This is a genomic window from Halarcobacter sp., from assembly GCF_963675975.1.
Taxonomy (GTDB): domain Bacteria; phylum Campylobacterota; class Campylobacteria; order Campylobacterales; family Arcobacteraceae; genus Halarcobacter.
Genome location: NZ_OY780939.1, coordinates 230,685 through 346,027, shown reverse-complemented (window position 1 = coordinate 346,027; position 115,343 = coordinate 230,685). Strand labels below are relative to the sequence as shown.

The window sequence follows — 115,343 nt, the reverse complement described above, 5'->3', positions numbered from 1 at the left end:
TTGAGACTCGTGGCTTTCCGTCCCTAAATCACTTTAGGTTTGGCAAGTTTTTTATAAGTTTATCAAAAAAAATTATTTTTGTAAAGAAAAAATTATAAAACAAGTACTTTTAGTATTATTTTATATATTTTGTATAAAAATATATATGTGGACAATTATTTTTAATTTCTAAAGTTTTAGTTTCGATTTTTTTATATATAAAATTACAAGTGTTAGTGTTTTTTATTGATGGGTTAGTATATAAAAGTCCAGTACATAGAGTATATGTATCTTTTAAAGTATTGATTTCATGGGCAATTATATAATATGGTATCACTTCATCTTTCATTTTATAGTGCAAGTAATTTGAACCTAAAACTGTTAGTGTAATCAAACTTAAAAGTATAAGTAATACAATTTTTATCGATTTTTTTATTTTTAGTCCTTTTATATTAATTTTATTAATTTATCAAAAAAGTAATAATAAGTTACTGATTTTGTTTGAATATAAAAAGTAAATAATGCTCAAATATTCCCTTATTTGAGTTGATATTAACTGTTTATTAACTACTTATAAGTATAATAATTTTATTTTTTATCCAAAAGAGGTACATATTAATGTTGAAAAAATCAATATATTTATTTTTTATAGTTACAATTTTTATATTCACAGGCTGTGTAAAAAAAGAGACACAATTAAGTTTAACAGATTTAAGTGATACAAAAGAGAATATAGTTGGTACAACAATACATGATGCCGTAAGAATTAATGATTTAGAATTAGTTAAAACTTTCATAAATAAAGGTATAGACTTAAATAAAAAAGATAGATTTGGTTATACACCTTTGCACCTTGCAGCAAGATTCAATCATTTTGAAATAGCAAAATTATTAGTTGAAAAAGGTGCTGAAGTTAATACAAAAGATAAGTATGGAGATACCCCTTTAATAGACTCTGCAAGAAATGGTTACACAAATATTTCAAAACTTTTAATTTGTAATGGAGCAAATAGAGATACTTTAGACAAATATGAGATGTCAGCACTACACTATGCTTCAAAGACAAATGATGTATATATCTCTAAACTTTTAAGAGCAGATGATATTGAAGCTATTTGTTCAAATAAAGAAGAGGTAGAAGTTGAACCTAAAGAGCAGTTCTATAATCTAATTACAATAGATGATAATGATGTAATTAATGACAATACACCAAAAATATGTGGAAATATAATTGATTCAGATGTAAAACAAGTACAAATAACATTTGATGGTGGAAAAACAGTAACAGAAGCACAAATTAAAGATAATAGATGGTGTGCACAAGTTGAAACAAAAGTTGAAAATGGTACATATAATGTAATGGCTATGGCTATAAACTCTGCTTCTCAAAGAGGAAAAGTAGAAGATGAATTAAAAATTTATGTGATAAATGAATTATATGATGTTTTAAATGATGAGTTTAAAGATGATTTTGCAATATGGAATGCTGAGCTAGATGAAGATACTTTAACTTTCAGATTTAAAGACCCAGCTATGATGTTTACAAGAGGAAGTAGTAAAATAAATGATAGATATAAAGAGATACTAAACCAGTTTTTCCCTAAATATGTAAATATGTTAAAAAATTACAGTAATGAAATTATTAACATCTATGTGGAAGGTCATACTTCATCAAGATATAGAACTGCTCCAACTCCTGAGGAAAAATTTGAAAAAAATAAAATTTTATCTCAAAAAAGAGCTGATGCTATTTTAGAATATTTGGAAGGAATAAACAATTCAATAGTTTTAGATAATAAAGATTTTATTCAAAGTACTTTTGTTCCTGAAGGTAAATCATCTTCAGAAGTTATTTATAACAAAGATGGAAGTGAAAATTTTGAATTATCAAGAAGAGTTGAATTTAGAATAGAAACAAGATAGAAAAAGGTGCTATATGATAAAGACTGTAGAAACTCTTTTTGAAGATATTAGAGGGGCTTTATCATATAATAAGCCTTTTGTCGCAACTAACAAAAATAAAATAGATTTTGACCCTAAAATCTCTCAAATATATATAACTCTTTTTCAAGAAGGACAAAGACCAATTAGGTGGGGCTCACGAAAAAATACCCTTGAAGAGAGTATCAATAGGGTTATTTTTAAACTAAGAACAAATCAAAACTTTACAAAGTTTAATCTTTTGGATAAATCTAAGTGCCGCATACTATTTGAAATAGTAACTAAAGAATATCCATGCAACATAAGAAATTTAACAACAATGAAAATGAGTTCTCCAAATAGGTTTGAGCCAGGAATAAATGGCTTAAAATGGAAATATAAAAATATTTTGCACTATTTTATGCCAACGGATGCCTACACAAAATCGATTATGAGTGTAAATCAATTATTAAATTTTCTTTCAAAACAATGTGAAGTTGCAAAAAGAACAAATAAAATAAGTGAACGTGTTCATCTAATGAGAAGAGAAGATATTGAGTATACTTTTGTAGAATCAAATGCTTATGTAAGTTATGAAGATCAAGTATTAAAACTACAAAGAGGATATCCTCTGCCAGCTGAATTTTCTAAAGAAATAGTTTATGATAAAACTATTAAAAGTGTTAATTGGTTAGTAAAAAATATGAATGATGATGGGAGTTTTTTATACTTTTATGATCCATATAAAAATACAATAGTTGATGATATGCATCCAAATATGCTAAACCCTTTATACAATAATATTTTAAGACATAGTGGTGGAACTATAACACTACTTAGAGCTTATGAATTAACAGGTGAAGAAAAATATCTTACAAAAGCAAGAGAATCAATTGATTTTTTTATCTCAACTTTTAAAGAAGAAAAGATAGATGGGCAGTATTCTTGTTTTCCTTTTTTTAACAAAAAATCAAAACTAGGTGGTGCTGGAATAGGACTTGTATCTTTAATGCATTATTATCTTAATTCAAAAAGTGATAAATATAACAAATATATGGAAGGCTTAGTAAGACATATACTTAGTAGAATAGATGATGAGGGTGAAATGATAGGTTATTATATCCATCCAAAATATAATGATGGCAAACCTATAATTAATCCTGATGATGAAACAAAAAAAGAGTTATTCTCTTTTTATTATCCAGGTGAAGCTCTTTTAGGTCTCGCTTTATACTATCGACATATGAAAAATATTGATGAAAAGTTTAAAGAAGAGATAAAAGAAAAAAGTGAAAAAGCTTTAGATTTTTTAGTTGATATTAGGCCTACAAAATATGATTATCTGTTTGAACCTTTACCAGCTGATGCATGGCTTATGCAAGCTATTGAAGAGTGGGTAAAAGTTGATGCTTTAAAAAAACAAAGCTATATCGATTTTGTATTTAATGATACAAAACAGATGTTTAATCATATGTACACAGAATATAATACTTTAAAAACAAATAAAGATTATATAGGTGGGTTTTTTTACCAATTTGGAGATCATGTTTACCATGATGCCTCAAGATGCGAAGGTGTTGTTAGTGCTTATTATTTAGCTAAATATTTAAAAGATGAAGAAAAAGCATCTTGGATTATGGAGCATATGTTATTAAGTGCTGAAGGTTTGATGAAAACTTTTCATGATGAAAAATCAAATTATTGTCATGTAAATCCTAAAAAAGCATTACATAGTTTTAGGTTCAAATTAACTAGACAATGGGTAAGAGTAGATTCTGTACAACACGCAGCTTGCTTTTTTGCAAGATTATTAAAAGTATTAAAATAGTTTATGAGAATGAAGGGTAATTGAATGGATGGGATAACTGCTTTAAAGCAAATTGATAAAAAACAATTATGGAGACTTTTTATTGATGGAAGGTTTCATAAAAAATATCGTGGTTGGACAGGTTATGAAAATCAAGAGAGTGGTTCAACACAAGGGATGATTAATGCATATACCCATATGCTAGAGAATTTTGATTTATCAAAAGGTGTTAGTTGCCATTATTTAAGAAATCTTCATCATATTTGCATGTTTAATGTTCATTCAACTCTAAGAGAAGCTTCACCAGGAGATTTAAGATGTGAAGAGACAGGGTTTAAATTTTTTGCTGCAAGAACAACTCTAGAATTTTTTAAAGAGTTATTTGAATTAAGAAAAGATGATAATGTAAAACTTTTTCATAATAGTGGGTTTGAAAAACCAGCAAAAGATTTAGATGTTTTTGATGTATATAAACGATTGATGAAAAGAGGTAAATTACAATTTAATCCTTGGTTCCCAGAATTAGATGAAAAAACTAAAAATATCTTAGACCAAAAAGGAAGTTTCGTCGAGTTTTATGAAGCAAAATCTTATGTTCAACTTCAATTTGCCAAAAAAATGGAAGGAATAGTAAATAGATTTAATGAAAAACTACATAAATTAGAGGGTGAAGACAATATCATAAGTGAGATAGCTAAGTTTATTCAAGAAATAGAGTTATTACATCCATTTCCTGATGGAAACTGTAGAACATTTTTAACTTTAACAAATCATCTTTTATTGTACAAAGGTTTATTACCAACAATGATTGAAAACCCAAATTTTGATGGTACTTATTCTTACAAAGAGTATGCTTATGAGATAAAAAAAGGGATTGAATGTACTAAAAAACTATTAAAAAATCCAAATGAAAAACTATATAACTACTCTATAGAAGAAGCTTCAGCTGAAGAGATTTCAAAGTTTAAACAGATGGCTTCAAAATTTATCTCTACAATTGATAAATTTGCTTTTGAAAAACCTTTAAATGTTGATGACTCTATATATTTAACTCCTGAAAACTTGACAAAAATTACAGGTGGGAAATGGATAAATTTTAATCCAAATATCTTATATTCAAGAGTTGGAACTCACAGTGATGCGGGAAAAGATTTTATTAGTTTTTTTGTTTCTTTAGCAGATTGGAGAAAAGAAAATCTTTCCTATGAAGTTATTATGGAAAGAATAAACTCTTGCGTAAAAAAAGGTGTAAATACAATTGTTGTTGATAAAGAAGAGTATGCAAAAGGTTTAAAAATTCCTGTTTTAGTTGTAGATGATGTAACTTCAATGTTAAGAAAAGTTGCAATTGAAGTTAGAGAAAAGGTTGACCCTCAAACAGTATTTGTAGGTGGGACAGTTGGAAAAACAGGTTTTAAAATACAACTTCATAATTGTCTAAAAGATATTGTTAGTACCCATGCAATTTTAAATAGTGGAAATATAAAACTTCCAATTTTGTACTCTTTAGCTAGTTTAAAAAGTGATGATAAAGTTGAGATTGTAGAGGTTTCAGGTGCTGCAAAATATAGTTGGGGTGCAAGTAGAAGTAAAATTATCTCTCCAAATATCTGTGTTTTTACTGATATAAATTTAGTTCATATGGATATTCACAAAAGTGTAGAAAATCTGATTAGAAATAAAGCTTCAGCTGTTGAAGGACTAAGAGAAAATGGTATTTGTGTTGTAAACAATGATGCTATATATGCAAAAGAATTAAAAACTGTAATAAAAGAGATTAGAGATGATGCAAAGATTATAACTTTTGGAACTTCAAAAGAAAATGATGCTTATATTATTTCAAAAGAGTTTAACTCAGATGATTTTTCTTGGAATATAAAAGCTATGATAAACAAAAAAGAGATTGAATATAACTTGCCATTATTCCAAAATCATGCACCAATACAAAGTTTAGGAGTTTTATTAGTTGTTGATAGCTTAGGTTACGATACAAAAGAAGCTGCTTTAAATTATAAAAACATTAGTACTTTTCAAACTATGGGAAGAGTTTTTAGAATTACAGATGATAAAAAGAGTTTTGTTTTTTATGACCAATCTTTAAGGGGTTCAATACAGGGTATGGAATCAGCTTTAAATGATTTAAAAAATTTTAAAATCAAGGGTAAAAAAATAGCACTTTTAGGTGGTTCATCTATTGAAGAGGATGGAGAGTTTACAAAATTACAACATGAAAAACTTGCTAAACTTTTAAATGAAAGTGATATTGATATACTTTATACTACAGGGCCTTATTTAAACTATTTACATGATAATTTGAATGAGGATTTAAAAGCAAAATTAAAATTACATAGTGACAACAGAGAACTGTTAGTTGAAGATCTTACAAAAAATATAGAAAATGATGATTGTGTTTTTGTAATGGGAAGTGCATATTTAAGATTAGGTAATGTTGGTCAATATATTTTATCTTTAGGTAAAAAAGAACAAATTGGATAAATATGAGTGAAAAAATATATCTAGATGCACAAAAATTAAAAGAGATAACAAAGGGTTATTGGATTAATTGTAAAGAAAATATTAACTTTACTGGAATTGGAACACATGGGGTTTTAAAAGAAGGTAATTTAAGTTTTGCAATTGCCCTTGATAAATGGCGAAAAGATTCAACAGATATTGAATATGAGTTATTAAAGATATTTAGGAAAAAAGCCTCTGCTATTGTGATTGATAAAAAAGAGTATGCTCAATTTTTTAATAAACCTATGTTAGTTGTTGATGATGTAAATAAAGCAATGGAAAAAGTTGCTTGTGCAATTAGAGATGAACTAAATCCTATAAGAGTTTTAGTTGCAGGAAGTGTAGGGAAAACTGGATTTAAAACTCAGCTACACCATATCCTCTCTCCCCTAATCAATACTCATGCCATAATAAATAGTGCAAATGTAAAATTACCAATTTTATACTCTCTTTTAAGTATGAGAGAAGATGATAAAGTAGAGATATTAGAAGTTTCAGGTGCAGCTAGATATGAAGTTGGTGTAGAAAGAAGTGAAATAGTAAAACCAAATATTGTAGTATTTACCAATGTTACTCCAAATCATATGAGAGTACACAAAACATTAGATAATTTCATAAAAGCAAAAGCTTCAGCTGTAGTTGGTATGGTTCAAAATGGTTTTTGTATTTTAAATAAAGATATGGATACATATGAGATATTAAGAGAAAAAATCTTGCAATTAAGACCTGATGTTAAAATATTCACTTTTAGTAAAGAAAATAGTGCCGATGCATTCTTACTGGAAAGTAATTTTAATCATAAAGATTTTACTTGGAGTATAAAAGGAAATATTAGAGGCAATATCGTAAATTATACTGTTCCTATGTTTCAAAATCATGCCCCTTTACAAAGTATTGCAGCTTTACTTGTGGCTGATTTATTATCTCAAAATATAAATAAAGTTAGTGAAAATTATAAAAATCTAATTTGTTATGAAACAATGGGAAGATTATTTGAAGTGGATTTTGATAAGAAAAAGATTTTATATTATGACCAATCTTTAAGGGGTGCAATTGAAGGTATGAAATCTGCACTTTTAGATTTGAAAAATATAAAAGGTGATAGAAGAGTTGTAGCTGTAATTGGAGGTTCTTCTACTGAAGAAGATAATACTTTTACAAAAGAACAACATACAGCTTTAGCTTCATATATAAATGAAGCACCCATTGATTTATTATATACAACTGGTCCATACTTAAACTATCTTCATGAAAATTTAAATGATGAGATGAAGAAAAAAGTTATTATGGATACAAATGACAAAGATAAAATTTTTGATAGTGTAAGAGAGAATTTGCAAGAAGATGACTTACTTTTTATAATGGGAAATGGATATTTAAAACTTGCAACTATAAGCTCAAAGATTTTTAAACTTGGTTCTAAAAAGCAAATAAAGTAATCTAATGGTAAAAAAATCACTTCTTCTTTGTATCTTTTTATTTTCAAAAATATTTGCAAATGAACTTCCATCTTTTGATATACATTTTGTAGTTTTAACAAAAAATGAGAAGGCTCATGAAAAAGCAACATTAAATCAATTAAAAAAAGAAGTAGAGATTTTAAATAAATATTTTGTTAGTGAAAATAGAGAAAAACTAATAAATTTTAGATTTAAATCTGCAGCATTTTACGATGATATAAAAGATTCCAAATGTGAGTTTATCCGTTTGGGAGATACAAAAGAGAAGTATGATAAAAAAAGAGTTTATAATGAATATTTTACATGCAAAGATTCAAATGTAAGAGATAAAAAAGCTATAAATATTTATATAATAGATAGTTACTCTCCTAAATATGGTTATGATAAATATACCACTTCAAGGGGAGCTTTTAATAAAGCTTCTCACCCTTTTATTTTATTAGACTGGAAAAGATTAAATCATACAAAACAAAGTCCAGAAGAGCATGAGATGGGACATTGTTTTGGATTAGGGCATGTTTGTGAAGAAAATGCCAAATATAACAGTGATACAAATATTATGGCTAGCTCAAGCAATTGTAAAGGTAGTGGTGGACAAAGAAATATTGGTTTTAATAAAGAGCAAGTTTCAATGATAAAAAGAAATGCAAAAATAATAGAGCAAAATTTTAATTTAGAAAAAGCTTTTGAAAATGAAGAAACTATTACAAACCCTGCTAGTAATATTGTAGAAGATTTTATTCAAAATGGTGGGAAATCTTATAAAGATTTAAACTCAAAGGATTATGAATACTCTTATATGTACGATGATTTTAGAATATTTTACTCTTTATCCAGAAAAGATGCTATAGAAAATATTGAAGACAAAAACAAAAATTTAGTACCTGATAAAATTGAGAGTCTAATGTATCAATTGGTTTTTTCAAAAAATATTTTAGAAAACTATTTTTTATTAAAAGATCCACTAAACTATTCAAATAGTCCATTTGTTTTAAGAGGCTCAAAATATATAGATATAAAAATAAGAGATGTAAAATCAAAAGCATACACTTCAAATAAAAGTATACTTTCAAGATTTTCAATAACCAAAAAATATAATTTGCATAGGGGTTCTGTTATCTCTATGACAGTTAATAAAGAGTTTAAAAATGATAATTTAATCCCTTTTCATGAGATGACACATATTTATCAAAATACGAAAACAAGGTTAAGAAACGATTGGTTTTCAGAAGGCTCATCAAGATGGATTGAGTATAGTTTAGAAAATAAAAGAATAAAAAGTAGAACACTTCCAAAATCTAAAAAAGAGTTATTAACACTTTTTTCACAAGGATATAATGCCTCATCATTTTGGAATAGTTTAGGTAAATATTGTGAAGATAGTGAAAACTTAACTTTCAAAAAGTATAAATTACCAGAATATATTCAATTTCCTAAAATAGCAAATAGATTTAAAAACACAAAATTTTATAAATCATTATTAGATAATTTACAAGAACAAAGTATATATGCAACAAAAGAAAAAAGATTAAACAACTATTTAGAGTGGCCAGCTAAAGAACAAAAAGCAGAATCAAATAATATATTTTTATTAAAAGCATTAACTAAAACAATAAAAGAAAAATGTCAACTAGAAAAACAAGAGATAAGTAATTTTATAAATTTATCTGAAAAATATATGGAAAGTTATTAAAGGGATTAGATGGAGAGTTTTAATTTAACAGCAGTAGGGGATTTAATACTTGCTCGTAGAATGCATATGTTTTATGAACAAGATTCTATAGAAAAAATATTTGGAAATACTTTACAATATTTAAGAAATAGTGATTTAAATCTTTGCAATCTTGAAACAGTAATAACACACAAAGGTAAACTTTTTCCTAAAAGAGAAAAAAATCCTTACTATTTTAGATGTAGTGTAAAATTAGCTCAACTTTTAATAGATTCAAATTTTCATGCGGTAACAACTGCAAACAATCATGCTATGGATTATGGTGAAGAGGGTGTAATCTTTCAAAAAGATTTTTTAGATTTTATGAATATACCAAACTCTGGAAGTGGAAGAAATCTAGCTGAATCAAAAAAACCTATGTATATCAGAGTGAAAGATAGTATTGTTGCAGTAATTAGTTTTTGTACAGTAAATCCTAAAACATTGTTTGCAACAGATGAAAGGGGTGGAATATTTTATATTAGCAAAATAGAAAATATCTCATCAACTTTAGAAGGGATTATAAAAAAAGCAAAAGAGCATGCAGATTTTATTATAGTATCTCCCCATTGGACAGAAAACTGGGTTGAAAATCCAGAAGAGCAGTTAAGAGTACAAGCAAGAAAATTGATTGATTTTGGTTGTGATGCTATACTTGGGCACTCTTCACATCTTCTTTTAGGAATGGAAGTTTATAAAAATAAACCAATAATATATGATATGGGTACTTTTTTAGTAGATACAATTGCTGGTAATGAGTATTTAAAATACTCTGCAATGTTCAAATTGAAGTTTTCAAATAATCAGATTTCACAATTAGATATTTATCCTACTATATTACACAATGGTGGAGTTGAAATGGCAGATGAAAAATGTTTTTCATATGTTAGTGAAAAACTTCAAAGTTTAGATGATAATAATCTAGAAAATTTAGAAATCAGCAAAGATGAAAACAATATCAAGTTTATTTTTGAAAAAGAAAGAAAAAGAAAGAAAAAGAAAAAAGATATATCTATTTATGATATAAATGACATAAAAAAAGATGTATCTATTTATGAAAAGAAATATTTATTTAATGCAAATGTAGCAACAAATTCTATAAATGCCCAATTAGAATATGGATATAAGATTTTAGACTATCAAGCTGTAGAAAGTTTTAGAACAGGTTCAGGATTTCTTTCAAAGTTGACATTTCAAGTAGGAGAAAAAAGTTTTTCAAATATTGAGGTTAATATTGTTGGTAAATCTAAATATGGACAAAGTTTTAGTGAAATCCATCCTATATCAAATGGGGCTTTCAACTCTATACATTGGAAAAAAGATGATATTGTTGTTGATGAAGTATGTTTAAGAATAAATAGAAGAGTTCAACCAGGAGTTTACCAACTCTATTGTGCATTAATTGATACTAAAACAAATGAATATATAAAAACAGTTGATGGAAAAGAGTTTGTTGAACTATCAGAAATATATATTTTGCCAGAATTAGTTTCAAACTTGGCATCGGGAATTGATTGGGATGGAAAGTTAAAAGAACAAGTAAAAAGAAAATTTGAGGATGAGTTTATGAATGAACCAGAAAGATATTTATTAGAAGGTATTAGAAAAGAGTTTATAGATGGAAATAAGTTTGATAAAAACTTTGCATTAAGAGCATTTGAACAAAAATACAAATTTAACTCCTCTTTGTCCTTGATATATCTAACACTATTTCAAGATAAAAAAGGTTCAACTAAATGGGGTAGCCGAAGAAAAGAGTTGAAATTAGCTTTATTAAGGGATATTGAAAAGATTCAATCAAAAAGGAACTTTTCAAAGTTTGATTTAGAGGATGAAAACTGTGGAATTTTATTTGAAATGGTTGTTGAAAAAACAGATATTTCTGTAGATGAATTGTTAAAAGAAGAGATACTATTTGATGAAAATAAATTGGGATATGAGTTTCAATTTGATGATAAAGTGGATGTTTTAGTTACTGAAGCTGAGTGCAAATATTTTAATCTTTATACAAATAGACAAAAAATAGTGTTTTCATTAATAAAATATGGAATTACAGAATTTGATGATTTAGAAACTTTTTTGAGAGAAAATTATGAAAAAATAGTATATAGAAAAGTTAAAACAGTTGCTTTGGTTAATTATCAAGGTAAAACTAATGGGTATGTAACTTTTAAAGATATCGATTCAATTATATTTTCATAGAAGTAGGAAAAAAATGAGAAACAGTGAATATATTTCTAAACTATATAGACCACCTTTAGAAAAAAATGATAGAGACCAATATGTTTGTTTAGATAAAAATGAGCCCCCTTTTAGTGCCTTTGATTCAATTGATGGAATGTTTAATGATTTAGATATGAAGATGTTAAGAATCTATCCTGACTTATATGATTTATATGAAAAATTAGCAAATTTTGTAGGAGTTGAGGTCAATAATCTGCTTATCACTCAAGGAAGTGAACAAGCTTTAAAATATGTGTTTGAAGTATTTGTTGATGAAAATGACGAAGTTGTATATTATAACCCAAGTTTTGCCATGTATGATGTGTTTAGTTATCATAGAAAAGCAGTGAAAAAATATGTTGAATTCAAAGATGATGCTACTACAAAAGTTCAAGATATTATAGAAAAAGTTACAAAAAATACAAGATTGTTTTCACTTATAAATCCACACAATTTTACAGGAACTATGTTTACTCTTGATGAGGTAAAAGCTATTGCAAAACATACTTTAAATACAGATACAATTTTTTTATTAGATGAAGCATACTTTCATTATATAGATATAGATACTGTAAGTTTGATAAAAGAGTTTCCAAACTTAATTATTACAAGAACTTTCTCTAAAGCACTTGGAATACCTGGGGCTAGAGTAGGATATGCTATTTCAAATCCTGAAAATATAGAACTTCTTAGAAAATATAAACCAATAGATGAGATTGATTATTTAGCTGGGACTGTAGGGAAAAAAGTTTTAGATAATGCTCAAAAGATTTTAGAAAAAAATGTTAATCAAGTTAAAAAATGGCAAAAAATATTTAAAACAACAAAACTTGAAAATATAGAATATATGGATACATATGCGAATTTTATATTACTTAAATCATCAAATTATGAGTATCATAAAAATCTATTATTGGAAAATAAATTTTTAATCAAATACGACTTTGATCAAAAGTGCCTTGAAAATTGTATTAGATTTTCAATTGTTGATAATGAAAATATGCAAAGAATTTTAGACTTATTAAAGTAGGAGAAGTAATGAAAGTATTAATTTTAGCTGCAGGGGTTGGAACAAGAATTAGTAGATATTTAGGAGATCATCCAAAATCATGTGTTGATGTTGGCGGAAAACCTCTAATAAGAAGAACAATGGAACTTTTTTATCGTAATAATATTACAGATATAACTATTGTAGTTGGATATCAAGAAAAATATATACATGAAGCTCTAAAGGGTTTTGATTATAAAACATATAAAAATCCTTTTTATAAAGTTACTAATTCTATTGCTTCTATGTGGTTTGCTAAGGATGATTTATTAGATGATGATTTAATTATTTTAAATGCAGATTTATTTATAGAAGATTCTATGTTGCAAGATTTAATTAATACAGATTTATCTCCAGTATTTTTATCAGATAGTACAAGAATTGAAGATGCTGATTATAGGTTTTATTGGGAAGGTGACAAACTAATAAAGTTTGGTAAAGAATTAAAAAATGAAGATACTACAGGGGAATATGTAGGCATAGCAAAGATTCAAAAAAAAGATTTAAAAATTATGAAAGCCCAATTAGAGTATTTAGTTGATAAAGGTGAATATAATATGTGGTGGGAAGATGTGTTTTATTCACTAGTTGAAACGGGTAAAGATGTATATATAAAAGATATAAAAGGTGCATTTTGGGCAGAAGTTGATTTCATTGAAGATTATGAAAGAATTAAAGAATTTGTAAAAAATAAATAAAAGAAACTTATTAAAAACTTTTTTCTTATAATATAGTAGCAGATAAAACCGCAAAGGATCTGTGATGAAACTGATTATAAGACATATAAATGGTGAACTAGAAGAAAAACTAGTTACCAATGGAATGGAATTGAAACCTTTAGAGGGTGAACAATTCTACTTCTTAGGGGCTGACAAATATACTTTCTCTTTAGCAAATGAAGAGGAAACAATTAAACTTTTCTTACTTGAAAATGGGCAAAGATACGAAGTTACATTAGATAATATGGCAGGACTTATAAAGAATAATAAGCCTGATGATATATTTGCTTTAAATACAGCATTAGGGGTTTCTGCAACAACTGATGGTGAAAAAGAGATTTTAGAAGCAGTTAATAATCCAGAATTTAAAAGTGGTGAAATTATTGAAGCATTAAAAGAGAGCTTAGCGGTTAGTTCTCTTGCAGATTTAGACGGTTCAATCATAGATAACTTTGGTGCATTAGCAGAATTACTAGATGCAGCAGCAGCTGGTGAAATCATAAGTAATGGAGCTTTATTTAATGCTGATGATACAGAACAAGAAGTAACTCCAGCTGATGACACAGAAAGAGGTATCAGACTAGAAGCAGACACAGATAATGACACAGATAATGATACTGACATAGACACGGACACAGATACTGATACGGATACAGATACTGATACAGATACAGACACAGACACAGACACGGATACAGATACAGACACTGACACGGATACTGATACTGATACAGATACTGATACGGACACTGATACGGACACTGATACAGATACAGATACGGATACTGATACCGATACCGACACGGACACGGACACAGATACGGACACGGACACAGACACGGATACCGACACTGATACCGATACAGACACAGATACAGATACAGACACTGACACAGATACGGATACAGATACTGACACAGACACGGATACAGATACTGACACAGACACGGATACAGATACTGACACAGACACGGACACAGATACGGACACGGACACAGACACAGACACGGATACCGACACTGATACCGATACTGATACGGATACTGATACCGATACAGACACAGATACAGATACAGACACTGACACAGATACGGATACTGATACCGATACAGACACAGATACAGATACTGACACAGACACGGATACAGATACTGACACAGACACGGATACAGATACTGACACAGACACGGATACAGATACAGATACTGACACAGACACTGATACTGACACTGATACAGATACAGATACGGATACTGATACCGATACCGACACGGACACGGACACAGATACGGACACGGACACAGACACGGACACAGACACAGATACTGATACCGATACAGACACAGATACCGATACAGATACGGACACGGACACAGACACAGACACGGATACCGACACTGATACCGACACTGATACCGATACTGATACGGATACTGATACCGATACAGACACAGATACAGATACAGACACTGACACAGATACGGATACAGATACAGACACTGACACAGATACGGATACTGATACCGATACAGACACAGATACAGATACTGACACAGACACGGATACAGATACTGACACAGACACGGATACAGATACAGATACTGACACAGACACTGATACTGACACTGATACAGATACAGATACGGATACTGATACCGATACCGACACGGACACGGACACAGATACGGACACGGACACAGACACGGATACCGACACTGATACTGATACTGATACCGATACAGACACAGATACAGATACAGACACTGACACAGATACGGATACTGATACCGATACAGACACAGATACAGATACTGACACAGACACGGATACAGATACTGACACAGACACGGATACAGATACAGATACTGACACAGACACTGATACTGACACTGATACAGATACAGATACGGATACTGATACCGATACCGACACGGACACGGACACAGATACGGACACGGACACAGACACGGATACCGACACTGATACTGATACTGATACCGATACAGACACAGATACAGATACAGATACGGACACGGACACAGACACAGACACGGATACCGACACTGATACCGATACTGATACGGATACTGATACCGATACAGACACAGATACAGATACAGACACTGACACAGATACGGATACAGATACAGACACTGACACAGATACGGATACTGATACCGATACAGACACAGATACAGATACTGACACAGACACGGATACAGATACTGACACAGACACGGATACAGATACAGATACTGACACAGACACTGATACTGACACTGATACAGATACAGATACGGATACTGATACCGATACCGACACGGACACGGACACAGATACGGACACGGACACAGACACGGATACCGACACTGATACTGATACTGATACCGATACAGACACAGATACAGATACAGACACTGACACAGATACGGATACAGATACTGACACAGACACGGATACAGATACTGACACAGACACGGATACAGATACTGACACAGACACGGACACAGATACGGACACGGACACAGACACAGACACGGATACCGACACTGATACCGATACTGATACGGATACTGATACCGATACAGACACAGATACAGATACAGACACTGACACAGATACGGATACTGATACCGATACAGACACAGATACAGATACTGACACAGACACGGATACAGATACAGATACTGACACAGACACTGATACTGACACTGATACAGATACAGATACGGATACTGATACCGATACCGACACGGACACGGACACAGATACGGACACGGACACAGACACGGACACAGATACTGATACTGATACTGATACGGACACAGATACGGATACGGATACTGACACTGATACAGATACGGATACGGATACTGACACAGATACAGATACAGATACTGATACTGACACAGATACAGACACTGACACTGATACGGATACCGATACAGACACAGATACAGACACGGACACGGACACGGATACGGATACTGACACAGATACGGATACAGATACAGACACGGATACAGACACGGACACTGATACAGATACAGACACTGATACTGACACAGATACAGATACTGACACAGATACAGATACTGACACAGATACGGATACAGATACAGACACGGATACAGACACGGATACAGATACGGATACTGACACGGACACGGATACGGATACTGACACTGATACAGACACGGACACTGATACAGATACAGACACTGACACGGACACGGATACAGATACTGATACGGATACAGACACGGATACAGATACTGATACTGACACAGATACAGACACGGACACTGATACAGATACAGACACTGACACGGACACGGATACTGATACGGATACAGACACGGATACAGACACGGATACAGATACTGATACTGACACAGATACAGACACGGACACTGATACGGACACAGACACGGATACTGACACAGATACAGACACGGACACAGATACTGATACGGATACTGACACGGATACTGACACAGATACGGATACAGATACAGACACGGATACAGATACGGATACTGACACGGACACGGATACGGATACTGACACTGATACAGACACTGATACAGACACTGATACGGACACAGATACTGATACGGATACTGACACAGATACTGATACGGATACTGACACGGACACGGACACAGATACAGATACTGACACAGATACGGATACAGATACAGACACGGATACAGACACGGATACTGACACGGACACGGATACGGATACTGACACTGATACAGATACGGATACGGATACTGACACAGATACAGATACTGATACTGACACAGATACAGACACTGACACTGATACGGATACCGATACAGACACAGATACAGACACGGACACGGACACGGATACGGATACTGACACAGATACGGATACAGATACAGATACAGACACGGATACAGACACGGACACTGATACGGATACAGATACGGACACTGATACAGATACAGACACTGATACTGACACAGATACAGATACTGACACAGATACAGATACTGACACAGATACGGATACAGATACAGACACGGATACAGACACGGATACAGACACGGATACAGATACTGATACTGACACAGATACAGATACGGACACTGATACGGATACAGATACAGATACAGACACGGATACAGACACGGACACTGATACGGATACAGATACGGACACTGATACAGATACAGACACTGATACTGACACAGATACAGATACTGACACAGATACAGATACTGACACAGATACGGATACAGATACAGACACGGATACAGACACGGATACTGACACGGACACGGATACGGATACTGACACTGATACAGACACGGACACTGATACAGATACAGACACTGACACGGACACGGATACAGATACTGATACGGATACAGACACGGATACAGACACGGATACAGATACTGATACTGACACAGATACAGACACGGACACTGATACGGACACAGACACTGACACAGACACGGATACAGATACTGATACAGATACAGATACGGATACGGATACTGACACAGATACGGATACGGATACTGACACTGACACGGACACTGATACAGATACAGACACTGACACGGACACTGATACCGACACAGACACGGATACTGATACAGACACAGATACGGACACTGACACAGACACGGATACGGATACAGATACTGATACGGATACAGATACGGATACGGATACTGACACGGACACTGATACAGACACGGACACTGATACAGATACAGACACTGACACGGACACTGATACCGACACAGACACGGATACAGATACTGATACGGATACAGACACAGACACTGACACTGATACAGACACTGATACTGACACTGATACTGACACTGACACAGACACTGATACCGATACGGACACAGATACGGATACTGATACTGATACGGACACAGACACGGATACAGATACAGACACTGACACAGATACGGACACTGATACAGATACAGACACGGATACAGACACTGATACTGACACTGACACGGATACAGATACAGATACTGACACAGACACTGACACTGATACTGATACAGATACAGATGATGATATTGATGCAGAATGTGATATTAATTTTGTAGATGAAAGTGTAGATACAAATGATACACCATCTAGTTTACCAGGTATTTCTAATGTAATTGTTTGTATGAGTGATGGTACATTAGTTAAAATTGATGATTATCAAGATGACATTAAAAATTATAGTGATCCTCAACAATATTTTGCTGACCTTGAAGCAAAAATTCCTGGAGATGCTACTGTTGTTGATTATATAGTTAAAGCTTCAAGTGCTAATTCATCTCATGGTTCAGAATATTGGGATAAAGATGGAAATGCAATTACTCTTCCTGATGATATAAGCTGGATTGATAGTACGGATTTAAAAAATAACGGTGGTGTAAAAGTTGATAATGAATTCTTACAAAACTCATTAACAAGTGATGGTTCAGTTAACAGTGGAAACAATACTAGCACGGACAATGATCAAACAGTTACAGGAAATGTATTAACAAACGATGAAAATGCAGATGTTGTAACACAAATTGTAATGGATGGCGTAGTAACAGATGTACCACAAGATGGATCAACTGTAGATGTAGTAACTGAGTATGGAACATTAACTATAGATATGTATGGTGATTATTCATACACTGTTAACAATAGCTTAGATGAAGTTGATGCAATGAAAGATGGCGACATGATTATTGACAATATTACATATGTTGCATCAAATGGAACATTAAGTGATGAAGCCACATTAAATATTGTTATTAATGGTAAAACTGATGGTGATGAACCAGATGTATATCCATACACAGATGAAGATAACACAGAAAGTGTTATCAACAATGGAGTTCCTTATTATGTAGATTTAGGAAATATTTCAGAAACAAGTCAACAATATAGTTGGGATGGAGATGAAAATAATAAAGCAGATTGGGATAATACAGACAGTAATGGTCAAGAAGTAATTATTAAAGCATACAATGCAGATGGAACAGAAGCTCAAATTACTCATGATGATGAAGTGTCATTGTCAGATAATTCAAGTGCAGGTCTTGATAGTAATGCAAACGATTATTATGAAATTGGTGTAGCAGGTAGTCCAAGAGATGCATCTGGTTGGCCAACTCAACAAATTGAATATGATACAGAAACAGGAAATTCAGAATCTATAGTGATGGAATTTGAAGGTATGTTAAATACAGCAACTGTTACATTAGGACATTTAATTGACAGAGAAGGTGGAGATGAAATTGCACAATGGATTGCATACAAAGATGGTGTTGAAGTAGCTAGAGGAATTATCGTAGCAAATACTGATGCAAATGGTGTAACAACAGCATCTATTGATACAGGAAATGAATTATTCAATGAAATAAGATTTGAATCATTAGAATACTTGAATGGTGATGCTGATGGTACTGTAGATTCTTCAGACTACTTTATTCAATCATTCCAAGGAAGTGGACCTGCAACATCAGTTGCTGATGCTGAGTGCGATGTAGTAATTGCTAAAGAAGAAGGTCATGAATGGGTAGGTGTTGATAATAATACTCATACAACAAGCTCTCCTATAGAAGGAATAGTTGCAGCAGGAAATATTTTATCAAATGATGAAAATGTTACAAGTCTTACAGAAGTAACTATAAATGGAACAACTACACAAATTCCACAAGATGGAACACCTGTGACTATTAATACTGCTTATGGAACTTTAACAATTTCTAGCAATGGAGACTATTCATATCAAGTAGATGATACAAATACTACAGTAGATGAAATGAATATAGGTGATTTCGTTATTGATAAAATAGAATATGTATCATCAAATGGAGTAGATAGTGATGATGCAGCAGTTGGTATTATTATTAAAGGTACTGATGATGCACCAATTATTGAATCTATAACAGGAAATGATCAACCAATTCATACAGTAAATGGCTTATTAGATGTTGATGGTGATGGAAACGGAGATATGATTTCTCCAAATGAACTATTAGATAGAAATGGAAGTCCAGTATTCCCAGTTGATAATGGTAATATAGAAATAAATATGGGAGATGGTAACTCAAGCCTTTCTATAGATTATTTTGGTGGAAATGCAACGTATACAAATGCATTTGGATACTACACAGTAGATGAAAATGGAAATTATGAAGCACATATTATTTATAATGATACAGGTGATATGGATGGAGATGGAAGTAACTTTGACCAATTCTTAGATGGTGTGAACTTAGGAACACTAACAAATTTAAGTGGTGAAATAGGATTCTTTATTATTCCAAATGGTACAAGTTCAGGTATTACAACATCTTCTTCAGTAACTTATGATGATACAAATGGATGGCAAGTTGATGGAAATAATGTAAGCGCATATGCTACAGATAATGATTTATCAACTGATGGTCAAGATCACGCTGTAATGACAATAAATCCAGATGGTGGCTTAACTATAGGTTTCGAGGACTTATCTATGGGAGATAAAGATTATGATGATTTCGTAATCACTATTCATCCTTGTGAAACTTTAGGAAATGCAACTCAAACTGTATTACTTGAAGAAGATTTTGAAGGTATTTCAAAAGATTACAAAGACTCTAATTTTAATAATGATTGGTATGTAGATCATGGAACTTATGGGGATGATATATTAGTAAGTGATGATCAAAACCAATGGCAAATGAATGATTCAGGAGTTGAAGTAAGAGTTGATGGTGGAGTACATGGATTAGAAACTGCAAATGATTCAGATACTTATATTGAGTTAGATTCTCATACAAGTGGAGTTAACAGTAGCATTACTACACAAGTTGATTTAGGTACTTCAAATGATGAGTTTACATTAAGCTTTGACTATACACCAAGACCTGGTAATGAAGATAGTAGTGATATGCAATTTACTTTTGCTGGATACACTGTAGCTATAAATGTAGATGGTTCAGGAAATGTTACAATAGATGCACCAGCAGGAGTAAAAGCTTCAATTGAGCCAAATGGAGATTGGTATACAGTAACAGCATCTTACTCAAATATTTCAGGTGACTCTGCAACATTATCTTTTGAATCAACTGGAAATGCAGATACATTTGGTGCATATATGGATAACATCAAACTAGTTGGAACTGATTATAGTAATGAAAATACAATATTATCAGATATCTCTTTATCAGATGTAGATGATGCAAATCTAGAAAGTGCAACTGTAACATTGACTAACTACCAAGTTGGTGATGTAATAAATACAACTGGATTACCAAGTGGTATCACAATAGCAAGTAATAGTGTTGATGCAAATGGTAATTTAGTTGTTGAATTAACTGGTACAGCGACAAAAGCTGACTATGAATTAGCATTAGAATCTCTTACTTTTGAATCATCAAGTGAAAATAGAACTCCGAGAGAGTTTGAGTTTATTGTAAATGATGGAGACAAAGATAGTAATACAATGAAAGTTACTGTTGATATTGGTGGTTGTGAGTTAAATACTTATAATAAAGCTGTATTAAATATTGTTGGGCCAGAAACTGTTATGGAAGGTAATGATGCAGAAGGTTATAAAGTAACAATTAATGAAGCACCTGAAACAGACTTAATTGTAACTGTTACAACAGGACATATAACAACTCAAGATGGTGATTATATTGCAATAACTAAAGATGTTACTATCAAAGCTGGTGAAACTTCATCGGAAGAGTTTAGTGTTACAACAATTACTGATACAGATGCTGATAGTGGTGAAAAATATAGTGTAAGTATCTCTTCTACAAGTGGTGGAGGTTTTGATAAAGTTGAGATTGGAGTTGGAAGTGTAACAACTACTATTTTAGATGATAATTCAAATCTTACAATAGATGATGCTACAGCTGTTGTATCAGAAGAAGGTTTAGATGATGGAATTAAAGATGATTATCAAGAAGCTTCAGATTATACAGGAGTAGATTATACAGATGTTACAGATTCAAATACTTATTCTGGGACTATTAATATCACAACAAATGGTACAAATGAAAATACTATAGAGATTGATTTATCATCATTACCAACAAACTTAAGTTCAAACTCTGAAACAATAGTTTGGTCTTATGATACATCTTCTGGAACTGAAAATAAAGCAGTTGCAATTGGTTCAAATTCTGAGGGTGAAGTTATAAAAGTTGAGTTAAATAGTGGAAATACTATAGTAAATGAGCAAGGTTCTACTGCTCCAAGTACAGTATCTTATGAGGTATCAATCTCTCAGGCTATTGACCATCCAGTAAATAGTACAGAAGATACAGTTTCATTTGATTTTGATGTAAGCTTATCTGATGGGGTATATTCACCAGCTACAGGTACAATAAGTGTAACAGTGGAAGATGATATGCCAACTTCAAATGATTCTTCAATTGAAATTAATGTATCTTCTGAACCTGTAAACTTAGTATTTACATTAGATATATCAGGAAGTATGGGACAAAGTGGAGATAGATTATCTAAAGCTATTGGTGCAATTGAAGACCTAGTTGCAGAATATGAATCTCAAGGAAAAGAAGTTTATGCACAATTGAACACTTTCTCAACTACAGCTCAAACTCCTGTTTCAGGATGGTTAGATTCAGAATCATTAAGTTCTGAATTAGCTAAATTATCTACAGGTGGTTATACAAACTATGAAGATGCATTGGAGCAAACAGAAGAAAATTATACTACACCAATAAATGGTGGAAATACTTATGTTTATTTCTTATCTGATGGAGTTCCAACAGTAGAACTAGATGATAGAACTTCAGATCCTGATGATACAACAAATGGATATAGACAAGATTATATTGATGGATCAACTAATAGTACAGGATACTTAGATGCAAATAGATTAGAAGCTTGGGAAGATTTTTTAAGTAATTCAACAAATAATATTTCGGATGTTTATGCAATTGGAATAGATATGGATTCTGATAAATACTTGAAATTAATTTCTTCAAACGCATCAGTAGTTGATTCTGATGATTTATCAGCAAATTTAATTGGAACAGTTGTAAATGAAACTGGTTCATTAGACTTTAGTTTTGGTGCTGATGGACCAGCAGATGATTTAGCCTTTACTTGGGAAACTCCAACTGTGACAGGAGATGATAGCTCATCTGTTTCTTGGAATGTTGTTGGTGGTACATTATTAGTTGGTACAATTGCTGGTGAAGTTGTTATTAAAGTAGAAGCTACAGATATTAACACAGATAATCCACAATATAAAATTACTAACTTAGATAGTGGAATAGATATTGATGATATATCTATCCCTTATACTGTAACTGATGGTGATGGAGATAATATAACATCTGCGTTAGATATTACAATAAATAGACCAATTATTATCGAAGATACAAATGTAATTCTTTGTGAAGATAATGTTTATACTTTCACAATAAATGATTTTGATAGTGATGCAACATCTATAAAAATTGAATCTCTACCATCTCTTGGGTTATTAAAAGTTGATGGAGTAGAAGTAGAATCAAGTGATTTACCTCTTGAAATTTCTAAATCTGATATATATAGTGGAAGCTTACATTTACTCCAGATACAAATGATTCAGGAAGAGATGAATACAATACAACTGGTTTAGGTGATCAAAAAAGTGATTATGCTAAATTTGATTTTAGTTCATCAGATGGTGATTCATGGAGTAATAGTTCTACAGTTACAATCGATGTATCACCTGTTGCAGATGCTCCAACATTAGATATTGAAGGAACAATTACAACAACAACTACAATTGATGTAACAAATGCAACTGAAACAAATGGTGGATATAGTGTAAAAGCTTATGATATAAATGGAAATGAAACTTCAGTTTCTGTTGTAACAGGAACAATTCATGATGGTATTGGAGTTGATGGTGCTACTTATGGCGGGGCAAATCAAGGTGATGAAAATGAGATTGGATTTGATACAAATACTTCAAAATCTGAATCATTAGTAGTTAGTTTTGATAATGATGTTTCAAGTGCTGATATATCTTTTGCTTGGAAACATGGTTATGATTATGCTTCATATTCTGGTGAAACAGCTGTAATTGCATTTTATAAAGATGGTGTAAAAGTTGGAGACTCAATTACTCACAATGGAGGAACTGACACAGTAGATGGACCATATACATTTGAAACAACTACAGGTGAAGAGTTTGATGAGATTAGATTCTCATCTTTTGCAGAAGGTGATGATTATCTAATTCATGAAATAACATATAGTGAAGTTGTTACAAGTGATAGTGAACTTACGACAAAAGCTGGAGAAGCAGTAGAATTTAATATTTCTTCTGCATTAACAGATTTAGATGGCTCAGAAAGTTTGGCAAGATTAGTAATTGATAATTTACCAGAAGGTACAATAATCTCTGATGGTTCAAATGAATTTACATCAACAAGCACAAATGACTCAGTTGATGTATTATCTTGGAATTTAAGTTCTATCTCAGTAACTTTACCACTTGGAATTGCTGAAGGTAGTTATGAGTTAAGTATTAAATCTACATCTGAAGAGAGTTTAAAAGATCAATTAGATGGTACAGTAGATTGTCCATTAGAAGCAGATACTGAAAAAACATTTACTTTAGTTGTGGAGGATTATGCAAATACACCAGTTGCAGATATTGAAGTTGAATACTCAAAAACAATTACAACAAATGAAGTTTGTAGTACATCTCAGGACTTAGGGGAATTAATAACATATCTAAATAACCAAAGTAATGTTGAAGCTAATGAAATAGTACAACTTGTAAAAGATAACAATAATAATCCTGCGCAAGATCAATACAATTTAGAATTAACTACTTTAGGTGATGGTGATTTAATTTTATATGATAATGAAAGTAATCAAAATGCAACGAGAGACATAAATGATATTGATTTATCTTCTACAAATGCATATGATGGTTCAAATGCATCGGTTGTAACTAATACAATTAATAATACATATAATATGACTACAAATGAAGTTATATTTGAAGGTGATATTGTACAAAATGGTAATGTAATTGGAACATCAGAAAATGACATCATTATTGTTAAAGGAGAGATGCAAGGTGGGTCAAATGTTAATGCTGGAAGTGGAAATGACTTAATAGCAATTATTGGAAACATTGGAGATAATCAACCTGCCATAAATGGAGATGCTGGAACAGATATACTATACTTGAGTAAACCAGCTTCAAATTATTATTTCTCTGATATTCATTTCCATGATAATTTAGATGGACATATTGTTGATAAAGAAACAGGAAAAGTCCTTACATTTAATAACATAGAAGGTATTGCATTTGGTGATGGTTCAGGAATTAATTGTAACACTATAACTACTACATCATATCAATACATTGTAAGTATAAGTGCTGCTTTAGCTGATGTAAGTGCTGATGAAACATTATCTGTATTAATTAGTGGAGTTCCAACAGGAGCAACTCTAAGTAGTGAAGTTTATACTTTAGTAGATAATAATGATGGAACATGGACAGTTACAGTTCCAAATTCTGATACTTCGATTAGTGATGATAATATCATAATGGAAGTTCCAAGTGATACAGAAGACTTTAATATCTCTGTTACTGCAACTGCAACAACAACTGATGGTGCTACAGCACAATTCACAGATGTTGAAGCTGTATCAGATGATATAGATGCTGATGAAAGTATAAGTAGAATATTTGACATAACAAGTGATATTACAACTGGATCAGGTGAAGATGAAATCTCAGCAGGCGATGATATAAGCTATTATTCAGATATTGATACTGGTGCAGGAAATGATACAATTAATGTAGGTGATGATATAAAATATAATGCAAATATCAATACAGGATCTGGTGATGATATTATAAATGTTGGTGATGACATAAAAGATAATGCTAAAATTGATACAGGCTCAGGTGATGACACAATTAATCTTGGAGATGAAATAAAAGATTCAGCTCATATAGATATGGGTACTGGATATGATACTTTATCTTTAGATGATGAAGATACTATTGATTTAGCAGATATTGCGCAAAGAGTTGATAATATTGAAGTTATTGATTTAGATAATGGTGAAGATCAACACTTGAAATTAGATTTAGATGATATTGTAGATATAACTGATAGTGACAATGATTTAGTTATCAAAGGAAATGATGGAGATTCTATTGAGTTTAATGACTCTGATTCTTGGAATAAAGCAGCAGATAAAACTCAAATTGATGGAGAAGATGGTGAATTCTATGAGTATACAAGTTCAACTAATCCAAATATCTCTATCTTTATAGAAGATCAAATAGATACAGATCTATAATTTTAAATAAAAGAGGTTTTTACCTCTTTTATATATCAAGGCCTTATGTTTTTGAAAAGACTAGAAGAAGAGAATCTAAGATTAAAAAAAGAGATAAAAGAACTTAAGAATAAAGTTTCTATTGAGATTGAAAGAAATCGTAGAAATGATAAAATGCTTTTTCAACAAAGTAGAATGGCTTCTATGGGAGAGATGATAGGAAATATCGCTCATCAATGGAGACAACCTTTAATGGAACTCTCTTCTATAACAATGGAATTACAAGCAAAATTAGAAATTTTTGGAAAGTTATCCAACCAAGAAATACTTGAAGCTATAAATAAATCAAATGATATTACAAAATATATGTCTCAAACTATTGATGACTTTCGTAATTTTTTTGCAAAAGATAAAAAAAGAGTTCAGTTTAAAATTACTGAACAAATAAGTTCGGCTATAAATATAATTAACTCATCATTAAAGCAACATAATATAAAGTTAGAGATAATTGTGATGAAGAATTCTGTAATTACTGGTTTTAAAAATGAATATTCACAAGTAATTATAAATATCTTATCAAATGCAAAAGATGAATTAGTTAATAGGGGAATAAAAGAGCCTAAAATTACTTTGAGAATTGCTGAAAAAGATGAAAATAGTGTTGTTGAAATAGAAGATAATGCTGGAGGAATAGGCATTGAACCAATTCAAAAGATCTTTGAACCATTTTATACAAAAAATAAAGCTAATGGTACAGGAGTAGGTCTTTTTATGTCAAAATTGATTATAGAAAATAATATGAATGGAAGACTTTTTGTAAAAAATGGAGATAAAGGAGCAAAATTTATAATTGTGGTACCCAAAAGTTTAGATAGTTAGTTGGTATTTAGTTGGTAGCCAATTCCTGAAATATTTTTTATAGAATCTTTTCCTATTTTTTTTCTTAATTTATTTAATACCCCTTTTAGAGCAGAATCAGTAGCCTCATATTCATCTTCCCAAACATTGTTTTTAATTTCGATAGTTGGAACCACTCTTTTTCTATTTTTATATAAAAATTCAAGAAGAATAATCTCTTTGGCTGTGATGTTTATCTCTTCAGTATCAATATATAGCTTTTTTTTAGATAGATTGTAGTGGATATTATTTTCAAAATTAATACAAAAATTTCCAGAATCATAAATCTCATTTGAAGATTTAATTAGTGCCTCTTTTAATTGATTAAAATCAAGTGGTTTAATAATATAATCAATAAGTTTTAATCTTGTAGCCTCAAGTAAAAAATTAGTATCTGTATGTGCAGTTAGTAATATAATAGGAATATTTTTGTTATTTTTTCTTACCTCTTTAGAGAGTTCTATTCCTGACATCTCAGGCATACTTATATCACTTAAAATTATATCTATATGATTATTTTTTAATAAGCTTAATGCTTCTCTTCCATTAGAGGCTGTAGTAACACTATTTACCAATAATAACAATGTCTTTACAATGTTCCTTCTAATATTTTCTTCATCTTCTACATATAAAATATTTAAAGTTTTCAAAAATTTAAGATAGTCAATATTCATAAGTAATCTTTATTTTTATATTAATTTTAGTTAATTTAATCTGAAAAAATAATAAAATAATTAAGAAAGTATATTTTTACAAGAAACTTTTAGAAACTTTTATGTAAAATTAATATATATCATAAAAAAGGGTTGTTATGAAAACGTATATTATTAGCATGGTAGCAGCTACTTTATTGACCTCTTCATTGTGCGCGACTAGTTTAAAAGACGTTATAGAACAAACTATAGATGCAAATCCTGATATTTTATCAGAGAAGTTCAATAAAGATGCATACAAAAAATATGTTGATGAAGAAAAAGGTGATTATTATCCAACAATTAATTTCTCAGGGTTTCTAGAAGATTCTAAAACTAGATATAACAGAGATGATCAAGCAGCAGATCCAACTACAGAAGATAAAGATGGATGGAATGCTTCAATTACTGTTGATCAAATTATATATGATGGAGGGGTTACCCCAAGTGAAGTTGAAGAGTATAAGCATATCTATTTTGGTAATAAATATAGAAGTACTCAAAGAGTAGAAGAGATTCTAAGGGGAGCTATTGATAGTTATATGGATTTAGTGATGTATCAAGAATTAATGAATCTTTCAGAAAATAACTTGAAACTTCATGATGATTATTTAACTATTGCAAAAGAGAAAGAATCAATAAGTGGTGAGATTTTAGAAAGTTACCAAGTTAATTCTAAAAAGCATTATATTACAGATAGATATTTAGAGCAAAAACAATTACAAGATCAGGCTTTAAATCAATATATTAAATATACGCAAAGACAAACTGATGGAAATATTTGTAGACCAGCAATTAATGAATCTGCAATTCCAAATACATTACAAAAAGTTCTTGAAATTGCTGATAAAAAGAATTTTAAGATATTAGAGCAAATAGAAAAAATAAAAGAACAAAGAGAAAATCTTGAACAGGCATCTGCAAATTATTTACCAACATTGAGATTTCAATGGCAATCAACATGGGATAATGATTTAGAAGAAGCAGAAAATGGTAGACAAGATATAAATAGGGCAAGATTAATCTTAGATTGGAATATTTTTGAAGGTGGTAAAACTTACCATGCAACACAAAGAGAAAAATTATTTCTTCAAGAACAACAAAAAGTTTTAGATAATATAGTAAATGAAGTTGAAGAAGAAGTAACAACTGCATATAACTCTTATTTTATTACAAAACAAAGAGTTGAAAATCTAAAAAAGTATGTTAAAGATAATACAGATATTAGAGATGTTTATTTAAAACAACTACAAGATGGAACAAGAACATTTATAGATATTCTTGATGCAGAATCAGAACTTTATAGATCAGAAATTAGTACATTAGAACAAGAAATGGATATGTATGCAAAATATTTTGATTTATTAGAAAAAACAGGTATGTTGAGTGAAACAATCTTAAAATCTGGTGATCAAGTTTGTAAAGCTTATGTATCAAAAGAATATATCAACCCAATGAAAAAACCTAAAAATCAGCAAGATGAACAAATAGATGAAGATTTATTAAATGAGTTAGGTGTTGAAACTAGTAGCTTAGATGCAGAAATTAATAAGTTAATTAATACTACTGCTGAACCAGCTGCGGATAAAAAAGAAAATAATAAAAAAGTTATTACTCTTCCAGATGGTAGATATACAATAAATATGGCTACTTTAGATAATAAAATTGAAAATATTAAATCATTTAAACAAAAATATAACTTGTTAAACAATAAATCTTTGTATACTTACAATATGAGTTTAGGTACTAAAGTGTTATATGGAAGTTTTGATAGTTTAAGTGAAGCAAATCAAGCAATAACAGATTTAGATAATAAAGGTATTGATTTAAAAGTATATGTTGATTATATGGATAAACATAAAAAACTTTTAGAAAAATACAAAAGTATAAATTAAAATAAGGAAAATTTTTGTCTAATCAAGAGGTTAATCAAATTGATGAAAAAGTTGGGATATTACAAGAAAGAAGAAAAGTAGATACTCTTTTAGAGTGTTTACTTTTCTTAGCTAAATATTATCAACGAGCCACATCTAAAGAGTCATTAATTTATGGTATGGCTTTACATGAAACAGTCATGGATGTGGATACTTTTATGATATCATCAAAAAAAATAGGTTTAATCTCTAAATTTGTTTCAAGAGAAAAGATACAAGATATATCTAAGTTAGCCTTACCTGTTGTATTAATTACAGATAAAAATAGATCTGCAGTTTTACTTGATTATGATGTTGAAAAAAATGAAGCAATAGTTATAATACCAGGACTTAGTGATGGTCAGATTAATATGAAGCTTGATGCTTTACAAAGCCAATATGTAGGCAAAGCTTTAATTATTAAACCAGAATATAATTTTGAAAATAGAGTAAGTAGCAGTATTATTATCCCTAAATCAAAAAAATGGTTTTGGGATGCAATAAAAAGAAACAAAGATATTTATCTTAGAATTGTTTTTGCATCTATTTTTATAAATCTTTTTGTAATAGCTACGCCATTATTTACAATGAATGTATATGATAGGGTACTTCCTAATAATGCCATTGATACTCTATGGGCTTTAGCTATTGGTATATTTTTTGTAATGGTATTTGATCTTTTATTAAAATTAATAAGGTCGTATTATTTAGGAAAAGCTAGTAAAAGAGCTGATGTAGTAATGAGTAATGCGATATTTGATCAATTACTAAATCTAAGATTAGAAGAGAGACCTGCTTCAACTGGTATGTTTGTAAATAGATTACAATCTTTTGAGTCAGTTAGGGAATTCTTTGCTTCTGCAACTATTACTACTTTAGTGGATATTCCTTTTATTTTTATATTTGTATCAATAATCTTTTATATTGGTGGACCTTTGGGTTGGGTAACAGTTGTATCAGTGTTTTTATCATTGTTCTTCTCTTGGTTTATGAAAAAACCTATTAAAAAAACTGTAGAAGCTTCAAGTAAAGAAGATCAGATAAAACATACAACATTAAATGAAACAGTTGCAGGATTAGATATTATAAAAAGTGTACGTGGCCAAAATAGAATGAAAACTCACTGGGATAAATCTATAAACCAAACAGTTTATCATAATGAAAAATCTCAATTCTTATCTCAAATAGCAACATTTATGACTACTTTTATTTCACAATTCTCTAACATAGCAATTGTGATTGGTGGAGTATATTTAGCAAGTGAAGGTGAAATGACAATGGGGGGAATAATTGCTTCTATGATTTTAAATGGAAGAGTAATTGCTCCAATTTCACAAGTTGTTGGGATGATAATAAGATTTGATAGAACAATTTTAGCTTTAAAAAATATTGATGAAATTATGAATATGCAAGTTGAAAGAGAAAATAAAACTTATCTAAGTAGACCTGATTTAAGAGGAGATATAGAATTTAAAGATGTAGTTTTCTCTTATAAAACACAAAATTTCAATGCTTTAAAAAGTATCAATCTTAATATAAAAGAGGGTGAAAAAGTTGCAATTTTAGGGAAAATTGGTTCAGGTAAATCAACATTAATTAAGTTACTTCAAAACTTATATGTTCCAAGTAGTGGTTCAGTATTGGTTGATAAAACTGATGTTAGACAAATCGACCCAGTTGATTTACGAAGAGCTATTGGAGTAGTACCTCAAGAGCCATTTTTATTTATGGGAAGTATTAAAGATAATATAACAATTGGTGAGCCCTTTGCAACTGATGAAGAGATTTTAAGAGCCTCAATGATTGCAGGGGTTCATGATTTTTTATCAAAACATGAATCGGGATACGATTTAATTGTAGGAGAAAGAGGAGAAGGTTTAAGTGGAGGGGAAATTCAATCTGTAGCTTTAGCTAGAGCACTTATTTCTAATCCAAATATATTAATCTTAGATGAACCTACAAACTCTATGGATAGACAAACAGAAAAAGCATTTATTAATAAAATGTCTAAAATTATTGAAGATAAAACTTTGATATTGATTACACATAAAGTATCAATTTTATCATTAGTTGACAGGGTTATTGTATTAGATGATGGGCAAATTGCTGCAGATGGTAAAAAAGAAGAGATATTTGCAAAGAATATAAAGGGATAAAGTGAGAAATGAAGATGTAAATTTTGTCCATTCTTTATATGGACAAGCAAATGATAAACCTAAATCTAAAATTGATTTAGTATTCTTTGTAATTATGGGATTTTTTTTATTTGCAATTATCTGGGCTAATTTTGCGATGATTGATGAGTTAGCAAGGGGACAAGGTAAAGTTATTCCAACAAATAAGATTCAAAAAATACAATCTTATGATGGTGGTGAAATAGAAGAGATTTTAGTAAAAAATGGTGAACATGTTAAAATAGGACAACCTTTAGTAAAAATTGATACAACAAGATATCAAGCTACACTGGAAGAAAATCAAGAGGGTATTAGCCAATGGATGGCTATGCTTGAGAGATTAAAAGTTGAATCAGAAATAGATGTAAATAGACCTGTCCCAAAACTGAACTACAGCAAAAGAGTAAAAGAGACTGCAGGTGAATATATAGATTCTGAAAGTACACTTTTTACAAATAGAGTTCAAGAATTAAAAAGTTCAGTACAAGTTTTAAAATCTCAATTAAATCAAAAAAAACAAGAGTTAGAAGAGATAAAAGCCAAAAAAGAACAATTGGAAAAAAGTTTAGAACTTGTTCAACTTCAAAGAAAAACTATAAAAAATTTAGTGCAATCTGGGGCTAAATCAAGAGTAGATTTAATCAATATTGAAAAAGAATATCAGCAGCTTAAAGGTGATCTAAGATCTGCTGAATTATCTATGCCAAGGTCAAGATTTGCTATTACTGAAGCTGAAAATAAAATTTCTGAAAAAATAAGAGGTTTTAGAACAGAAGCATCAAAAGAGTATCAAAGAATTTTAGTTGAATTAAATAAAGCACAAGCTAGAAAAGTTTCAGATAGTGATAAAGTTAAAAAAACAGTTATAAAATCACCTGTAGATGGAATTATTAAAGAGATTTATATGAATACTATTGGTGGAGTTGTAAAATCAGGACAAGATTTAATTGATATAGTTCCAAACAGTGATATTTTATTAGTAGAAGCAAAAATAGATCCAAGAGATATTGCATTTATTAATCCAAAACAAAAAGCAATAGTGAAAATTACGGCATATGATTTTGCTATATATGGAGGTTTAGAGGGCCAAATTGTAGAGATTTCTGCAGATAGTATTATCGATAAAGAGAGTAAAGAAGGGAAAAGTTACTATAAAGTTGTTGTAAGAACAAAGAAAAATTATTTGGAAAAAGATGGTGAAAAACTACCAATTATTCCAGGTATGATTGCAAGTGTTGATATTGTTACAGGGGAAAAGACAATTATGGATTTTATCCTAAAACCAATACTTAAAATAAAACAAAATTCGTTACATGAACGTTAAACAAAGAAGAAGGGAGTTAAGATGAAAAATTTGAAAAAAGTGCTATTTATTAGCTTTATTACATTATTTGCATTAATTGGATGTTCTCAAAAAACAGAAACTGTAAATAAGATGGAAAATACTAGTGTAGAGGTAGAAAAAGCTACTCAAAATGATTTTATAAATGAACTTGCATTACATGATGCAGTTAGAGCTAAAGATAAATCATTAGTAGATGAATTAATCTCAAAAGGTGTAAAAGTAAATACACAAGATAAATATGGATATACACCATTACATTTAGCTGCAAGACTTAATCAATTAGATATTGCAGAAAAACTGTTTGCAAGTGGAGCTAGTATTAATAATACCGATAAATTTGGAGATACACCACTTATAGATTCTACAAGAAATAGTACAAATGCAATGTCAAGATTTTTGATTTGTAACGGAGCAGAGAGAAATGTTCATGATAAACATGAAATGACTCCTTTACATAATGCATCAAAAAACAATGATTTATATATTGCTATGATGTTACAAACTCAAGATACTACACTTTTATGTCAAAAACTATCTATTACATTAGAATATTATGATGATGTAGATAATAAAATTTGTGGAAATATTCCAACAGGAGTGGCAACTAATATTGATGTAACACTTGCTGAAGATTCTGAAGATTCTGTAAAACCAATGGGACCTTTTAAAGCCCAAATTGATGAAAAAACTTATTGTGCAAAACTTAATAAACCTCTTAAAAGTGGAGCAGATTATTTAGTTACTGCAATCGGTACAAATGATATTGATAAAGCTATTGCAACTGCAAATCTTAGTGATATAAAACTTACAAAAGAGGAACCAAAAGATGAATATATTGAAGGTTTATATGAAGCTTTAATGACAGAATTTGGACCAGACTTTGGACCTTGGAATGCAGAATTAGATAAAAATGGATTAGTATTTAGATTTAAAGATCCAACTGTATTATTTAAAAGAGGAAGCAGTGAATTAAGAACAAAATATACAGAAATCTTAGATAACTTTTTTCCTAGATATTTAAAAGTTTTAGATAGATATGTAGATCAAATTGCAGCAGTTAGAGTTGAGGGTCATACATCTTCAGAATTTAGAACTGCAAAAAGTGATGAAGAAAGATATTCAAAAAATAAAGCTCTTTCTGAAAATAGAGCAAAACAAGTTTTTGAATACACTCAAAATATGACAAATGATATAGAAGTTAAAGCGAATAGTTCATGGCTAGAGAAAGTTTATTCTTACCATGGTATGGCTTATGATGATTTGATCTATGATGAAAACGGTGTAGAAGACAAAGTTCAATCAAGAAGAGTTGAGTTTAGAATTAATAAAATAATGAATTAAAAGGATCCTTTATGAAAAAATATTTAGCAGGGATAGCACTTATTGCATTGATAACAGGTTGTGCCCAAAAAAATACAACTGTTGTAACTGTAGGAGATAAGGATGGGATATTAAATGAGAGTGGAGAGGTTCAAGTAAAACCAGTTTATAAAAAAATGGGAAAACTTGATACAATCTCTACAAACAATTATAAACATCCTCACTATGTGAACCTTCATTGGTTACATATAGATGGACAAAGATATTCTATAGTAAAAAATATTGATAATAAATATGGAATTGTTGATGATGAAGGAAATTTAAAATTAAAGGTGATTTTTGATTCAATAGGACAATTTGTTAATGGTTTTGCAAAAGTTGAAGTTGATGGTAAATATGGGCTTATCAATGAAGATTTAGAAGTTGTACTAAAACCAATTTATGATGATGTGAGAAATCCAATTGATGAAGCTATTGTTGTTAAGAATTTTATGAAAAATGATAGAATTCAATATGGTTGCTTAAATACAAACATGGAACTTATAGCACCTTTAGATTATGATATGATTTTTCTTTCAAATGAAAAAAGAATGAGAGTTAAAAAAGATAATCTATGGGGATTTATGGATACACGTTGTAATTTAGTTGTAAAACCACAATATAAGTTTGCAAAAGACTTTTCTAATGGTTTAGCTAAAGTGCAAAAAACTGATGGTTTATTTACATATATAAATCTAGCTGGAGAAGAGATTGAAAGAAAGACTTTTGATGAAGGTCTTGACTTTTAAGAAGTGAGTTTTAACTCACTTCTTCTCTTCCAAATTTTTAATATACTCTTCACTTAAAAAACTCTTTAATACTTTTTAGTTATAATCGCAAAATTTTATATTACGATAAATCATCAATCATAGGAATATTATGTCAAAACAATTACTTCAAAAGCAAGCTGATACTATTAGATTTTTAGCTGCTGATATGGTTCAAGAAGCAAATTCAGGACACCCTGGTGCACCAATGGGGATGGCTGATATAGCTACAGTATTAAGTGCTCACTTAAACTTAAACCCTGCAAATGATAAATGGCTAAACAGAGATAGATTAGTGTTTAGTGGGGGTCATGCTACAGGATTAGTTTACTCTTTACTTCATTTATGGGGATTTGATGTTAGCTTACCAGATATGAGAGAGTTTAGACAATTTAACTCAAAAACTCCTGGTCACCCAGAATATGGTCATACACATGGTGTAGAGATTACAACAGGTCCATTAGGTCAAGGTATTGCAAATGCAGTTGGTTTTGCTATGGCATCAAAATACGCACAAAATACTTTAGGTAAAGATGTTATTAATCATAATGTATATTGTCTTTGTGGAGATGGAGATTTACAAGAGGGTATCTCTTATGAAGCTTGTGCGACTGCTGGACATTTAGGTTTAGATAATCTTGTAGTAATTTACGATTCAAACTCAATTACAATTGAAGGTGATACATCAATTGCTTGGAGTGAAAATGTAAAGAAAAGATTTACTGCTATTAACTTTGAAGTATTAGAAGTAGATGGACACAATTTTGATCAAATTGATAAAGCTATTGTTACTGCAAAACAAAGTGATAAACCTGTACTTATTATTGCAACAACTTCTATTGGTAAAGGTGCTGCAACATTAGAAGGAAGTCATCATACACATGGAGCTCCATTAGGTGATGAAGAGATTAGAGAATCAAAAATCAAAGCTGGATTTAATCCAGATGAAAAATTTGTAGTTCCTTATGATATTAAAGGTGCATTTGACAAACTTATCAAAGGTGTTGAAGCAGAAAATGCTTGGGAAGAATCATTAAGTGCCGAAACAAAAGAAAAAATCAAACAATTACAAAACCCTGATTTTGATTCAATTGTTTATCCAGAATTTGAAGTTGGAAGTTCTGTTGCAACAAGAAGTTCAAACCATAAAATCTTAAATGCAATTGCAAAAGCAATTCCTGGGTTTTTAGGTGGAAGTGCTGACTTGGCTCCTTCAAATAAAACTGAATTAGCTGGAATGGGTGATTTCCCAAATGGAAGAAACATTCACTTTGGTATTAAAGAACATGCAATGGCAGCAATGACAAATGCAATGAATCTTTATGGATTATTTAGAGTATTCTCTGCTACATTCTTTGTATTCTCAGATTATTTAAAACCAAGTGCAAGAATTGCAGCTTTAGCTTCAATTCCACAACATTTTGTATGGACTCACGATTCAATTGGTGTTGGAGAAGATGGACCAACTCACCAACCAATTGAGCATTTATCACAATTTAGAGCATTACCAAACTTCTATACATTTAGACCTGCTGATGCAACAGAAAATGTTGATTCTTGGAAAGTTGCTCTTAAAATGAATGCACCAACAGCATTTGTTTGTTCAAGACAAAACCTTGAAGTATTAAAAGATGAGAAAGCATTTGGTGATGTATCAAATGGTGGATATCTATTAAAAGAAAGAGATGGTGCAACTGTTACTATTATGGCAAGTGGTAGTGAAGTGATGTTAGCATTACAAACTGCTTGTGACTTAGATAAAGAGGGAATTAAAGCAAATGTTGTTTCTGTTCCTTGTTTTGACCTTTTAGTTGAGCAAGATAAAGAGTATGTTGATACTATTATTAAACCAAATACAAAAGTATTTGCTGTAGAAGCTGCTAGAGGTATGGAATATTATAAATATGCAGATGTAGTTTATGGTATGGATACTTTTGGTGCATCAGCTCCAGCTGGTGAACTTTTTAAACATTTTGGATTTACTAAAGAGGCTTTAGTAGAAAAAATCAAAAAAGATATATAAGTTAGAGTTTTCTCTAACTTAATCTTCAAATAGTTTTGTTGGTTTTCCATCAAAACTTATTTGATTTTTTTTCTTCATATATTCAATTTGCTCTTTTTTTGTTGTTTTCTTATAATATTTTTTTAAATCTTCCCTTTGGTCTACAAACTCATACAATGGAACACCTAGTCCACAAGAATTATTTACATTTAGTATTTTTATTTTAAATATTTGTCTAGCACCATTTGTATCTGGAAAATAAGAGATATATTTATCCCACTTTTTGTCTTTTTCTTGTATTGCCTTTGCTTTACAATATAGTCTTAAAATATTTGCTTTACCTTCAAATGCACAAAACATTAAAGTCATTCTATCATCTTCAAGTAGATGTGCAGATGTTTCATTTCCACTTCCAAAATAGTTTAACCAAAGTACGGTGTTATCATCAATTACTTTAAAAGTTTTATCTAGACCTTTTGGTGAAATATTGATTTTTCCTTTTTTAGGAGCAGTTGCAACAAAAAACATTTTTTGTTCTTTTATAAAGTTAATATCTTTTTTACTTAATTTATCTGTAATTTTACCCATCATTTCTCTTTTTAATAAATTATATAAAAAAATGATTAACAAATGATTACATTAATATATCAAGATATCTTGATATATTAATTATATTTTGATATACTTCAAATTATGATTGTATTTTAAAGGAGATTTATGGATATTTTTCTAAAATCTGTTTCAGCATTAAATGATGAAACAAGAGTAAAGCTACTTAAGTTTATTAATATTCATGGTAAATGTTGTGTATGTGATTTAGAAAACTCTTTTGATATGATACAATCACGACTTTCTAGACATCTAAAGATTTTAAAAGAGGGTGGTTTTTTAAGAGTTGACAGAGTAGGTCGATGGGCTTATTATTCTATTAGAAGCCCTTTAGATGAATTTAGACAAGCAAGCATAAAAGAGATTATGACTTTAGATATTGATTTACCAAATTTAAAAAAAGTTTGTGAGGCAAAATGACAGAAACATTATTTGTTTATGGAACACTGATGCCAAACTGTCCAAATGGACATGTTTTGGAAAATATAGTTGGAAAATTTGTTCCTGCTACAGTTAAAGGACGACTTGTAGATGCAGGATGGAGTGCAGGTATGGGATATCCTGGAATTAGATTAGATGAACCTATTGATACAGTTCATGGATATCTGTTTTATTCAAGTAATCTTATAAATCATTGGGATTATTTAGATGAGTTTGAGGGCTTAGAGTTTGTAAGAACCCCTGTGACAGTTGAAAGGTATGATGAGTTAGAAGTTGATACTTTTATCTATGCTTTGAAAGCTGAAGTTGAAGAGATGTTAGAAGAGTAACCAAAGAGTTACTCTTTTTTTTATAAAATATATCAATATATCTTGATGTATTGAATTAAGGAGAAAAATGTTTTTAGCAAGTTCAATATTTATAATTACACTTATATTTGTAATTTGGCAACCTAAAAATTTACAAATAGGTACAACTGCAGTATTAGGAGCAATTGTTGCATTATTAGCTGGAGTTGTATCTTTAGATGATGTATTAATAGTTACCGAAATAGTTTGGGATGCTACTTTAGCATTTATAGGTATTATTATTCTTTCTATGGTTTTAGATGAGATTGGTTTCTTTGAATGGTGTTCAATAAAAATGGCAAAACTCTCACGTGGTGATGGACATAAGATGTTTGTTTACTCTTTATTATTGGGGTCATTTGTGTCAGCACTTTTTGCAAATGATGGAGCAGCTTTAATTTTAACTCCAATTTTATTAGCCAAAATGAAGATTTTAAAACTAAATGCAAAAACTATCTTAGCTTTTTTACTTGCAGGTGGATTTATAAGTGATAGTGCATCTTTACCTTTTGTTTTCTCAAACCTTACAAACATTGTAACAGCAAACTATTTTAATATAGGATTTGCACAGTATTTAGCAAATATGCTTGTACCTTATATTGTAAGTACAATAGTTTCTATTATAGTTTTATGGTTAATTTTGAGAAAAGATATTCCAACAACTGTTGATATTACTTTACTAAAAAATCCAGATGAAGTGTTAAAAAACAAAACATTATTTAAATTCTCTTGGATATTTTTAGCTTTACTAATTTTAGGTTACTTTATTGGTGATATGTATAATCTTCCTGTTTCAGTATTTGCTTTAGGTGGAGGAGTTATATTTTTAGCAATAGCTAGTTATATGAAAAGTGCTAAAGCTTGGCTTACAATTAAAACTGCACCTTGGCAAGTTGTATGGTTTAGTATAGGACTTTATATAGTTGTATATGGTTTAAAAAATGCAGGATTAACTGATTATTTAACTCTTATATTAAACGATTTAGTTCAAAAAGGAGATGCTATTGCAATCCTTGGTACGGGATTCATATCTGCAATATTAAGTGCAATCATGAATAATATGCCAACAGTTATGGTTATGGATATAGCTTTAAAAGATATACCAAATGAAGCTTTGGCTTATGCAAATATTATTGGATGTAATCTTGGACCAAAGATGACACCATTTGGTTCTTTAGCTACACTTCTTTGGCTTCATGTATTAAGTAAAAAAGGTGTAGAGATTGGATTTTGGCAATATAGTAAATTTGGTTTAATAGTTACTCCACCAGTGCTATTTATAGTTTTATTAACATTAATATAAAGGAATAATTTAAGATGGAAAAGAAAGTATTGATTTTATGTACAGGAAACTCTTGTAGAAGTATTATCGCAGAAGCACTTATAAATGCAAAGTTAGAAGGTATTAGTGCTGATTCTAGTGGAGTAAAAGCTAGTGGAAGGGTAAATCCAAATGCAAAAAAACTTTTAGAAGACAAAGGTATTTGGAAAGAGGAGTATCACTCTAAAACAATAGATAAAGTGTTAGCTAATCCTTATGATTTAGTTGTAACAGTTTGTGACCATGCAAATGAAACTTGTCCAATGTTTCCAAAAGCTGTAAAGGTTATCCATGTTGGTTTTGAAGATCCAGATGGGAAAGGTTTTGATGCTTTTATAAAAACCTATGAAGAGATTGAAACAGTGTTACTTCCTAAAGTAAAGGAAGAGTTAGGAGTTTAAGATGTTTTATTATTGGGAAAAGTTTGTAGATTTTTTTGTTTATTCTTTATTGGGATTAGATAAAGAAGAGCATTTAACTCAAGCTTTACATTTTTTTATTTTTGATACTGTAAAGATTTTAGTATTACTTGTATTAATCATATACCTAGTAACTTTTTTAAGAAGCTATTTCCCAGTTGAAAAAGTAAGGGATTATTTAAGTGGTAAACATAAACTTGTAGGTCATGTATTTGCAGCATGTTTTGGTGTACTTACCCCTTTTTGCTCATGTAGTGCAATACCTTTATTTTTGGGATTTTTACAAGCAAGAATCCCTTTAGGTGTTACTTTTTCATATCTAATTTCAGCACCACTAAGTGATGCAGTAGTTATTGCTTTATTATTCTCTTTATTTGGAATAAAAATTACACTTTTATATATGGCTTGTGCGCTACTTATAGCAATAATTGCAGGTTTAGTAATTGGTTCTTTAAATTTAGAAAAAGAGATTCTTTTAGAAGTAAAACCAGCTTCATGTTGTGCTTCATCAAGTGAAGAAAATATTTCACTAAAATATAGAGCAAAAGAGGCTTGGAAAGATAGTTTAGATATATTAAAGAAAATTTATTTATATGTTTTTATAGGTATAGGAATTGGAGCTTTTATTCATGGGTATGTTCCATCAGAACTAATAGTTAAATATGCAGGTGGAGATATTTGGTATGCTCCAATAGTTGCAGTATTTATGGGAATTCCTATGTATTCAAGTGCAGCAGGAATGTTACCATTGATTGAAGTTTTAACTTCAAAAGGGATGCTTTTAGGAACTGCTTTATCTTTTATGATGGCAGTTGTTGCCTTAAGTTTACCAGAAGCAATGATTTTAAAAAGAGTTTTATCAATAAAATTGATTTCAATATTTTTTGGAATAGTTGGATTTGCAATTTTATTAGTGGGATTTGTTTTTAATATGATTTTATAATTAAGGATTTAAAATGAAAATAGAGATTTTAGGAACAGGTTGTTCAAAATGTGAAGCTTTAACAAACAATGTTAAAGCAGCAATTGCAAAAAAAGGTATTTTTGCACAAGTTGAAAAAGTAGATGATATGATAAAAATTATGGAATATGGTGTTATGAGCACACCAGGTTTGGTAATAGATGGAGAGGTTAAATCAACTGGAAAAGTCTTAACAGCACAAGAGATAGAAGAGTTTTTAAAATAGCAATTATTTTCTATAATATAATCTAGTTATTTAGCTAAAATATCATCTTTTTTATAAGGATATTTTTGAATAATGAAAAACTAGGTAGTATATATGCTATTTTGGCATTTCTTTTTTGGGGTGGACTTTCACCTATTTATTTTAAAGAGGTAGACTCAGTTGATGCTTTTGAAATACTAATGTATAGAATAGTATTTTCAGTAGTTACACTAATACCTTTATTGATTTACAAAAGTGAGATTAAAACACTTTTTTTAACTTTAAAAGACAAAAGAAAAGTTAAGTATCTTTTTGCTTCAACTTTTTTTGTCTCTTTAAACTGGTATATTTTTATTTGGGCTATTGGAAATGGCAGGATTTTAGAAACATCTTTGGGGTATTATATTAATCCTTTGGTTAATGTATTGCTTGGATTTATATTTTTTCAAGAAAGAGTTACACGAAATCAATATATTGCCATATTTATAGCTTTATGTGCAGTTGTTTATCAACTCTTTACATTAGGACATATTCCATATATTTCTTTTTCTCTTGCAGTTAGTTTTGCATTTTATGGAGTGCTTCGAAAAAAAATAAATGTAGGCTCTCAAGTGGGACTTTTTGTTGAAGTGATACTTTTGACACCTTTTGCACTTATCTATTTAATATATTTATTTAATAATGGCGAATTATCATTTATTCAAAACAGTGATGGGTATATTTCATTTATGCTAACTTTGGCTGGATTGATGACTGTTATTCCTTTACTACTATTCAATGGAGCAGCAACAAGAATAAAGTTGATAACCCTTGGGTTTCTTCAATATATTGGTCCAACAGCATCATTTTTATTGGCAGTATTTATTTATAATGAAGAGTTTAATCTTGATAAACTTATCACTTTTGTTTTAATCTGGATTGCCTTATTTATATTTTCATTTGATTCTATAATAAAGTTACAAAAGAGTTCCAAAGGAAAATCTAAATAGTTATAAACTTGATTTTTTTATAAAGCTTTTCTATACTTACAAGTAAATTGTTGAAAAAGAGAGAATAGTGTAGGTATGGAAAAGATATTAAGTAATATAACAATAATAAAATTTGCTTTTTTATCTGTGGTCTTTTGTAATGTTATTGTTGATGTTGCGCATAAAATTTTACTTCAAAATATAGCTTTTAAGATATTTGATGGAAGTGAACAAGTTGTTTGGATATCTATTATAAATGGATTAATAATAATCCCTTTTTTACTTCTTTTTAGTTTAAGTGGATATTTGTCAGATAGATATAACAAAAAAGATATTTTAATTTATGGTGCAATCTCTTCTTTTGTTCTTTCATGTTTAATGGTGTTATCTTATATTAGTGGAAACTTTTATCTTGCTATGTTAAATCTAGTGCTTTTAGCAATACAAAGTACTATTTATTCTCCTGCAAAGTTTGGAATCATAATTGATATTTGGGGAAAAAGCAATTTATCAAAAGGAAATGCAAGTTTACAAGCTATCTCTATTATAGCAATACTTTTTTCAATAGCAAGTGGTTCATTTATTTTTGAATCATTTTATAATACTCATAATTTAAATCTATTATCAAGTAAAGAGCAGTTGCTAACAGCAATAATACCTTTAACTTATTATATAGTTCCTATTGCTTTTTTTGAAATGTTTATATCAATTTTTATTTTAAAAAAATTAAATACAAAATACAAACAAGATAAAACACTTATATTAGATAAAAACAAATTGCTAAAAGGTGAGCTTTTAAAGAAAAATATTAAAACAATTTTTTCTAATGAACAAATTGCTATGTCAGTTATTGGCTTATCACTTTTTTGGGGCATATCTCAAGGCTTAATGGCTGTATATCCATCCTTTGCAAAACAATATTTAAATATAGTTGATGTATTTGTAATAAATGGAATAATCGCTTCTTCAGGTATAGGAATTGCAATAGGTTCAATTATCTATTCAAAGCTTTCAAAACATTATATAGAAGTTGGAACGATTCCCTTCGCTGCTTTGGGTATGGTTCTTATGATTTATACTTCAACTATTGTAGAAAGTACTATATTATTGGCATTATGTTTTTTAGTTTTTGGTATATTTGGGGGCTTATTTGTTGTGCCTTTGAATGCTTTAATACAATTTAATGCAAAAAGAAAAAATCTAGGAACAATATTAGCTGGGAATAATTGGTTTCATTCTTTGTCAATGTTTATAATGTTATGTATTACAACTTTTGTTTCTTTTAATAACCTTGATCCTTTAAATACTCTTTATCTAATACTTATCATCACAATTGTTGGGATGGGGTTTACAATTTATCATTTGCCTCAATCTTTGATTCTGTTTTTTGTAAAATTAATTGTTGGATTTAAATATAAACTTAGTGTAAAAGGTTTAAATAATATACCATCCTCAGGTGGAGTATTACTTTTAGGAAACCATGTATCTTGGATAGATTGGGCTATAGTATTTATGAGTTCGCCAAGGCAAATTAGATTTGTAATGCATAAACCAATATATGAAAAATGGTACTTAACTTGGCTTTTAAAACTTTTTAAAGTTATACCTATTTCTAACTCTTCAAGTAAAGAAACAATAAAAACTATAGCTAAAAGTTTAGATGCTGGAGATATTGTGGTACTTTTTCCTGAAGGAGGCATTACAAGAAGTGGGCATTTAGGTGAGTTTAAAAAAGGATTTGAACTTATTTTAAAACAAACAAAAGAGGATATTCCTGTTGTTGCATTTTATATTAGAGGTTTATGGGAATCCATGTTTAGTAGAGCAAATAAAAAATATAAAAAAACTGGAAGAACAAGAGCCGTATCAATACATTTTTCAAAACCTATAAAAAAGAATAAAGCAAGTGCGTATAGAGTTAAACAAACCATAAAAGAGCTTTCTTCAAATTCATGGCTTGAATATTCAAATAGTTTTAAAACTATACCTGAAGCAATTTTTGAAAGATTAAAAGCAGATGTAAAATCTAAAAAAATATTTGCAGATACTACTGGAATAGAACTAAGTGGATATAAGTTTTTAACAGCAGCAATACTTTTTAAAAATTTATTAAAAAGAAAAATAAAAGGTGAGAATATAGGTTTATTAATACCTGCTAGTGTAGGGGGAGCTTTTATCAATACTTCAATTTTAATGTTGGGAAAAGTTGCTGTGAATCTAAATTTTACCTCTTCTATGCAAACACTTATTTCAAGTGTAGAAAAAGCAGAAATCAAAACAATAATCACATCAAAGAAATTTGTTGAAAAACTTATAGAAAAGGGCGTTAAGATTGATGAACTTCTTAATTTAAATGAAGTGATTTATATTGAAGATATAAAAAAAGAGATAACAAAACCAAAAGGTTTAATCACATTATTGAGTGTAGTTATCTTTCCAACTATGCTTTTAAAAGCAATACATCTTAAAAATATTAGTAAAGATTCAACAGCACTTATTATGTTTAGTAGTGGAAGTGAGGGGGTACCAAAGGGTATAGAATTAACCCATGGAAATATAATAGGAAATTCAAAACAAATTGCTGCAGTTATAAATGCAAGTGAAAATGATGTTATAGTTGGATCTTTACCTTTATTTCATGCTTTTGGAACAGTTGTAACTATGTTTCTACCTTTGATTGAGGGAATTTTATGTATATCTCATCCAGACCCTACTGATGGTTTTGCAATTGGTAAATTAGTTCAAAAATATAAAGGAACAATCATATTAGGTACTTCTACTTTTTTTAGATTATATGCAAAGAATCCAAAAGTTACAAAAGAGATGTTTCAATCCCTAAGATTAGTTGTAGCAGGAGCAGAAAAACTTTCACAGAAGGTAAGAGTTGATTTTGAAAAAAGATTTGATAAACAGATTTTAGAAGGTTTTGGTACAACTGAAACCACTCCTGTTGCTTGTTGTAATTTACCTGATGTAGAAAATCCAGATGGAAGTTTTCAATTAGGAAATAAAATTGGAACTGTAGGTATGCCTCTTCCTGGTACAAAAATAAAAATTGTAGACCCTAGTACTTTTAAAGAACTTAAAACAAATGAGGAGGGGATGATTTTAATATCTGGTGTTCAAGTTATGAAAGGCTATCTAAAAGATAAGAAAAAAACAGATGAGGTAATCCTTGAAAAAAATGGTAGAAAATATTATATAACTGGAGATAAAGGAAAACTTGACAATGATGGCTTTTTAACTATTGTAGATAGGTATTCAAGATTTGCAAAACTTGGAGGAGAGATGATAAGTTTAGGATTAGTTGAAGAGAAAATAAAAGCTTTATTAGAAGAGGATGAAACAGATATTATTGTAACTTCTATTAGTGATGAAAAAAAAGGTGAAAAAATTATTGCACTCATTTCACATATAAGTGAAGAAAAGCTTGAAATACTTAAAAAAGCTATAAAAGAAGATTTTGACAATAATTTAATGATTCCAAGTTCATATAAAATAGTTGATGAGGTACCTAAATTAGGTAGTGGAAAAAGTGATTTTAGTAAAGCAAAAAAAGTTGCATCTGATTTGTGTAGATAGGATTATTTCCCATCTACACATAGATTTTCAATAATCTGTTCTTGTTTTGCACAGAAGTTTCCATTTTTTTCTATAAGGAAAAGATCTTTTGCTTTATTTTTTATTGAGCTTAATTTTGCAGTCTCAATCTCTATTCCATAGTCATCAAAAACTTTTGCAATGTATGCTAATAAACCTTTTTGATCCTTAGCTATTACTTGCATAGATGCTAAATATGTAGTGTGATTACAATCTATAGTTATACCATCTTTTTTAATTATTGGAATATTTAATTTTGTTTTCTTAGTCATATCAAAAGAGCTTTCAATGATTTGTGAAATAAATAATATATCTTCATCATCAACTTTCTCAGAAAAACTAATCTCAAAAAATTTCTTTTCATCATATAGTTTGAAAATATTCATTGTAGAGATATTTAAAAACTCTAGTCTTCCAAGTAAAAATCCTAGATTAAGGGGTACTTTTCTAATGATTCTGATAACTAAATTGTTTTCATTTAGTATTTCATAATCAAAGGTATCGATATTTTGAGCTTTTACTGCAATATCAATAATCTCATTAGATTTCATTTTTAAGAACATATGATTTGAAGAAATATAGAAAATCTTTTTCTTCATAATATTTGAAAGAGTTTTAAATTTATTTAGTTTTTTAATTCTTTCTTGTTTTGCATTTCTTCTTGCACTTTCTGTAAGAAGTGCAGTATTCTCAAATGCAGGTAAAGATTGTAAATATAACTGTTTTAATAAAGAAGCTGTAGCACTTTTATAAATACTTTCACCTACAGCTGAAATATCTGCATAGGTAACAATAAAAAGCATTTTTAATGCAAGTTTAGATTTAACTAATGCCGTAAAAGATAAAATCACTTTTTCTGAATAAATATCTTCACTACTTGCAACTTTACTCATCATATTATGATATCTAACTAATAAAGAACCTATTTGGATATGTTCATGGTCAAAGTTATAAGCAGTTGTCATATTTTTGAAAAGCTTTTCCCCTGAAATATGGTGGTCTGTAACTCTTCCTTTACCTACATCATGAAGCAAAGTTACCATTCTAACAATTGCTTTTTCTTTCTCTTCTAAACTTTCATATAACTCATTAACATATGGGTCTTTAATCTCTTCAAGTTTTTTTAATGCTTTTATAGAGTGAACATCTACTGGATGCTGATGATATCCATCAAATTGAGGTTGATTAACTATTTTTTTAGTTATTGGTAAGATTGCTTGAAATAATCTACTATTATAAATTAATTTTATCAATGGATATAGATTTGGTTTATACAATAAGACTTTTAATGTTCTTTTTAACTCTTGAGTTTGTTTTGTAGGCAAAATAGTTTTACTTGCATAATAAACATAAGACCTATCAAAAATTTTTACAGTATCAGGTAATTCAATTAATTCTTTTAAAAATTGAACTAAAGGTTTAGGTTTTACACTAAATGAGGTGTATAATTTACCATCAATAATATAAATATCTTTTTTATATCTATACTCTTTTAGTAAAGATATATTTTTATTTTCATAAATTATTCTTCTAGTAAATTTTTTTACCATCACAGAAGAGAAAAAATGAATTCTATGTAATGACTCAAGTATTTTTGCCATACACTGACGCTCTTTTGTCATCCTAGGAGTATGTGCAAATCCTAATTTACTACTAAGCTCCGGTAGTAGATCAAAATTAACCACATCTAATTTTTTCTTTGCAATATTGTGTAAAGCATTTCTTACTTGAAAAATATATTCTAAGGCTGCTCTATATTTTTTATATTCATCTTCAGTAAACTCTTTTCCTATTAACTCTTTTGTATCATAAACACCAAAAATAACAGTTGCCATCCAGAAAACCATATTTGATTCTCTCATACCTCCATATCCATCTTTGATATTTGGTTCCATTTTTAGAGGATATTTTAAAAGTCTTTGTTTGTGTTCTTCAAGTTTTTCTTGGATAAACTCTTTTTGGTCTGTTTTTCTTATTTTTCTTAGGATATTTTCATAGGCATACCAAAGGTGTTTTGAACCATAAATGATTCTTGATTCTAAAATAGAGGTTTTAATTGTAATATCTTCTTTTACACCCTCTTCAATCTCTTTTATTTCATGAACTCTTGAACCTAATTTTAAACCACAATCCCAAGCAAGAGTAACTAACTCTTCCATAATAGGTCTTAGGTTATATCCTTTTATATCTTGATAAAGGATCATTAAATCAACATCAGAATAGATACATAATTGTTCTCTTCCATAACTTCCTAAAGCAACTAAGGTTACTGGAATAGAAGAGCTCATTGGTTGATAATCCCCAAAATGTTTTCTAAGAATATATTTATAAAGTTGAATTAAAAACTTATCTGTATGTTTTGTATGTTTTACAAAAAAGTCTTTACCCCCAGTTGTTTCTAAAGTTGTGTCAATCGATGAAACATAATCTTTATAATAGGTTCTAAAAACTTTTGATATCTCAAAGTCTTGCGCATTTTTTGATATTAGTTCTTCAATCTGAATATTTAATTCAGTCATTCAAATATTCCTTATGAATATCTAGTTTTTTTCTAAGAGTAATTCTATTTAATCCAAGATGTTTAGCCATTTGAACTTGTGATTTATATTTTTTATTTGCTGCTTTTAAAATAGGAACTTCTAACAGATAAAGGAAATCTTTATAAGAGTTTTCACCTTTCATATTAGCATACATATAGTTTTCCATAAACATCAGTATCTCATCTTCTCCAATTGTTTCAAAAAGATATGAAAAGTAAATTGATTTTCTTAAACTGTGAGCATTATTAGAGATATTAATCATAAGTTTTGAAGGTATAATTTGATCTAAATCTAGTGTAATACTCGCTTCTTTTGAGAACTTTTGAGTTAGTGCTTTTACATCCTCTTCTCTATCCCTTAAAGGTGGAAGCTCAATAGTGATTGAGAAAAGCTCAGATAGTTTACTGTTAAGTTCATCTTTTAGAGTTGTTGCTATAACTCTAATCCCATTTTCATTTGCCCAGTTTATAAATAGGTCTACATTTGTAATATTTTCTATTTTATCAATAATAACTGAACAGTTTTGCAGATTTATTATATTGTCACTAATATCTTGTTGTAAGTTTTTTGCTTTAAAAACTGGAGCTTTAGGAACTATATATTGAGATAAAGATTTTTTACCTACACCGGCTTCTCCTGATATTAAAGCATTTACCTCTACACTTTGTAATAGATGTGCAGAGTTTAAAATCTCTTTAGAATTTTTAGATATTGCTATATAATTTTCCATTTTTTACCTTCTTGATTAATTATATTAAATGTTTATTTCTTTTTTGTTAAATATATAAATATAGATAAAGCGATTAAGATAAGCGAGATACCAGTTATAAGATATAAAGCATTAATCATCTTATCATAGTCATTAATTGCTATTTTAAATACAACCATTAAAGCTTCAATCGATAAAGCAATAATAATTGAAATTAAAAACTTTGTTATCATCTTTGTTTCAACTTTTGAGTTTTTAGAATAACTTTTAAAGTAAACCTCTTGTTCTAATATTGTTTTTGCCAAATCAAAAATTGCAACACCTAAGGTTAAGGCAATAATTGGTTTAAATATAGTGTCAAGATTGAATATACCCTTTACCATAAACGAATGGACAAAGTCATACATAGAATAACAAACCATAAAAATTGATAATAAAAACATCGAATAACCAGCAATTGTATAAAATGCTTTTGTCACAGTATGAAAGGGCTTGTTTAATTCTATTAAATTTAATCTTTCCAATAAAGATTCAATTTTAAAATCAAAAAATAAAATGTAATTACCCTCTTTTACTGAAACAGTCACACAACTATTTCTTGTAGCACTACTAACATATGGAGTACTAAATGCTGCTGCACTATTCTCTTTAAAATGTAATTTAGATATTAAATACTCTCTTGATATATTTTGTGCACTTTTATCAATATTATTATTTTTATAAAAATTAGGAGAAATTTGTAATTTAGTATCTTTGTTTATTATATATACTAATTCCAAAGATGGAAACATAGAAAAAATCTCTTTAAAGTTTTGTTCTCTTAAACACTTTAGTTCCCCAAGTTTTAAAAGGCTTTCTTGTAAAAAGTTTTCTATTTTTTCTTGATTTTGAAAATATACTTCTAAGTATTCTTTCATCTATTCTCCTTAATTAATCATATATTATATCATACTGTATATAAAATATATGTATAAAAACTAAACAATTATCTAAAAAATAAAAATCTGTTCAATTATTAAAGAAGAGAATAAAGCAATCTACAAAAATGTAAGTTTTTTATAGAGCCCATAAAATAGGGATTTATATTATAGGATTAGAGATATTTTATATAATACTGTATAAAATATATACATAAAAAGTGGGAAATTGATTTATTTATCTGATACAATTTCAGCATATTTATTTTGGAAAAGGAAAAATATGGAAAATTTTAACGACTTAAAATACATATTAGATGGTTTTCTATTTGTGTTTTCTGGTGTATTAGTAATGTGGATGGCAGCAGGTTTTGCTATGCTAGAATCAGGTTTAACAAGAACTAAAAATAATGCGACAGTATTAACTAAAAATATTGCATTATTTGCAATCTCTTGTATTATGTACTATTTCATTGGATACAATTTAATGTATGGTGATGGTTCAGCTTTCATGGGAAGCTTCTCAACAATTTCAATGGAAAGTGCAGCTGATGCTTCTTACCCAGCAGCAGCAGACTTTTTCTTCCAAGTTATGTTCGTTGCAACTGCAGCATCAGTAATCTCTGGAACAATTGCTGAAAGAATGAAATTATGGCCATTCTTAATATTCGTTGTTGTTTTAAGTGGTGTAATTTATCCAATTCAAGGTCACTGGACATGGGGTGGAACTGAGTTAGGTGGATTAATCGCAGGATTCTCTGACTTCGCAGGTTCTACAATTGTTCACTCTGTTGGTGGATGGGCAGCATTAGCTGGTGTATTAATCTTAGGTGCTAGAAAAGGTAAATATACTAAAGATGGTAAAGTAAGACCAATTCCTGGTTCAAACTTAACACTTGCTACATTAGGTACATTCATTCTATGGATGGGATGGTTTGGATTCAATGGTGGTTCTCAATTAGCATTAGGTTCAAAAGCTGATATTGATGGAATTGCTTTAGTTGTTGCTGATACAAATATGGCTGCTGCAGCTGGTGCTGTTATGGCTGCATTATTAACTCAACTTCTATACAAAAAAGTTGATTTAACTATGGTATTAAATGGTGCTTTAGCTGGTCTTGTATCTTGTACAGCTGGTCCAGACTTAGGTATGTTAGTTGCATTTATTGAAGGTCTTGTTGGTGGTGCTCTTGTAGTATTTGCTGTACCATTCTTCGATAAGTTAAAAATTGATGATCCTGTTGGTGCATTATCTGTTCACTTAGTTGCTGGTATCTGGGGAACTATCGCAGTTGGTATCTTTAATCCAGATGTAACAATCCTTGCTCAAATCAAAGGTGTTGTTGTAATTGGTGCATTTGTATTCATCGTATCATTCATTGTATGGAAGATTTTAGATGTAATCATGGGATTAAGAGTAGATGAAGAGACTGAAATTACTGGACTTGATATCCACGAAACTGGATTAGAGTGTTACCCAGAATTCAAAAAAGCTTAATAAGATAGGTAGGATTATATAATGAAGAAAATAGAAGCAATTATTAAACCGTTTAAACTTGAAGATGTAAAAGAAGCATTAGTTGAAAATGGAATCGCTGGTATGACTGTATCTGATGTAAAAGGATACGGAAGACAACAAGGTCACTCTGAATTATACAGAGGGGCTGAGTATGTGGTTGATTTCTTAGCTAAAATTAAAATCGAAGTTATCGTTAATGAAGAAGATGTAGATTCTACAATCAATGTGATTGTTGAAGCTGCAAAAACTGGAAAAATCGGTGACGGTAAAATATTCGTTACTTCAGTTGATGAAGTTGTTAGAATTAGAACAGAACAAAGAGGTTCTGAAGCAGTATAACATTTTATGGAAGATGGAGATTTTCTCCTCTTCTATATAGTCTTTATATATATGTATATAAAATATACAAAAGACTACTTTTTAAAATCTTAAAAAAAATATATAATACTCGCCAATCAGAGAAAGCGAGGATTTAAATATGGACTTACAATCAATAAGTTATGTTATTGATACTTTTTTTGCAATTTTTGCAATGACACTAATCATCTTTATGGTACCAGGTTTTGCCATGTTAGAAGCTGGACTTGTTAGAACAAAAAATGTTTCAGCTGTGTTAATGGTAAATACAATGATTTATGCAATAGCATCATTAGCATTTTTATTAGTTGGGTACTCTATAGCCTTTGGAGACTTTGGTAGTGATTCAATGTCTAAATGGGCAGCTTTTTTATTTCAAATGGCATTTGTTGGGAAAGTTATAAATATTATGTCAGGGGGAGTTAGTGAAAGAGCAAAAGTGATTCCTTTGGCAATATTTACTGTAATAATGGGTGGATTTATTTATCCTACAGTAGTGAATTGGTCTTGGGGAAGTGATATGTTAGATGGAACATTTTTTGATATAAACATGTATGATTTAGCAGGTTCGACAGTAATACACTCTACTGGTGGATGGGCACTTTTAGCTGCAATTTTAATTATTGGTTCTAGACATGGAAGATATACTAAAGAGGGTGGTGTTAGAGTTATTCCTGCATCAAATATACCTTTAGTTACATTAGGAGCTTTCCTTTTATGGATTGGATGGTTTGGATTTAATGGAGGAAGTGTAGGTTCTATATCTTCAAAAGAAGCTGCTGATGCAGTTGCACTAACTATTATGAATACAAATACAGCAGGTCTTGCAGGTGCAATTGTTGTTGGTATTATGATGTATATTTTATATAAAAAACTTGATATTACAATGATTTTAAATGGTGCTTTAGGTGGTTTAGTTGCAATTACTGCTGGACCAGATTTATATAATATTTATACTCCAATTTTAATTGGTGCAATTGGTGGTTTAATTGTAGTAATTGGTGTATCACTATTTGATAAATTAAGACTTGATGATCCTGTTGGGGCTTTATCAGTACACCTTTTAAATGGTATTTGGGGAACTTTAGCAGTAGGAATTTTTGCAAGTAATGGTGATGATATTACGTTTTTAGGTCAACTAAAAGGTGTAGTTGTTGTTGGGGCATTTGCATTTGTGGTATCATTTGTAGTTTTATATATTATTAATAAAATAATTCCATTAAGAGCAGATAGAGATGAAGAGATGCAAGGCTTAGATGTTGATGAATGTGGTTTAGAAGCATACCCAGAATTTAAAAGAGCATTCTAAAACTACTTTTGAAATCAAGAGTTATTTTAAATTTTTTTAGTTAAAATATAAAAATATAAAAAAAGGATTATTATGAAAAAAATTGAAGCAGTAATTAAACCATTTAAATTAGAAGATGTAAAAGATGCATTAACACAAGCAGGAATCACAGGGATGACTGTTGCTGATGTTAAAGGTTATGGTAGACAACAAGGTCACTCTGAATTATATAGAGGTGCAGAATATGTAGTTGATTTTTTACCAAAAATTAAAATTGAATTAGTTGTTGCAGAAGAAGATGTAGATTCTACTATTGATCTTATTATAAATTCTGCAAAAACTGGAAAAATTGGAGATGGTAAAATATTTGTTTCTTCAATTGAAAAAACTGTAAGAATTAGAACTGGTGAAGAAGACGAGGACGCATTATAATATGCAAACTTTTACAGTAAATACAGCTTTAGATATGCATCTTCATCTAAGAGATGAAGAGATGCTAAAGCTTGTTGCTCCTTTAAGTTCAAAAACATTTGCAGGTGCTTTAGTTATGCCAAATTTAGTACCACCTATTACTACAAAAGAGGCTTTATTAGCATATAAACAAAGAATTATTGAAGCTAGTGGAAATGATGAATTTGAACCAAAAATGACTCTTTTTTTCAAAAATGATTATTCGTATGAATTTTTAGAAGAGATGAAAGATGAAATAATTGCAATTAAACTTTATCCTGCTGGTATAACAACAAACTCAGAAACTGGTGTAGCTTCAATGGATGTTGAAGAATTAAGACCAACTTTAGAGTCAATGAGTAAATTAGGAATTCCATTATGTATTCATGGAGAAACTAATGGATTTGTGATGGATAGAGAAAAAGAGTTTATGCCAATTTATGAATCAATTGCTTCTGCTTTTCCAGATTTAAAAATTATTATGGAACATATTACAACAAAAGATGCTGTGAATTTATTGGATAAATATGATAATTTACATGCAACTGTAACTTTACATCATTTACTTATTACATTAGATGATGTAGCTGGGGGGATGTTACAACCACATCTTTTTTGTAAACCAATAGCAAAAAGACCAGAAGATAGAAGTGCTTTATTGGAAGCCGCTTTAAATGCGCATTCAAAGCTTATGTTTGGAAGTGATTCAGCTCCTCATCCTAAACATAAAAAAGAGTGTTGTGGATGTGCTGCAGGAGTGTTCACTTCTCCAATAGCTTTACAAGTATTAGCTGACCTATTTGAAAAAAATGGAAAACTAGAAAATCTAAATAGCTTTGTAAGTCTAAATGCACAAAAAATTTATAATTATAAACCAAAAGAGAAATTAATAAAATTAATAAAAAAAGATTTTTTTGTTCCAGATGCATATAGATATAATGAAGAATTAGTTGTACCTATGTTTGCAGGGGAAAAACTATCTTGGAGTATAGAAGAGTAGTTCTTAACTACTCACTTGAAGGGGGCCTAGAACTTAGACCTCTTTCTTTTAAAAGACGTTTAATATTTGCATTAGATTCTTCAGTTTTTTTGATTCTTTCTTCTCTCATATTTCTTAATATTTCTAATGTTTCTTGTTTTTCATGGTCAATATTAGCTTTCATTTGAATAGCTTTTCTATTACTTGATACTCCAGAAACACCTAAAAACTTTTCTGTACTATTAATATAAATTTTAGAAGATGAAGATGTAGCATTTTTATTAAAAACAATAATATCATTTGCTTTTAGTTTTAATAATTCTCCTACCGTAAGCTCTGTTTCTGCCATAATAGCTTCTACACTCATTTTAGCACCTGAGATTAATGTCGTAATATCTGGCTTTCTACTAGCTTTTTTATTTTTACCTTCATTAAACATCTTTTCAACAATTTTATTTAATAAAGGCTCAATATAAGCTATAGGATAACAAATAGATAAGAAACCTGATTCCTCATCAATTGTAATCTCCAATACAACTAAAAGTACAATTTCGTGGTCTGAGATAATTTGAATGGCGTTTGCATTTGTATCTCTTGATTCAATTTTAAAGTTTAATGTTGTAACTTCTTGCCAAGCTTTGTACATATGTTTTACAAACATCTTATAAAAATGTTCAAAAATATTAACTTCTATTTCTGTTAGTTCTCTATCAAGGTTATCACTGGCTGCAACTGCACCACTACCTAAGAGTTCTGCAATAATTTTATGAGAAATTCCAGGGTTACACTCAACAACTATTCTTCCATCAAGAGGTTTAATTGATAAAGTATTAAGTGAAGTTAATTGTGGAATTGAAAGAATAAATTCCCCATAAGTCATTTGCTCAATTGAATATAATTTAATATCAACAACTTTTCTAAGCATTGCAGAAAGATCTGTAATTAAATCCCTTAACATCTTGTCATGTAGTGTTGAAAATGCTTTAAATTGTTCATTTGATATTCTATTTGGTTTTTTAAAATCGTAAATAGAGTAGTTTTTCTCTTTAGATATAATTTGCTCTTCAGAGTTGGTATCAATCTCTTCTCCAGCTTCTGCTATATCTAAAAGTGCATCAATTTCATCTTGACTTAAAAATTCAGCCATTTTATCCTCTTATCTCCAATTCAACATTTAATGCACCTAGTTCTTTTATCATTTTTATAGTATCAATAATATCTGTCATAGGAAGTTGCATAACTTTCATGGCTCTAACTAAGTCAGATACTGTTGGTGTATTTTTACTATTTAAAAGAGTATTGTCAATATTTACAGCCACAGGTTTATTATCAAGTTTTACACTGTCTCCAATATCTCTACCTGGATTTTCCTGTGGATCGTCCCATTCCTCTTCACTTAGTGCAGATTTTTTTATTCTAATTGTAAAATTTTCTCTTGCAACTGTAACTGGATCAATTTGAATATCTGCTCCTGCAATAATTGTTTCTCTTTGCATATCTATAATAATTTTCTTTTTAAAATCAGAATCTAATTGGATACTTTGAACGTCAGAAATAAACTTAACAGTTGAAATATTTTGAGGTTTTCTAACCTCTACAGTTCTTGTATCTGTAGCCATTGCAAGTCTCGCCCCAAAAGTTTCATTTATTCTTTTTTCTATCTCATAAGCTTGTTTAGCATCATTTTTTAAAAGACTTAAAGTTATAGAGTTTTCATCTTGTAATGAATAGTCTACTTCATTTTCTATTGTAGCCCCATCATAAATAAAACCAGTTGTATTATTTTTTGCATCAGCAACAATAGTTCCTTGAGCTAAAGCATAAACTTGACCATCAACAGCTTTTAATTGTGTTAAAAGAAGTTCTCCATGGTCTATTGATTTTGCATCACCAATTGCTGAAACTTTTATTTTAATCTTATCACCTTGTCTAGAAAAGGCTGGTAAATCGGCAGTAACCATTACTGCTGCTATATTTTTTGATTTAATCGATGATGTAGGAATTTTTATATAAGAATTTCTAAGTAAATTTTGTAGACTCTGCATAGTAAACTGTGATTTATCACCTGTTCCTGCAAGTCCAACTACAAGTCCATAACCAATTAATTGGTTATCTCTTATTCCCACAATATTTGATATATCTTTTATTGTTACAGCAAAAACTGAATTAACAATGAAAATTAACGTTATAAGAAATCTCAATTTTGCACCTCGGACATAGTTGTTTAAATTTTATCTAAAATTATATAAAATATAGGTATAATCAAGCAAAAAATAATATTAGGATATCTTTTGATTATTTATATTTATGGTAGTGATGATTTTAAAAAAGATATACATGAACTATTGGAACATTCTAACATAAAATTTAGATTGGGTGATAATGGGGAAGTAATAGATCTTGATACCTTAGAAGACTTAAAAAACGCAATCCAAGATAATCCAAATAATATTTATTTGATTGATGATTCTAAAATCATTAAGAAAAACTCATTAAATAATAAAATCAAACTTTTTAAACCTAAAGATGGTATTGAACAAGAGTATTTGCTAGATCATGGGATTGGAGATATGTCAGTTGATTCTATGGAAGAACTTTCAAACCATATAAAAAATAAATTAGATGCTGCAATAGATAGTAATGAATCTGAAAGAATTCAAGAATCAATAGTAGAAATTGTTGAAGATGCTTATGATAATGAAGATTCTAATGATTATATTCAATTAGATGAAGAACTCAAAGAGTTATTGAGTCCAAGTGAAGATGAACCTAAAATTGAGCAAATAGTAGATATCTCTTCTATGATTGAAGATGATGAAGATCAATCTATAATTGAAGACGAAAAAGAAAATCCATTGCTAAATGATCCTTTGCTAAACGACCCTTTACTTGATGAATTAGATAATTTAGTTGAAGAAGATGATAGTCTAGAAGATGATGAGTTTGCTTTAAAAGATTTGAGTTTTGAAGAAGATTTTGGTAATATAGAAGTTGATAAAAGTGAAGATATAAATGATAATAATTTCCAAGAAGAGAATAGAAACCAAGGAGTTGAAATGGCAGATGAATTTTCAGAATTTGATTCATTAAATGAAGCAGATTTATTAGCAGCGTTAGATGGAGTAGGTACTGAATCAATGCCAGCAAAAGATATAAGTATAAATACTACTAATATTGATAAAAAAGAAAATAATTCACAGAGTTTAAATTTAGGTAGTTCTAGTGCTGATGATATTGCAAAATTAATTTCTCAACTTCTTAATAACAAAACACTGGAGATAACTATTAAAGTAAAAGATTAGTATGGATTTAATAGGTATTGCAGAAAGCACAGTTAAAATCATTCTAATTTTAGGATTACCTTCCCTAATTGTTAGTATGGTAATTGGATTAGTGATTTCAATATTTCAAGCTGTTACACAAGTATCAGATGCATCTTTATCTTTTGTTCCTAAAATTATATTTGTTTCAGTATTTGTTCTTATTTCTCTACCTTGGATTGGGGATAATATTGAAACCTATACAAAAGATTTATGGGATATGATTTTGGTTTTTGGACAATAAAATGATAGAAAAACTTTATGAATTAAAAAAAATGCAAACTGACCAAAAAATGATGGAAAAAGGTCAAATACTTTCAAAAATAAGTCATATAAATGATGAAATCATGTTTACAGAAAATAAAATAAGTACTACAAGTGTTGAAAAATATGGTGCAGTTTCAGATTTTGCTATTTTGCAAATTCATAAAAATACAATGAAGGCACATATTCAAGAACTTGAAAAAGAGAAAGTTATTTTAAATAAAGAAATGGATATATTAAATAAAGAGATAATTGAGCTTCAAAAAGAGAGTGAACAATTTAAATATATTTTAGAAGAGCAACAACAAGAGCAATTAAGACAAATATTAGTTGCAGAAGAGGAAGCATCAAGTGAGTATATGCAGAGTAAATATATTACAGGGTAGAGAATGATGAGAATTTTTAAAGTTTTACTTTTGTTATTTTTTGTTATTATAAGTTTAAATGCTCAAGAGGTTAGTAGTGCAAGTTTAATTAAACAAAAAATTGAAATAAAAGAGCTAAAAAAAGATTTGAATACTTTTTATAATAATAAAGAAAAAGAGTATCAAGTAAGAAAAAAAGAGTTAGAAACACTATTAGCAAAAGTTGAAAAAGAGAGAAAACAGATTCAAGCTCTAAGAGACGAAAATAGAGAATTATTACAAAACATTAAAGGTGAAGTTGATAGTAAAACAGCAAATATTTATAATAAAATGAAACCAAAAGTTGCTGCAGAAATTTTTAATCAAATGATTATTGAGGGAAAAATTGAAGATGTTTTTGATATAATCTTAAGATTAAAAGATAAAAATATAACATCTTTGATGAAATATATAAGTCCTAAAAATGCTTCAATATTAACACAAATGTTAAAGGACTATAAAGTAAATAATAATGAAGAAGGGTAAATATGGCTGATGAAAATGAAGAAGTAAAACAATCTGGTGGAGGAAAAGGTTTAATAATAGTACTAGTAGTATTAGTAGTAATACTTTTAGCAGCAGTTGGAATTGGGGGTTATTTATTACTTTCTAGTGGAATATTAAATGGACAAAATCAAAATGGACAGCAACAGGTACAAAATCAAGAAAGTAGTAATTCAAGCGAAACATATAAAGCAAGTATAAATGATTTAGTTTTAAATATTACAAATGCAAAAGGTAGAGAAAAACTAATGAAGTTGTCATTCTCTATAAAAAGTACAGAACCTTCAATAGAAGCTCTTGTTGAAGAATATAAACCAGAAATCGTTGATTCAGTAATAGCACAAATAAGTTCAAGAAGTTCAGAAGAGCTTTTAACAGTAGGTGGTAAAGCACTTTTAAAAGAAGAATTATTAGATGATATCAATTCAATTATAAATGAAGTAACTTCGAATAATGATGATGTTAAAAAGAATAATGTAAAACAAATATTGTTTACTTCTTTTGTAATAAAATAAAAATATGATAGTAGCTGTTAAAACTAATAGTAGAAAAAGAGCTTTAATAAAGCTCCTTTCAATAGGTGCAGTAGTTATAATGCTTATTGCATACTATTTTCATATGAGTGAAGAGTATGCAAAGCGTGAACAGTTAGAAAATGAAAAAAAATTAAAACAGATAGAAATTAATGAAAAAAGTGAAAGTGCTAGAAAATTAGAGCGAATAATTTATAGAGAGATTGAAACAGCAGTTGATCTAATTGGTCAAAGAAAAGTTATTGATGTAAAAATAGTATCAAATAGAGCTTTGATTGTTGTAGATCCTGATACTAATTTAGATGCATTAACAGTAAGATATGGAAGTGCAGCTTTGGTTAAAAAAGGTTTAAAAGATATAAAAATTGCAATCGATCTAAAATATGTAATAGAGAGTAAATATAATGCAAATTAAATATATTTTTTTATCTCTGATTCCTTTTCTTTTTATTGGCTGTGTAACACAAAATCCAGATATTGAATTTACGAAACCAAAAGAGCAAATTCCAAAAGAACAACCGGTATTTAGAAAAAACAAAGGTTCCTTATATTCTATCAAGGGACCATCTTTGTTTGCTGACAAAAAAGATTTACAAGTTGGGGATATTTTGCAAGTAGAGATTGATGAATCTTTATCTTCAAATACAAACAATAAAAGAGAAACAAGTTCAGATAGAACTAACTCTTTTGGTGGGGGAGTTGCAAGAGCAGGAACTGAAGGTGGCTTTGCTGAAAAACTTGCAAATAAATTAAATCCTATTACAGATATAGGATTTGAAACAAACTCTTCAACAGATAACAGTGGTGAAGTAAAAACAAAATTGAGTGAAGATTTTGCAACAACTGTTTCTGCAATTATTCAAGAAGTATATCAAAATGGAAACTATTTTATTAAAGCTACTAAAGAGATGTTAATAGATGGGCAAAAACAGTCTTTAACATTAACAGGGGTAATTAGACCTTATGATATTACAGCTGATAATTCAGTTTCATCTTCACAAATAGCAAATTTAAAAATTCTTTATTCAAAAGATGGTGAAGAACAAAATGTAATGCGTACTCCTTGGGGTTTAAGTATTATTCAAATGTTCTGGCCTTTTTAGAAAAATTATTTTTTATTTCAATAATTTAAAAATAATTTTTCTAATATTGAATTTATTTTTATAAATATAACTTTTTTTAAGTATTTATATAATATACTATTTGTTCAATATAAATTTATGGAGTTATCTTATGGGAATTGAAGCATATCAACAGCAAAATGCAGTGTCTGATGATCCATATTTATTAATATTAAAGCTATATGAAGGCTTACTAAAATATCTTTCTTTTGTTAAATCTTCAATGGAAAGTGGCGATATTGAAACAAAGTTTAAATATATAAATAAATCAGTTGCAATCTTTGATGAACTTAGAAATGTACTAGATTTTGAAGGTGGAGATGTATCTTATTACTTAGATGGTTTATATCTTTATCAAATAGAAACTTTATTCGGTGCTGGAATTGACGATAATATTAATTCAGTAAATCAAGTGATGAAAGTTGTACAAGGTTTAATTGACGCATGGAAAGAGGAAACTGGTCTATAAAGGCCCTTGAAGAATTAATATATATTGATTCTTTAGATTCCTACGAAAAGGCTAGTGCCCTTGTTCGCTGGAATGAAAAATATCTTACAGAAACAAAAATCACAGATTTTCAATTAAGCAATGAAGACTTCAAAAAATTGCACGAACTTTTTTATAAAAACATAAATTTCTTGAAAGAGCATAAAGAAAGAACAAGAAAAGAGATGGTTGAAAATAGAAAATTAAGAAAATTTTTAAATAATTAATTCAAATACACCTAATAAATTTTTTTTATAAATATAGGCTCTATTATTTTTTGGTATCTTTGCTAATCTACATTTCTCTTTAAATTTTTTATCCATAATACAGCTTTCATAAGGTGAAATAAAAATATATTTTTCTGTTATACTTATTGAGATTTTATGAGAAATAACTAATTCTTTTTGTTTTAATATCTCATCTCTTTGAGCTTTACTTAAAAGAATTCCTCTTTTTTTTAGGTTTAAATCTATAACTCTTATATTTAAATTATCATCTTCTTGGTTTGTAAATACTTCTAATTGTTCCTCTTTATATATAGGTGTTTGATTAATATTTAAAGAATTAATATCTTTTTGTAAATATTCAAAACTTCTTTTAATACCCTCTTCAAACTCTTCTAATAATTCATTTGAAAAGTTTTTTCTAAAAAAATTTCTTTTATATTGTTCATCAAAATTTGTAATATCTATAAAATATTGTATATTGTTTGTATCTAAGTATTTTTGTAATTTAGGTTTTGTTATATCTAAAAGAGGTCTATATATTTTATATGAATCTTTATGTATTATTTTATCAAAAGATATTAGTTCTGTAAGTCCTGCACCTCGTGTAAGTTGCATTAAAAACCATTCAAGCTTATCATTTAATTGATGAGCTGTTATTAAAGTTTCATAATTGTTTTCTTCTATTATATCTTCAAAAAAAGCATATCTTATATCTCTTGCTTTTTTTTCAAAGTTTGAAATATTTTCTAGTTTTATACTTTTAATATAAATCTTTTTATTGTATTTATTGGCTAACTTTTTTGCATATTCAACTTCATCTTTTGATTGTTCTCTTACATTATAATTTACAATAGCTATATCAAAAGGTATGTTCTTTTCTAAAAGCAGAAAAAATAGTGCAGTAGAATCAATACCAGCAGAAAAAGCTAGTAGATTTCTTTTGGTATTGATTTCATTAAAATTAAGATTCATATTATTTGATAACTGTAGCTAAAAGTTTATCTCCAACTAATTCAGTTATTTTTACTTTATAAATTTTACCAAACTCTAATTGTTTTGGATCATTTTCATCGTATAGTTCATTATCGTTAATATAGATTTCTCCATCAATATCTGGTGCCCAAGTTATTTTTCTTGCGCTTAAAAGATATTCGTGCTCTTCACTTTCACCATCAATATAAACTTCAAACTCTTTTCCAATCTCATTTTCAAAAGAGTTATTTGTTGTTTCAGAGATAATTTCACCTAAAATTTCAGCTCTAGAATCAATAATCTCTTGCTCAATTTTGTCTACTCTATCATAAGCACTTGTACCCTCTTCATCCGAATATGAAAATACATTTGCTCTATCAAATTTATATTCTTTTACATAATTACAAAGCTCTTCAAAATCTTCTTGAGTTTCACCAGGGTGTCCAACAATAAATGTTGTTCTTACAAAACTATTTGGAACTTTTCTCATAGCCTCCATTAGCTCTTTAAGTTTTTCTACACCTTTTCCTCTTTTCATAATTTTAAGAAGGTTTGATGAAATATGTTGTAAAGGCATGTCAAAATAGTTTTCAAATACCTTTGAGTTTTTAATCTTCTCAATCAAACTTAAAGTTGTAGTAGAAGGGTAAAGATAAAGAATTCTTGCGCTTTTAACACCTTCAATTTTTTCAACCTCTTCAATTAATCTTTCAAGTCCATCTTTAATATCTAAATCTCTTAAATAAGATGAAGAGTCTTGTGAAACAAAAGAGAAATCTGTATAACCATTTTTAACTAGATTTTTAACCTCTTTAACTAAAGATTCAAGTGTTCTTGAATGAAGCTTACCTTTAAAGTTTGGTATAGCACAAAATGAACAGCTTTGGTTACACCCTTCACTTAGTTTTATATATGCATGGTATGATGAACCAGTAATAACTCTGTCATTTTCTTCATTTAAAAGAAAAACTTCGTCAGTAAAAAAACTTCTTTTTTCTTCTACTAGTTTATCAATTTTGTCATAATCCCCAACCCCTGTAAAAATATCTATTTCGGGAAGTTCTTTTTGTAGTTCCTCTTTATATCTTTCACTTAAACACCCAGCCATAACAAGTACTGATTCTTCTTTTCTATCATCGTGTAAAGTTAAAATTGTATTAATACTTTCTTCTTTTGCACTATCAATAAATCCACAGGTATTTACAATAATTACATCTGCAGTTTCTGGTTCGTTAGTAATTTTATACTCTTTAAGTTTTCCTAACATGATCTCAGAATCTACAAGGTTTTTTGTACATCCAAGACTAACTAAGTGTAAAGATTTTTGAGGTTTGTTTTCACTAAATTTCATATATTATTTTATCTTTCTTTTATTTTTTGCGAATTTTAGCATATTCTAAAAAAATTGTAAAATTTACAGCCATATATTATCAAGAAGTCTTGTATTGCCAAATCTAGCCACAACTAAAATAATAGTATTCCCAATCTCAATAGTATCAATTTTATCAAATTCCCTATTTACAATCTCTACATATTCAACATCTAAAGTTTCCATAACTTCATACATTCTATTTTTTACAGCTTCTACGCTAATCTCTTTTTTTCCTATTAGATTTGCTGCTGAGTATAAAGATTTTGATATAAGTAAGGCATCTTTTCTTTGTTGCGCAGTTAAATAAACATTTCTAGAACTTCTAGCTAATCCATCACTCTCTCTTACAATAGGACAAGGAATAATATTAATTGGTAAAAATAGATTTTTTACCATTTGTTGAATAAGTGTAAGTTGCTGTGCATCTTTTTTTCCAAAATATGCATTTGTTGGTTGAACTAAACCAAATAATTTAAGTACAACTTGTAAAACACCATCAAAGTGGCTAGGTCTAGCTTTTCCTTCCAAAATATAACTTTTATTTGGAGCTTTAATTAATACCTCTTCCTCTTTATACATTGAGCTTATTTCTGGCATAAAAAGATAATCTGCTTTACACATTTCACATATTTTTTTATCTGCTTCTTCACGTCTAGGATAAGCATCTAAATCTTCACCAGGTAAAAATTGTGTAGGGTTTACAAAAATAGAAACAAATACTATATCATTTTCAGTTCTAGCTTGTTTTATTAAAGAGATATGTCCATCATGTAATGCTCCCATTGTAGGAACAAAACCAACTGTTCCCAAGATATTTTTTCGAACCTCTTGTAGTTCTTCAATAGTTTTTAAAATTTTCAAAAAAAATCCTTATAATATTTAACTTATTTTTTAAGTTTATTTTCCGTCATAATTAGGATTTAGTTTTAGAAGAATTAAATCTGCTAACATATTTCCTAAAAGTGTTAAAAATGCACCAATAATTAATATTCCCATAATTACAGGATAATCGTGACTTAAAGCACTTTGATAAAATAATAAACCCATTCCATCAATAGAAAAAATTGTTTCTAAAATCACACTTCCACCAATAATACCAGGTAGTGATAAACCTAAAAGGGTAATTACCGGAGGATATAAATTTGGCAAAATATAATATCTTAATATTGTTTTTTTACTTAAACCTCTTGATTTAGCAAAAAATATATAATCTGATTTGAGTATCTCTATGGTTAAAGATCTAATATATAAAGTTAAACTTCCAATTCCTCCAAAAGTGATAATTGAAATTGGTAAAACTAAATGCCAAGCAAAATCTAAATAGTATGTTAAACTTCCATCATTTGGTACAGAGTGTAATCCTGCTATTGGTAAGATTTCAAAGTATATAGAAAAAATCATTACCATCAATAAAGCAAGATAAAAAGAGGGCATTGAAAAACTTAAAAGAGATAGTTGTCCAACAAACTTATCTGTTTTTGAGTCTTTTTTTAATGCTGCTTGAATACCTAAATATAACGAGATAGCAAAAATTAAAAACATAGAGATGATATTTATAGTTAGAGTTATAGGAATTCTATCTAAAATCTCTTCTTTTACCATTTGTCCACTTGCAAATGAGATACCAAAATCCAAATGCATTAAAGCTGTTAACCATGAAAAAAACTGAACATATAATGGTTTATCAAGTCCATATACTGCTTTTAATTGTTCAATAGATTCTGGCGTAATATTTGGATTTAGCTGTCCACTAGCAAAAAAAGAATTAGGCGCTAGATTTATAGCCAAAAATGATATTAAGCTTATTATAAAAAGCATGATAATAAGATATAATAATTTGTTCATAAATAGTTTCATGAGCGTATTATACAAGTAGATAGGTTAAAAATGATAGGTATAGATATAGCTTCAATTCAAAGAATTGAAAAGATGTATGAGAAGTTCGGTCAAAAGGCTTATGCAAGGTTTTTAGATGAAGAAGAGATAGCTCTTGTAAAATCTTCAAGTACAGCTGCTGGATTTTGGGCAGCAAAAGAGGCTGCAAGTAAAGCTTTGGGAACGGGAATTGGAAAAGAATGCTCTTTTCATGATATAAAAATCAAAAAAAATAAACTGGGAGCTCCAAAATTAAAATATTCAAAAGATATTAGAAAAAAATTTAAAATTAAGAAATCTCATCTTTCTATAACTCATGATGAGGGTGTAGCTGTAGCTGTAGTTTATAATATCAAAAAATAGTTTATTTACTTAAATATCTTTCAAGTATAATTTTAGCTGCAAGGGAATCAACTCTTCCATCTCTTTTATATTTTATATCACCTTTTATAAGTTCTTCTGCTTCAATAGAGCTCATATTTTCTTCTTGAAATTCATAAGGGATATTTAGTTCTAAAAGTTTTGTAAAATGTTCGACTCTTTTTTGCATATCTTCACTGGCACTTGGAAATCCAACAATAAGTTTTTCAATTTCCCACTCTTTTAAAACTTTTAAAACATCACTTGAAGCTTGATTTCTATTTTTTCTTAAAACTGCTGGAAGAGGGGTTACTATATCATTATGTAGGGATATTGCCATACCTATTCTTTTTAGTCCAATATCAATTGATGCAAGTTTCAAACAGTTACCTTTAGTTAAATTTGGATAATATTATAGCCTTAAAAAAATAAAACTAGGAAAAATAGGCATGAAATTAGCAGTTTTTGATTTTGATTCAACACTTATGGATGGGGAAACTATTGACTTTTTGGCTAAACCTTTAGGTTTAGAAGAAAAAGTTGCAGTTATTACTGAAAAAGCAATGGCAGGTGAGTTAGATTTCTTTGAATCATTAGTTGAAAGAGTATCTTTATTAAAAGGCTTAGAGTATTCAAAAGCTGTAGAAATATGTAAAGATTTACCACTTATGCCAGGGGCTTTTGAAACAATTGCAAAGCTAAAAGAGGATGGTTATAAAGTGGTTTGTTTTTCAGGTGGTTTTAGAATTGGTACGACTCCTGCAAAAGAAAAATTAAAACTTGATGCTGATTTTTCAAATATATTACATGAAAAAGATGGAATATTAACAGGACTTGTTGGTGGAGATATGATGTTTGGATTTTCAAAAGGGGATATGATTCAAAGAGTTCAATCTTTACTTGGAGTATCAAAAGAGAATACACTTGTAGCGGGGGATGGTGCAAATGATGTCTCTATGTTTCCATATGCAGATAAAAGAGTTGCATTTTGTGGAAGAGAGATTTTAAAAAAAGAAGCTAATATTATTGTTGATGAAAAAGATTTAACTAAAATATTAGAATATATTTAAGGATGTAAGTATGAGTTTAAAAGAGGATATAAATTTTTCACTTTGGTGTGATTTTATTGAAAGAGATTTTTTAGAAAACAGATTTAAAAATTTAATCGAAGAAAAGATTATTTATGGGGCAACATCAAACCCAGCAATCTTTGAATCTTCAATCTCAAATTCAGTAGCATATGGTCAACAATTACAAATGCTACAAGCTAATGAAGCAAAAACAATTTATGAAGAGTTGGCAATTACAGATATTAAAAGGGCAGCAGAACTTTTAAATGATTTATATATGGAAGACCAAAATGATGGATTTATATCAATTGAAGTTGATCCAGAACTTTGTGATGATGCAAAAGGAACTATAGAAGAAGGGATGAGACTTAATTCTTTAATAAGTTCTGAAAATGTGATGATTAAAGTTCCTGCAACAAGTGCAGGATATGAAGCTATGAAGGAGTTAACTTCTCAAGGAATTAATGTAAACGCTACATTGATTTTCTCTCCACTTCAAGCAATTGCTTGTGCAAAAGCTTTAGATGAAGGGATAAAACTTTCAAATAAAGATACAAAAGCTGTAATCTCTATTTTTGTTTCAAGACTTGATAGATTATGTGATTCAGAACTTTTTGCAAAAGGATTAAAAAAAGCACAACTTGGTATTATGAATGCAACTAAGTGTTACCATGAGATAGAAAAGTTTGAAAATTCTAATATTAGAACACTATTTGCTAGTACAGGTGTAAAAGGTGATGATTTAGAAGGTAGTTACTATATTGATAATCTTCTTTACCCAAATTCAGTAAATACAGCACCTTTGGCAACTATTGATGAATGGTTAGAAAATGGGCAAACTGAGCCTAGTGAGATCCCTTCTGAAGAGGCTTGTGATAAATATTTTAAAACTTTAGCTGATAATAAAATTGATATGAAAAGTAATTACACAAAACTTTTAGATGATGGTTTATCAGCATTTAAAGACTCATTTAAAGATTTACTTAACAAATTACAAAAAGATTAAAATTAAAGTGTAACTTGAAAGTAACCTTTCTTGTTACACTTTTAATACTTAAGATATTTTTAGATAAAATCTACAACTATTTAAAAAACAAGGGTTAAAATATGAATAATTGGAATCCAGATAGTTGGAGAAACTTTCCAATAAAACAACAACCATTATATGATGATTTAGAAAAATTAACAAAGGTTGAGAAAGAGTTAGCAACTTATCCTCCGTTAATTTTTGCAGAAGAAGCAAGACGATTAAAAAGTCAATTGTCTGATGTATCAGAAGGAAAAGCATTTTTACTTCAAGGTGGAGATTGCGCTGAATCTTTTAATGCCTTTGATGCAAACAATATAAAAGATTTATTTAAAGTTATGATGCAAATGGCAGTTGTACTGACTTTTTCAGGTGGTTGTCCTGTAGTAAAAGTTGGTAGAATTGCAGGTCAATTTGCAAAACCTAGAAGTTCAGATTATGAAGAGGTAAATGGAATTGCACTTCCATCATACAGAGGTGACATAATCAACAATGTAGGGTTTTCTCAAAAAGATAGAACTCCTAAACCAAAGAGATTGTTAAAAGCATATAATCAAAGTGCTGCTACATTAAATCTTTTAAGGGCATTTGCTAGAGGTGGTATGGCAGACTTACATAAAGTTCATGCTTGGAATTTAGATTTTGTTAAAGATAATACTTTAGGTGAAAAGTATGACCAATTAGCAGATAAAATTTCTGAAACACTAAAGTTTATGGAATCTTGTGGAATTACAAGTTCTAACACAAACCAATTAAGAGAAACAGTACTTTACACTTCTCATGAAGCTTTATTATTAAACTATGAAGAAGCTCTTACAAGAAGAGATTCTCTTACAAATGATTGGTATGATTGTAGTGCTCATATGTTATGGATTGGTGATAGAACAAGAGAATTAGATGGTGCACATATTGAATACTTTAGAGGAATCAAAAACCCTATTGGTTGTAAAGTTGGTCCATCAATGAAAGAAGATGAACTTATTAGACTAATTGATGCTTTAAACCCAGAAAATGAAGCTGGAAGACTTAACTTAATAGTTAGAATGGGACATGACAAAGTTGCAGATATTTTCCCTAATCTTCTTAAAAAAGTTGAGAGTGAAGGTAAAAAAGTTGTTTGGTCATGTGACCCAATGCATGGAAATGTTGAGAAAACTGACAACGGTTATAAAACAAGAGACTTTGCTAATATTTTAAGTGAAGTAAAACAGTTCTTCCAAATCCATAAAGCACAAGGAAGTGTTGCAGGTGGTATTCATTTAGAGATGACAGGACAAAATGTTACTGAGTGTACAGGAAGTGCAAGTTCGGCTATTACAGCTGAAGGCTTAGCAAGTAGATATCACACACAATGTGACCCAAGATTAAATGCAGATCAATCTTTAGAATTGGCATTTATGATAGCTGAAACTTTAAAAGAAGCTAGAAAATAAGAAGAGATTTTCTCTTCTTATGAAAAAATATTAAAGAAAAGTTTCTTTATAAATATCCTCTTTAAATCCTACTGTAACATTTTCATTATGAACTACAACAGGTCTTTTTACAAGCATTGGTTCTTTACATAACCATTCAAATTTACCCTCATCATCAAGATTTAACTCTTTTAGTTTTAGGTCTCTATATTTAGCACCTTTGTTATTAAAAACAATATCAATACCAGCTTTGTCAACCCAGTTTTTAATTACATCAGATGCAGGTGGTTCTTTTCTTAGGTCACAAAACTCAACTTCTATATTGTTGTCTTTGAAAAACTTTAGTGCACTTCTTACTGAGTTACAAGTTTTTATTCCATAAACTTTATAAGACATTTTTATTCCTACTCAATAATTTTTGGAACTATAAAGTATCCATCTTCTGATTTTGGTGCATGTTTTAAAATGTGATTTGATAGTTCTAAATCTTGTTTTGCTTCATCTTCTCTTAGTGGAGTTCCACCCTCAACTGTGTTAAAAGTTGCTTCGATATTAGAAACATCAATCTCATTTAGATTTTCAACAAAGTTGATAATATCTGCAAGTTCAGATTTAAGGTTTTCTTTTTTTGATTCTTCAATCTCAAGACTAGATAGTTTTGCTAATTTTTCGATTAGTTTGTCATCAACCGTCATTATATAAATCCTTTTAAAGGTACCCTTTAAAAGGGACCAATGTTTAATAACTACTTTTTATCAGTGAAATAAATTCACTTAAAAGTAGCAAAAATCTAAAGAGAGCAACGAGTTGCTCTTAAAATTGTTTAGATTATATCTAAAAAGAGGTTAAGTTTACTCTTTAGTAACCCCTCTTTTAGTATAAAACTCTTTTTTAAATTCTACCCAGTTATCAGCTAAAATTGCTTCTCTAGCTTGTTTCATTAGTGTTAAATAGTAGTGAATATTGTGTAATGAAGCTAATCTAAAATATGTAATCTCCCCAGCCCTAAAAAGGTGATTCATATATGCTCTTGTAAAGTTTTTACAAGTATAACATTCACACTCTGGGTCAATTGGTGCAGCATCTTCTTTAAATGACGCTTTTTTGATATTTACTCTTCCAAAACTTGTAAAAAGTGTACCATTTCTAGCATTTCTTGTTGGCATAACGCAATCAAACATATCAACACCTCTTTCGATGTTTTCTATTAAATCTTCAGGTGTTCCAACTCCCATAAGATATCTTGGTTTATCTTCAGGCATAAAGTTTGTAGTCCACTCAACAGTTTCGTACATATCTTGATTTGGTTCTCCTACACTTAATCCACCAATAGCAAATCCATCAAAATCAGTTAAAGAACAAAGCTGTTTTGCACTTAATTCTCTAAATTCTTTGTCTGTTCCCCCTTGGATAATTGCAAAAATATTTTGATTTGTTCCAATACCCTTTGCTTGTTGCTCTTTATGGTAAGTGATTGCTTCTTGAGCCCACTTTGTAGTTCTTTCTATAGATTTTTTAATTCTCTCTCTTGTATTTGGAAGAGCAACTAAATCATCTAAAATCATCATAATATCACTACCTAAATCATATTGTGTATCAAGTACACTTTGTGGAGTAAAGTAGTGTTTACTTCCATCTATATGAGATTTAAATGTGATTCCATTTTCATCTGGTTTTGAGTTATCACTTAAAGAGAAAGCTTGAAAACCACCACTATCAGTTAAAAATGAGTTTGGAAATTTAGAAAAGCCATGTAGACCTCCAAATTTTTTAACTAATTTGCTTCCTGGTCTTAGGTATAAGTGGTATGTATTTCCTAAGATAATTTTTGCTCCAAGACTTAACATATCATTTGCATCTAGTGCTTTTACTGTTGCTTGAGTTCCAACAGGCATAAATACAGGAGTTTGTATTGTACTATGTGCAGTTTCAATAGTACAAGCTCTTGCTTTGTGATATGATTTTCCATCAATTTTAAATTTCATAAAATATTTTCCTTCTGTAAAAAATATATTATATCTAATCTGTAATTTAAAACTATTTACATAAGTTTTTATTATTAATTTTAAAAGGCTTAATGATATAATTAAATTTATATTAAAAAAAGGTATTAATTTGAAAAAGATAATTATTTCGTCATTGTTATTAATAAGTTCACTTGTTTCAAAAGAGTTAGAAGTGGATTTAAATAAGGCTATTGAATTAGCTATACAAAATAATGCAATGAATAGAATCTCAAAGTTAAATTTACAGATGGCAGATGCACAGTATCAACAAGCATTAAGTGCAAATTATCCTAGTCTTGATGCTATTTTTTATGCAAATAGAGATAACAAAGATACTGTATTTCAACAAAGAGGGCATTTTACTCTATCTTCTGAATATACAAAAATATTTGCTTTAGCTGATACTTTAAATATTCCAGCAGGAGCTGCAAGAGATGCAGCACAAGCTGCTATATCAGCCGTACCAGCAAGTGCTTTTCCCCAAGGACAAATCAATGCTGATATTGATAGTATTGCAAAAGGTAGAGATACTGTAGTTGGACAACTTGAATTAAATTACCCTGCATATACTGGTGGGAAAATATCTTCAATTATTGAACAAGCAAGATTAAATAAAGATATTAAAAGAGAAGCAATAAACAGAGATGAAAACAGTGTAGTCTATGATGTAAAAAAATATTTTTATGGATATATTCTTACAAATGAGTTATATAACTTAGTTGATAGTATATATTCAAATATGAAGTTTAGTAGAGATTTAACAAAAGATTTTTTAGAAAACGGTACATCTTTAGAGATAAAAAAAACTGATTATTTAAATATTAAATTACTAACATCTTTGATTGAATCAACAAGAGCAAAAATAGATTTAAATAGAAAAATGTTAGAGGGTGCAATTGGAAACGTGATAGGCCTTAAATACAATGATAAAGTGAAAATTATATATGAAGAACAAAAAATATTAAAACAAAACATAGGTTTGCAAGAACTTGTAAAAGAAGCTATGCAGTTAAATCCTGATGTAAAAACAATAAACTTAGCATTAAAAATCAAAGATGAACAAATCAAAGAGAAAAAAGCAGACTATTATCCAATGGTAAATATTTTTGGTAATGTAAGTCATACATATAACTCTTATGAATATGGTTATTTAAATGAAGACGATGAAAATAGATGGAGTATTGGCCTTGCAGTTAAAATGAATCTTTTTAATGGTTTTAAAACAAAAAATGAAGTTGTTGAAAAAAGAGTTGATAAAAATATAATAAATGAGAAAAAATTATTGTTAGAAGATGCGGTTGCATTACAACTTAAAAATGAGTTTATAAAAAGCTCAATTGGGTTCAATCAAGTACAAATATTAAAAGATGCAGTAGATACTGCAAAAGAGAATAGTAAAATGAATTTTAAAGGTTATCAGTATGAAATGGTTGAAGCTAGGGATTTAGTTCAATCTCAACTAATGGAAGTATATGTAAAAGCTGATTATCTAAAAAATGTACATGATTATTTACTATCTCTAGCAACAATAGATAAATTAGTAGGTAGAGAAATTGAAAAACAGACTTATTAGTCTTTTTATTTTATTCTTTGTATTAGTAAGTTATTCAAATGCTAATGATTATTTAGACAATAATTATAGCTTCGGAGTAATTATAAGTAAGTATGATAAAATACACCAAAATAAAATAAAAAGTGTTGTAAAAAGAATTTCAAACCAATTCCAAAATTTAAATGGAAATAAATATTTTGTTGATGTATCTTTTTTAGATGACACTAAAAAACTGGAAGATAATTATGTTAATTACAAAAAATATAATGCAATAATCACTTATGCAAGTTTCTATTTAAGAGATAAAGAAAGATTAAAAAAAAATTCTCAGTATTATTTTACTTTTGATTATAATAAAGAGTTTCAGCAATATGTTTTACTTGTAAATAATAAATCTAATATTAAATCAATAAAAGATTTAAAAGGTAAAAGATTTTCAACATTTGTAGCAAATGATAATTATGCTGATTGGCTTGATTATGTTACTTTTAAAGAACTACATAAATCTTATAAAGATATTCTGAAAAGTATTAAAGAGGTTCAAAGTGATTCTGCTTTAGTATTAGACCTGTATTTTAATAAATCAGATTTTTCTGTTATAAGAAAAAGTGCTTTTAATGATATTGTTTCATTAAATCCTGCAATTAAAAAAAGAGTAACAGTCTTAAAAGAGTCTGAACCAATATTTCTTTTTGGTTTAGGTTTAATACATAAAAATACAAGTAAAAAAATAATTAATAGTTTTAATGAAATAGTTGAGAATGGTACTTTTGACAGAGATTATCAGTCTTTATTAGAACTATTAGGAAATGTAAAAATCAAAAGAATATATCCTGAAGATTTGAATGAATTAGAAAAGTTTTATGATGAATATATGGAGTTAAAAAGAAAATATTAATGTTAAGTATAAATAGAATATCTTTAAAAATTTTTATATCAATGTTTTTATCAATACTATTTTTTTCTGTAATATTCTCAGTATATTATGTAAAAAATCAAAAAAAAGAGATTATTGATTCTATGCAATTAGAAGCAAAAAGTATTGCAAAGATGATTGTATATGTTACTTCTGATGCTATCGTTTTAAATGATGGTGCATATATTGTAGAGTTTAACCATGAATTTCTTTCTCAACATGAGTTATTAAAATCTATTATTATTTCTAAAAATTCTAATGAATACTTTATAGTAAAAAAAGATAAATGGTCTTTTGAAAAGAGTATTGATAAGAGTTTTACCGAATTAGAAAGTGATATTGAAAAAGCTAAAATCATGAAAAGTAAAATTTTAAATGAAATGGTTTTTCATTATACTTATCCAATAGTATTTTCTGCAACAAACTGGGGTCATATACATTTAAGTTTCTCTTTAGAACAATATAACAAAAGAATAGAAAGTATGTATGTAAGTTTCTCTTTCTTTTTTATTGTTTTATTATTTATTACCTCTTTAGTATCTTATTTTATAGCAAAAAGTTTTTCAAAACCAATTATAAAATTAAATGAAATTGCAAATGAGATTTCCCGTGGTAATTTACAACTAAGAAGTGATTACAAGAGTAAAGATGAGTTTGGACAATTATCAAATAGCTTTAATAAAATGATTTCTAAAATACAAACTTCTCAAGAACAACTAAAAGAATCCCACGAAGAGCTTGAAAATAGAGTAGAACTTAGAACATTAGAGTTAAATGAAACAAATAAAAAACTTGAAGAAAAAACAATTGAATTGGAACATTTAAATAAACAGTTAGATAAAAAGGTAAAAGATGAAGTTGAAAAAAGAACAGATCAAGAGAGGCTTCTTATTCAACAATCAAGACTAGCAGCAATGGGTGAAATGATAGGAAATATTGCTCACCAATGGAGACAACCTTTATCTATTATAACAACTGCTGCATCTGGAATAAAAGTTGAAAAAGAGTTTGGTATATCTTCTGAAGAAGAGGAATTAAATAAAGTTGAAATCATTATGAAAACTTCAATGTATCTTTCAAATACAATTGAAGATTTTAGTAACTTTTTTAAACCAAATAAAGAAAAAGAAAATTTCAAGATTGATACTATGATAAAGCAATCTTTAGAGTTGGTTGGGGCGAGTTTTAGATATTATCATATTTCTGTGAATAAGGATGTTGAAAAAGATATAGTAGTAAATGGTTTTGCAAATGAATATGCCCAAGCAGTTATGAATATATTAAATAATGCCAAAGATATTTTAGTAGATAGAAATATAATAAACCCAACTATAAATTTAAAAATTTATGAAAAAAATGGCTTAGGAGTACTTGAAATAAAAGATAATGCAGGTGGAGTTGAAAATAATATTATTGATAAAATTTTTGAACCATATTTTACAACTAAACATAAATCTCAAGGTACTGGAATTGGGCTTTATATGTCAAAAATGATTATTGAAGAGAATATGCAAGGGGAGTTAAAAGTAGAAAATGATAAGGATGGGGCAGTGTTTACAATATCTGTACCTAAGATATAAGGTTTATTATGAAATTTTTAAAAACTTTTATTTTATTTTTTCTAATCACTTTAAATCTAGATGCAAAAATGACTATTAAAATAGGTATGTACTATGATAGACTATTTATTAATGATAAAAATGTAGCTGAAGTTGGAGCTAGATTATGGGAAAAATATATGAATAAAGAGTACCCAGATATAAAATTGAGTATAAAGTTTTATAAAGATATGAATCTACTTCTAAAAGACTATAAAGATAAAAAACTTGCAGCTGTTTTATCAAATGATTTATTTTACTTAGAAAATAAAGAGTATATAAATAAATATTCAGATAAAAAATGGATTGTAAGTAGGTCTAATGAAAAATTTGAAGAGTTATATTTAATAAAAAATAGAAAATCTAAATTTACATTAAAAAATTTTGATACCCAAGAGATTTTATATATAGATAAATATGCAAAAATATGGTTTGAATCTTTAATTGAAACTGAGGCTATAGATAATATCTCTTCGAAACTAAAAAAAGTTAATAAACCTAAAAAATTGTTTTATGAACTTTTTTTTAAAGAAAATAGTATCTCTATAATGTCTAAATCTATGTATGACACTATGATAGAATTAAATCCTCAAATAAAAGAAAAAGTTGAAATTATCTCTAAATCAGAAAAGATATTTTTCTTAGGAATGGGATTTAAGAGAAAAAATTTAGAAAAAGAAATATCACAAATTGCTAATAAACTTATATCAAGTATTAATCAATCTGAAGATAATTTTGAAACTACAAACTATATACAAGTTCAAAATATAAGTGAAGTTGAAGATTCTGAATTAGAAAAATTAGAACTATTTTATAAAAATTATCTGGACCAAAATATCAAAAATAAATAAGCATCTAAAATTTAGTACTTTTTGATATAATACCGTATGAAAAAAATATTAATTATTCTTGATGGTATTGTTGCAAAAAAATTAATGCAAAGAATTATAGAAACAAACACGACTGAAAATAGTTATGATGTTGTTTATATAAATGATGCAATAGTTCCTGAGCAAAAAGCATCCAATTTTACTTTTTATAAATTTGACCCAACTTCTGAATCTAAACTGGCAATGGTTTTAGATAAAGATGTGCATACTCAAGTTTTAGTGGCATTAAACTCAAAAGATGAGATGCTAAATGTTATAAAAAATATAAAAGCTAGAAAGAAAAACCTTCCTATGGCTATCCTTGATTATTGGGGAATAAATATAAAAGACCCCTATGTAAACGTATATAAAGGGATAGAAGTATTAGCTAATGGGATGGTTGAAAGACTTCCTAATATTCCTGTAATGGCTCAAAACATTGGTTTAAAACAGGGTGAAATTATGGAGATTAAAATCCCTTTTGGAAGTTCTTATGCTTATAGATATATAGGTTCAATAGAGCAAAGAGAGTGGAAAATATTTGGTCTTTATAGGGGTGAAAAACTTATAAACATAAAACCTTCACTAATCTTAAAACCAAATGATGTAATCCTTGTAATTGGAAAACCTACAGTTTTAATGCAGGTATATAATGCAATTGGTAAATCTCAAGGTCAATTTCCTATGCCTTTTGGTCACAATCTATATCTATATCTTGATATGTTTTTACAAACAGATGAAAGAATTTTAAATGTAATTGATGAGGTACAGTTTTTACATCAAAGATTAAAAAATGGTAAATTGATTATTAGAATTACAAGACCAACTACGGTTAGTGTATTAAATGAGATTAAAAAAACTTTTGCCAATAATGATTCTGTTGAATTAAAAATGGATTATCATAATTTAGGGATGGAAAAATTATTAAAAAGTGATACAAGAGCTTATGATATAGGAATGTTGATTTTAACTAATGAGATGTTTAATAACAGAAAAAAAAGTAAACATGTATTAGATTTAAAACTTCCAGTTTTTAAAATAGGTGAAAATATTGATGGTTCAGGTGTAAAAAGATCAGTTGTTTTAATCAATGATGTAAACTCTTACGAACAAATATCACCAGTTGTTTTTGATGTTTCAAGTCAATTAAAAACTAAAACAAAGATTTTTAATATGGATCCATTAGGGGAAAACCAAGATAAATCAAACCTATTAGACCATTTTGAAAATTTAGCAAAAATATTTAATGAAAAAATTGAGATTGTTACAAATGATAAAAATCCAATTAGAGAGTTAAAAAAACATACAAATATTTTGCAAATATTACCATTAAAACAAAGTATGTTAAAAACAAGACTTTCGTGGCAGTTTTTATATACAAATCCAGACCTAGTATCTTTTGATATGGGCAATTATAACCAACTGCTAATACCAGTTATTGAAGAGTAAGGAAAAAAATGAATTTTGAAAAATATCCATTTGAAAGATTAAATGAATTATTAGAAGGTATTGAACCAAATAGTAAATACGAATTAAGTGCTTTAACAATAGGTGAACCAAAATTTGAAACACCAGATTTTATCCAAGAAGAGTTAGCTAAAACAACTTCACTATTACAAAAATACCCAGCAAGTGCAGGTTTACCAGAGTTAAAAGATGCTATGAGAAATTTTGTTAAAAACAGATTTAATGTAGATTTAGAAGATGAACAAATTATACCAACATTTGGTACAAGAGAAGTACTTTTTAACTTTCCTCAGTTTGCACTTTTTGATAAAAAAGATCCAACTATTGCATTTACAAACCCTTTTTATCAAATTTATGAAGGTGCGGCGATTGCAAGTAGAGCAAAAGTCATACATATAGATTTAACTTTAGAAAATGATTTCAAAGCTAATTTAAGTGATGAAGAGTTAAAAAAATGTGATTTAGTAATACTAAACTATCCAAATAATCCAACATCAGCAGAGATGACAAAAGAGGAATTAGCTATTTGGGTTAAAAAAGCTTTAGAGTTTGATTTTATATTAGTAAACGATGAGTGTTATTCAGAAATTTATTTTGATGAAAAAGATAAACCATCTTCACTTTTAGAAGCTAGTTTAGCTGTTGGAAATAGTGAATTTAAAAATGTATTGGTTATGAACTCTATTTCAAAAAGAAGTTCAGCTCCAGGTCTAAGAAGTGGATTTATAGCAGGAGATGCAAATATTCTTAATGAGTATATGAAGTATAGAACTTATGTGGGATGTGCTTCACCAGTTCCTTTACAAAAAGCAGCTGCTGTAGCTTGGAATGAAACATCTCATGTGGATGGATTTAGAAAAATTTATAAGAAAAACTTTGAATTGGCAAAAGAGATTTTAGGTATAAATCCTCCAAAAGCAACTTTTTATATTTGGTTAAAAGTTGAAGATGAATTAGAGTTTACAAAAAAACTTTTTGAAGAAAAACATATAAAAGTATTACCTGGTAGTTTTTTAGGAAGAAATGGAATTGGAAAAGGGTATGTAAGAATTGCTCTTGTTGAAAATGAAAAGAAAACTAAAGAGGTATTAGAAAGATTAAAGGATTTTATTGATGGATAAAGAGCAACTTCAAGAAGCAAGAACAAATCCAGACTTTCTAAAATATTTAGAAGAAACAAGAGTTGATGCAATAAATACAAAAAATATCTCTGCTTTATATGAGGTTTTAGATTCATTTTTAATTTTAGATTTAGATGAAGAAAAAATAAATGAGATATATCAAAATATTTTACAAATATCTTTTGAAAATGTAGATGAGATTATTAAAAAAAGAAAATTAAAACTTGAAGATGATGATTTATATTTCACAAGAGCATTTTATGAACATGCCATTGAAAAATGGAGTTATGAAAATCTAGAAGGTGCAAAAGAGTTAGTTTTTGTTTTATCAAATATTGTTGATGATGAAAAACTATGTAAAGGATTACAGTCACATATAATTGCATTATCAAAAGGGATTGATTTAGATACTTTTTATTCAACTGAGGTTGATTTGAGTAATAGTGATGATGATGAGAAATATGGTTATTTTATTACAAATTTCACATATGATTTAGAAGAACATATAAACAACAATACAGATATTTTAGAAAAAGAATATGAAGAATTAAAACATTTATTAGGACATTAATGAAAGTACATTTTATAGGAATAGGTGGGATAGGTCTTTCTGCCTTAGCAAGATTTTTAAACTATGATGGGCATGAAGTAAGTGGTTCTGATATGAAAAGTTCGCCAATTACTCTTGAATTAGAAAAAGAGGGAATCAAAGTATCTTCTCCTCAAGATTCAAAAAATATCTCTGATGATTTTGATTTAGTTATATACTCAGCAGCTGTTACAGATGAGAACCCTGAATTAATAGAAGCTAGATTAAAACAAATAAGAACTTTATCAAGAAAAGAAGCTTTACCAATTGTATTAGGAGATAAAAAGAATTTTTGTGTAGCAGGAGCCCATGGAAAATCAACAACAACTGCAATCCTTGCTTCAATAATGCAAAGTTCAGCTTTAATAGGTGCAATCTCAAAAGATTTTGGCTCAAACTTTAGGTATGTAAATGATTTAGTATGTTTTGAAGCAGATGAATCTGATGCTTCATTTTTATTATCAAATCCTTATTGTTCAATTGTTACAAATGCAGAGCCAGAACATATGGAGTATTACCATTATGATTATGAAAAGTTCTATGAAGCATACAGAAAATTTATAGAATTAGGTACTAAAAAAGTTTTAAATGGTGAAGATGAACATATACAAAAATTAAATATAAAAGATGCAGATTTTTTATATCCAAGTTGTGATATTAAAAACTTATCATATCTTTTAAAAGATGGTGAACCTTGTACTAAATTTGATTTAAAAGATTTTGGTTCATTTGAAGTTTGGGGATTTGGTTACCATATTGCAGTAGATGCTTCACTAGCCATATTAGCTGCTTTAAATGAATTAGATGTTGAAACTATTAGAAAAAATATCACTTGTTATAAAGGGATTAAAAAAAGATTTGATCTTGTTCAAAAAGAGGACAACTTTGCTTTAATTGACGATTATGCACATCACCCAACAGAGATTGAAGCTACTATGAAATCAGTTGAATTATATGATAATCTTACAAATATAAACAAAAGAGTGGTTATTTGGCAACCCCATAAATATTCTAGAACAAACGATAATTTAGAGGGTTTTAAAAGATGTTTTAGAAGATGTGATGAATTAATTATTCTTCCTATTTGGACAATTCCTGGTGAGCAAGTAATTGAAATAGATTTTGAAAAAGAGTTTGCCCAATACAATCCTACATTTGCCGATAAACTTAATACCTCTAAAGGAAAAGTGGAATTAGTTAAAGATGGAAAAATAATTAAAACCATAGATTCTGGAATAATTTTAGGCGTTGGTGCAGGGGATATTACTTATCAATTAAGATAAGAAATAACATCTATATGTTATTTCTTATTACTTTTGTTACTTTTTTGTCATTTTTATAACTTTTTTATAACTTTCAATTAATTATTTTAATATCTAATGTGCTATTATTGATATTATCATCAATAACATGGGGGGACGGATGTTAAAAAATTTTAGTACAAAAATAAAATTGATGCTTGTGCCAATTGTTTATGTTCTAATTGTGACAATAGTTGCAATAATCTTTACATATTATAATAATCTTGTAAAATTTAGAATAGAAGCAGCAGTTCAAACAGAGGTTTTTATTCAACAAGTGTTGAAAGGTAGAATAGCTGTTTATCAATTCTTAAGAGCACCATCTGATGCAAATGCGCAAAAAGTAGTGGTAAGTTTCCAAGAGCTTGATAAAAATGTTACTGATTTAAGAGATAAAGTTAGTCAAAAATCAAATAAAGAGCTTTGTGATAATATTTTAAAGGAATCATCAGATTATATAAAATATTTTAATCAATTTTCAGAACAAAAAATAAAAGACTTTGAAAATGGAATATTAATAGAGTCTGAGAACTTAAAACCAGTAATTGCCAAAATGGTAGAATCAGGTCTAAAACTTGAAGAAGAGTTACAAAAAATTAATACAAGTGCACAATCTTTAAGAGATGATGCAGAATCTACTATGAATAGTATTTTAATAGCAATTGTGATTGTTTCAGTACTTATATTCGTAATTTTCTCAATAATATTATCTAATATCATTACTAGTTCAATTGAAAAATTCAAAGATGGATTAGCTTCATTTTTTGCTTATATTAACAGAGAAAGTGAAGATACAAAGCTATTAGAAATTGATGGTAAAGATGAGTTTGCTATTATGGCTCAATCTGTAAATGAAAGTATAGAAAAAACTAAAAAAGGTTTAATTAAAGATAATGAAACTGTAAAAGAGGTTTTATCTATAGTTGAAAAAGCAAATCATGGGTATTTAAATAATCTTGTAAAAAGTGAACCAAATAATCCTCAACTTATTCAATTGTGTAGTGCTTTAAATACTATGTTAAGTGGTATAAAAGAGAAAATAGATTCAATAAATGTTGTGTTGTCTGAGTTTAGTAATTATAACTTTACTAGAAAACTTGATGCCAAAAATGTTGAAGGGGATATGAAGAAATTACTAGAAAGTTTAAATTTCTTAACAGATGAAATCTCTAATCTATTGAAACAATCTTATACAATTGGACTTACTCTTGATGATTCATCAGATAAATTAATTGTAAATGTTGATACTTTAAATAAAAGTTCAACTGAAGCAGCAGCTTCTTTAGAAGAAACAGCAGCAGCACTTGAAGAGATTACAAGTACAATTGTAAATAATGCAGAAAATGTGCAACTTATGAGTGACTATGCAAATAATTTAAGTGGTTCAGCTAAAACAGGTCAGACTTTAGCTCAAAATACTACAAAAGCTATGGAAGATATTACAGATCAGGTAAATTCAATTAATGAAGCAATTTCTGTAATTGATCAAATTGCTTTCCAGACAAATATTCTTTCACTTAATGCTGCAGTTGAAGCAGCAACGGCTGGTGAAGCTGGTAAAGGTTTTGCTGTTGTTGCACAAGAGGTTAGAAATCTAGCTTCTAGATCAGCAGAGGCTGCTAAAGAGATTAAAGAATTAGTTGAAAATGCTACAACTAAAGCTTCTCAAGGTAAAGAGATTAGTAATCAAATGATCTCTGGATATGAAGAGCTATTAGTTGATATAAGTAAATCAACTGAAAAAATCTCAGAGATTGCAAATGCAAGTAAAGAGCAAGAACAAGGTATTACACAAATTAATGATGCTGTAAATCAGTTAGATCAACAAACTCAACAAAATGCATTAATTGCAACAGAAACGCATGATATAGCAGCTCAAACTGATACTATAGCTAAAGAGATAGTTGCAGATGCCCAATCAAAAGAGTTTTTAGGTAAAAATGAAGTAAAAGTAAGAACTAATACCTCTGAACCTAAAAAAGAATCATTAACTTTTGAGAAAAAAGTTTCACCTAAAAAAGAGGAAACAAAAAAAGTTTCAAATAATGAAATAAAAAGTAATACAAAAGATGATGATGAATGGGAAAGTTTTTAAAGTTAAATAAAAAATAATTTCTCATAATTAATACTTCTCTTAGAAATAAAGTTGTATTTTATATTTATAAAATACAATTTTACTAGGGGAAGTTGATGAAAATTTTAGTTAAAAAATATATTAAAAAAGAGTCTACTTCTGGTATAATTTTGATTTTTGCAACAATTGCTGCATTAATTTTAAATAACTCTTTTCTTTCTGAATATTATACTTCCATATTAGAAACACAAATTACTTTTAAAGTTGGGCATATACTTGATATTGATAAACCATTGATTTTATGGATTAATGATGGTCTTATGGCAATTTTCTTTCTTCTTATTGGTTTAGAGATAAAAAGAGAAGTTATTGCAGGGCATTTATCAACCCCTAGTAAAATTGCTCTTCCTGCAATTGCTGCTTTAGGTGGTATGATTGTTCCAGCATTTATCTATTTTATTTTTAATTATGGAGATGATTACTCTTTGCAAGGTTGGGCAATACCTACAGCTACTGACATCGCTTTTGCTTTAGGAATATTATCTCTTTTAGGAAGAAGAATACCTGTATCATTAAAAATTTTTTTAATGGCCTTGGCGATATTTGATGATTTGGGAGCTATTTTAATTATTGCATTTTTCTATACAAATGATTTATCTTTCCATGCCATATCTTTGGCTGGATTATGTATTTTGATGCTAGTTGTATTAAACAGATTTAAAGTGACTAGATTAGGATTTTATTGGATTCTTGGAATATTATTATGGGTATTTGTATTAAAATCAGGAGTTCATGCAACACTTGCAGGAATAATAGTCGCTTTTTGTATCCCTTTACATGCTGTTAATGAAAAAAGAAAATTAATCTCTCCTGCCAAATCTTTACAACATCATATACATTATTGGGTTGCATTTTATATTTTGCCATTATTTGCATTTGTAAATGCAGGGGTTGATTTAAACAACGTATCAATTGATAAGATGTCTAATCCTGTTGCTTTGGGTATTATATTTGGTTTATTTATTGGTAAACAACTAGGTGTATTTGCATTCTCTTATCTTGCAATTAAATATAATATTGCAAAACTTCCCAAGTGTGCAACTCTAGCACAATTGTATGGAGTATCAGTACTAACAGGTATTGGTTTTACAATGAGTTTATTTATTGATAGTCTTGCTTTTGAAAACAGTCATCAGTTTTTTTATACTGATAAGTTAGGTATCCTAATTGGATCATTTCTATCAGGATTATTAGGGTATTTAATATTAAGATTTGTAAAAGGCAAAAGAAGATGCGCTATTTAACAAGGTTTAATTAAACCGTTTTCTACAACTATTTTTCCTTCTAGTTCAAGCTTAAATATTTTATCTTTATATAATCTTAGGGCTTCTTCATATGAAGGGAAAGTATTTAAATAGTATTCAAGTGTATTATCTTCACTTTTTTTTATTTCACCAAAACTGTTTAAAAAGTTTTCCAAATTGTATATAGGATTTATCAGATTTTTTTCTAGTAATTCTTGTGTACCTAAACTATCATTTATATGGTGAGGTATTGTATATATCTCTTTACCCATTTTTAATGCATAATTTATTGATGATAAAGTTCCACTGTTTAAATCAGCTTGAGTTACTATTAAAACTTCCCCTAAGGCAACTACTAATTCATTTCTTTGTACAAATGTATAATTTCTTGCTTTTTCTCCATCTTGATATGTACTTAAAACTAAACCTTCTTTTTCTATAGCTGATATTAATTTATGATTTACAGAAGGATATTTTATATCTAAGCCATTTGCCATCACAGCTATAGTATTATTTGGTGATGCCGCTTTGTGAGCAATTGAATCTACACCTAATGCTGCACCACTTATAATAGTTATATCTCTTTTAGATAATTCATTTGCAAGTTTATAGGTCATCTTATTTGTATAAGATAGAGGTTTTCTACTTCCTACAATGGAAACTTTTCTTTTTTTTAATAATTCTAGGTTTCCTCTATAATAGATATTATCAGGATATTTATCCATTTTATTTAGTTCTGGAATTTTATTATGTAATATATTCGTCATTGCAAGCCTTTAAATAATCATAAAAATTATAATTTAAAATAGCTTATACTTAGTAGAACTTATAAATAATAACAGTTATCAATATTATTTAATTTTAAGTTTTATAAGTGTATTATTTTGATAATTAATATCAATAAGGGAAGAATATGTCAGATTTAATGATCAAAAGAGAGGTAAGAAGATATTTAAAAACATCTGTTTGTAAGGTTCATCCTAAAATGGTTTGCTCAATAGTAAAACTTTTTAGAATGAAGTATGGTGATGTTGATCAAAAGCATATTGCTTTAATCGCTACAAAATTAATAAATGAGTATTAATAAAATCCATTTAAAGGACAATTATGGATTCAGAAAAAAAATTAGATTTAAAACTTTTACAAAAAAGATTTGATAAACTAAAAAAAGAGGTTTTAAAAGAGGATTTGAAAAAAGTTAAAACAGATAAAAGTTAAATCTTTTATTTGTTTTTAATCAATTTGCTAAAGATGGTAATTGATTTAGATAAATCATATCTAAATCTTTTACTAAAGCTTTTGATTCTTTTAAAGTTTTTATTGTCATTGAATGTGGATGGCATATAGCAATTGCAAAGCCATTTTTCTTTGCAATGGCAATTGCTTTTTTTAATTGCCCTTGAATATAATCAAAATCTTGTTCATTATCTAAAAACACATTTCTTGATATATATGGCATATTGTATTTTTTTGCCATTTGTTTAGCTACACTTTTACTAGTTGTTCTACTATCTACAAAAATAAAATCATATTTTTTAAGAGCTTTAAACAGTTTATCCATAGCTGGTTCATTTGAAGTAAACTTACTTCCTGTATGATTATTTGTATATTTTGCATTTGGATATAGTTCTCTTATTTTGGCAACTCTTTTTTCAATTTTTTCATATGTATCATTAATATGTAGTGTGCTTGATTCTTCATTTTTAAATACCCTTGCCTCAAGTGGGAAATGAATCATATAAAATGGTAATTTGCTCGTGATTTTAGCAGAATCAGGATGTCTTTTTGTTGGAGGCATAACTGAAATAGTTGTTGTATATCCTATATCATGGATTTTATTAATTTGATATTGTGTTGTTACATCATCAAATATAATTGCTAGTTTAGGTTTGTTTGAAGTTGTTGCTTTTTGTTTTACTTCTGTTTTTTTAATTTCTTCTTTATTAGGTGTTTTAATCTCTTCTGTATCTGTGTATTCTTTATAAAAATCTTTTGTATATTCTTCAAATTTATCTTTTTTGATTTTTTCTATTTGATCAAAATATTTATCAAATTCATCATTTGTTTCTTTAACTTTTGTTTCAATATTTTTTACTACTTTAGGGATCTCTTTTTTAGTCTCATTTAGCTTATTAGTATCAATTGTATATATTAAAAATCCAATAGCAAGAAGTAGTAATATGATTATAAATAGAAGTATATTTATTAATTTACTATTACTTTTATTTGTTTTTGTATTTTTTCTTCTGGTAGTTTTTTTAGGCGTAGTTTTTTTTCTTTTTGTCATGAAAACTTAGTAAATTTAAAGTAAGGGTTTATCCTTACTTTAAATAGATTTTTTAGTTTTTGTCTTGATCAACAATTTTATTTGAAGCAATCCAAGGCATCATAGCTCTTAGTTTTTCACCAGTTTGCTCAATTCTTGAAGCTCTAGAATTTTTTCTTTCAGCGTTCATTCTTGGGTATCCAGCTTGACCTTCTAAGATAAAGTCTTTAGCAAATACACCGTTTTGAATCTCTTTTAAGATTTGTTTCATAGCAGCTTTAGACTCATCATTGATAACTCTAGGACCAGATACATAATCTCCATATTCAGCAGTATTTGAAATAGAATATCTCATATCTGCAATACCACCTTCATACATTAAGTCAACGATTAATTTTAACTCGTGTAAACACTCAAAGTATGCCATTTCTGGAGCATATCCAGCATCAACTAATGTTTCGAAACCAGCTTCAACTAAAGCAGTAGCTCCACCACATAATACAGCTTGCTCACCGAAAAGGTCAGTTTCTGTTTCATCTTTGAAAGTAGTTTCAATAATACCAGTTCTACCACCACCGATTGCAGAAGCATATGCTAAAGCAACATCTTTAGTATCTCCTGAAGCGTCTTGGTGAATAGCGATTAAGTCAGGAATTCCCCCACCTTTAGTAAACTCAGATCTTACAGTGTGACCTGGAGCTTTAGGTGCAACCATCATTACATTGATGTTAGCAGCTGGTGAAATTCTTCCGTAGTGAATATTAAATCCATGTCCAAATGATACATAAGCACCATCTTTTAAATTAGCTTTAATCTCATTTTCATAAATATCAGCTTGATTTTCATCTGGTAATAAAATCACAACAACATCAGCGCACGCAGTAGCTTCTGCAACTGTTTTAACTTCAAAACCTTTAGCTTCAGCTTTTGCCCATGATGAACCACCTTTTCTAAGACCAACAACAACTTCAACACCTGAATCTCTTAAGTTCTCAGCGTGTGCATGCCCTTGTGATCCGAATCCGATCATAGCAACTTTTTTTGATTTAATTAATTCGATATTACAATCTTTATCGTAGTAAACATTTAATGCCATTATAGTTCCTCTAGTAAATTTTGTTGGATTATATCTAAATAAAGTTAAATTTTAGGTAATTCTATTTTAAAACAAGCACCATTATAGGTTTTATTTTCATATTCAAAACTCTGATTACTAGCACTTAATAATCCTTTTACATTTTTTTCAATTATATATTTGCTCATATAAAGGCCTATTCCAGTTCCTTGAGATTTATGTTTTGTTGTAAAATATGGATCAAATATTTTTAATAAAACATGTTCATCTATCCCCCCAGCACTATCTGTTACCTCTATATTTATATTTTTAGTAGTTTCACTTACTTCGATTTTTACTATTCTCTCTTTTATCTCTCTTTCTATTAATATATCTTTTGCATTTGTTAAAATATTTAATAAAGCTTGTGATAATTCATTTGGGTAGCCTGTTATTTCGTATTTATCTTTTTTGTGTTCATAAATTATATTTATTGAATGATTTTTATATACAGCACTAGTAATTGACGTGGCGTTGTTTATTACATCAAGAATATTATATTTAACAAGTTTTTTATCTTGATTAAAAAAGCCTCTAAAATCTTCAATTGTTTGATTAAGAAATTTTACATATTTTACAATAGAATTGTGACAATCATCAACATCTTTTTCAGTGGCAATTTTTAACTCTCTTTGCAGTTGTATCGAAGTTACTGTTGTTAATATAGCAGATAAAGGTTGTCTCCACTGATGGGCAATATTTGCAATCATTTCCCCCAGTGCTGCAAATCTAGATTGTTGAATTAGTGCTCTTTCTTTATCTCTATTTTTTTTCACTTCCTCTTCAACTCTTTGTTCAAGATTTTCATTTAAAATTTGTAGCTCTTTTGTTTTCTCATCTACAAGCTCTTCAAGATTTTCATTAAGTTTTTTTAACTCTTTTTGTATTCTCATCTCTTCAGTTATATCATTTAATGTAACTATTACAATACTGTTTTCTTTGTCAAGTTGTTTTTTATTTGCAGTTATAGAAAAGTAGTGTGTTTTATTTTTTTTAGAAATTGCAACTTTATGTAAAACTTTTGGATTTTCTATTATATTTTCATACCAAACCATATCTTTATATATTTTATCAGTTATAAATTCATCACCCAGATTTTCATGTTCTTCAAAAAAATCGCATATACAAAGATGGTTTCTTTTAAAGTCATCAAAACTATCATAGTTATCAAAAAAATCAATTAATGCCTTATTTGCATCAATCATTTTTTCCCCATCACTAACAATAACAATATTCTCTTGGGAATCAAGTGTTCCTCTAGTAAACTGTTCTTGTCTTTGTAAAAGAGTTGTATTTTTATTGATTTGTATTGCTATAATTGTTCCAAGCAATATAGCAAATAGTATAAAGTTAATGATTAAGAAAAACTCTAAATTTGTATATTGGTTTTTTTGATCAACAAGTTTTTTTTCTATTTTTTCTAATTCAAGATTCCCTTCAAAAAGAAGTCTGTTGGCATTTTCAGTTATTCTTATAAAAAAAGCAGGAGTTCTTTTGTAGAATCTTTTTATTGTTCTATTTTGAAGCATAAAATTTTCTATATCGTTAGATTCTCTATTGTCTAACTGTTCAATAATTAATGAGTTTATTTTTTTTATCATATTTTTTAATTCTTGAACTTTTGGAGCTAATTCTATAACTTCAAGTGACGGAGTGTCATCTAATTTTTTATAATTTATGGTTTTTGTAGAGTTATAGTGCCCTTCAATATTTAATTTAATAACTCTTTCTACTTTTCCACCTTTATCCAAAACCTCTAAACATTTTTCAATAAACTCTATTTTCTCATCTATTCTTTTATTTAGACCTTCAAGACTTTTTTTACTTGATACTGTTGTGGCTAATTCATAAAAGTCAGACCTTATTTTATATATATCGTTGATAATAAATTCACCAATTTCAATTTTGGACTTAAGATTTTCTGTTTTTTTGTCCAAATCATCTATTAATTGTAGAAAAAAACTATGCAAAGAAACTAAGACAATCATCCCTATTACAAAAATTGCAATTAATAAAATAAGATGTTTTAATGTTTTATTTATTTTTGAGTTAACCAATATCTACCTAACAAATCCATATTTTTTCATAACTTTTTGTCCCTCTTTAGAACTAGAAAACTTTATAAATGCTTTCGCAATCTCTTTATTTTCTGAAAAACTTAAAAGAGAAATTACCAATTTCTTTCTAGGAGCAAGATTATCTGGCAAAGGAACAACATCAATATATTTTGAGTTTTCATCCCAATATGCACTTGCTCTCCAGTTAATTGTTAAATCAACATCCTCTTCAATAAGTGCACGATTTAAGTTTCTTGAATCTGTACCTATAAATATAGAGTTGTCATAGGCTTTATTTAAAAAAGATTCATCTTTATATTTTAAAAATATTTTTTTAGTTTCTCGACCAATACTTCCAGCTTCAGGATTACAAAGAATTGTCTTTATGTCTTTGTTGATAAAACTATTAAGACTTTTTATATTTAGTGGATTTCCTTTTCTGACAAATATAGCTGCTTTATTAAAACCTATCTCCTCTGCATCTAATAGGTAACCATCTTTTAAATTGTTTATTCTATAAGATTCACTTCCTGGTAAATATAAGTCACCTTTTTTTGAATATTTTAAAGATTCATATAAATCTTTTGAACTACCCTGCGAAACCTTAATTATACAATCATATTTTTTTTCAATAATTTTTGCTATCTCTTTCATTGGTTTAACCATTGTTATGCCCGTGTATAAAATAAGAATAGGTTTATTTGCATAAAGGTTAATAGACAAAATAAATGTTAAGAGTAATGAGAGTATGATTTTACTGAACAAAATACTCCTCCTTTTATTTTAGGGTATATTTTGTGATATATAACTATATAATATTAGCAAAAGTTATATTAAAATATATAGATAGTTTAAAGGTTTAAGAATTGTTTAATGAATTATTTAAAAAGATACAACAACATATAAAAGATTTTAATAAGCAAGAGATAGAAATATTAGAAGATTTCGTAAAAGATGGATTTATTGTAAAAAATGAAACTTATGAAATAAACTCAAAATATAGAGTTGGAATAGTAAAAATAGAAAAAAATAGAGCAGTACTTTGTGATTTACTTAATGAACATAAAAATATAAATTTAGATTTTGAACATCTAAATGGTGCCTATGATGGGGATTTAGTTCTTGCAAAAAGAGTTTTCAATCCAAGAAGTAAAATAAAAGCAAAAGTTGAAAAGGTTTTTTCAAATAGTAAAAAAAGTGAAATATTAGTTTATACAAAAGATAAAAGCTACTTTACCATAAAAGAATCTATAAAACTTCAAGCAAAAGTTGACAAAAACTTAAATGATGGGGATATTTTATTAATAGATAGTAAAAGCTTTGATGTTGTAAAAAACTTTGGAAATATAAGTGATAATAAAGTTGATGAGATAATATCTTTAAATTTATATTCAGAAGATTATAGAGTTACTACAAAAATTGATGTTGATGCTAAAATGGATGATGAAAAACAAAGGGTGGATTTAAGAGATTTACCTTTTTGTACTATTGATCCAAATACTGCAAAAGACCACGATGATGCAATATATTTTGACTGGGAGAATGCAGTTTTATATGTAGCAATTGCTGATGTTTCATATTTTGTAAAAGAGGGGAGTGAATTAGATAAATTAGCTTATAAAAAATCTACTTCTGCGTATCTACCTTCAAAAGTATTACCAATGCTTCCAAATGAATTAAGTGAAGATTTATGTTCATTAAAAGAGGGTGTTGATAGATACTCATATGTATTTAAAATATATTTAGATTTAGAAAAATTTGAAGTGAAAAAATCAGAACTATTTGAAGCTTTGATAAATTCTCACAAAAAATTTTCATATGGAAGAATTGACAGGGTTTTAGAAGAGAAGTTTGATACATATACTCAAACAGAGAAAAAAATATTTGATTATATTTTACCTTTATATGAAGTTACAAAGGCATTTAGAAAAAAAAGACTTGTAAAGGGATATGATTTTAGAAGTAGTGAGCATAGACTAAGATTAAAAAATGGAGAGATTCAAAGTGTAGAGATTGAAACATCATCCGCTTCACATCAATTAATAGAAGAGTGTATGCTTTTAGCAAATATTGAAGCTAGTAAAAAAGTAAATAGTGTAGGTATTTTTAGAATTCACGAAGAACCACCTTTTAAAGCAATATCAAAACTTGTAGATGATGTAAATGCCTTAGGGGTAAAAGTAAAATTACAAAATGATGTTCATACAACAATCACTCATATTCAAGAAAAAGCAAATAAAACAACACTACGTGAAGAGATTGATGAATTAATTATTCATTCCCAAACCCAAGCAAAATATAGTTCAAAAAACTTAGGACACTTTGGTTTAGGTTTTACATCATATTCACATTTTACAAGTCCAATTAGAAGATATTCTGATTTAGTTTTACATAGAATTTTAAAATCTAAACAAACTCCTAAAGATATAGATATTATTTGTGACCATATCTCAATTCAAGAGAGAAAAATTGATCAAATGGTTTGGGATTATGAAGATAGAAAATATGCAAGATGGGCTTTAAAAAATATAGGAAAAGAAGTAAAAGCAAAAATAACTGATACAGAAAGGGGTATAGCAGTTACTTATTCTGAGATAAGTGGAGCTAAAATATATCTAGATAACTATAAAGGGCAAACTCTTTTTAGTAAAATAAGAGTAGTTCTTAAATCAAGTGATTTAATCTCTAAAAAGATAATAGGGAGTGTGAAATATTAGTGTCTTAAACACTAATTATTGTATCACCACTTTTTATCCAATCACTTAAAAGCTCACCAGTATAATAAATATCAATATTACAAGCTTCTAAACCTTCTGCAATCTGCATATTTTCAGCACACTTTAGACAAGCTGTAACTTTTACACCATCATCTATCATAGCTTTAACTTTTTCTTGAATCTCTTTATCTTGAGAAATTAGTTTTTGACTAGTTCCCCAAACTAAAACAGAAACTTCTTCCATCCAGCCTTTAAGTTTAGCATTGTGAGCATATAAAAGTACCATATTTAAAGCTGTTTCTTTATTATCTGTAGTCCATAAAATTTTCGCTTCTTTTTGCATATCTAAACCTTTTAAGTAATTTTAAAAATTATAACATTGCTAACTTTTACTTTTATAAATATTTAAATCTAGTTACATTTATCTGTTAAATCTTTTAATTCCAAATTCAGAGCATTTGACGAGATATATACTTCCCAAAGAGAAATTGCAAGTGATATACACATAGTAATGAGACTTAAACCAAAGATTTTTTTTCCAACATCATTAAAACCTAAAAAAAGACAAAACATTGAAATAGTACATAAAAGTATAGATACCACTCCAAAAAACTGCATCCATTTTGTAAGTTCAAGTCTTTTTTTTAAGTTTGCAATTTGACCTTTGAATTCTCTGATTCCATCTTTTCTAGCTTGACTACTAAGGGCTCTGATTAATTGACCAGTTGTTAAAAATCTATTTGTATATGCCAAAAGTAGTAGTGAAATTGCAGGAAAAAGAAGTGCAGGTGTTGATATCTCAATATCCATATAATAAACCTTTTTTTTCGCAATTGTAACAAAAACAATTGGATATGAAAAGCATTTCTTGGATAATATTTTATATTAATAATATTTAATAAGGCTAAGTATGAGAATTTTACATGTACTGGCACAAAGACCAGGAAGAACAGGAAGTGGTGTTTTCCTTCAACAATTGTTTAAAGCAGGAGTTGAAAAAAAACATCAGCAAGCTATTCTTGCAGGAGTTCCTGTTAGTGAACAAAAAGAAGATATGACAGGGTTTGAATTAAATAATTTTTATCCAGTTTTGTTTGAAACTAAAGAGTTGCCATTCCCTGTTGTTGGAATGAGTGATGTTATGCCTTATAAAAGTACTAAATATAGTGATTTAAATGAGCAGATGTTTAAACTTTATGAGAAAGAGTTTAAAAAAGTCATAACACAAGCTGTTGAAGAGTTTAAACCTGATGTTGTAATCTGCAATCATATTTGGCTATTAAGTACATTTATAAAAGATTTATATCCAAATCTAAAAGTATTAACACTTTGTCATGGAACTGATTTAAGACAGTTAGAAAGAGCTCATCAATTTGTACCTTTATTAAAAAATAAGATTCCTAAATGCGATTATTTGTTTGCTTTAAATTCTGCACAAGCTGAAGAGATTAAAAAATTATATAATCTTCCTGATAGTAAAGTTATAACAAGTGGAAGTGGATATAACCCTGAGATGTTTTTCCCTATAAAAAGGGAAAAAAATGAAAAAATACAAATTGTATATGTGGGAAAAATCTGTAATGCTAAAGGAGTTCCTCATCTTATTAAAGCAATGGAAAATGTAAAAAAATATGAAAACATTGAATTAAACTTGATTGGAAATGGAACATCTAAAGAGAGTAATGAAATAATAAAAAGTATTGTAACATCAAAGGCAAATATCCGTTATTTAGGTTTAGTTCCTCAAAATGAGTTAGAGTCTATTTTAAGGTATAGTGATATTCTTGTTCTTCCCTCATTTTTTGAAGGTTTACCTTTGGTTGTTATTGAAGCTTTAGCTTCAGGAGCAAAAGTTATTTGTACAGATTTACCAGGACTTGATGCTTTCTTAGGTAATGAGTTAAAAGAACTTGGTGCAATAAGATATGTGAAAATGCCTAGGCTAAAAGATATTGATAAGCCTTTTGAAGAGGATATTAAAAGTTTTGAAGATGAGTTAAGTGAAAAAATTGATGAGCTTAGTTCTGAGATTTTAACAAATAAAAAATACAATATTCAAAGGGTAACAGAGTTGCTTAAAGATAAAACATGGGTAGGACTTTTTAATCGTTTGGAAAAACTATTTTAAAAGTACAAAAAAAGTAAATTTAGGCTAATATTTCATTATGTATAAAAACGAATTCGATAACTTATTAAATCAAAACAAAATTTTTAGTGCTTATATGTTTTATGGGCAATCTACTTTTTTGATTGACTACTATACTAGTCTTGTTGCAAATAGATTAGGTAGTCCAGATGAGATAGAAAAAATCTATTTTGATGATTTTGATTTTAAATATGCAAAAGATAAACTACTTCAGTCATCACTTTTTGCTTCAAACAATATTTTGATTATAAAATTAGAAAAGAAACTAAATAAAAAAGAGGTTACAACTTTAATAGAAGCTTGTAATACTAATCCTGATTCAAAAGTTATCTTTGCTTGTATGGATGATAGTGAATTTAAAACTATGGGTGGTTATTTTACTCAAAAACTAAATGCTGTTAGTGTACGTATGTTTTCACCATTTCCAAATGAAGCAATTAGACTTATTGAAAATCATGCAAAACAGTTAAATATGAAATATGAGATGTCTGCATTAAATAATCTATATTTTATGCATAGACAAGATTTATCTTTATGTATGAATGACTTAAAAAAACTTGCAATTTTAGATGCGACTATCACCCCTGATTTGGTTTATAAACACTGTTTTGGTATTGGTGCAGTTAATTTTGAAGACTTTTTACACAATCTTATAGCTTCTCAAGATATAAGTTTGGATTTGGAAACTCTTTTAGAAGAGGGGATAAATGAGATATATCTTTTAAATCAAGTAACATCTTTTGTACAACAACTATTTATGATTAGCTCTTATATTAGAGTTTTTGGAAGTGCAAATGCGAAAGAGATTTTAGGTTTTGTCCCTCCAAAAAATGTTTGGGAAAAGAAAAGTAGATTGGCTATGAACATAAAGCCAGAAAAATTTTCAGAGATAATTGATTATCTTCTTGAAGTAGAATTGGAATTAAAGTCTTCAAAAATCTCAAATCAAAATCTTTATTTACAAGCTTGTCTTAGGAAAATTTCAGTTTTAATTAGATAAAATCACAGACTTTACAAAAAACCTTGCTGATATTTGTAAAGATACCGGCACAATCTATAAGGAGATAATTAATGTCAAGAATCAAACATTATGAAACAATGTTTATTTTGAAGCCAACTCTTACTGAAGAAGAAACTAAGGCTCAAATCGATTTAGTTAAAGCTACAATCGAAAAAAATGGTGGTGAAATTTCATCTTGTGACGACATGGGAACAAGACAACTAGCTTATGAAATTCAAAAAAACAAAAGAGGTTACTATTTCGTAATTTACTTCAAAGGTTCAACTGAAGGAATCTTAGAAATAGAAAGAAACTATAGAATCAACGAAAATATTATGAGATTTATTTTCATTAAATATGAAAGTAAAAAAGAGATCGCTGCATGGACAAAAATGAGCGAAGAGGCAGCTAAAAAAGCTAACTAATCAAAATTTATAGGACATCTTATGTATAACAAAGTAGTAATGGTAGGAAACTTAACAAGAGATATTGAGCTTAGATATATGCCTAATGGTTCTGCATTAGCTAAATCAGCAATAGCTACAAGTCATAGATATAAGACTAATACTGGAGAGCAAAAAGAAGAAGTTTGCTTTTTAGATTTCAATATTTTTGGAAGAAGTGCCGAAGTTGCTAACCAATATTTAAGAAAAGGTTCTAAAGTTTTATTGGAAGGAAGATTAGTATTTGAACAATGGACTGCACAAGATGGTTCTAACAGAAGTAGACATGCTCTTAGAGTTGATACAATGAAAATGTTAGATACAAAAGCGGATTCACAAAATATGTCGGATAACCAAGGTTCTTATAACCAACAAAACAGTTATAACCAACAAGGTTCACAATACAATAATCAACAACAAGTTCCTCAACAAAATAATATGGGTCAAAATAATTATGGTGGTATGAATAACTCAGGTTCACATCAAATGCCTGAGCAAAGAATACCTGAAATCAATATTGATGATGATGAAATACCTTTCTAGAATATAAGGATTAAAAATGGCAGAAAGAAGAAAATACGGAAAAAAATATTGTAAATATACAGAGATGAAAATTGATTTCATTGATTACAAAAATGTAGATTTACTAAAAATATCTATGAGTGAAAGAGGTAAAATTATGCCTAGAAGACTTACAGGTAACTCTAAAAACTCACAAGAGATGGTAGAAAAAGCGATTAAAAGAGCAAGACACATGGCATTAGTTCCATATATTGTTGACACTCAAAACGTAACTGACGCAGCATACGTTAAATAATTATATTTTTAACCAACAAAAGGGAGATAGTCGACTATCTCCCTTTTTTTATGTTCAAAATAATTATATTTTTGATAATCATTATTAAGATTAATTTAATGAAAGCTTACTTATAATTTCTTTACTTAAGAAAAAAGGGATAAGCATGTTTGGAAAATTAATTTTAGGAAGTGCAATATTATCATGTTCACTTTTTGGTGCAAATGAGGTAAATATTTATTCTACAAGGCATTACGATACAGATAAAAAGCTGTTCAAAATGTTTGAAGAGAAAACGGGCATAAAAGTAAATGTTGTTAAAGCAAAGGCTTCTGCTTTAATTAATAGAATTAAAAATGAAGGTAAGAAATCTCCTGCTGATATTTTAATAACTGCTGATGCAGCAAGATTATATAAAGCTAAGACTGACGGAATTTTTCAAGCAATCAATTCAGATATTTTACTAAAGAATATTCCAGCTGAGTTAAGAGATGAAGATAATCAATGGTTTGGATTAACAAAAAGGTCAAGAGTTGCAGTTTATAAAATTGGTTCGGGAATAGAAAAAGAGTTATCAACTTATGAAGCTTTAGCTGATCCTAAATTCAAAGGTATGATTATGGTTAGATCATCAAATAATGCATATAATCAATCTTTATTAGCTGCAATCATTGCACATCATGGAGAAGAGTATGCTTTAAAATGGGCAAAAGGAATAGTAGCAAATATGGCTATGAAACCAAAAGGAAATGATAGATATCAAGTTAAATCTATAGCAAATGGGATAGGGAAAGTTGCAATTGCTAATACATATTATATTGGTAAAATGGTAGATAACAAAGATAAGTCACAAGCAGAGGCAGTAAAAAAAGTTAAAATTTTCTTCCCTAAATTTGAAAATGGTGGAACACATATTAATATTTCTGGTGGAGGAGTTGTTAAAACTGCACCAAATAAAGAAAATGCTATTAAATTTTTAGAATATATGGCATCAGCAGAAGCACAAAAACTATTTGCACAAGGAAATTTTGAGTATCCAGTATTAAAAGGTGTTAAAACCTCTGATTTAGTATCATCTTGGGGAACATTTAAAGCGGATAATATCTCAATCAATACTTTAGGTAAAAATAATGCCCAAGCTGTGAAAATATTTGATTTAGCTGGGTGGAAATAAAACTTAAATATTTGATAATATTTAAAACTCTAATCTAAAGGGAATAGTTCTTGCTATTCCCTTTTTATATATTAGTTATTATGATAATCGTTCTTATTATAAGAGGCAATTAAGCAAGATTTAATTACAATTTCAATAATTATTATTAAAAAAAGGTTAGATATGATAAAGAAAATATTATTAGGTGCACTCTTATTATCAACTTCAATTTTTGCAGCATCAGAAGTAAATGTATATTCTCATAGACATTATGATACAGATAAACAATTATTTAAAATGTTTGAAGAGAAAACAGGAATAAAAGTAAATGTAGTAAAAGCAGATGCTAATGCATTAATAAAAAGATTAACAAGTGAAGGTGACAAATCTCCAGCTGATGTTTTAATAACAGTTGACGCAGGAAGATTATATCAAGCAAAAAAATTAAATCTACTTCAATCAATTAGTTCAGACTACTTAATAAAAAATATCCCAGAAAACCTTAGAGATGAAGATAATGAATGGTTTGCTCTTACAAAAAGAGTTAGAGCTTTTGTAATACCAAAAGATAGTGACTTAGAAAATAAACTTAAAACTTATGAAGATTTAGTTAAACCAGAATTTAAAAGAATGATCATGGTTAGATCTTCAAGTCACATCTATAATCAATCAATGCTTGCAGCAGTTATTGCTCACCATGGAGAAGAGTATGCTTTAAAATGGGCAAAAGGTGTTGTAAAAAATATGAAAAGAAGACCTAGAGGTGATGATAGATATCAAGTAAAAGCTGTAGGTAATGGAATAGGTAAAATTGGTATTGTAAATACATATTATGTGGGTCAAATGACTGGTTCAAAAGATCTATCAGAACAAGAAGCTGTATCAAATGTAAAGGTTATATTTCCTACATTTGAAAATGGTGGAACACATATAAATGTAAGTGGTGTAGGGGTAACAAAATATGCTCCACACAAAGAAAATGCAGTTAAATTTATAGAATTTTTAGCAAGTCCTGAGGCTCAAAAATTATTTGCAAATGATAATTTTGAGTATCCAGTTGTAAAGGGTATGAATCTAAATCCAATTGTTGAAGCTTGGGGAACATATAATGATGATAAAATCTCTATAAATACTTTAGGTGAATACAATGCACTGGCAGTTAAAATTTTTGATGAAGCTGGATGGAGATAAGAAGGCACATTGAAGATATTTAACAAACTAACAATAAGTAGTGTTCTTTTAACACTACTTGTTTCAATTCCAGCACTAATACTTATCTCTCATATTTTTGCAAAAAGTGAAAATTGGCAACACTTAGTTGATACAGTACTATTTACATATATTTACAACTCTTTATATATAATGTTTGGGGTTGCATTATTAACAAGTATTATGGGTTTTTCAACTGCATATATTACCACTTTTTATAAATTCAAAGGCTCAAAGTTTTTTCACTATGCCTTAATCTTACCTTTTGCAATACCAACATATATTATGTCATATATTTATGGAGGGATGTTTGATATCACAGGAAGTGTTACTACTTTTATCTTAGATATTATGGGTAAAAGCTTAGATGAAGTAAACTTCTTTGATATTATGTCAATAGAGGGTGCAATAATCATCATGTCTTTGGTTCTTTACCCTTATGTATATTTAATCTCTAAAACATATTTAAAAGCAGAGTCTTCATCTATTATTGATGCCTCAAGAACAATGGGTTTATCAAATTTCCAGATTTTTTATAAAGTTATTATTCCAATTTCAAGACCAGCAATTATTGCAGGGGTAATTTTAGCTGTAATGGAAGCTGTGGCTGATTTTGGTGTAATGGATTATTATGGAGTACCAACTTTTGTTACTGGTATTTTTAGAACTTGGCTTGGAATGGGTAGCGTTGAAGATGCTTCAAAATTAGCTTCTATGCTTATGCTTTTTATATTTTTACTTATATTTATTGAGAGATTTCAAAGAAGAAATAAACAATATAAAAGTAGTGGAAAAGATTTTAAACCAATTATAAAACAAAAACTAAGTGGTGTAAAAGAATTACTTGCAATATTAGCTTGTTTTATTCCATTCTTTTTTGGATTTTTACTTCCATTTACACAAATGAGTTATTGGTTTTACATCTCTTATGAAGATATTATAGATGATGATTTTCTTAGAATTTTACTTCAAACTTTATCTTTAGGGGTATTTACTTCTATACTTATTACAATATTGGCTTTTATTATTACATATAATGTAAGAGTTCACAAAAGCAAAATTGCAGAATATTTAGTACAAATTGTAAAACTTGGTTATTCAATTCCAGGAGCTGTTGTTGCAGTTGGAATATTAAGCTTTTTTAGTGTGATTGATAAAGGGCTTGATATACTTTTAAGTGGAACTATTGTTGCTATTATATTTGGTTATGTGGTTAGATTTTTAGCGATTTCAATTAATAATTATGAGTCAGGTTTTAGTAAAATTCCTAAAACTTATGATGATGCTTGTAAAACTATGCAAATTGGAGGTTTTCAAACCTTCTTTAAGATGATTTTTCCACTTCTAAGAAGTTCAATATTAGTAAGTATTATTATAGTGTTTATTGAGGTTATGAAAGAGTTACCTCTTACTATGATTTTAAGACCTTTTAATTTTGATACACTTCCAGTTTTATCTTATGAGTTGGTAAATCAATCACAAATTATAGAATCAAGTGTTCCAGCTATGTTTATAGTTTTATTTGGGATTATTTCAGTCTTGATTTTAGCAAAAAAAATGGTTAAGGATTAGTATGGTTGGAGTTAGTATAAAAGACTTTTCAATCTCTTTTGGAAATACGAAGATTTTAGAAGATATCTCTTTTGATGTGTTACAAGGTGAAATTGTAACTATTTTAGGACCTAGTGGTTGTGGTAAGAGTACTATTTTAAGAAGTATTGCTTCTTTACAAGATGAATATAGTGGAGAGATTCTTATAAATGACCATTGTTTACTAAAAGATGGAAGAAGAGAGTGTCACAAAGATATTGGTTATATTTTCCAAGACTATGCACTTTTCCCCCATTTAAATGTAAGAGAGAATATTGAGTTTGCTTTATATAGATTAAAAGCATTAGAAAAACAAAAAAGAGTAGATAGTTTATTAAAGCAGTTTGACTTAGTTGAACATAGAAATAAACAAATCCATGAGTTAAGTGGTGGACAACAACAAAGGGTTTCTATAGCAAGAGTTTTAGCTTATGAACCAAAAGTTATCCTACTTGATGAACCTTTTTCAAACCTTGATTCTATACTTAGAAATAAAACAAAAATCTGGTTAAAAAAACTTATAAAAGATATGGGATTAAGTGCAATACTTGTAACCCATGATCAAAAAGAAGCTTTAAGTATGTCAGATAAAATAGCTATAATCCATAATAAAAAGATTGAGCAATATGGAACACCTCAAGAGTTGTTCAATAATCCAAGTTCTCTATATGTTGCAAACTTTTTAAATAAAATAAATCAGCTTCCAAAAGCATTAGCAGAATCTTTTGGAGTTTCTATTGATGAAAATAGCGTTCCTATTATCTCAATAGATAAAATTGAAGTAAGTAGTAAAGAAACTGAAATTAAAGGGCTTATTCAAGATATCTCATTTTGTGGAGATTATTATGAGTTGGAAATTATTTTAGAAGATTTTGACAGCGTTGAAATTTTGGTTAAGACAACAAAAGCAATGTTTGATAATAATCAAACAGAATGCTTTTTAAATATAAATAAAGAGGATATCAAAGTAGTAAGAAAAACTGTTTAGTTATTATTACTTACTACTACTTCCTCTTCATCAATTCTTGGATCTAACATTGTTAATTCAGGACCAGAAGTTACTGGGATATTAACGAAAGTACTTCTTTCATCATCGGCGATTCTTTTCTTAGATAAGGCATAAAATGTTAAATAAATACCAATTGCAAAGTAGATTACAAACATAGAGTATTCATAATATTTTAATAATATACCAATTACAAGTGGTCCTATAAAAGAACCAATTCCATATGTGAATAGAAGTGTTCTACTAATCTCAAGTAAGTCACTATCTTCATCTAAAACGTCATTTGCTCTTGCAACACTTAAAGGATAGATTGTAAAGATTGTAAGACCTAATAAAAATGCGCAAATGTAAATATATGTAATATTACCTTGAGTAAATAAAAATAAAATAGAAGTTATTGAAGTTATGGCTGCTACCCATGATATAAGTTTTCTTCTACCAAACTTGTCTGATAATATTCCAACTGGCCATTGTGATACAAGCCCACCAAGAATAGCAATTGACATAAAATAAGAAACTATCTCAATAGAATTAAACTTTGTAAGAATATACACTGGTGCCATAGTAAAAAATGAACCTACAATAAATCCTCCTAAAAAACTAGAAGTTGTAGCAAGAGGAACAACTGAATATACTTTGGGAATAGAAAATCTTTCAAAAGGTTTTAATGTTGGTTCTTTAATTTTTGTTAAAGAGATAAAAAGAATAGAAAAAAGTATAAGCACTGAACCTATAGTAAAAATAGATTGTTTAAAGTTTTCATCAACATTTAAAAATAGTTGTCCTAAGGCAGTTGACAAGTAAAATATAATTGTATAAACTGCTAATACTTTTCCTCTTGAATCTTGAGTACTCTTTTCATTTAGCCAACTTTCTAAAATAATTAATAAACTATAAAATGAAAAACCAGAAATTGCTCTAAGTACAGCCCATAAATATTCATTGAAAAATACAGAGTGTAATAAAAATGAGATAACCATGATAGCTGCAAATGTTGCAAAACTTCTAATATGCCCAACTGCTGAAATAATACTTTGACTAAATATTGAAGAGCATACCGCACCTAAAAAGAATGAAGCATTAATAATAGCAATTGCTATATCATTTATACCTTGTTCTTTTAAATATACACCAATAAATGTTAAAATCATACCATAACCAATTGCTAAAAAAGTTATTGCAAAAAATAGGGAAGATATTGCCATAATAGAGAATTTGTTTTGTTCGAACATATTCTTCTCCTTTAAATAAATTATGAAAATCGAAAACCCAAATAATATATAATTTTTGTTGAAATAAAAGTAAAAGTGAGTACTATAAAAAGAATTTAAATCTTTTTATAGTTTTTCCCAAACTACACCGTTTGGAGTGTCCATAATTGAAACACCTAAAGTTGTGATTTCATCTCTGATTTTATCAGCAGTTTCAAAATCTTTTTCTTTTTTAGCTTGTGTTCTTTTTTCGATTAGAGATTCAATATTTTCAATATCCTCTTTTGAGATACCAAACTGAAAATATTTATAAGCATCTTCAAATCCAATACCAATAATCTCATCAATAAACTCAAAAGTAGCCACTAGCTCTTTTTTAAAGTTTTTGTTTTTTGGTTCTTTATCTAAAGTTTCATTTGCTTTGTTGATATATTCATCTATGATTGAGATAGCTTTTGCTGTATTTAAATCATCATTTAAAGCAGACAAAATACTCTCTTTAAAATCTTTATTTACAGCTGATTTACCTAAACCATAAACTCTTTTTTTAACTCTATATAGTTTGTCTAATCTTTTTTTAGAAGAGATTAAATCCTCTTCATTGAAATTAAAGTTTGCTCTATATTGTGCTGTTAAAAGATAAAATCTTACAACTTCACCTGAGTATGATTTTAAAATATCTTTTAGGAAAAATGAATTCCCTAAAGATTTACTCATTTTTTCTCCATCAATAGTTACAAAACCATTATGCATCCAGTATTTTGCTAAGTGTGCTTTTGTTGAGCATCTAGTTTGTGCTGCTTCATTTTCATGGTGAGGAAAAAGTAAATCTGCTCCACCACCATGAATATCTATTTGATAAGCTTCATCTTTGTATGCAAGATGTTTATTTATCATAGCACTACACTCTATATGCCATCCTGGACGTCCCTTCCCAAAAGGTGATTCATAAGCTACATCGTTTTGTTTTTCAAATTTCCAAAGAGCAAAATCACTTGGATTTCTTTTTTCAGTATTTGCTTCAACCCTAGCAATTGAGTTTTCATCGCTTGCTCTGTGTGAAAGTGAACCATAGTGTTCATCTTTTGATACATCAAAATAAACACCATCTGAAATTTTATATGCAATATCTTTATTCATCAAATCTTCAATCATCTCAATCATGATTTGAAGATTTTCAGTAGCTTTTGGCTCAAAGCTGTTTGGTAAGATATTTAAATCTTGCATATCACTTTTATATTTATTTATATATTCACTTGTGATATCTTCTAAACTTCTATTTGATTCATGCATTTTTTTGATGATTTTATCATCAATATCTGTAAAGTTTTTGGTCATAGTTACTTTGTAACCATTCGCTTTTAAAACTCTGTGAAGAAGGTCAAATGCAATTGCACTTCTAGCATGACCTAAATGTGAATCATCATAAACTGTTGGTCCACACACATAAACTTTTACATCATTGCCTTTTATTGGTTCAAAAAGAACTTTCTCTTTTTTAACCGAATCAAATATAGTTAATCTTGCCATTATTTAAATAGTGCCTCTAAACTTGCTGTATCTGTAGTTTTTTCTTGTTCTTGAGTTTCAGAATTGTTTCCTCCAACAGGAGCGCCACCAATCTCTTTTAACTCAATATCATATTTTGTAAGCATTGAAGCTAGTCTAATATTTAACCCAGCTTTTCCAATCGCTTTAGATTTTTGGTCACTTGGAATTGTAACAACAGCTTTACCTTTTTCATTTCCTTCTGCATGTTTTTCAATTTTTACACTTGAAATGATTGCTGGACTTAAAGCTCTTGCTATGAACATCTCAGGTACATTTGAGTATTCAACACAATCAATGTTTTCTCCACTTAATTGTCTTGAAACTGCTCCAATTCTAACCCCTTTAACTCCTACAATTGAACCAATTGGGTCAACTGTAGCATCAGTAGTAGATAAAGCAATTTTAGCTCTACTTCCAGGGATTCTGGCACTTGCTTCAATGGCAATAATCTCATCTTTTAATTCAGGAACTTCAGATTTTAAAAGTGATTCTAAAAATTTAGGGCTTGTTCTTGAAATCTCAACAACCAAACCATTTGTTTTATCAATATTTACACCTCTAACAACTGCTTTTACAGTATCACCAACTTTAAAAGATTCCCCTTTAATTCTACTTTTTCTAGGAAGCATACCTTTAACTTCACCAATCTCTACAAAGGTGTTTTCTTGTCTATCAACTCTTGTTACACTACCACTGATAGTTTTTCCTATTTTATTTTTATATTTACTTAAAAGTGATTCTTCTAAAAATCTTTGTACTCTATATTCGAAGTTATTATGTAAGATTGTAGCGGCATTTCTACCCATGTTTTCAAATTCTAAATCATAGTTTACAAAATCTCCAACTTCTAGAGACTCATCAATTTTTTTAGCTTCATCTATTGATATATAGTTTTCTTTACTTATAATATTTTCATATTCATCAAGACCATCTTCATTTAATCTTTCATCATCATTTGGAACAACTTCAATTTTTTGAAATAGTTCTAATTTTTTATTTGGTCTATCAATCTCTGCATCGAATCTTAGTGTAGAATCTACCATTTTTTCAGCAGTTTTAATTAATGCTTCTTTTAATGCATTTTCAACATCTTCAATTTTTAAGCCTTTTTCATAGGCGATAGAATCTAAAATATCTATAATTTTGTCCATTGGTTACCTTCTTAATTTTTGACATTGAAATGTAAAGTTTTGATTTTCAATGTAGAGTAGAACAATATTTTAGCTTAAAAGAGCTTTTATTCAAATTAAAGCAATTTTAAGATAAACTATTTAGCTAATTTAATAAAAAGGTTTAATGAGATGGAATTATTATTCGCAAGAAACGAACTAACTGAAAAACCGAAAAAAGTTCAACTTGATAAGATAAAAGAAGAGTTACAAAAAGATGGAGAAAAAATATTTTATTTTGATAGAGATAACTCTCATAAAGATATGATGTCTTTAGTTGATTCTTTAGAAGATGAAGGTTACAACGTATACTTTAGAGAAGTAAAATATGGTCTTGCAGATGATGAATATATGTATGAGGTTCATGCTCTGTAATTTTACAAAAGCGAAAAGTATTAATGAGTAAACAAGAAGACAAAAAACTATTTATACAGACTCTTGGCTGTCAGATGAATGATACTGACAGTCAACATATGATTGCTGAACTAAAAGAGCATAAAAATTATAGTACAACAGATAATATTGAAGATGCAGATTTAATTATTATTAATACATGTTCAGTAAGAGAAAAACCTGTTTCTAAACTTTTTTCAGAAATAGGGCAATTTAATGTAAAGAAAAAAGAGGGTGCAAAAATTGGAGTATGCGGTTGTACTGCAAGTCACCTTGGTCAAGATATTATGAAAAGAGCTCCATATGTGGACTTTGTTCTTGGAGCTAGAAATATTTCAAAAATAAAAGATGTAGTTGATAAAAAAGGTGCAATTGAGATTGATATAGATTATGATGATTCAACTTATCAATTTGCACAAAATTCACATAATTTATATAAAACGTCTGTAAACATCTCAATAGGTTGTGATAAAGAGTGTACTTATTGTATTGTTCCTGCAACAAGAGGTGATGAGATTTCAATTCCACCTGAAATGATTGTTGAACAAATCAAAAAAGATGTAGCAAAAGGTGCAAAAGAGGTAACTCTTTTAGGACAAAATGTAAACTCTTATGGAAGAAGATTTAGTGATAAAAGAGAGAAAACAACTTTTACAAAACTTCTTCAAGAGGTCTCAAAAGTTGAAGGTCTAGAAAGAATCAGATTTACTTCACCACATCCATTACACATGGATGATGATTTTATTGAAGAGTTTGCAAAAAATCCAAAAATTTCAAAATGTATCCATATGCCTTTACAAAGTGGATCAACTACTATTTTAAAAGCTATGAAAAGAGGATACACTAAAGAGTGGTTTTTAAATAGAGCTAAAAAGATTAGAGATTTAGTTCCTGAGGTTAGAATTACTACTGATATTATCGTAGCTTTCCCTGGTGAAACACAAGAGGATTTTGAAGATACAATTGATGTAATTAATCAAGTGAAGTTTGATCAAATATTTAATTTCAAATACTCACCTAGACCAAATACACAAGCTTTAAATCTAAAAGATATTGAAGTAGCTGATGAGATAGGAAGTGCAAGACTTATAGAGGTTATTGAGCTTCATAAAAAACATCAAAGTGAACTTATGGATGCAAACATAGGAAAAACTGTGAGTGTTTTATTTGAAAGTTTAAAACCAAATGGTGAAGTATCAGGATTTACTGATAATTATTGTCAGGTTTTTGTAAAAGGTAGTGATGAGCTTCTTGGAAAAATAGTTGATGTAAAAGTTACTGATGCTACAAGAACAGCATTGAAAGGTGAAGTGGTAAAATAGATGAAGCTTTTTCTAATCACAAGAGTTGTTCCATTTATATTACAACTTTTTGTAAGATTTATCTATTTAACAAGTAAAAAAGTTTTTCATCATCCAAAAATAGATCTCAATGAGCCTTTTATTGTTACTTTTTGGCATGGTGAGCTTTTAATGCAGCCTTTTAACTATAAGAAAATTAAGCCAAAAGGCAAAGTTAGTGCTATGATAAGTGAGCACAAAGATGGGGAAGCTATTACAAGAACTGTTGAGTATTTGGGAATTGACTCAATTAGAGGTTCGAGTACTAGAGGGGGAGCGAAAGCTTTAATAGGAGCAATTAAAGAGTTAAAAGCAGGTGATGATATAGCAATCACTCCAGATGGACCAAGAGGTCCAAGGCATTCAGTTGCTGATGGAATTGTAGCTATTTCACAGAAAACAAATGCTAGAATACTTATATTTAATTGTAAACCAACTAAATATTGGCAGTTTAATTCGTGGGATAAGTTTATTGTTCCTAAGCCTTTTGGGAAACTAGAGTTTTTTATTCAAGAACCATTTGATGTAAACTCTTTAGATAACAATGAGGCAAAAGAGTTGATTAAAAAGAAGTTGCTTTTAAATTCAATGGAATAAGGTTTTAGTTTAAGATGTTTTCAAAAGAGTATTTATACATAAATGCCATCAAATACAAAACACAACTTAAAATAAATTATAAGAAATTAAATAATAATGATATTGTAGAAACTAATGCCTCTACATTTCTTGCCTATGATGAAATCATGGGCAGAGATATTGCCACAAAACTTGTATCACACCAAAGCGAAATAGATAATACATATATTTCTACACTTTTACTTCAAGATGAAACAAAACTGATTCAAAAAAAACTAGCTGCACCAAAAGATTATGAGATAACATCTTTAAATGAACAATTTAATATTGCAGTTTCTAAAAATACACTGTTTGAAACAAAAAACTATTTTGATAAATGTGGAATAGATTATATCTTCTCTGCTTATCATATTTTAAATCTACATATAGAAAAGAATCCTTGCAATAACAATCTTGTAATTTTGCTTTTTAATAATCAAGCATTTTGTGTAATCTTAAACTCAAATTCTGAAATTGTTTTTAATAGAAAAATAGACTTAACACCATTTGAAGAGATTAAAAAAAGTGAATTTTATGAAAATGAACTTTTAGGACAAAAATTGTTTGATGAAGTTTACGCTTTAGAACTTCATGAGACAATTAAAAATACAATTGAAGAGTTTTATTCAATAACAAAAAATATGTTTATTGAAAAGGTTTCTTTACTTTATAATTTAAAACTTATATCTGATAGTCAAATTAATAAAATGGCAGAAGATTTTATGCTTGATATAACTTATCATCCAATCTCTGTAGATGAAGAGTTATTTGAACTTTCACGAAATTTACACAAAACAAAAAGTTTTATAAAGCCAAGAAAAAAACCAAATAATAAGTTTAAAAACCTTAGTTTAATCGCTATTATCTTTATTCTACTTATTGCCATTGGATATCTTTTTTATCCTCAAATTAATGAGTTGATAAATAAGAAAGATGAAAAAGTTATAAATAAAAAAACTGTTGAGAAAAGAGTAGAATTACCAAACCATATTGAAAAAAACAATCAAATTGAATCAAGTGTTTTAAAAGCCTTAGAAGTTATCCCTTATGATGTAGTTTTAAAAGAGTTAGACTTAGATAAAAACTCACTTTCTATGGATATTAATCTCTTAAATAAAGATACTTTTATAAAAGTATTACAGCCAGCATTATTAAAATATTATGATATGGCAAATATAGTATTTAAAGAGACTAAAACACCAGTTTTAGAAGCCCAGTTGAAAGCTGAAGGTGCAAAACAAAAACAGATAGTAAATTTCAAAGATTATAAAGAGGCATATATAGAAAATGAGTTTATGCCTATTATTAGAGTTACTGAGCAGATGAAAATACTTTTCCCTGAAGGCTCAAATGTAACTTTTAAAAATAGTTTTAAATCAGAAGTTACTACTTTTAATTATTTAGTAACTATAGTTATTCAAAAGCCTTTAGAGTTTTTCACACTGATTGACAAAATGAACAATGAATTGTATTCTGTAAATATAACTTATCCTATAAGTTTTGTTAAAACAGAAGCTGGAATTGAAGTTGAATTTATTGTTCAATTCCACCAACCAAAATAGTTTAAGATAACCAAGTAGTAAGTGGTCTAGGTTTACCTAAATAAAACCCTTGTCCGTAAGTTATCCCTATTTTTGTTAACTCTTCAACATCCTCTTTAGTTTCTACATACTCAGCAACTGTTTCTTGACCTTTTAATTGAGCTATCTCTTGAATATATTTTATAACTGCTTTATCAACTGGGTCTTTGTGCATATCTTTTACAAAACTTCCATCAACTTTTATTACATCAAAAGGTAAGCTTTTTAGATATTCAAAAGATGCCATACCTGTACCAAAATCATCCAAAGCTAAACCAATTTTTTGTTCTTTTAGCCATTTGATAAATTCATTTGCCATGTTAAAGTTACCAATTGCAGAACTTTCTGTAACTTCAAGTTCAAGTTTTTCCCAAGGAAAATCAAAAGTATTTATAGCTTTTTTTAAGCACTCTTGAAAGTCTGGATTGTTTAATGTAGAACCAGCAAGATTTATATGAGCTGAGTGTAAGTTTTGAATATGATTTAAATCTTTTGTAACTGTTTCAAGATAAGTCCATAACACATACATATCTATTTCTGCCATAAGTTGGTATCTCTCAGCTGCAGGTAAAAAATCCCCTGGAGATATAAAGTTTCCATCTTTGTCCCACATTCTAATTAAAATCTCATAACTGAATTTATCACTTTGTTTTTGTAATTGAACAATATCTTGTGCAAATAGTTCAAATCTTGAAGGTCCACCTTTTAGTGCCTCTTTTATTAAAGTTGCAGTTTCAAGTTCAGTTTTAAATCTTTTAGTTAAATTATCACTTAAGTCATAAATGTGAGACTTGTTTCTGCCTTTCTCTTTTGCTGTGTAAAGTGTAGTATTTATAGCTTTTAATAGCTCTTTTAAAGTGTATTCAAAAGCATTAAAGTGTATCAAGGCAACTGAAGCACTTATAGAATAGGTTTCATTAGCCCAAATAAATCTAAAATCTCTAAACTCTTCAAGTATTTTTTCTAGTATTTTAATACCTTCTTCTTTTGATCTATTCTCATAAAATACCATAAAACCATCACCATCAACTCTGGCGAAAGTACAAGCTTCAGGTAGATTGTTATTGTATGTTGAACTAATCATTTTTAGTAATTCATCACCTGCTTGATAACCTGCTGAATCATTTATAAGTTTAAATTGGTCTAAATCAATATAAAATAAACAATACCCCTTAGCTGTTTTATTTTTCAAAGCATCTTGAAGTTTATTTTCAATATAAAATCTATTATATATATTTGTTAATTGGTCGTGGGTAGCTTGATGTTGAAGTTTTAAAGAGGATTTATATATCTCATCCATTTGATTGTTAAAACCATCAAATAACTCTTTTATCTCGTTATTTGCTGTAGTTTCAACTTTTATAATTTTATTATTTGTTGGATCACTATTTTTCATAGCATCTAAAAGTCTAATAAATGGATTAGTGAAGTTTTTACTTAAAAATACACTTATTAAAAAGCCAAAAAATAAAGCAAAAGGAAAAATCGCAAGTAATGTTAGAGTGATATTTTTCTCTTTTTCTTTAAAAGAAGATAGGTCTATATCCATAAATTGATAACCAAAACTATAACCTTGGGCTTCAATATTATTTTTTATAAAAAGATGCTCATTGGTAAATATAATATCATTTTTCAAAATAGAATCTTTGTTTTTTTCTAAATCTAAACTATGGGCATATTTAAAAATAGGGTTATGTTCACTATCAAAAAGTAAAATTCCATTTATATTTTTAAAAGCTGATAATCTAAAAGTTATATCTGATAAAATATCAGCATTTGGGTTTAGAATATATTTTAAAAAATCGTTATTCAATGATTGGGTTATATCTTTTGCCTGCGTTATTGCATTGTTTCTATTCTCTTCTTTTTGTATCTTTAGAATAAAAAAAAGTGTAGTTACTTCCACGGCAACTACTATTAGGGTCATAAATATTACAAGCTGAATTTTTATATTAAATTTTTTCCACATCTAATTACTGCTTAGATTTGTTTTCTATTGGTAATGAAAAATCATTCCCCCATTCTTTCCACGAGGCATCATAATTTGATACATCATATCCTAACTCTCTAAGGGCAAAATAGTTTGTAGCAGCAACTTTACCAATAGCACAATAAATTACCACTTTTTTATCTGCTTCAATATTTTTATAAAGATCTTTTAAAGACTGTGTATTCTTTAATTTCATTACACTCTCTTCTTTACTTAAATTGTGAATAGCTGGAATATGTATAGCTTTTGGTATATGTCCAAATCTTTGAGCTACAGATTTTTCTCCAATATATGCTTCATAACTTCTAGCATCAATTATTACTTGTTGCGGATTTTTAGTTGCAATTTGAGTTGTAAATTTTGTAGAGAGTCTGTTATTATTTACAGAAGCAATATATTGGCTAGGTTTGATATTTGGTATCTCTTTTGAAGTTGGAAAGTTTTTATTTTCCCACTCTTTAAAGCCTGCATTTAATAGTTTTACATTTTTAAAACCATAAACTTCAAAAGTCCAAAATACTCTTGCTGCGTTAAAGAAACTTCCTTCATCGTAGATAACAATATTATCATCTATATCAAGTCCAAGTTCTCTTAGAAGCTTTTGAATTGTATTAGGATTTGTAACTTTCCCATCTAAGTTAGTATTTTCATAAGATAGCTGGGCTGGAAAATTCAGTGCATTTTTAATATGCGACTTTTGATAATTTTCTTTTTCTCTTACATCAATTATTTTAAAAGAAGTTAGGTCTTTCGACAAAGTCTCAGGGGATACTCTTAAATTTACACCATTTAGAAATGTTGTAATAAAAAGTAAAAGAGGGATTAATGCATATCTTTTTTTCATCTTTCTTCCTTTGGTTGATTATAAAAAGTTTAGCATTATATATAATTATTGTAAATACTTTATGTAGTAAAAAATAGGAAAATAAAGGTTTGTTTACCAAACCTTTATTTCATTATAAACTGAGTCCCTCTCAACTGGGATAAATCCAGAGTTTTTGATTAGGTCTACAAAGTTTTCTAAAGCGATTCCATTTGCACTTTTTGCTCCAGCTGCACTTTGAATAGATTCTTTTTCTATTGTTCCATCTAAATCATTTGCACCAAACTCTTGGGCTAATAAAGCAAGTTTAGTGGTTGATGTAACCCAATAAGCTTTGATATTTGGGATATTGTCAAGTAAAATTCTAGCAATAGCCATAGTTTTTAAAATCTCTTGACCTGTTAAAAAATCTTTTACTTTTAAATAGTTATTTTCTTTTTGATAAACTAATGGAATAAAAGCATTAAAACCACCAGTTTGCTGTTGAAGTTTTCTTAGTCTTAACATATGGTCAATTCTATGTTCTCTACTTTCAACATGACCAAAAAGCATAGTTGCATTACTTTGATGTCCTGATTTATGCCATAGTTCATGGATTTTTAGCCATTGGTCAGATTTTACTTTTCCACCACAGATTCTTTTTCTAACCTTTTCATCGAAGATTTCAGCTCCACCACCTGGCATTGAATCAACACCACTTTCAATCATTTTTTCAATAACTTCTTCATATGTAAGCTTGTACTCTTCTGATAAGAAGTGAATCTCAGCTGCTGTTAAAGCTTTTACATGGATTTCTGGATGTTTATCTTTAATCTTTCTAAAGATATCTAAATACCATTCTAATCCTGTATTTGGATTATGTGCAGATACTATATGTACCTCTTTTATTCCATTTTTTACAGAATTATCAACAGTTTCCATAATCTCTTCATGAGTTAAGGTATATTGGTGTGGATTTTTTCTTGTTGCACTATATGCACAGAATTGACACACATCTTTACATACATTTGTTGGATTAATATGTCTATTTATATTAAAATAGGTTTTTTTACCGTGCTTTTCTTCTCTAATCTTATTTGCTAGAGTTGCTAATTCAAATAATTCTAAATCGTAAAGTTTTAATGCTTCTTCAAATGTATAATCTTCTTTTTTTTCAAATTTTTCTAAAATACTCATATAATATCTCTTTATTTACAATCAATATCTTTACTATATTTTCCATTGTTACTTCTATGAACGAAACCTATACACTCTTTTTGCAAATCTTTGTCAAAAAAAGTAAGTTTATATACTGTACTTTTTATTCTTGTTTCTGTATCTTCTACGCTCATTTTATTAACAACTTTTATATCAGATATATTTTTATGTCCCATTTTTGCTAGTTCTTCTTCCATTTTTAAGTTAATAGTAAAAACTTCAAACATAAAACCAATTACAATTAATATCGCCATCACGACAATAATTATAATACTTTTCTTAGGTAATTTTCTTACTTCAATCTCTTCTTGGCTCATAAGTCATCTCATTTAGTGGTTTAAATTTATCATCTTCTTTATCATAATAATCAATTTGTGCTGTTTCAATATCATAATACCAACCATGCACTTTTAAATCTCCATCTTCATGAAGTTTTGCAACACCTGGATAAGTTAATAGATTATCTAACTGATGTCTAATAGAGTTTCTCTCAGTTGCTCTATACATCTCCTCTTCAGTGGTAAACTTTTTATTTCTAAGAGTTCTCTCTTTCGCTTTTGCACCTAAAGTCAACCATGTTTTTATATGAATAAAAGAACCATCATCAGGAATATCTTCATATAAACTTTTACATGCACCACAATGTGAATGTCCGCAAATAATAATATGTTTAACCTTTAAAACAGCAATAGCATATTCAATAGCTGCGGCACTTCCGTGAAAATCCTCATCATGTTTATAAGGAG

The 115,343-nt window shown here is 28.8% G+C and carries 99 protein-coding genes and 1 riboswitch (2 of these 100 cut by a window edge); of the genes, 68 read left to right on the top strand and 31 right to left on the bottom strand.

Annotated features, from left to right (window positions below; translation table 11 throughout):
* Positions 1-54: riboswitch (cyclic di-GMP riboswitch) on the bottom strand; it reaches 21 nt to the left of the window's first position.
* Between the two features lie 61 nt (positions 55-115).
* Positions 116-340 carry a hypothetical protein gene (locus ACKU3H_RS01595; protein WP_320035231.1) on the bottom strand — a complete coding sequence of 75 codons (225 nt, stop codon included), beginning with the start codon at positions 338-340 and terminating at the stop codon, positions 116-118.
* 257 nt (positions 341-597) lie between these two features.
* Between ACKU3H_RS01595 and ACKU3H_RS01590 the strand changes: the two genes are divergently transcribed.
* The 11 genes from ACKU3H_RS01590 (at position 598) to ACKU3H_RS01540 (ending at position 27,586) form a co-directional block, all read left to right on the top strand.
* The gene (locus ACKU3H_RS01590) at positions 598-1,902 is read left to right on the top strand and encodes an ankyrin repeat domain-containing protein (protein ID WP_320035230.1); all 1,305 of its coding nucleotides are present in this window, start codon (positions 598-600) and stop codon (positions 1,900-1,902) included.
* A gap of 13 nt (positions 1,903-1,915) precedes the next feature.
* On the top strand, positions 1,916-3,727 hold the full coding sequence (locus tag ACKU3H_RS01585; RefSeq protein WP_320035229.1) for a protein containing Six-hairpin glycosidase-like domain protein: 1,812 nt from the start codon (positions 1,916-1,918) through the stop codon (positions 3,725-3,727).
* 24 nt (positions 3,728-3,751) lie between these two features.
* Positions 3,752-6,202 carry a Mur ligase family protein gene (locus tag ACKU3H_RS01580; protein ID WP_320035228.1) on the top strand — a complete coding sequence of 817 codons (2,451 nt, stop codon included), beginning with the start codon at positions 3,752-3,754 and terminating at the stop codon, positions 6,200-6,202.
* 2 nt (positions 6,203-6,204) lie between these two features.
* Positions 6,205-7,662: a Mur ligase family protein gene (locus tag ACKU3H_RS01575; RefSeq protein WP_320035227.1), complete on the top strand. Its 1,458-nt coding sequence runs from the start codon at positions 6,205-6,207 to the stop codon at positions 7,660-7,662.
* A 4-nt stretch (positions 7,663-7,666) separates the two neighbouring features.
* Positions 7,667-9,376 carry a hypothetical protein gene (locus tag ACKU3H_RS01570; RefSeq protein ID WP_320035226.1) on the top strand — a complete coding sequence of 570 codons (1,710 nt, stop codon included), beginning with the start codon at positions 7,667-7,669 and terminating at the stop codon, positions 9,374-9,376.
* A gap of 9 nt (positions 9,377-9,385) precedes the next feature.
* The gene (locus ACKU3H_RS01565; protein ID WP_320035225.1) at positions 9,386-11,596 is read left to right on the top strand and encodes a CapA family protein; all 2,211 of its coding nucleotides are present in this window, start codon (positions 9,386-9,388) and stop codon (positions 11,594-11,596) included.
* A gap of 13 nt (positions 11,597-11,609) precedes the next feature.
* Entirely contained in the window at positions 11,610-12,647 is a 1,038-nt protein-coding gene (locus tag ACKU3H_RS01560) for a histidinol-phosphate transaminase (protein WP_320035224.1), read from the top strand.
* An 8-nt stretch (positions 12,648-12,655) separates the two neighbouring features.
* Entirely contained in the window at positions 12,656-13,363 is a 708-nt protein-coding gene (locus tag ACKU3H_RS01555; RefSeq protein ID WP_320035223.1) for a phosphocholine cytidylyltransferase family protein, read from the top strand.
* Between the two features lie 64 nt (positions 13,364-13,427).
* A complete protein-coding gene (locus ACKU3H_RS01550) occupies positions 13,428-24,029 on the top strand; it encodes a hypothetical protein (RefSeq protein WP_320035222.1) in 10,602 nt (3,533 codons plus the stop codon).
* 725 nt (positions 24,030-24,754) lie between these two features.
* On the top strand, positions 24,755-26,728 hold the full coding sequence (locus ACKU3H_RS01545) for a hypothetical protein (protein ID WP_320035221.1): 1,974 nt from the start codon (positions 24,755-24,757) through the stop codon (positions 26,726-26,728).
* 51 nt (positions 26,729-26,779) lie between these two features.
* A complete protein-coding gene (locus ACKU3H_RS01540) occupies positions 26,780-27,586 on the top strand; it encodes a HAMP domain-containing sensor histidine kinase (protein ID WP_320035220.1) in 807 nt (268 codons plus the stop codon).
* On the opposite strand, the gene ACKU3H_RS01535 is transcribed toward ACKU3H_RS01540, so the two are convergent.
* Entirely contained in the window at positions 27,583-28,278 is a 696-nt protein-coding gene (locus tag ACKU3H_RS01535) for a response regulator transcription factor (RefSeq protein ID WP_320035219.1), read from the bottom strand. The genes ACKU3H_RS01540 and ACKU3H_RS01535 overlap by 4 nt on opposite strands.
* A gap of 137 nt (positions 28,279-28,415) precedes the next feature.
* Between ACKU3H_RS01535 and ACKU3H_RS01530 the strand changes: the two genes are divergently transcribed.
* The 6 genes from ACKU3H_RS01530 to tkt all read left to right on the top strand — a co-directional run bounded on the left by ACKU3H_RS01530 (position 28,416) and on the right by tkt (position 37,877).
* Positions 28,416-30,191 carry a TolC family protein gene (locus tag ACKU3H_RS01530; protein ID WP_320035218.1) on the top strand — a complete coding sequence of 592 codons (1,776 nt, stop codon included), beginning with the start codon at positions 28,416-28,418 and terminating at the stop codon, positions 30,189-30,191.
* Positions 30,192-30,205: 14 nt separating this feature from the next.
* Positions 30,206-32,365, top strand: coding sequence for a type I secretion system permease/ATPase (locus ACKU3H_RS01525; RefSeq protein ID WP_320035217.1), 2,160 nt, complete (start codon positions 30,206-30,208; stop codon positions 32,363-32,365).
* Position 32,366: 1 nt separating this feature from the next.
* Positions 32,367-33,707, top strand: a complete 1,341-nt coding sequence (locus ACKU3H_RS01520) for an HlyD family type I secretion periplasmic adaptor subunit (protein ID WP_320035216.1) — start codon at positions 32,367-32,369, stop codon at positions 33,705-33,707.
* A 21-nt stretch (positions 33,708-33,728) separates the two neighbouring features.
* Positions 33,729-35,069 carry an ankyrin repeat domain-containing protein gene (locus tag ACKU3H_RS01515; protein WP_320035215.1) on the top strand — a complete coding sequence of 447 codons (1,341 nt, stop codon included), beginning with the start codon at positions 33,729-33,731 and terminating at the stop codon, positions 35,067-35,069.
* A gap of 11 nt (positions 35,070-35,080) precedes the next feature.
* Positions 35,081-35,836 (top strand): WG repeat-containing protein, encoded by a 756-nt coding sequence (locus ACKU3H_RS01510; RefSeq protein ID WP_320035214.1) that lies wholly within the window; start codon positions 35,081-35,083, stop codon positions 35,834-35,836.
* A gap of 130 nt (positions 35,837-35,966) precedes the next feature.
* Entirely contained in the window at positions 35,967-37,877 is a 1,911-nt protein-coding gene (gene tkt / locus ACKU3H_RS01505; protein WP_320035213.1) for a transketolase, read from the top strand.
* A gap of 18 nt (positions 37,878-37,895) precedes the next feature.
* Here tkt and ACKU3H_RS01500 read toward each other — a convergent pair whose 3' ends face one another.
* Complete coding sequence (locus tag ACKU3H_RS01500; protein WP_320035212.1) at positions 37,896-38,444, bottom strand: pyridoxamine 5'-phosphate oxidase family protein; 549 nt, start codon at positions 38,442-38,444, stop codon at positions 37,896-37,898.
* A gap of 129 nt (positions 38,445-38,573) precedes the next feature.
* On the opposite strand from ACKU3H_RS01500, the gene ACKU3H_RS01495 reads away from it, so the two are divergent.
* The 8 genes from ACKU3H_RS01495 (at position 38,574) to ACKU3H_RS01460 (ending at position 46,709) form a co-directional block, all read left to right on the top strand.
* Positions 38,574-38,885: a metalloregulator ArsR/SmtB family transcription factor gene (locus ACKU3H_RS01495; RefSeq protein ID WP_320035211.1), complete on the top strand. Its 312-nt coding sequence runs from the start codon at positions 38,574-38,576 to the stop codon at positions 38,883-38,885.
* Complete coding sequence (locus ACKU3H_RS01490; RefSeq protein WP_320035210.1) at positions 38,882-39,235, top strand: gamma-glutamylcyclotransferase family protein; 354 nt, start codon at positions 38,882-38,884, stop codon at positions 39,233-39,235. The genes ACKU3H_RS01495 and ACKU3H_RS01490 overlap by 4 nt, the downstream gene beginning before the upstream one ends.
* Before the next feature lie 67 nt (positions 39,236-39,302).
* Positions 39,303-40,556 carry an arsenic transporter gene (locus ACKU3H_RS01485; protein ID WP_320035209.1) on the top strand — a complete coding sequence of 418 codons (1,254 nt, stop codon included), beginning with the start codon at positions 39,303-39,305 and terminating at the stop codon, positions 40,554-40,556.
* 14 nt (positions 40,557-40,570) lie between these two features.
* Positions 40,571-40,975 (top strand): arsenate reductase ArsC, encoded by a 405-nt coding sequence (locus ACKU3H_RS01480; RefSeq protein ID WP_320035208.1) that lies wholly within the window; start codon positions 40,571-40,573, stop codon positions 40,973-40,975.
* Position 40,976: 1 nt separating this feature from the next.
* Positions 40,977-41,936 (top strand): permease, encoded by a 960-nt coding sequence (locus tag ACKU3H_RS01475; protein ID WP_320035207.1) that lies wholly within the window; start codon positions 40,977-40,979, stop codon positions 41,934-41,936.
* 13 nt (positions 41,937-41,949) lie between these two features.
* A complete protein-coding gene (locus tag ACKU3H_RS01470) occupies positions 41,950-42,180 on the top strand; it encodes a thioredoxin family protein (RefSeq protein WP_320035206.1) in 231 nt (76 codons plus the stop codon).
* 65 nt (positions 42,181-42,245) lie between these two features.
* Positions 42,246-43,148, top strand: a complete 903-nt coding sequence (gene rarD, locus ACKU3H_RS01465; RefSeq protein WP_320035205.1) for an EamA family transporter RarD — start codon at positions 42,246-42,248, stop codon at positions 43,146-43,148.
* A gap of 75 nt (positions 43,149-43,223) precedes the next feature.
* Positions 43,224-46,709, top strand: a complete 3,486-nt coding sequence (locus ACKU3H_RS01460; RefSeq protein WP_320035204.1) for an acyl-[ACP]--phospholipid O-acyltransferase — start codon at positions 43,224-43,226, stop codon at positions 46,707-46,709.
* 2 nt (positions 46,710-46,711) lie between these two features.
* Here ACKU3H_RS01460 and ACKU3H_RS01455 read toward each other — a convergent pair whose 3' ends face one another.
* The 3 genes from ACKU3H_RS01455 to ACKU3H_RS01445 are packed head-to-tail and all read right to left on the bottom strand — an operon-like array spanning position 46,712 to position 50,893.
* Positions 46,712-49,246, bottom strand: a complete 2,535-nt coding sequence (locus tag ACKU3H_RS01455) for an HD domain-containing protein (protein WP_320035203.1) — start codon at positions 49,244-49,246, stop codon at positions 46,712-46,714.
* Positions 49,239-49,997, bottom strand: coding sequence for a Fis family transcriptional regulator (locus ACKU3H_RS01450; protein ID WP_320035202.1), 759 nt, complete (start codon positions 49,995-49,997; stop codon positions 49,239-49,241). Before ACKU3H_RS01450 ends, ACKU3H_RS01455 begins: the two co-directional genes overlap by 8 nt.
* 32 nt (positions 49,998-50,029) lie before the next feature.
* Positions 50,030-50,893: a hypothetical protein gene (locus ACKU3H_RS01445; RefSeq protein WP_320035201.1), complete on the bottom strand. Its 864-nt coding sequence runs from the start codon at positions 50,891-50,893 to the stop codon at positions 50,030-50,032.
* A 283-nt stretch (positions 50,894-51,176) separates the two neighbouring features.
* Here ACKU3H_RS01445 and amt point away from each other — a divergent pair, with 283 nt between their 5' ends.
* The 5 genes from amt to pyrC all read left to right on the top strand — a co-directional run bounded on the left by amt (position 51,177) and on the right by pyrC (position 55,507).
* On the top strand, positions 51,177-52,391 hold the full coding sequence (amt, locus tag ACKU3H_RS01440) for an ammonium transporter (protein WP_320035200.1): 1,215 nt from the start codon (positions 51,177-51,179) through the stop codon (positions 52,389-52,391).
* A 21-nt stretch (positions 52,392-52,412) separates the two neighbouring features.
* A complete protein-coding gene (locus tag ACKU3H_RS01435) occupies positions 52,413-52,751 on the top strand; it encodes a P-II family nitrogen regulator (RefSeq protein ID WP_320035199.1) in 339 nt (112 codons plus the stop codon).
* 139 nt (positions 52,752-52,890) lie between these two features.
* Entirely contained in the window at positions 52,891-54,078 is a 1,188-nt protein-coding gene (locus tag ACKU3H_RS01430) for an ammonium transporter (protein ID WP_320035198.1), read from the top strand.
* Positions 54,079-54,150: 72 nt separating this feature from the next.
* Entirely contained in the window at positions 54,151-54,489 is a 339-nt protein-coding gene (locus ACKU3H_RS01425; protein ID WP_320035197.1) for a P-II family nitrogen regulator, read from the top strand.
* A 1-nt stretch (position 54,490) separates the two neighbouring features.
* Entirely contained in the window at positions 54,491-55,507 is a 1,017-nt protein-coding gene (gene pyrC, locus ACKU3H_RS01420) for a dihydroorotase (RefSeq protein WP_320035196.1), read from the top strand.
* A 7-nt stretch (positions 55,508-55,514) separates the two neighbouring features.
* On the opposite strand, the gene fliM is transcribed toward pyrC, so the two are convergent.
* Complete coding sequence (fliM, locus tag ACKU3H_RS01415) at positions 55,515-56,633, bottom strand: flagellar motor switch protein FliM (protein WP_320035195.1); 1,119 nt, start codon at positions 56,631-56,633, stop codon at positions 55,515-55,517.
* Between the two features lies 1 nt (position 56,634).
* Positions 56,635-57,687, bottom strand: coding sequence for a flagellar basal body P-ring protein FlgI (locus ACKU3H_RS01410; RefSeq protein ID WP_320035194.1), 1,053 nt, complete (start codon positions 57,685-57,687; stop codon positions 56,635-56,637).
* Positions 57,688-57,777: 90 nt separating this feature from the next.
* Here ACKU3H_RS01410 and ACKU3H_RS01405 point away from each other — a divergent pair, with 90 nt between their 5' ends.
* From ACKU3H_RS01405 to ACKU3H_RS01365, 9 genes are all read left to right on the top strand, one after another.
* Entirely contained in the window at positions 57,778-58,788 is a 1,011-nt protein-coding gene (locus ACKU3H_RS01405; RefSeq protein ID WP_320035193.1) for a hypothetical protein, read from the top strand.
* 1 nt (position 58,789) lies between these two features.
* Positions 58,790-59,050 (top strand): flagellar biosynthetic protein FliQ, encoded by a 261-nt coding sequence (locus tag ACKU3H_RS01400; protein WP_320035192.1) that lies wholly within the window; start codon positions 58,790-58,792, stop codon positions 59,048-59,050.
* A gap of 1 nt (position 59,051) precedes the next feature.
* Entirely contained in the window at positions 59,052-59,456 is a 405-nt protein-coding gene (locus tag ACKU3H_RS01395; RefSeq protein ID WP_320035191.1) for a hypothetical protein, read from the top strand.
* Between the two features lie 3 nt (positions 59,457-59,459).
* On the top strand, positions 59,460-59,960 hold the full coding sequence (locus tag ACKU3H_RS01390) for a hypothetical protein (RefSeq protein WP_320035190.1): 501 nt from the start codon (positions 59,460-59,462) through the stop codon (positions 59,958-59,960).
* A gap of 2 nt (positions 59,961-59,962) precedes the next feature.
* Positions 59,963-60,493: a flagellar basal body-associated FliL family protein gene (fliL, locus tag ACKU3H_RS01385; RefSeq protein ID WP_320035189.1), complete on the top strand. Its 531-nt coding sequence runs from the start codon at positions 59,963-59,965 to the stop codon at positions 60,491-60,493.
* Positions 60,494-60,497: 4 nt separating this feature from the next.
* Positions 60,498-60,926, top strand: coding sequence for a hypothetical protein (locus ACKU3H_RS01380; protein ID WP_320035188.1), 429 nt, complete (start codon positions 60,498-60,500; stop codon positions 60,924-60,926).
* Positions 60,916-61,614, top strand: coding sequence for a flagellar basal body L-ring protein FlgH (locus ACKU3H_RS01375; protein ID WP_320035187.1), 699 nt, complete (start codon positions 60,916-60,918; stop codon positions 61,612-61,614). Before ACKU3H_RS01380 ends, ACKU3H_RS01375 begins: the two co-directional genes overlap by 11 nt.
* Positions 61,615-61,744: 130 nt before the next feature.
* Complete coding sequence (gene fliS / locus ACKU3H_RS01370; protein ID WP_320035186.1) at positions 61,745-62,101, top strand: flagellar export chaperone FliS; 357 nt, start codon at positions 61,745-61,747, stop codon at positions 62,099-62,101.
* The gene (locus ACKU3H_RS01365; RefSeq protein ID WP_320035185.1) at positions 62,077-62,346 is read left to right on the top strand and encodes a hypothetical protein; all 270 of its coding nucleotides are present in this window, start codon (positions 62,077-62,079) and stop codon (positions 62,344-62,346) included. The genes fliS and ACKU3H_RS01365 overlap by 25 nt, the downstream gene beginning before the upstream one ends.
* Here ACKU3H_RS01365 and tilS read toward each other — a convergent pair.
* The 4 genes from tilS to ACKU3H_RS01345 form a co-directional block, all read right to left on the bottom strand.
* Positions 62,335-63,318, bottom strand: coding sequence for a tRNA lysidine(34) synthetase TilS (gene tilS, locus ACKU3H_RS01360; protein ID WP_320035184.1), 984 nt, complete (start codon positions 63,316-63,318; stop codon positions 62,335-62,337). The genes ACKU3H_RS01365 and tilS overlap by 12 nt on opposite strands.
* 1 nt (position 63,319) lies before the next feature.
* A complete protein-coding gene (gene rimO, locus ACKU3H_RS01355) occupies positions 63,320-64,669 on the bottom strand; it encodes a 30S ribosomal protein S12 methylthiotransferase RimO (RefSeq protein WP_320035183.1) in 1,350 nt (449 codons plus the stop codon).
* Positions 64,670-64,732: 63 nt separating this feature from the next.
* Positions 64,733-65,551, bottom strand: coding sequence for a pantoate--beta-alanine ligase (gene panC / locus ACKU3H_RS01350; RefSeq protein ID WP_320035182.1), 819 nt, complete (start codon positions 65,549-65,551; stop codon positions 64,733-64,735).
* Positions 65,552-65,587: 36 nt separating this feature from the next.
* Complete coding sequence (locus tag ACKU3H_RS01345; RefSeq protein WP_320035181.1) at positions 65,588-66,547, bottom strand: ABC transporter permease; 960 nt, start codon at positions 66,545-66,547, stop codon at positions 65,588-65,590.
* Between the two features lie 30 nt (positions 66,548-66,577).
* On the opposite strand from ACKU3H_RS01345, the gene acpS reads away from it, so the two are divergent.
* Positions 66,578-66,928, top strand: coding sequence for a holo-ACP synthase (gene acpS / locus ACKU3H_RS01340; RefSeq protein ID WP_320035180.1), 351 nt, complete (start codon positions 66,578-66,580; stop codon positions 66,926-66,928).
* A gap of 1 nt (position 66,929) precedes the next feature.
* Here the strand turns inward: acpS and ruvX are convergent, their stop codons facing one another.
* The gene (gene ruvX, locus ACKU3H_RS01335; protein WP_320035179.1) at positions 66,930-67,307 is read right to left on the bottom strand and encodes a Holliday junction resolvase RuvX; all 378 of its coding nucleotides are present in this window, start codon (positions 67,305-67,307) and stop codon (positions 66,930-66,932) included.
* A 67-nt stretch (positions 67,308-67,374) separates the two neighbouring features.
* On the opposite strand from ruvX, the gene serB reads away from it, so the two are divergent.
* From serB to ACKU3H_RS01320, 3 genes are all read left to right on the top strand, one after another.
* Positions 67,375-67,995 (top strand): phosphoserine phosphatase SerB, encoded by a 621-nt coding sequence (gene serB / locus ACKU3H_RS01330; RefSeq protein WP_320035178.1) that lies wholly within the window; start codon positions 67,375-67,377, stop codon positions 67,993-67,995.
* 10 nt (positions 67,996-68,005) lie between these two features.
* A complete protein-coding gene (locus tag ACKU3H_RS01325; RefSeq protein WP_320035177.1) occupies positions 68,006-69,001 on the top strand; it encodes a transaldolase in 996 nt (331 codons plus the stop codon).
* A 101-nt stretch (positions 69,002-69,102) separates the two neighbouring features.
* The gene (locus ACKU3H_RS01320; protein WP_320035176.1) at positions 69,103-70,455 is read left to right on the top strand and encodes a class II 3-deoxy-7-phosphoheptulonate synthase; all 1,353 of its coding nucleotides are present in this window, start codon (positions 69,103-69,105) and stop codon (positions 70,453-70,455) included.
* 30 nt (positions 70,456-70,485) lie between these two features.
* Here ACKU3H_RS01320 and ACKU3H_RS01315 read toward each other — a convergent pair whose 3' ends face one another.
* From ACKU3H_RS01315 to tgt, 3 genes are all read right to left on the bottom strand, one after another.
* Entirely contained in the window at positions 70,486-70,830 is a 345-nt protein-coding gene (locus ACKU3H_RS01315; RefSeq protein WP_320035175.1) for an arsenate reductase family protein, read from the bottom strand.
* 8 nt (positions 70,831-70,838) lie between these two features.
* On the bottom strand, positions 70,839-71,129 hold the full coding sequence (gatC, locus tag ACKU3H_RS01310) for an Asp-tRNA(Asn)/Glu-tRNA(Gln) amidotransferase subunit GatC (RefSeq protein ID WP_320035174.1): 291 nt from the start codon (positions 71,127-71,129) through the stop codon (positions 70,839-70,841).
* 156 nt (positions 71,130-71,285) lie between these two features.
* Complete coding sequence (gene tgt, locus ACKU3H_RS01305) at positions 71,286-72,419, bottom strand: tRNA guanosine(34) transglycosylase Tgt (protein WP_320035173.1); 1,134 nt, start codon at positions 72,417-72,419, stop codon at positions 71,286-71,288.
* 130 nt (positions 72,420-72,549) lie between these two features.
* Here tgt and ACKU3H_RS01300 point away from each other — a divergent pair, with 130 nt between their 5' ends.
* The 10 genes from ACKU3H_RS01300 (at position 72,550) to nhaA (ending at position 85,231) form a co-directional block, all read left to right on the top strand.
* Positions 72,550-74,013, top strand: a complete 1,464-nt coding sequence (locus tag ACKU3H_RS01300) for a TolC family protein (RefSeq protein ID WP_320035172.1) — start codon at positions 72,550-72,552, stop codon at positions 74,011-74,013.
* On the top strand, positions 73,994-74,890 hold the full coding sequence (locus ACKU3H_RS01295; protein WP_320035171.1) for a PhnD/SsuA/transferrin family substrate-binding protein: 897 nt from the start codon (positions 73,994-73,996) through the stop codon (positions 74,888-74,890). The genes ACKU3H_RS01300 and ACKU3H_RS01295 overlap by 20 nt, the downstream gene beginning before the upstream one ends.
* Positions 74,890-76,488 (top strand): ATP-binding protein, encoded by a 1,599-nt coding sequence (locus ACKU3H_RS01290; RefSeq protein ID WP_320035170.1) that lies wholly within the window; start codon positions 74,890-74,892, stop codon positions 76,486-76,488. Before ACKU3H_RS01295 ends, ACKU3H_RS01290 begins: the two co-directional genes overlap by 1 nt.
* An 8-nt stretch (positions 76,489-76,496) precedes the next feature.
* The gene (locus ACKU3H_RS01285; protein WP_320035169.1) at positions 76,497-77,357 is read left to right on the top strand and encodes a hypothetical protein; all 861 of its coding nucleotides are present in this window, start codon (positions 76,497-76,499) and stop codon (positions 77,355-77,357) included.
* A 36-nt stretch (positions 77,358-77,393) separates the two neighbouring features.
* Positions 77,394-78,824 carry a TrkA C-terminal domain-containing protein gene (locus ACKU3H_RS01280; protein WP_320035168.1) on the top strand — a complete coding sequence of 477 codons (1,431 nt, stop codon included), beginning with the start codon at positions 77,394-77,396 and terminating at the stop codon, positions 78,822-78,824.
* Positions 78,825-78,832: 8 nt separating this feature from the next.
* Positions 78,833-79,963: a succinyldiaminopimelate transaminase gene (locus tag ACKU3H_RS01275; RefSeq protein WP_320035167.1), complete on the top strand. Its 1,131-nt coding sequence runs from the start codon at positions 78,833-78,835 to the stop codon at positions 79,961-79,963.
* Positions 79,956-80,534 carry a hypothetical protein gene (locus tag ACKU3H_RS01270; protein ID WP_320035166.1) on the top strand — a complete coding sequence of 193 codons (579 nt, stop codon included), beginning with the start codon at positions 79,956-79,958 and terminating at the stop codon, positions 80,532-80,534. The genes ACKU3H_RS01275 and ACKU3H_RS01270 overlap by 8 nt, the downstream gene beginning before the upstream one ends.
* The gene (gene murC / locus ACKU3H_RS01265; protein ID WP_320035165.1) at positions 80,534-81,835 is read left to right on the top strand and encodes a UDP-N-acetylmuramate--L-alanine ligase; all 1,302 of its coding nucleotides are present in this window, start codon (positions 80,534-80,536) and stop codon (positions 81,833-81,835) included. Before ACKU3H_RS01270 ends, murC begins: the two co-directional genes overlap by 1 nt.
* A 139-nt stretch (positions 81,836-81,974) precedes the next feature.
* A complete protein-coding gene (locus ACKU3H_RS01260; protein ID WP_320035164.1) occupies positions 81,975-83,948 on the top strand; it encodes a methyl-accepting chemotaxis protein in 1,974 nt (657 codons plus the stop codon).
* Between the two features lie 95 nt (positions 83,949-84,043).
* Positions 84,044-85,231: a Na+/H+ antiporter NhaA gene (gene nhaA / locus ACKU3H_RS01255; protein ID WP_320035163.1), complete on the top strand. Its 1,188-nt coding sequence runs from the start codon at positions 84,044-84,046 to the stop codon at positions 85,229-85,231.
* On the opposite strand, the gene ACKU3H_RS01250 is transcribed toward nhaA, so the two are convergent.
* The gene (locus ACKU3H_RS01250; protein ID WP_320035162.1) at positions 85,228-85,998 is read right to left on the bottom strand and encodes a DNA-processing protein DprA; all 771 of its coding nucleotides are present in this window, start codon (positions 85,996-85,998) and stop codon (positions 85,228-85,230) included. The two genes, nhaA and ACKU3H_RS01250, sit on opposite strands and share 4 nt — an antisense overlap.
* Positions 85,999-86,144: 146 nt before the next feature.
* On the opposite strand from ACKU3H_RS01250, the gene ACKU3H_RS01245 reads away from it, so the two are divergent.
* The gene (locus ACKU3H_RS01245) at positions 86,145-86,315 is read left to right on the top strand and encodes a hypothetical protein (RefSeq protein ID WP_320035161.1); all 171 of its coding nucleotides are present in this window, start codon (positions 86,145-86,147) and stop codon (positions 86,313-86,315) included.
* Positions 86,316-86,468: 153 nt separating this feature from the next.
* Here the strand turns inward: ACKU3H_RS01245 and ACKU3H_RS01240 are convergent, their stop codons facing one another.
* The 4 genes from ACKU3H_RS01240 to ACKU3H_RS01225 are packed head-to-tail and all read right to left on the bottom strand — an operon-like array spanning position 86,469 to position 91,334.
* Positions 86,469-87,518: a divergent polysaccharide deacetylase family protein gene (locus tag ACKU3H_RS01240; protein WP_320035160.1), complete on the bottom strand. Its 1,050-nt coding sequence runs from the start codon at positions 87,516-87,518 to the stop codon at positions 86,469-86,471.
* Positions 87,519-87,570: 52 nt separating this feature from the next.
* Positions 87,571-88,593, bottom strand: coding sequence for a ketol-acid reductoisomerase (gene ilvC / locus ACKU3H_RS01235; protein ID WP_320035159.1), 1,023 nt, complete (start codon positions 88,591-88,593; stop codon positions 87,571-87,573).
* Positions 88,594-88,637: 44 nt separating this feature from the next.
* Positions 88,638-90,668 (bottom strand): HAMP domain-containing sensor histidine kinase, encoded by a 2,031-nt coding sequence (locus tag ACKU3H_RS01230; protein WP_320035158.1) that lies wholly within the window; start codon positions 90,666-90,668, stop codon positions 88,638-88,640.
* Positions 90,669-90,671: 3 nt separating this feature from the next.
* Positions 90,672-91,334: a substrate-binding domain-containing protein gene (locus tag ACKU3H_RS01225; RefSeq protein WP_320035157.1), complete on the bottom strand. Its 663-nt coding sequence runs from the start codon at positions 91,332-91,334 to the stop codon at positions 90,672-90,674.
* 200 nt (positions 91,335-91,534) lie between these two features.
* Here ACKU3H_RS01225 and ACKU3H_RS01220 point away from each other — a divergent pair, with 200 nt between their 5' ends.
* Positions 91,535-93,385 carry an RNB domain-containing ribonuclease gene (locus tag ACKU3H_RS01220; RefSeq protein WP_320035156.1) on the top strand — a complete coding sequence of 617 codons (1,851 nt, stop codon included), beginning with the start codon at positions 91,535-91,537 and terminating at the stop codon, positions 93,383-93,385.
* A 4-nt stretch (positions 93,386-93,389) separates the two neighbouring features.
* Here the strand turns inward: ACKU3H_RS01220 and ACKU3H_RS01215 are convergent, their stop codons facing one another.
* Together ACKU3H_RS01215 and ACKU3H_RS01210 are read right to left on the bottom strand one after the other, a co-directional pair.
* Positions 93,390-93,728 carry a DsrE family protein gene (locus tag ACKU3H_RS01215; protein ID WP_320035155.1) on the bottom strand — a complete coding sequence of 113 codons (339 nt, stop codon included), beginning with the start codon at positions 93,726-93,728 and terminating at the stop codon, positions 93,390-93,392.
* A gap of 68 nt (positions 93,729-93,796) precedes the next feature.
* Positions 93,797-94,195: a DUF2721 domain-containing protein gene (locus ACKU3H_RS01210; RefSeq protein ID WP_320035154.1), complete on the bottom strand. Its 399-nt coding sequence runs from the start codon at positions 94,193-94,195 to the stop codon at positions 93,797-93,799.
* A 100-nt stretch (positions 94,196-94,295) separates the two neighbouring features.
* Between ACKU3H_RS01210 and ACKU3H_RS01205 the strand changes: the two genes are divergently transcribed.
* From ACKU3H_RS01205 to ACKU3H_RS01165, 9 genes are all read left to right on the top strand, one after another.
* Positions 94,296-95,513, top strand: a complete 1,218-nt coding sequence (locus tag ACKU3H_RS01205) for a glycosyltransferase family 4 protein (RefSeq protein WP_320035153.1) — start codon at positions 94,296-94,298, stop codon at positions 95,511-95,513.
* Positions 95,514-95,550: 37 nt separating this feature from the next.
* Complete coding sequence (gene holA, locus ACKU3H_RS01200) at positions 95,551-96,531, top strand: DNA polymerase III subunit delta (protein WP_320035152.1); 981 nt, start codon at positions 95,551-95,553, stop codon at positions 96,529-96,531.
* A 71-nt stretch (positions 96,532-96,602) separates the two neighbouring features.
* Positions 96,603-96,956, top strand: a complete 354-nt coding sequence (rpsF, locus tag ACKU3H_RS01195) for a 30S ribosomal protein S6 (RefSeq protein ID WP_320035151.1) — start codon at positions 96,603-96,605, stop codon at positions 96,954-96,956.
* A 21-nt stretch (positions 96,957-96,977) separates the two neighbouring features.
* The gene (locus ACKU3H_RS01190; protein WP_320035150.1) at positions 96,978-97,517 is read left to right on the top strand and encodes a single-stranded DNA-binding protein; all 540 of its coding nucleotides are present in this window, start codon (positions 96,978-96,980) and stop codon (positions 97,515-97,517) included.
* Between the two features lie 16 nt (positions 97,518-97,533).
* A complete protein-coding gene (gene rpsR / locus ACKU3H_RS01185) occupies positions 97,534-97,791 on the top strand; it encodes a 30S ribosomal protein S18 (RefSeq protein WP_320035149.1) in 258 nt (85 codons plus the stop codon).
* Between the two features lie 145 nt (positions 97,792-97,936).
* The gene (locus tag ACKU3H_RS01180; RefSeq protein ID WP_320035148.1) at positions 97,937-98,944 is read left to right on the top strand and encodes a Fe(3+) ABC transporter substrate-binding protein; all 1,008 of its coding nucleotides are present in this window, start codon (positions 97,937-97,939) and stop codon (positions 98,942-98,944) included.
* A 162-nt stretch (positions 98,945-99,106) separates the two neighbouring features.
* The gene (locus tag ACKU3H_RS01175; protein ID WP_320035147.1) at positions 99,107-100,114 is read left to right on the top strand and encodes a Fe(3+) ABC transporter substrate-binding protein; all 1,008 of its coding nucleotides are present in this window, start codon (positions 99,107-99,109) and stop codon (positions 100,112-100,114) included.
* Between the two features lie 9 nt (positions 100,115-100,123).
* The gene (locus ACKU3H_RS01170) at positions 100,124-101,704 is read left to right on the top strand and encodes an iron ABC transporter permease (protein ID WP_320035146.1); all 1,581 of its coding nucleotides are present in this window, start codon (positions 100,124-100,126) and stop codon (positions 101,702-101,704) included.
* Between the two features lies 1 nt (position 101,705).
* Complete coding sequence (locus tag ACKU3H_RS01165) at positions 101,706-102,710, top strand: ABC transporter ATP-binding protein (protein ID WP_320035145.1); 1,005 nt, start codon at positions 101,706-101,708, stop codon at positions 102,708-102,710.
* Here ACKU3H_RS01165 and ACKU3H_RS01160 read toward each other — a convergent pair.
* The 3 genes from ACKU3H_RS01160 to nusA all read right to left on the bottom strand — a co-directional run bounded on the left by ACKU3H_RS01160 (position 102,707) and on the right by nusA (position 106,641).
* A complete protein-coding gene (locus ACKU3H_RS01160) occupies positions 102,707-103,960 on the bottom strand; it encodes an MFS transporter (RefSeq protein WP_320035144.1) in 1,254 nt (417 codons plus the stop codon). The two genes, ACKU3H_RS01165 and ACKU3H_RS01160, sit on opposite strands and share 4 nt — an antisense overlap.
* A gap of 105 nt (positions 103,961-104,065) precedes the next feature.
* On the bottom strand, positions 104,066-105,469 hold the full coding sequence (cysS, locus tag ACKU3H_RS01155) for a cysteine--tRNA ligase (RefSeq protein ID WP_320035143.1): 1,404 nt from the start codon (positions 105,467-105,469) through the stop codon (positions 104,066-104,068).
* Complete coding sequence (gene nusA, locus ACKU3H_RS01150; RefSeq protein ID WP_320035142.1) at positions 105,469-106,641, bottom strand: transcription termination factor NusA; 1,173 nt, start codon at positions 106,639-106,641, stop codon at positions 105,469-105,471. The genes cysS and nusA overlap by 1 nt, the downstream gene beginning before the upstream one ends.
* A gap of 150 nt (positions 106,642-106,791) precedes the next feature.
* On the opposite strand from nusA, the gene ACKU3H_RS01145 reads away from it, so the two are divergent.
* The 4 genes from ACKU3H_RS01145 to ACKU3H_RS01130 are packed head-to-tail and all read left to right on the top strand — an operon-like array spanning position 106,792 to position 110,569.
* The gene (locus ACKU3H_RS01145) at positions 106,792-107,034 is read left to right on the top strand and encodes an HP0268 family nuclease (RefSeq protein WP_320035141.1); all 243 of its coding nucleotides are present in this window, start codon (positions 106,792-106,794) and stop codon (positions 107,032-107,034) included.
* A gap of 23 nt (positions 107,035-107,057) precedes the next feature.
* The gene (gene miaB / locus ACKU3H_RS01140; RefSeq protein WP_320035140.1) at positions 107,058-108,374 is read left to right on the top strand and encodes a tRNA (N6-isopentenyl adenosine(37)-C2)-methylthiotransferase MiaB; all 1,317 of its coding nucleotides are present in this window, start codon (positions 107,058-107,060) and stop codon (positions 108,372-108,374) included.
* Complete coding sequence (locus ACKU3H_RS01135) at positions 108,375-108,989, top strand: lysophospholipid acyltransferase family protein (protein ID WP_320035139.1); 615 nt, start codon at positions 108,375-108,377, stop codon at positions 108,987-108,989.
* 14 nt (positions 108,990-109,003) lie between these two features.
* Positions 109,004-110,569: a hypothetical protein gene (locus tag ACKU3H_RS01130; RefSeq protein WP_320035138.1), complete on the top strand. Its 1,566-nt coding sequence runs from the start codon at positions 109,004-109,006 to the stop codon at positions 110,567-110,569.
* Between the two features lies 1 nt (position 110,570).
* Here ACKU3H_RS01130 and ACKU3H_RS01125 read toward each other — a convergent pair whose 3' ends face one another.
* The 5 genes from ACKU3H_RS01125 to ACKU3H_RS01105 form a co-directional block, all read right to left on the bottom strand.
* The gene (locus tag ACKU3H_RS01125; RefSeq protein WP_320035137.1) at positions 110,571-112,556 is read right to left on the bottom strand and encodes an EAL domain-containing protein; all 1,986 of its coding nucleotides are present in this window, start codon (positions 112,554-112,556) and stop codon (positions 110,571-110,573) included.
* Positions 112,557-112,560: 4 nt separating this feature from the next.
* A complete protein-coding gene (locus ACKU3H_RS01120) occupies positions 112,561-113,421 on the bottom strand; it encodes a rhodanese-like domain-containing protein (RefSeq protein WP_320035136.1) in 861 nt (286 codons plus the stop codon).
* 93 nt (positions 113,422-113,514) lie between these two features.
* Complete coding sequence (gene mqnE, locus ACKU3H_RS01115; protein ID WP_320035135.1) at positions 113,515-114,576, bottom strand: aminofutalosine synthase MqnE; 1,062 nt, start codon at positions 114,574-114,576, stop codon at positions 113,515-113,517.
* 11 nt (positions 114,577-114,587) lie between these two features.
* Entirely contained in the window at positions 114,588-114,914 is a 327-nt protein-coding gene (locus tag ACKU3H_RS01110) for a hypothetical protein (RefSeq protein WP_320035134.1), read from the bottom strand.
* On the bottom strand, positions 114,895-115,343 hold the 3' portion of the coding sequence (locus ACKU3H_RS01105) for a carbonic anhydrase (protein WP_320035133.1). It continues 211 nt past the right edge of the window; 449 of the gene's 660 nt are visible here — the last part of the coding sequence; the start codon falls outside the window, past its right edge; the stop codon is at positions 114,895-114,897. The genes ACKU3H_RS01110 and ACKU3H_RS01105 overlap by 20 nt, the downstream gene beginning before the upstream one ends.

Excerpts from the sequence above, each read along its gene's own strand:
- ACKU3H_RS01590 (WP_320035230.1), top strand. The coding sequence starts at position 598 with ATGTTGAAAAAATCAATATATTTATTTTTTATAGTTACAATTTTTATA.
- ACKU3H_RS01585 (WP_320035229.1), top strand. The coding sequence starts at position 1,916 with ATGATAAAGACTGTAGAAACTCTTTTTGAAGATATTAGAGGGGCTTTA.
- ACKU3H_RS01580 (WP_320035228.1), top strand. The coding sequence starts at position 3,752 with ATGGATGGGATAACTGCTTTAAAGCAAATTGATAAAAAACAATTATGG.
- ACKU3H_RS01575 (WP_320035227.1), top strand. The coding sequence starts at position 6,205 with ATGAGTGAAAAAATATATCTAGATGCACAAAAATTAAAAGAGATAACA.
- ACKU3H_RS01570 (WP_320035226.1), top strand. The coding sequence starts at position 7,667 with ATGGTAAAAAAATCACTTCTTCTTTGTATCTTTTTATTTTCAAAAATA.
- ACKU3H_RS01565 (WP_320035225.1), top strand. The coding sequence starts at position 9,386 with ATGGAGAGTTTTAATTTAACAGCAGTAGGGGATTTAATACTTGCTCGT.
- ACKU3H_RS01560 (WP_320035224.1), top strand. The coding sequence starts at position 11,610 with ATGAGAAACAGTGAATATATTTCTAAACTATATAGACCACCTTTAGAA.
- ACKU3H_RS01555 (WP_320035223.1), top strand. The coding sequence starts at position 12,656 with ATGAAAGTATTAATTTTAGCTGCAGGGGTTGGAACAAGAATTAGTAGA.
- ACKU3H_RS01550 (WP_320035222.1), top strand. The coding sequence starts at position 13,428 with ATGAAACTGATTATAAGACATATAAATGGTGAACTAGAAGAAAAACTA.
- ACKU3H_RS01535 (WP_320035219.1), bottom strand. The coding sequence starts at position 28,278 with ATGAATATTGACTATCTTAAATTTTTGAAAACTTTAAATATTTTATAT.
- ACKU3H_RS01530 (WP_320035218.1), top strand. The coding sequence starts at position 28,416 with ATGAAAACGTATATTATTAGCATGGTAGCAGCTACTTTATTGACCTCT.
- ACKU3H_RS01515 (WP_320035215.1), top strand. The coding sequence starts at position 33,729 with ATGAAAAATTTGAAAAAAGTGCTATTTATTAGCTTTATTACATTATTT.
- ACKU3H_RS01510 (WP_320035214.1), top strand. The coding sequence starts at position 35,081 with ATGAAAAAATATTTAGCAGGGATAGCACTTATTGCATTGATAACAGGT.
- tkt (WP_320035213.1), top strand. The coding sequence starts at position 35,967 with ATGTCAAAACAATTACTTCAAAAGCAAGCTGATACTATTAGATTTTTA.
- ACKU3H_RS01500 (WP_320035212.1), bottom strand. The coding sequence starts at position 38,444 with ATGGGTAAAATTACAGATAAATTAAGTAAAAAAGATATTAACTTTATA.
- ACKU3H_RS01495 (WP_320035211.1), top strand. The coding sequence starts at position 38,574 with ATGGATATTTTTCTAAAATCTGTTTCAGCATTAAATGATGAAACAAGA.
- ACKU3H_RS01490 (WP_320035210.1), top strand. The coding sequence starts at position 38,882 with ATGACAGAAACATTATTTGTTTATGGAACACTGATGCCAAACTGTCCA.
- ACKU3H_RS01485 (WP_320035209.1), top strand. The coding sequence starts at position 39,303 with ATGTTTTTAGCAAGTTCAATATTTATAATTACACTTATATTTGTAATT.
- ACKU3H_RS01480 (WP_320035208.1), top strand. The coding sequence starts at position 40,571 with ATGGAAAAGAAAGTATTGATTTTATGTACAGGAAACTCTTGTAGAAGT.
- ACKU3H_RS01475 (WP_320035207.1), top strand. The coding sequence starts at position 40,977 with ATGTTTTATTATTGGGAAAAGTTTGTAGATTTTTTTGTTTATTCTTTA.
- ACKU3H_RS01470 (WP_320035206.1), top strand. The coding sequence starts at position 41,950 with ATGAAAATAGAGATTTTAGGAACAGGTTGTTCAAAATGTGAAGCTTTA.
- ACKU3H_RS01460 (WP_320035204.1), top strand. The coding sequence starts at position 43,224 with ATGGAAAAGATATTAAGTAATATAACAATAATAAAATTTGCTTTTTTA.
- ACKU3H_RS01455 (WP_320035203.1), bottom strand. The coding sequence starts at position 49,246 with ATGACTGAATTAAATATTCAGATTGAAGAACTAATATCAAAAAATGCG.
- ACKU3H_RS01450 (WP_320035202.1), bottom strand. The coding sequence starts at position 49,997 with ATGGAAAATTATATAGCAATATCTAAAAATTCTAAAGAGATTTTAAAC.
- ACKU3H_RS01445 (WP_320035201.1), bottom strand. The coding sequence starts at position 50,893 with ATGAAAGAATACTTAGAAGTATATTTTCAAAATCAAGAAAAAATAGAA.
- amt (WP_320035200.1), top strand. The coding sequence starts at position 51,177 with ATGGAAAATTTTAACGACTTAAAATACATATTAGATGGTTTTCTATTT.
- ACKU3H_RS01435 (WP_320035199.1), top strand. The coding sequence starts at position 52,413 with ATGAAGAAAATAGAAGCAATTATTAAACCGTTTAAACTTGAAGATGTA.
- ACKU3H_RS01430 (WP_320035198.1), top strand. The coding sequence starts at position 52,891 with ATGGACTTACAATCAATAAGTTATGTTATTGATACTTTTTTTGCAATT.
- ACKU3H_RS01425 (WP_320035197.1), top strand. The coding sequence starts at position 54,151 with ATGAAAAAAATTGAAGCAGTAATTAAACCATTTAAATTAGAAGATGTA.
- pyrC (WP_320035196.1), top strand. The coding sequence starts at position 54,491 with ATGCAAACTTTTACAGTAAATACAGCTTTAGATATGCATCTTCATCTA.
- fliM (WP_320035195.1), bottom strand. The coding sequence starts at position 56,633 with ATGGCTGAATTTTTAAGTCAAGATGAAATTGATGCACTTTTAGATATA.
- ACKU3H_RS01400 (WP_320035192.1), top strand. The coding sequence starts at position 58,790 with ATGGATTTAATAGGTATTGCAGAAAGCACAGTTAAAATCATTCTAATT.
- ACKU3H_RS01395 (WP_320035191.1), top strand. The coding sequence starts at position 59,052 with ATGATAGAAAAACTTTATGAATTAAAAAAAATGCAAACTGACCAAAAA.
- ACKU3H_RS01390 (WP_320035190.1), top strand. The coding sequence starts at position 59,460 with ATGATGAGAATTTTTAAAGTTTTACTTTTGTTATTTTTTGTTATTATA.
- fliL (WP_320035189.1), top strand. The coding sequence starts at position 59,963 with ATGGCTGATGAAAATGAAGAAGTAAAACAATCTGGTGGAGGAAAAGGT.
- ACKU3H_RS01380 (WP_320035188.1), top strand. The coding sequence starts at position 60,498 with ATGATAGTAGCTGTTAAAACTAATAGTAGAAAAAGAGCTTTAATAAAG.
- ACKU3H_RS01375 (WP_320035187.1), top strand. The coding sequence starts at position 60,916 with ATGCAAATTAAATATATTTTTTTATCTCTGATTCCTTTTCTTTTTATT.
- fliS (WP_320035186.1), top strand. The coding sequence starts at position 61,745 with ATGGGAATTGAAGCATATCAACAGCAAAATGCAGTGTCTGATGATCCA.
- ACKU3H_RS01365 (WP_320035185.1), top strand. The coding sequence starts at position 62,077 with ATGGAAAGAGGAAACTGGTCTATAAAGGCCCTTGAAGAATTAATATAT.
- tilS (WP_320035184.1), bottom strand. The coding sequence starts at position 63,318 with ATGAATCTTAATTTTAATGAAATCAATACCAAAAGAAATCTACTAGCT.
- rimO (WP_320035183.1), bottom strand. The coding sequence starts at position 64,669 with ATGAAATTTAGTGAAAACAAACCTCAAAAATCTTTACACTTAGTTAGT.
- ACKU3H_RS01345 (WP_320035181.1), bottom strand. The coding sequence starts at position 66,547 with ATGAAACTATTTATGAACAAATTATTATATCTTATTATCATGCTTTTT.
- acpS (WP_320035180.1), top strand. The coding sequence starts at position 66,578 with ATGATAGGTATAGATATAGCTTCAATTCAAAGAATTGAAAAGATGTAT.
- serB (WP_320035178.1), top strand. The coding sequence starts at position 67,375 with ATGAAATTAGCAGTTTTTGATTTTGATTCAACACTTATGGATGGGGAA.
- ACKU3H_RS01325 (WP_320035177.1), top strand. The coding sequence starts at position 68,006 with ATGAGTTTAAAAGAGGATATAAATTTTTCACTTTGGTGTGATTTTATT.
- ACKU3H_RS01320 (WP_320035176.1), top strand. The coding sequence starts at position 69,103 with ATGAATAATTGGAATCCAGATAGTTGGAGAAACTTTCCAATAAAACAA.
- ACKU3H_RS01315 (WP_320035175.1), bottom strand. The coding sequence starts at position 70,830 with ATGTCTTATAAAGTTTATGGAATAAAAACTTGTAACTCAGTAAGAAGT.
- gatC (WP_320035174.1), bottom strand. The coding sequence starts at position 71,129 with ATGACGGTTGATGACAAACTAATCGAAAAATTAGCAAAACTATCTAGT.
- tgt (WP_320035173.1), bottom strand. The coding sequence starts at position 72,419 with ATGAAATTTAAAATTGATGGAAAATCATATCACAAAGCAAGAGCTTGT.
- ACKU3H_RS01290 (WP_320035170.1), top strand. The coding sequence starts at position 74,890 with ATGTTAAGTATAAATAGAATATCTTTAAAAATTTTTATATCAATGTTT.
- ACKU3H_RS01285 (WP_320035169.1), top strand. The coding sequence starts at position 76,497 with ATGAAATTTTTAAAAACTTTTATTTTATTTTTTCTAATCACTTTAAAT.
- ACKU3H_RS01280 (WP_320035168.1), top strand. The coding sequence starts at position 77,394 with ATGAAAAAAATATTAATTATTCTTGATGGTATTGTTGCAAAAAAATTA.
- ACKU3H_RS01275 (WP_320035167.1), top strand. The coding sequence starts at position 78,833 with ATGAATTTTGAAAAATATCCATTTGAAAGATTAAATGAATTATTAGAA.
- ACKU3H_RS01270 (WP_320035166.1), top strand. The coding sequence starts at position 79,956 with ATGGATAAAGAGCAACTTCAAGAAGCAAGAACAAATCCAGACTTTCTA.
- murC (WP_320035165.1), top strand. The coding sequence starts at position 80,534 with ATGAAAGTACATTTTATAGGAATAGGTGGGATAGGTCTTTCTGCCTTA.
- ACKU3H_RS01260 (WP_320035164.1), top strand. The coding sequence starts at position 81,975 with ATGTTAAAAAATTTTAGTACAAAAATAAAATTGATGCTTGTGCCAATT.
- nhaA (WP_320035163.1), top strand. The coding sequence starts at position 84,044 with ATGAAAATTTTAGTTAAAAAATATATTAAAAAAGAGTCTACTTCTGGT.
- ACKU3H_RS01250 (WP_320035162.1), bottom strand. The coding sequence starts at position 85,998 with ATGACGAATATATTACATAATAAAATTCCAGAACTAAATAAAATGGAT.
- ACKU3H_RS01245 (WP_320035161.1), top strand. The coding sequence starts at position 86,145 with ATGTCAGATTTAATGATCAAAAGAGAGGTAAGAAGATATTTAAAAACA.
- ACKU3H_RS01240 (WP_320035160.1), bottom strand. The coding sequence starts at position 87,518 with ATGACAAAAAGAAAAAAAACTACGCCTAAAAAAACTACCAGAAGAAAA.
- ilvC (WP_320035159.1), bottom strand. The coding sequence starts at position 88,593 with ATGGCATTAAATGTTTACTACGATAAAGATTGTAATATCGAATTAATT.
- ACKU3H_RS01225 (WP_320035157.1), bottom strand. The coding sequence starts at position 91,334 with ATGGTTAAACCAATGAAAGAGATAGCAAAAATTATTGAAAAAAAATAT.
- ACKU3H_RS01215 (WP_320035155.1), bottom strand. The coding sequence starts at position 93,728 with ATGCAAAAAGAAGCGAAAATTTTATGGACTACAGATAATAAAGAAACA.
- ACKU3H_RS01210 (WP_320035154.1), bottom strand. The coding sequence starts at position 94,195 with ATGGATATTGAGATATCAACACCTGCACTTCTTTTTCCTGCAATTTCA.
- ACKU3H_RS01205 (WP_320035153.1), top strand. The coding sequence starts at position 94,296 with ATGAGAATTTTACATGTACTGGCACAAAGACCAGGAAGAACAGGAAGT.
- holA (WP_320035152.1), top strand. The coding sequence starts at position 95,551 with ATGTATAAAAACGAATTCGATAACTTATTAAATCAAAACAAAATTTTT.
- rpsF (WP_320035151.1), top strand. The coding sequence starts at position 96,603 with ATGTCAAGAATCAAACATTATGAAACAATGTTTATTTTGAAGCCAACT.
- ACKU3H_RS01190 (WP_320035150.1), top strand. The coding sequence starts at position 96,978 with ATGTATAACAAAGTAGTAATGGTAGGAAACTTAACAAGAGATATTGAG.
- rpsR (WP_320035149.1), top strand. The coding sequence starts at position 97,534 with ATGGCAGAAAGAAGAAAATACGGAAAAAAATATTGTAAATATACAGAG.
- ACKU3H_RS01180 (WP_320035148.1), top strand. The coding sequence starts at position 97,937 with ATGTTTGGAAAATTAATTTTAGGAAGTGCAATATTATCATGTTCACTT.
- ACKU3H_RS01175 (WP_320035147.1), top strand. The coding sequence starts at position 99,107 with ATGATAAAGAAAATATTATTAGGTGCACTCTTATTATCAACTTCAATT.
- ACKU3H_RS01165 (WP_320035145.1), top strand. The coding sequence starts at position 101,706 with ATGGTTGGAGTTAGTATAAAAGACTTTTCAATCTCTTTTGGAAATACG.
- ACKU3H_RS01160 (WP_320035144.1), bottom strand. The coding sequence starts at position 103,960 with ATGTTCGAACAAAACAAATTCTCTATTATGGCAATATCTTCCCTATTT.
- cysS (WP_320035143.1), bottom strand. The coding sequence starts at position 105,469 with ATGGCAAGATTAACTATATTTGATTCGGTTAAAAAAGAGAAAGTTCTT.
- nusA (WP_320035142.1), bottom strand. The coding sequence starts at position 106,641 with ATGGACAAAATTATAGATATTTTAGATTCTATCGCCTATGAAAAAGGC.
- ACKU3H_RS01145 (WP_320035141.1), top strand. The coding sequence starts at position 106,792 with ATGGAATTATTATTCGCAAGAAACGAACTAACTGAAAAACCGAAAAAA.
- miaB (WP_320035140.1), top strand. The coding sequence starts at position 107,058 with ATGAGTAAACAAGAAGACAAAAAACTATTTATACAGACTCTTGGCTGT.
- ACKU3H_RS01135 (WP_320035139.1), top strand. The coding sequence starts at position 108,375 with ATGAAGCTTTTTCTAATCACAAGAGTTGTTCCATTTATATTACAACTT.
- ACKU3H_RS01130 (WP_320035138.1), top strand. The coding sequence starts at position 109,004 with ATGTTTTCAAAAGAGTATTTATACATAAATGCCATCAAATACAAAACA.
- ACKU3H_RS01125 (WP_320035137.1), bottom strand. The coding sequence starts at position 112,556 with ATGTGGAAAAAATTTAATATAAAAATTCAGCTTGTAATATTTATGACC.
- ACKU3H_RS01120 (WP_320035136.1), bottom strand. The coding sequence starts at position 113,421 with ATGAAAAAAAGATATGCATTAATCCCTCTTTTACTTTTTATTACAACA.
- mqnE (WP_320035135.1), bottom strand. The coding sequence starts at position 114,576 with ATGAGTATTTTAGAAAAATTTGAAAAAAAAGAAGATTATACATTTGAA.
- ACKU3H_RS01110 (WP_320035134.1), bottom strand. The coding sequence starts at position 114,914 with ATGAGCCAAGAAGAGATTGAAGTAAGAAAATTACCTAAGAAAAGTATT.